Annotated in this window: 125 protein-coding genes, 3 tRNA genes and 1 riboswitch (2 of these 129 only partly in view); of the genes, 107 read left to right on the top strand and 21 right to left on the bottom strand. The window is 53.6% G+C overall.

The window, feature by feature from the left end:
• The 11 genes from spoIIGA to D7M11_RS02660 all read left to right on the top strand — a co-directional run.
• Positions 1-781, top strand: partial view of a sigma-E processing peptidase SpoIIGA gene (gene spoIIGA / locus D7M11_RS02710; RefSeq protein WP_120745590.1) — the 3' portion only. Its footprint begins 143 nt before the window's first position; only the last 781 of its 924 coding nucleotides appear in the window; its start codon lies off the left edge, out of view; it ends in the stop codon at positions 779-781.
• A 162-nt stretch (positions 782-943) separates the two neighbouring features.
• Complete coding sequence (sigE, locus tag D7M11_RS02705) at positions 944-1,666, top strand: RNA polymerase sporulation sigma factor SigE (RefSeq protein ID WP_120745589.1); 723 nt, start codon at positions 944-946, stop codon at positions 1,664-1,666.
• Positions 1,667-1,859: 193 nt separating this feature from the next.
• Positions 1,860-2,642 carry an RNA polymerase sporulation sigma factor SigG gene (gene sigG / locus D7M11_RS02700; protein ID WP_120745588.1) on the top strand — a complete coding sequence of 261 codons (783 nt, stop codon included), beginning with the start codon at positions 1,860-1,862 and terminating at the stop codon, positions 2,640-2,642.
• Between the two features lie 240 nt (positions 2,643-2,882).
• Positions 2,883-3,176 (top strand): YlmC/YmxH family sporulation protein, encoded by a 294-nt coding sequence (locus tag D7M11_RS02695; protein ID WP_120745587.1) that lies wholly within the window; start codon positions 2,883-2,885, stop codon positions 3,174-3,176.
• A gap of 97 nt (positions 3,177-3,273) precedes the next feature.
• Positions 3,274-4,122, top strand: a complete 849-nt coding sequence (gene pgeF, locus D7M11_RS02690; protein WP_120745586.1) for a peptidoglycan editing factor PgeF — start codon at positions 3,274-3,276, stop codon at positions 4,120-4,122.
• 47 nt (positions 4,123-4,169) lie between these two features.
• On the top strand, positions 4,170-4,856 hold the full coding sequence (locus D7M11_RS02685; protein WP_120745585.1) for a YggS family pyridoxal phosphate-dependent enzyme: 687 nt from the start codon (positions 4,170-4,172) through the stop codon (positions 4,854-4,856).
• Positions 4,857-4,937: 81 nt separating this feature from the next.
• Positions 4,938-5,387, top strand: a complete 450-nt coding sequence (locus D7M11_RS02680) for a cell division protein SepF (RefSeq protein WP_120745584.1) — start codon at positions 4,938-4,940, stop codon at positions 5,385-5,387.
• Between the two features lie 71 nt (positions 5,388-5,458).
• Positions 5,459-5,692 carry a YggT family protein gene (locus tag D7M11_RS02675; RefSeq protein WP_240040937.1) on the top strand — a complete coding sequence of 78 codons (234 nt, stop codon included), beginning with the start codon at positions 5,459-5,461 and terminating at the stop codon, positions 5,690-5,692.
• Positions 5,693-5,699: 7 nt separating this feature from the next.
• Complete coding sequence (locus D7M11_RS02670; protein WP_120745582.1) at positions 5,700-6,482, top strand: YlmH family RNA-binding protein; 783 nt, start codon at positions 5,700-5,702, stop codon at positions 6,480-6,482.
• An 87-nt stretch (positions 6,483-6,569) separates the two neighbouring features.
• Positions 6,570-7,046 carry a DivIVA domain-containing protein gene (locus D7M11_RS02665; RefSeq protein ID WP_120745581.1) on the top strand — a complete coding sequence of 159 codons (477 nt, stop codon included), beginning with the start codon at positions 6,570-6,572 and terminating at the stop codon, positions 7,044-7,046.
• A 231-nt stretch (positions 7,047-7,277) separates the two neighbouring features.
• Positions 7,278-7,616 carry a DUF5665 domain-containing protein gene (locus D7M11_RS02660; protein ID WP_120745580.1) on the top strand — a complete coding sequence of 113 codons (339 nt, stop codon included), beginning with the start codon at positions 7,278-7,280 and terminating at the stop codon, positions 7,614-7,616.
• Here the strand turns inward: D7M11_RS02660 and D7M11_RS02655 are convergent.
• Positions 7,613-8,362, bottom strand: coding sequence for a TraR/DksA C4-type zinc finger protein (locus D7M11_RS02655; protein ID WP_120745579.1), 750 nt, complete (start codon positions 8,360-8,362; stop codon positions 7,613-7,615). The two genes, D7M11_RS02660 and D7M11_RS02655, sit on opposite strands and share 4 nt — an antisense overlap.
• 221 nt (positions 8,363-8,583) lie before the next feature.
• Here D7M11_RS02655 and lspA point away from each other — a divergent pair, with 221 nt between their 5' ends.
• The 6 genes from lspA (at position 8,584) to D7M11_RS02625 (ending at position 13,952) form a co-directional block, all read left to right on the top strand.
• Positions 8,584-9,102 carry a signal peptidase II gene (gene lspA / locus D7M11_RS02650; RefSeq protein ID WP_120745578.1) on the top strand — a complete coding sequence of 173 codons (519 nt, stop codon included), beginning with the start codon at positions 8,584-8,586 and terminating at the stop codon, positions 9,100-9,102.
• Positions 9,080-10,090: an RluA family pseudouridine synthase gene (locus D7M11_RS02645; RefSeq protein ID WP_120745577.1), complete on the top strand. Its 1,011-nt coding sequence runs from the start codon at positions 9,080-9,082 to the stop codon at positions 10,088-10,090. Before lspA ends, D7M11_RS02645 begins: the two co-directional genes overlap by 23 nt.
• A gap of 19 nt (positions 10,091-10,109) precedes the next feature.
• A complete protein-coding gene (locus D7M11_RS02640; protein WP_120745576.1) occupies positions 10,110-11,279 on the top strand; it encodes an aminotransferase A in 1,170 nt (389 codons plus the stop codon).
• Positions 11,280-11,375: 96 nt separating this feature from the next.
• On the top strand, positions 11,376-12,149 hold the full coding sequence (locus D7M11_RS02635; RefSeq protein ID WP_158606397.1) for an SIMPL domain-containing protein: 774 nt from the start codon (positions 11,376-11,378) through the stop codon (positions 12,147-12,149).
• Positions 12,150-12,305: 156 nt separating this feature from the next.
• Positions 12,306-13,100, top strand: coding sequence for a peptidylprolyl isomerase (locus D7M11_RS02630; protein WP_420817530.1), 795 nt, complete (start codon positions 12,306-12,308; stop codon positions 13,098-13,100).
• Positions 13,101-13,208: 108 nt separating this feature from the next.
• Complete coding sequence (locus D7M11_RS02625) at positions 13,209-13,952, top strand: SDR family NAD(P)-dependent oxidoreductase (RefSeq protein ID WP_120745574.1); 744 nt, start codon at positions 13,209-13,211, stop codon at positions 13,950-13,952.
• A gap of 55 nt (positions 13,953-14,007) precedes the next feature.
• Here D7M11_RS02625 and D7M11_RS02620 read toward each other — a convergent pair whose 3' ends face one another.
• The 3 genes from D7M11_RS02620 to dapD all read right to left on the bottom strand — a co-directional run bounded on the left by D7M11_RS02620 (position 14,008) and on the right by dapD (position 16,721).
• Positions 14,008-14,775 carry a WecB/TagA/CpsF family glycosyltransferase gene (locus D7M11_RS02620; protein WP_120745573.1) on the bottom strand — a complete coding sequence of 256 codons (768 nt, stop codon included), beginning with the start codon at positions 14,773-14,775 and terminating at the stop codon, positions 14,008-14,010.
• Complete coding sequence (locus D7M11_RS02615; protein ID WP_120745572.1) at positions 14,772-15,929, bottom strand: N-acetyldiaminopimelate deacetylase; 1,158 nt, start codon at positions 15,927-15,929, stop codon at positions 14,772-14,774. Before D7M11_RS02615 ends, D7M11_RS02620 begins: the two co-directional genes overlap by 4 nt.
• Positions 15,930-16,010: 81 nt before the next feature.
• Positions 16,011-16,721, bottom strand: a complete 711-nt coding sequence (gene dapD, locus D7M11_RS02610) for a 2,3,4,5-tetrahydropyridine-2,6-dicarboxylate N-acetyltransferase (RefSeq protein ID WP_120745571.1) — start codon at positions 16,719-16,721, stop codon at positions 16,011-16,013.
• A gap of 750 nt (positions 16,722-17,471) precedes the next feature.
• On the opposite strand from dapD, the gene pyrR reads away from it, so the two are divergent.
• From pyrR to D7M11_RS02515, 19 genes are all read left to right on the top strand, one after another.
• Positions 17,472-18,014, top strand: coding sequence for a bifunctional pyr operon transcriptional regulator/uracil phosphoribosyltransferase PyrR (gene pyrR, locus D7M11_RS02605; protein ID WP_120745570.1), 543 nt, complete (start codon positions 17,472-17,474; stop codon positions 18,012-18,014).
• Positions 18,015-18,019: 5 nt separating this feature from the next.
• Entirely contained in the window at positions 18,020-18,928 is a 909-nt protein-coding gene (locus D7M11_RS02600; protein WP_120745569.1) for an aspartate carbamoyltransferase catalytic subunit, read from the top strand.
• 42 nt (positions 18,929-18,970) lie between these two features.
• Positions 18,971-20,257 carry a dihydroorotase gene (locus tag D7M11_RS02595; RefSeq protein ID WP_120745568.1) on the top strand — a complete coding sequence of 429 codons (1,287 nt, stop codon included), beginning with the start codon at positions 18,971-18,973 and terminating at the stop codon, positions 20,255-20,257.
• A gap of 96 nt (positions 20,258-20,353) precedes the next feature.
• Positions 20,354-21,517: a glutamine-hydrolyzing carbamoyl-phosphate synthase small subunit gene (gene carA, locus D7M11_RS02590; protein ID WP_120745567.1), complete on the top strand. Its 1,164-nt coding sequence runs from the start codon at positions 20,354-20,356 to the stop codon at positions 21,515-21,517.
• On the top strand, positions 21,504-24,728 hold the full coding sequence (gene carB / locus D7M11_RS02585) for a carbamoyl-phosphate synthase large subunit (protein WP_120745566.1): 3,225 nt from the start codon (positions 21,504-21,506) through the stop codon (positions 24,726-24,728). The genes carA and carB overlap by 14 nt, the downstream gene beginning before the upstream one ends.
• 91 nt (positions 24,729-24,819) lie before the next feature.
• Positions 24,820-25,551, top strand: a complete 732-nt coding sequence (pyrF, locus tag D7M11_RS02580) for an orotidine-5'-phosphate decarboxylase (protein ID WP_120745565.1) — start codon at positions 24,820-24,822, stop codon at positions 25,549-25,551.
• 14 nt (positions 25,552-25,565) lie between these two features.
• Positions 25,566-26,204, top strand: a complete 639-nt coding sequence (pyrE, locus tag D7M11_RS02575; protein ID WP_120745564.1) for an orotate phosphoribosyltransferase — start codon at positions 25,566-25,568, stop codon at positions 26,202-26,204.
• Positions 26,205-26,990: 786 nt separating this feature from the next.
• Positions 26,991-28,304, top strand: a complete 1,314-nt coding sequence (locus D7M11_RS02570; RefSeq protein ID WP_120745563.1) for an ABC transporter substrate-binding protein — start codon at positions 26,991-26,993, stop codon at positions 28,302-28,304.
• 190 nt (positions 28,305-28,494) lie between these two features.
• The gene (locus D7M11_RS02565) at positions 28,495-31,032 is read left to right on the top strand and encodes an alpha-mannosidase (protein ID WP_158606396.1); all 2,538 of its coding nucleotides are present in this window, start codon (positions 28,495-28,497) and stop codon (positions 31,030-31,032) included.
• Between the two features lie 22 nt (positions 31,033-31,054).
• A complete protein-coding gene (locus D7M11_RS02560) occupies positions 31,055-31,924 on the top strand; it encodes a sugar phosphate isomerase/epimerase family protein (RefSeq protein WP_120745561.1) in 870 nt (289 codons plus the stop codon).
• 18 nt (positions 31,925-31,942) lie between these two features.
• Positions 31,943-32,620, top strand: coding sequence for an orotidine 5'-phosphate decarboxylase / HUMPS family protein (locus D7M11_RS02555; protein WP_120745560.1), 678 nt, complete (start codon positions 31,943-31,945; stop codon positions 32,618-32,620).
• Positions 32,621-32,645: 25 nt separating this feature from the next.
• Complete coding sequence (locus tag D7M11_RS02550; RefSeq protein ID WP_120745559.1) at positions 32,646-33,689, top strand: zinc-binding dehydrogenase; 1,044 nt, start codon at positions 32,646-32,648, stop codon at positions 33,687-33,689.
• A gap of 26 nt (positions 33,690-33,715) precedes the next feature.
• Entirely contained in the window at positions 33,716-34,615 is a 900-nt protein-coding gene (locus D7M11_RS02545; protein WP_120745558.1) for a sugar phosphate isomerase/epimerase family protein, read from the top strand.
• A gap of 182 nt (positions 34,616-34,797) precedes the next feature.
• On the top strand, positions 34,798-35,820 hold the full coding sequence (locus tag D7M11_RS02540) for an ABC transporter substrate-binding protein (protein ID WP_158606395.1): 1,023 nt from the start codon (positions 34,798-34,800) through the stop codon (positions 35,818-35,820).
• 152 nt (positions 35,821-35,972) lie between these two features.
• Complete coding sequence (locus tag D7M11_RS02535; protein ID WP_158606394.1) at positions 35,973-37,601, top strand: helix-turn-helix domain-containing protein; 1,629 nt, start codon at positions 35,973-35,975, stop codon at positions 37,599-37,601.
• 109 nt (positions 37,602-37,710) lie between these two features.
• Positions 37,711-38,511, top strand: coding sequence for an arylamine N-acetyltransferase family protein (locus D7M11_RS02530; protein WP_120745555.1), 801 nt, complete (start codon positions 37,711-37,713; stop codon positions 38,509-38,511).
• Positions 38,512-38,891: 380 nt separating this feature from the next.
• On the top strand, positions 38,892-39,272 hold the full coding sequence (locus D7M11_RS02525; RefSeq protein WP_120745554.1) for a GntR family transcriptional regulator: 381 nt from the start codon (positions 38,892-38,894) through the stop codon (positions 39,270-39,272).
• A complete protein-coding gene (locus tag D7M11_RS02520) occupies positions 39,272-40,147 on the top strand; it encodes an ABC transporter ATP-binding protein (RefSeq protein ID WP_120745553.1) in 876 nt (291 codons plus the stop codon). Before D7M11_RS02525 ends, D7M11_RS02520 begins: the two co-directional genes overlap by 1 nt.
• Positions 40,128-40,781: an ABC-2 transporter permease gene (locus D7M11_RS02515; protein WP_158606393.1), complete on the top strand. Its 654-nt coding sequence runs from the start codon at positions 40,128-40,130 to the stop codon at positions 40,779-40,781. Before D7M11_RS02520 ends, D7M11_RS02515 begins: the two co-directional genes overlap by 20 nt.
• 98 nt (positions 40,782-40,879) lie before the next feature.
• On the opposite strand, the gene D7M11_RS02510 is transcribed toward D7M11_RS02515, so the two are convergent.
• Complete coding sequence (locus tag D7M11_RS02510) at positions 40,880-44,005, bottom strand: hybrid sensor histidine kinase/response regulator (protein WP_120745551.1); 3,126 nt, start codon at positions 44,003-44,005, stop codon at positions 40,880-40,882.
• Positions 44,006-44,140: 135 nt separating this feature from the next.
• On the opposite strand from D7M11_RS02510, the gene D7M11_RS02505 reads away from it, so the two are divergent.
• The 9 genes from D7M11_RS02505 to D7M11_RS02465 all read left to right on the top strand — a co-directional run bounded on the left by D7M11_RS02505 (position 44,141) and on the right by D7M11_RS02465 (position 50,550).
• A complete protein-coding gene (locus D7M11_RS02505) occupies positions 44,141-44,875 on the top strand; it encodes a WecB/TagA/CpsF family glycosyltransferase (RefSeq protein WP_120745734.1) in 735 nt (244 codons plus the stop codon).
• Between the two features lie 98 nt (positions 44,876-44,973).
• Positions 44,974-46,452: a protein adenylyltransferase SelO gene (locus tag D7M11_RS02500; RefSeq protein ID WP_120745550.1), complete on the top strand. Its 1,479-nt coding sequence runs from the start codon at positions 44,974-44,976 to the stop codon at positions 46,450-46,452.
• A gap of 114 nt (positions 46,453-46,566) precedes the next feature.
• Entirely contained in the window at positions 46,567-47,133 is a 567-nt protein-coding gene (locus tag D7M11_RS02495) for a helix-turn-helix domain-containing protein (RefSeq protein ID WP_120745549.1), read from the top strand.
• A gap of 41 nt (positions 47,134-47,174) precedes the next feature.
• Positions 47,175-47,654 (top strand): YbaK/EbsC family protein, encoded by a 480-nt coding sequence (locus D7M11_RS02490; protein WP_120745548.1) that lies wholly within the window; start codon positions 47,175-47,177, stop codon positions 47,652-47,654.
• Between the two features lie 58 nt (positions 47,655-47,712).
• A complete protein-coding gene (locus tag D7M11_RS02485; RefSeq protein ID WP_120745547.1) occupies positions 47,713-48,258 on the top strand; it encodes a GrpB family protein in 546 nt (181 codons plus the stop codon).
• A gap of 256 nt (positions 48,259-48,514) precedes the next feature.
• Complete coding sequence (locus D7M11_RS02480) at positions 48,515-48,721, top strand: hypothetical protein (protein ID WP_205127017.1); 207 nt, start codon at positions 48,515-48,517, stop codon at positions 48,719-48,721.
• Between the two features lie 175 nt (positions 48,722-48,896).
• Entirely contained in the window at positions 48,897-49,328 is a 432-nt protein-coding gene (locus D7M11_RS02475) for an NUDIX hydrolase (RefSeq protein ID WP_120745545.1), read from the top strand.
• Positions 49,329-49,341: 13 nt separating this feature from the next.
• The gene (locus D7M11_RS02470) at positions 49,342-49,761 is read left to right on the top strand and encodes a VOC family protein (protein WP_120745544.1); all 420 of its coding nucleotides are present in this window, start codon (positions 49,342-49,344) and stop codon (positions 49,759-49,761) included.
• A gap of 84 nt (positions 49,762-49,845) precedes the next feature.
• Positions 49,846-50,550, top strand: coding sequence for an HAD family hydrolase (locus D7M11_RS02465; protein WP_120745543.1), 705 nt, complete (start codon positions 49,846-49,848; stop codon positions 50,548-50,550).
• A 74-nt stretch (positions 50,551-50,624) separates the two neighbouring features.
• Here D7M11_RS02465 and D7M11_RS02460 read toward each other — a convergent pair whose 3' ends face one another.
• The 4 genes from D7M11_RS02460 to D7M11_RS02445 all read right to left on the bottom strand — a co-directional run bounded on the left by D7M11_RS02460 (position 50,625) and on the right by D7M11_RS02445 (position 56,261).
• Complete coding sequence (locus tag D7M11_RS02460) at positions 50,625-52,817, bottom strand: family 78 glycoside hydrolase catalytic domain (protein WP_120745542.1); 2,193 nt, start codon at positions 52,815-52,817, stop codon at positions 50,625-50,627.
• A 168-nt stretch (positions 52,818-52,985) separates the two neighbouring features.
• A complete protein-coding gene (locus D7M11_RS02455; RefSeq protein ID WP_120745541.1) occupies positions 52,986-54,749 on the bottom strand; it encodes a SulP family inorganic anion transporter in 1,764 nt (587 codons plus the stop codon).
• 179 nt (positions 54,750-54,928) lie between these two features.
• The gene (locus D7M11_RS02450; RefSeq protein WP_120745540.1) at positions 54,929-55,255 is read right to left on the bottom strand and encodes an ArsR/SmtB family transcription factor; all 327 of its coding nucleotides are present in this window, start codon (positions 55,253-55,255) and stop codon (positions 54,929-54,931) included.
• Between the two features lie 97 nt (positions 55,256-55,352).
• On the bottom strand, positions 55,353-56,261 hold the full coding sequence (locus D7M11_RS02445; protein ID WP_205127016.1) for an AraC family transcriptional regulator: 909 nt from the start codon (positions 56,259-56,261) through the stop codon (positions 55,353-55,355).
• A gap of 145 nt (positions 56,262-56,406) precedes the next feature.
• Here D7M11_RS02445 and D7M11_RS02440 point away from each other — a divergent pair, with 145 nt between their 5' ends.
• Both D7M11_RS02440 and D7M11_RS02435 read left to right on the top strand, forming a co-directional pair.
• The gene (locus D7M11_RS02440) at positions 56,407-58,275 is read left to right on the top strand and encodes an ADP-ribosylglycohydrolase family protein (RefSeq protein ID WP_158606392.1); all 1,869 of its coding nucleotides are present in this window, start codon (positions 56,407-56,409) and stop codon (positions 58,273-58,275) included.
• On the top strand, positions 58,272-59,102 hold the full coding sequence (locus tag D7M11_RS02435; RefSeq protein WP_120745537.1) for an amidohydrolase family protein: 831 nt from the start codon (positions 58,272-58,274) through the stop codon (positions 59,100-59,102). The genes D7M11_RS02440 and D7M11_RS02435 overlap by 4 nt, the downstream gene beginning before the upstream one ends.
• 79 nt (positions 59,103-59,181) lie before the next feature.
• Here the strand turns inward: D7M11_RS02435 and D7M11_RS36265 are convergent, their stop codons facing one another.
• Both D7M11_RS36265 and D7M11_RS02430 read right to left on the bottom strand, forming a co-directional pair.
• Positions 59,182-59,358, bottom strand: coding sequence for a hypothetical protein (locus tag D7M11_RS36265; RefSeq protein ID WP_158606391.1), 177 nt, complete (start codon positions 59,356-59,358; stop codon positions 59,182-59,184).
• A gap of 90 nt (positions 59,359-59,448) precedes the next feature.
• Entirely contained in the window at positions 59,449-60,339 is an 891-nt protein-coding gene (locus D7M11_RS02430; RefSeq protein ID WP_120745536.1) for a copper amine oxidase N-terminal domain-containing protein, read from the bottom strand.
• A gap of 244 nt (positions 60,340-60,583) precedes the next feature.
• Here D7M11_RS02430 and D7M11_RS02425 point away from each other — a divergent pair, with 244 nt between their 5' ends.
• The 17 genes from D7M11_RS02425 to D7M11_RS02345 all read left to right on the top strand — a co-directional run bounded on the left by D7M11_RS02425 (position 60,584) and on the right by D7M11_RS02345 (position 77,863).
• Positions 60,584-61,450, top strand: a complete 867-nt coding sequence (locus D7M11_RS02425) for an ABC transporter ATP-binding protein (RefSeq protein WP_240040924.1) — start codon at positions 60,584-60,586, stop codon at positions 61,448-61,450.
• Positions 61,410-62,489: an efflux RND transporter periplasmic adaptor subunit gene (locus D7M11_RS02420; protein ID WP_120745535.1), complete on the top strand. Its 1,080-nt coding sequence runs from the start codon at positions 61,410-61,412 to the stop codon at positions 62,487-62,489. Before D7M11_RS02425 ends, D7M11_RS02420 begins: the two co-directional genes overlap by 41 nt.
• Positions 62,490-62,494: 5 nt before the next feature.
• On the top strand, positions 62,495-65,428 hold the full coding sequence (locus D7M11_RS02415; RefSeq protein WP_120745534.1) for an ABC transporter permease: 2,934 nt from the start codon (positions 62,495-62,497) through the stop codon (positions 65,426-65,428).
• 3 nt (positions 65,429-65,431) lie between these two features.
• Complete coding sequence (locus D7M11_RS02410) at positions 65,432-66,316, top strand: ABC transporter ATP-binding protein (protein ID WP_120745533.1); 885 nt, start codon at positions 65,432-65,434, stop codon at positions 66,314-66,316.
• Positions 66,309-67,838, top strand: coding sequence for an ABC transporter substrate-binding protein (locus D7M11_RS02405; protein ID WP_120745532.1), 1,530 nt, complete (start codon positions 66,309-66,311; stop codon positions 67,836-67,838). Before D7M11_RS02410 ends, D7M11_RS02405 begins: the two co-directional genes overlap by 8 nt.
• A gap of 38 nt (positions 67,839-67,876) precedes the next feature.
• Entirely contained in the window at positions 67,877-68,431 is a 555-nt protein-coding gene (locus tag D7M11_RS02400) for a phosphatidylglycerophosphatase A family protein (protein ID WP_120745531.1), read from the top strand.
• Positions 68,432-68,540: 109 nt separating this feature from the next.
• Complete coding sequence (locus D7M11_RS02395; RefSeq protein ID WP_120745530.1) at positions 68,541-68,729, top strand: hypothetical protein; 189 nt, start codon at positions 68,541-68,543, stop codon at positions 68,727-68,729.
• A 104-nt stretch (positions 68,730-68,833) separates the two neighbouring features.
• Positions 68,834-68,907: transfer RNA gene (locus D7M11_RS02390), tRNA-Met, on the top strand.
• A 17-nt stretch (positions 68,908-68,924) separates the two neighbouring features.
• A tRNA-Ile gene (locus tag D7M11_RS02385) sits at positions 68,925-69,001 on the top strand.
• A gap of 279 nt (positions 69,002-69,280) precedes the next feature.
• Positions 69,281-70,348: a Gfo/Idh/MocA family protein gene (locus D7M11_RS02380; RefSeq protein WP_158606390.1), complete on the top strand. Its 1,068-nt coding sequence runs from the start codon at positions 69,281-69,283 to the stop codon at positions 70,346-70,348.
• Between the two features lie 67 nt (positions 70,349-70,415).
• On the top strand, positions 70,416-71,522 hold the full coding sequence (locus tag D7M11_RS02375; protein ID WP_120745528.1) for a Gfo/Idh/MocA family protein: 1,107 nt from the start codon (positions 70,416-70,418) through the stop codon (positions 71,520-71,522).
• 111 nt (positions 71,523-71,633) lie between these two features.
• Positions 71,634-72,437 (top strand): sugar phosphate isomerase/epimerase family protein, encoded by an 804-nt coding sequence (locus D7M11_RS02370; RefSeq protein WP_120745527.1) that lies wholly within the window; start codon positions 71,634-71,636, stop codon positions 72,435-72,437.
• A gap of 48 nt (positions 72,438-72,485) precedes the next feature.
• Entirely contained in the window at positions 72,486-73,865 is a 1,380-nt protein-coding gene (locus D7M11_RS02365) for a sulfatase family protein (RefSeq protein ID WP_120745526.1), read from the top strand.
• 26 nt (positions 73,866-73,891) lie between these two features.
• Positions 73,892-74,917: a Gfo/Idh/MocA family protein gene (locus tag D7M11_RS02360; RefSeq protein WP_120745525.1), complete on the top strand. Its 1,026-nt coding sequence runs from the start codon at positions 73,892-73,894 to the stop codon at positions 74,915-74,917.
• A gap of 1 nt (position 74,918) precedes the next feature.
• Positions 74,919-75,440, top strand: coding sequence for an adenylyl-sulfate kinase (cysC, locus tag D7M11_RS02355; RefSeq protein ID WP_240040923.1), 522 nt, complete (start codon positions 74,919-74,921; stop codon positions 75,438-75,440).
• Between the two features lie 27 nt (positions 75,441-75,467).
• On the top strand, positions 75,468-76,883 hold the full coding sequence (locus tag D7M11_RS02350) for a sulfatase family protein (RefSeq protein ID WP_120745523.1): 1,416 nt from the start codon (positions 75,468-75,470) through the stop codon (positions 76,881-76,883).
• Positions 76,884-76,894: 11 nt separating this feature from the next.
• The gene (locus D7M11_RS02345) at positions 76,895-77,863 is read left to right on the top strand and encodes an AraC family transcriptional regulator (RefSeq protein WP_120745522.1); all 969 of its coding nucleotides are present in this window, start codon (positions 76,895-76,897) and stop codon (positions 77,861-77,863) included.
• A gap of 70 nt (positions 77,864-77,933) precedes the next feature.
• Here the strand turns inward: D7M11_RS02345 and D7M11_RS02340 are convergent, their stop codons facing one another.
• Both D7M11_RS02340 and D7M11_RS02335 read right to left on the bottom strand, forming a co-directional pair.
• Positions 77,934-78,770 carry a cobalamin-binding protein gene (locus tag D7M11_RS02340; protein ID WP_120745521.1) on the bottom strand — a complete coding sequence of 279 codons (837 nt, stop codon included), beginning with the start codon at positions 78,768-78,770 and terminating at the stop codon, positions 77,934-77,936.
• A 43-nt stretch (positions 78,771-78,813) separates the two neighbouring features.
• The gene (locus D7M11_RS02335; RefSeq protein WP_120745520.1) at positions 78,814-79,803 is read right to left on the bottom strand and encodes an ABC transporter substrate-binding protein; all 990 of its coding nucleotides are present in this window, start codon (positions 79,801-79,803) and stop codon (positions 78,814-78,816) included.
• A gap of 289 nt (positions 79,804-80,092) precedes the next feature.
• Positions 80,093-80,293, bottom strand: a riboswitch (cobalamin riboswitch).
• 99 nt (positions 80,294-80,392) lie between these two features.
• Between D7M11_RS02335 and D7M11_RS02330 the strand changes: the two genes are divergently transcribed.
• From D7M11_RS02330 to D7M11_RS02265, 14 genes are all read left to right on the top strand, one after another.
• Positions 80,393-81,799 (top strand): sulfatase family protein, encoded by a 1,407-nt coding sequence (locus tag D7M11_RS02330; protein ID WP_120745519.1) that lies wholly within the window; start codon positions 80,393-80,395, stop codon positions 81,797-81,799.
• 267 nt (positions 81,800-82,066) lie between these two features.
• Positions 82,067-82,438: a GntR family transcriptional regulator gene (locus D7M11_RS02325; RefSeq protein ID WP_120745518.1), complete on the top strand. Its 372-nt coding sequence runs from the start codon at positions 82,067-82,069 to the stop codon at positions 82,436-82,438.
• Complete coding sequence (locus D7M11_RS02320) at positions 82,435-83,331, top strand: ABC transporter ATP-binding protein (RefSeq protein ID WP_120745517.1); 897 nt, start codon at positions 82,435-82,437, stop codon at positions 83,329-83,331. Before D7M11_RS02325 ends, D7M11_RS02320 begins: the two co-directional genes overlap by 4 nt.
• Positions 83,328-84,011: a hypothetical protein gene (locus D7M11_RS02315; RefSeq protein WP_120745516.1), complete on the top strand. Its 684-nt coding sequence runs from the start codon at positions 83,328-83,330 to the stop codon at positions 84,009-84,011. The genes D7M11_RS02320 and D7M11_RS02315 overlap by 4 nt, the downstream gene beginning before the upstream one ends.
• 243 nt (positions 84,012-84,254) lie before the next feature.
• Positions 84,255-84,337, top strand: a tRNA-Leu gene (locus D7M11_RS02310).
• Between the two features lie 158 nt (positions 84,338-84,495).
• Positions 84,496-84,657: a glycine zipper domain-containing protein gene (locus D7M11_RS02305; protein WP_120745515.1), complete on the top strand. Its 162-nt coding sequence runs from the start codon at positions 84,496-84,498 to the stop codon at positions 84,655-84,657.
• Between the two features lie 429 nt (positions 84,658-85,086).
• Positions 85,087-85,530, top strand: a complete 444-nt coding sequence (locus tag D7M11_RS02300; RefSeq protein ID WP_338042464.1) for a GNAT family N-acetyltransferase — start codon at positions 85,087-85,089, stop codon at positions 85,528-85,530.
• A 156-nt stretch (positions 85,531-85,686) separates the two neighbouring features.
• A complete protein-coding gene (locus tag D7M11_RS02295) occupies positions 85,687-86,229 on the top strand; it encodes a hypothetical protein (protein ID WP_193556078.1) in 543 nt (180 codons plus the stop codon).
• Positions 86,230-86,318: 89 nt separating this feature from the next.
• Complete coding sequence (locus D7M11_RS02290) at positions 86,319-86,750, top strand: N-acetyltransferase (protein ID WP_120745514.1); 432 nt, start codon at positions 86,319-86,321, stop codon at positions 86,748-86,750.
• A 100-nt stretch (positions 86,751-86,850) separates the two neighbouring features.
• Positions 86,851-87,234 (top strand): VOC family protein, encoded by a 384-nt coding sequence (locus D7M11_RS02285; RefSeq protein ID WP_120745513.1) that lies wholly within the window; start codon positions 86,851-86,853, stop codon positions 87,232-87,234.
• A 156-nt stretch (positions 87,235-87,390) separates the two neighbouring features.
• Complete coding sequence (locus D7M11_RS02280; RefSeq protein ID WP_120745512.1) at positions 87,391-87,579, top strand: YqaE/Pmp3 family membrane protein; 189 nt, start codon at positions 87,391-87,393, stop codon at positions 87,577-87,579.
• A gap of 152 nt (positions 87,580-87,731) precedes the next feature.
• Positions 87,732-88,184 (top strand): hypothetical protein, encoded by a 453-nt coding sequence (locus D7M11_RS02275; protein WP_120745511.1) that lies wholly within the window; start codon positions 87,732-87,734, stop codon positions 88,182-88,184.
• A gap of 57 nt (positions 88,185-88,241) precedes the next feature.
• The gene (locus D7M11_RS02270; RefSeq protein ID WP_120745510.1) at positions 88,242-88,811 is read left to right on the top strand and encodes an RNA polymerase sigma factor; all 570 of its coding nucleotides are present in this window, start codon (positions 88,242-88,244) and stop codon (positions 88,809-88,811) included.
• A 2-nt stretch (positions 88,812-88,813) separates the two neighbouring features.
• Positions 88,814-89,569, top strand: coding sequence for an anti-sigma factor (locus D7M11_RS02265; RefSeq protein WP_120745509.1), 756 nt, complete (start codon positions 88,814-88,816; stop codon positions 89,567-89,569).
• A gap of 78 nt (positions 89,570-89,647) precedes the next feature.
• Here the strand turns inward: D7M11_RS02265 and D7M11_RS02260 are convergent, their stop codons facing one another.
• Together D7M11_RS02260 and D7M11_RS02255 are read right to left on the bottom strand one after the other, a co-directional pair.
• Complete coding sequence (locus D7M11_RS02260; protein WP_120745508.1) at positions 89,648-90,547, bottom strand: S-layer homology domain-containing protein; 900 nt, start codon at positions 90,545-90,547, stop codon at positions 89,648-89,650.
• A gap of 211 nt (positions 90,548-90,758) precedes the next feature.
• Positions 90,759-90,944, bottom strand: coding sequence for a hypothetical protein (locus tag D7M11_RS02255; RefSeq protein ID WP_120745731.1), 186 nt, complete (start codon positions 90,942-90,944; stop codon positions 90,759-90,761).
• 147 nt (positions 90,945-91,091) lie between these two features.
• On the opposite strand from D7M11_RS02255, the gene D7M11_RS36260 reads away from it, so the two are divergent.
• A complete protein-coding gene (locus D7M11_RS36260) occupies positions 91,092-91,346 on the top strand; it encodes a YolD-like family protein (RefSeq protein WP_158606389.1) in 255 nt (84 codons plus the stop codon).
• Positions 91,347-91,424: 78 nt separating this feature from the next.
• On the top strand, positions 91,425-91,820 hold the full coding sequence (locus D7M11_RS02245; protein ID WP_120745506.1) for a hypothetical protein: 396 nt from the start codon (positions 91,425-91,427) through the stop codon (positions 91,818-91,820).
• Positions 91,821-91,883: 63 nt separating this feature from the next.
• On the opposite strand, the gene D7M11_RS02240 is transcribed toward D7M11_RS02245, so the two are convergent.
• The 4 genes from D7M11_RS02240 to D7M11_RS02225 form a co-directional block, all read right to left on the bottom strand.
• Positions 91,884-92,081, bottom strand: coding sequence for a hypothetical protein (locus D7M11_RS02240; protein ID WP_120745505.1), 198 nt, complete (start codon positions 92,079-92,081; stop codon positions 91,884-91,886).
• 16 nt (positions 92,082-92,097) lie between these two features.
• Positions 92,098-92,523 carry a hypothetical protein gene (locus D7M11_RS02235; protein WP_120745504.1) on the bottom strand — a complete coding sequence of 142 codons (426 nt, stop codon included), beginning with the start codon at positions 92,521-92,523 and terminating at the stop codon, positions 92,098-92,100.
• Positions 92,524-92,983: 460 nt separating this feature from the next.
• Positions 92,984-93,478, bottom strand: coding sequence for a DedA family protein (locus D7M11_RS02230; RefSeq protein WP_120745503.1), 495 nt, complete (start codon positions 93,476-93,478; stop codon positions 92,984-92,986).
• Positions 93,479-93,553: 75 nt separating this feature from the next.
• Positions 93,554-94,603, bottom strand: coding sequence for an AI-2E family transporter (locus D7M11_RS02225; RefSeq protein WP_120745502.1), 1,050 nt, complete (start codon positions 94,601-94,603; stop codon positions 93,554-93,556).
• A gap of 188 nt (positions 94,604-94,791) precedes the next feature.
• On the opposite strand from D7M11_RS02225, the gene D7M11_RS02220 reads away from it, so the two are divergent.
• The 7 genes from D7M11_RS02220 (at position 94,792) to D7M11_RS02190 (ending at position 100,910) form a co-directional block, all read left to right on the top strand.
• Positions 94,792-95,472, top strand: coding sequence for a response regulator transcription factor (locus D7M11_RS02220; RefSeq protein WP_120745501.1), 681 nt, complete (start codon positions 94,792-94,794; stop codon positions 95,470-95,472).
• Positions 95,469-97,238 (top strand): sensor histidine kinase, encoded by a 1,770-nt coding sequence (locus D7M11_RS02215; RefSeq protein WP_120745500.1) that lies wholly within the window; start codon positions 95,469-95,471, stop codon positions 97,236-97,238. Before D7M11_RS02220 ends, D7M11_RS02215 begins: the two co-directional genes overlap by 4 nt.
• A 526-nt stretch (positions 97,239-97,764) precedes the next feature.
• Positions 97,765-98,742 carry an ABC transporter ATP-binding protein gene (locus tag D7M11_RS02210; RefSeq protein ID WP_193556077.1) on the top strand — a complete coding sequence of 326 codons (978 nt, stop codon included), beginning with the start codon at positions 97,765-97,767 and terminating at the stop codon, positions 98,740-98,742.
• Positions 98,739-99,542 (top strand): ABC transporter permease, encoded by an 804-nt coding sequence (locus D7M11_RS02205; RefSeq protein ID WP_120745499.1) that lies wholly within the window; start codon positions 98,739-98,741, stop codon positions 99,540-99,542. Before D7M11_RS02210 ends, D7M11_RS02205 begins: the two co-directional genes overlap by 4 nt.
• 8 nt (positions 99,543-99,550) lie before the next feature.
• Positions 99,551-100,333, top strand: a complete 783-nt coding sequence (locus D7M11_RS02200; protein WP_120745498.1) for an ABC transporter permease — start codon at positions 99,551-99,553, stop codon at positions 100,331-100,333.
• Between the two features lie 115 nt (positions 100,334-100,448).
• A complete protein-coding gene (locus D7M11_RS02195; protein WP_120745497.1) occupies positions 100,449-100,664 on the top strand; it encodes a hypothetical protein in 216 nt (71 codons plus the stop codon).
• Between the two features lie 48 nt (positions 100,665-100,712).
• The gene (locus tag D7M11_RS02190) at positions 100,713-100,910 is read left to right on the top strand and encodes a DUF4177 domain-containing protein (protein ID WP_120745496.1); all 198 of its coding nucleotides are present in this window, start codon (positions 100,713-100,715) and stop codon (positions 100,908-100,910) included.
• A gap of 326 nt (positions 100,911-101,236) precedes the next feature.
• On the opposite strand, the gene D7M11_RS02185 is transcribed toward D7M11_RS02190, so the two are convergent.
• On the bottom strand, positions 101,237-102,352 hold the full coding sequence (locus D7M11_RS02185; RefSeq protein WP_120745495.1) for a site-specific integrase: 1,116 nt from the start codon (positions 102,350-102,352) through the stop codon (positions 101,237-101,239).
• Positions 102,353-102,366: 14 nt separating this feature from the next.
• Complete coding sequence (locus D7M11_RS02180; protein ID WP_275671642.1) at positions 102,367-102,978, bottom strand: LexA family protein; 612 nt, start codon at positions 102,976-102,978, stop codon at positions 102,367-102,369.
• Positions 102,979-103,164: 186 nt separating this feature from the next.
• Between D7M11_RS02180 and D7M11_RS36120 the strand changes: the two genes are divergently transcribed.
• The 20 genes from D7M11_RS36120 to D7M11_RS02085 form a co-directional block, all read left to right on the top strand.
• Entirely contained in the window at positions 103,165-103,377 is a 213-nt protein-coding gene (locus tag D7M11_RS36120; RefSeq protein ID WP_147433382.1) for an XRE family transcriptional regulator, read from the top strand.
• A 28-nt stretch (positions 103,378-103,405) separates the two neighbouring features.
• Positions 103,406-103,630 (top strand): helix-turn-helix domain-containing protein, encoded by a 225-nt coding sequence (locus D7M11_RS02175; protein WP_158606388.1) that lies wholly within the window; start codon positions 103,406-103,408, stop codon positions 103,628-103,630.
• Positions 103,631-103,670: 40 nt separating this feature from the next.
• The gene (locus D7M11_RS02170; protein ID WP_120745493.1) at positions 103,671-103,901 is read left to right on the top strand and encodes a DUF7667 family protein; all 231 of its coding nucleotides are present in this window, start codon (positions 103,671-103,673) and stop codon (positions 103,899-103,901) included.
• Positions 103,902-103,916: 15 nt separating this feature from the next.
• On the top strand, positions 103,917-104,087 hold the full coding sequence (locus D7M11_RS36255) for a hypothetical protein (protein WP_158606387.1): 171 nt from the start codon (positions 103,917-103,919) through the stop codon (positions 104,085-104,087).
• Positions 104,084-104,938: a DUF3102 domain-containing protein gene (locus D7M11_RS02165; RefSeq protein ID WP_120745492.1), complete on the top strand. Its 855-nt coding sequence runs from the start codon at positions 104,084-104,086 to the stop codon at positions 104,936-104,938. Before D7M11_RS36255 ends, D7M11_RS02165 begins: the two co-directional genes overlap by 4 nt.
• A gap of 15 nt (positions 104,939-104,953) precedes the next feature.
• Positions 104,954-105,346, top strand: a complete 393-nt coding sequence (locus D7M11_RS02160; RefSeq protein WP_158606386.1) for an ORF6C domain-containing protein — start codon at positions 104,954-104,956, stop codon at positions 105,344-105,346.
• Positions 105,339-105,596: a hypothetical protein gene (locus D7M11_RS02155; protein ID WP_147433381.1), complete on the top strand. Its 258-nt coding sequence runs from the start codon at positions 105,339-105,341 to the stop codon at positions 105,594-105,596. The genes D7M11_RS02160 and D7M11_RS02155 overlap by 8 nt, the downstream gene beginning before the upstream one ends.
• Before the next feature lie 105 nt (positions 105,597-105,701).
• On the top strand, positions 105,702-106,454 hold the full coding sequence (locus tag D7M11_RS02150; protein ID WP_120745489.1) for a host-nuclease inhibitor Gam family protein: 753 nt from the start codon (positions 105,702-105,704) through the stop codon (positions 106,452-106,454).
• A gap of 2 nt (positions 106,455-106,456) precedes the next feature.
• A complete protein-coding gene (locus D7M11_RS02145; RefSeq protein ID WP_120745488.1) occupies positions 106,457-107,263 on the top strand; it encodes an ERF family protein in 807 nt (268 codons plus the stop codon).
• Positions 107,260-107,655 carry a hypothetical protein gene (locus tag D7M11_RS02140; protein ID WP_120745487.1) on the top strand — a complete coding sequence of 132 codons (396 nt, stop codon included), beginning with the start codon at positions 107,260-107,262 and terminating at the stop codon, positions 107,653-107,655. Before D7M11_RS02145 ends, D7M11_RS02140 begins: the two co-directional genes overlap by 4 nt.
• A gap of 31 nt (positions 107,656-107,686) precedes the next feature.
• The gene (locus D7M11_RS02135; protein ID WP_120745486.1) at positions 107,687-108,610 is read left to right on the top strand and encodes a Lin1244/Lin1753 domain-containing protein; all 924 of its coding nucleotides are present in this window, start codon (positions 107,687-107,689) and stop codon (positions 108,608-108,610) included.
• On the top strand, positions 108,607-109,515 hold the full coding sequence (gene dnaI / locus D7M11_RS02130) for a primosomal protein DnaI (RefSeq protein ID WP_120745485.1): 909 nt from the start codon (positions 108,607-108,609) through the stop codon (positions 109,513-109,515). Before D7M11_RS02135 ends, dnaI begins: the two co-directional genes overlap by 4 nt.
• A gap of 201 nt (positions 109,516-109,716) precedes the next feature.
• Entirely contained in the window at positions 109,717-110,154 is a 438-nt protein-coding gene (locus D7M11_RS02125; RefSeq protein WP_120745484.1) for a hypothetical protein, read from the top strand.
• A 2-nt stretch (positions 110,155-110,156) separates the two neighbouring features.
• Positions 110,157-110,723, top strand: coding sequence for a hypothetical protein (locus D7M11_RS02120; RefSeq protein ID WP_120745483.1), 567 nt, complete (start codon positions 110,157-110,159; stop codon positions 110,721-110,723).
• Between the two features lie 120 nt (positions 110,724-110,843).
• Positions 110,844-111,617: a dUTP diphosphatase gene (locus tag D7M11_RS02115; RefSeq protein WP_240040922.1), complete on the top strand. Its 774-nt coding sequence runs from the start codon at positions 110,844-110,846 to the stop codon at positions 111,615-111,617.
• Positions 111,617-112,216, top strand: a complete 600-nt coding sequence (locus tag D7M11_RS02110) for an HNH endonuclease (protein ID WP_120745482.1) — start codon at positions 111,617-111,619, stop codon at positions 112,214-112,216. The genes D7M11_RS02115 and D7M11_RS02110 overlap by 1 nt, the downstream gene beginning before the upstream one ends.
• A gap of 34 nt (positions 112,217-112,250) precedes the next feature.
• Positions 112,251-112,760, top strand: a complete 510-nt coding sequence (locus tag D7M11_RS02105) for a DUF1281 family ferredoxin-like fold protein (protein WP_120745481.1) — start codon at positions 112,251-112,253, stop codon at positions 112,758-112,760.
• 388 nt (positions 112,761-113,148) lie between these two features.
• A complete protein-coding gene (locus D7M11_RS02100) occupies positions 113,149-113,415 on the top strand; it encodes a hypothetical protein (RefSeq protein WP_120745480.1) in 267 nt (88 codons plus the stop codon).
• Positions 113,416-113,492: 77 nt separating this feature from the next.
• Positions 113,493-113,990, top strand: a complete 498-nt coding sequence (locus tag D7M11_RS02095) for a YopX family protein (RefSeq protein ID WP_120745479.1) — start codon at positions 113,493-113,495, stop codon at positions 113,988-113,990.
• 306 nt (positions 113,991-114,296) lie between these two features.
• Positions 114,297-114,496: the 5' portion of a hypothetical protein gene (locus D7M11_RS02085; RefSeq protein WP_120745477.1), read on the top strand. Its footprint extends 85 nt past the window's final position; 200 of the gene's 285 nt are visible here — the first part of the coding sequence; it begins with the start codon at positions 114,297-114,299; its stop codon lies off the right edge, out of view.

Here is a 114,496-nt window from a genome sequence, read left to right as displayed (position 1 = left end):
TATGATGCTTTTGCCGTCTTTATCTTTTATGTTTACGTTCGCCGTGAAATGCTTATTTTCCGCTGCCATGATTGTGATCGCTTTCGGCTTTGGCGGTTTGCAGCATTTTTTGCGCAACCTGGGCACGTTTTATTTAGTCAGCTTTGCCGTCGCGGGGGGCCTGTTCGGCATTCATTATTTCATGGAATCGCCCGGCGAGGTCATGAACGGCATACTCGTGACGAGCTCGGGAGGGATCGCTCACCGAATCCAGATCGGCTTCTGGTTTGTTGTCCTAGCGTTTGCGCCGCTCCTCTGGATGTTCAAGACCGTATTTACAAGTGCGAAGCGGCGGAAAGAAATGACCCATTATTTGGCCGAGGTGCGCATCCGGATTAACGATTGCGAGACGGTGTGCACCGGTCTGATCGATACGGGGAATCAGTTGTACGACCCGCTGACGCGAACGCCGGTTATGGTTGTCGAGGCAGCGCAGTGGAGCGACGTTTTACCTGAATCGTGGATGAACCGGATTAAACGGAGCGAAGTCGATCAGCTTGTGGCGGGCATCGGGGAGGATTCATTTATCTGGCAGGACCGGCTACGACTTATTCCTTACCGGGGGGTGAACCGCGGAACGCAATTCATGCTGGCGCTTAAGCCCGACAAGGTGGTGATCGTCCGTAACGAGACGGAAATCGTAAACGAGAAGGTGTTGGTCGGTCTGGACGGCGGCAAGCTGTGTGCCGACGGGTCGTATCAGGCGATCATTCATCCGACTCTAGCCGAACTGGAAGCCTGAGCCGGGCGAATCGGGCTTGGGGGATAATCTTACGACTGCGACAAAGCCAGCTTTTCTGAGAAAAGCTCAGAGTATGCTTACGAGGCCAGCTTTTCTGCGAAAAGCTCGGTTCATGCTTAGGAAGCTAGCTTTTCTGCGAAAAGCTCTTAGGAGGGTAACGACATGCTGCTCAAATGGAAACTGTTCGCACAATTGCTCTATTACCGGCTGCTCTTCCTGCTCGGACTGAAAAGCGACGAAATCTATTATATCGGCGGGAGCGAGGCGCTGCCTCCGCCGCTCACGAGGGAAGAAGAGGAGTATTTGCTCGGCAAGCTGCCCTCGGGAGACGCGGCCATACGCGCCATGCTGATCGAGCGAAATTTGCGGCTTGTCGTATACATAGCCCGGAAGTTTGAAAATACCGGTATCAATATCGAGGATCTCGTTTCGATCGGGGCTATCGGATTGATCAAAGCGGTTAATACATTCGATCCCGAGAAGAAGATCAAGCTGGCCACCTACGCATCGCGGTGCATCGAGAACGAAATCCTGATGTATTTGCGGCGTAACAGCAAGGTTCGGACGGAGGTGTCGTTCGACGAACCGCTCAATATCGACTGGGACGGAAACGAGCTGCTGCTGTCGGACGTGCTAGGTACGGAGAACGATACGATCTACCGCAATATCGAGGAGCAGGTCGACCGCAAGCTGCTGCACAAGGCGCTCGACAAATTGACAGAGCGGGAAAGAATCATAATGGAACTCAGGTTCGGCCTGCAGGACGGGGAAGAAAAGACGCAAAAGGACGTCGCCGATATGCTCGGCATTTCCCAGTCGTACATTTCGCGTCTCGAGAAACGGATTATCAAAAGGCTGCGCAAAGAATTCAATAAAATGGTGTAGCGGGAGAGAAGCGTTGGTGCTTCTCTTTTTCGCCTCAAGGGAACTTTTATTTTGTAAATGGCACTGTTACGCAGAGTAGGCTGTAAGCGTTTACTGCCATGGTTGGCGAACGGTTGTTCCTGCCGGACTGCGCATAAAAAAAACTCCCTCGGAGATAATTAACAGTAATGTTTCTCCTTGGGAGGTATTCACGTTGACCCGAAACAAAGTCGAAATCTGTGGTGTTGATACTTCGAAACTGCCTGTTCTGTCCAACGCGGAAATGCGTGAATTGTTCGTACAGCTTCAGACGAGAAACGAACGAGCAGCAAGAGAGAAATTGGTTAACGGCAACTTGCGGCTGGTGCTGAGCGTCATCCAGCGCTTCAATAACCGGGGCGAATTTGTCGACGACTTGTTTCAGGTAGGATGCATCGGCCTCATGAAAGCTATCGACAATTTCGATTTGAGCCAAAATGTCAAATTTTCAACGTATGCGGTACCGATGATCATCGGTGAAATACGCCGTTATTTGCGCGACAACAATCCGATCCGGGTATCCCGTTCGCTGCGCGACATTGCCTATAAGGCGCTGCAAGTCCGCGACCAGCTAACGAATTCGAACTCCCGCGAGCCGACGGTATACGAAATTTCCGAGGCTCTGAACGTGCCGAAGGAAGATGTCGTGTTCGCGCTCGATGCGATTCAGGACCCGGTATCGTTATTCGAACCTATATATCACGACGGCGGAGATCCGATTTATGTAATGGATCAGATTAGCGACGAGCGCAACAAGGACATCTCGTGGATCGAAGGAATCGCGCTTCGGGAAGCCATGCGCAAGCTGAACGATCGCGAGAAAATGATTTTATCGATGCGTTTTTTCGAAGGGAAGACGCAGATGGAGGTGGCCGACGAAATCGGCATTTCGCAGGCGCAAGTGTCCCGTCTGGAAAAGTCGGCCATATCGCAAATGCAGAAACATGTAAAAACGTAAGGGCTTGTGCCGCTCCGTGTAGCGGCCGGTCCAAGCGACAAGCGCTAAAGCCGCCGCTGACTTTCATGAGTCGGGCGGCTTTTTTGGGCGTAAGCCTATATTCATTAGTCGGGAAACTCCGGTACAAGCATGAACAATTTACGGCTCGTCCCCCCGAAGTAACAGGACATTTTGCCGCTGGGCGACATATAATAAACAGAGCGAAGCGGCTCCAAATTTTGCGATTCGTGGTGATCCGCCTTGAAAATATCCGATTTTCAATCCAAAGACGTCATCAATATCGTCGATGGCAAAAGGCTGGGCCAAATCAGCGATTTGGAGCTGGATTTGCGCCAAGGCCGCATCGATGCGATTGTCGTGCCGAATCAGAGCAAGTTCTTTGGCATGTTCGGCGGTGGAGCCGACGTCGTCATCCCGTGGCGCAATATTGTGAAAATCGGTATGGACGTCGTGCTTGTAAAGCTGGACGAAGCAAAGACATACCGTGTAGAGAATGAGGGCGAGTCCGCGGTCGAGTACAAGCGAAATTATTAACGGTATGGTTACGGAAGCTGCGGCACGACGTTGCTGCGGCTTCTTACTGTCTGGCGGGGGCTATGTGGTATACTGAAGGCGAGAGGAGTGGAAGCGCATGGAGCCGTTTGAATGGTCGGGCTCGCCGGGACAGCCGGGCCGCCTGCATATAAGACGCTGGGAACGGGAGTTTCCCGGAGTCAGCGCAGGAATGACGACGCGAATCGGCGGTGTTAGCGAGGGCGATTACGATTCGCTGAATTGCGCGCTGCACATTCAGGATCGGCCCGAGTTGGTGATCGAAAACCGGAGAAGGCTTGCAGAGACGCTCGGCGTTCCGTTCGAGGCATGGACCTGTGGGGAACAGGTTCACGACCGTAAAGTAGCGGTAGTCACCGGCAACGATCGCGGAAGAGGGCGGTTTACGCGAGAAGATGCGTTTGCGGATACGGATGCGCTCGTAACGGATGAACCGGGAATATGGCTGGCTTCCTTTTATGCCGATTGTGTGCCGCTGTACTTTATCGACCCCGTTCGCCGCGCCATCGGTCTGGCACATGCCGGGTGGAAAGGCACGGTGCTGCAAATCGCACAAGCTGCGATCTCTGTGATGGGAGAAGCTTTCGGCTCGAAGCCGGAGCACATCCATACGGCCATCGGTCCCTCCATTGGTTCATGCTGCTACGAAGTGGATTATAGAGTAATTGAGCGGATTGATGCTTGCATGGACGAGCTTGGACTGGACGAAGAGGAGCGCCGGTGGGTATATACGCTGCGGGGCGACGGCAAAGCGCTGCTCGGGTTGCAAGAAATGAACAGACAAATTATGATAAAAGCAGGAATATTGCCGATGCATATCGAAATGTGTGGGATGTGCACCAGCTGTCGCACCGATCTGTTCTACTCCCACCGGAAAGAAAACGGATCAACGGGCCGTATGGCGTCCTGGATCGGGCTGGATCTGTAACCGCGCATTTGCTCGGCGAAGATAATGGAAAGGATTGTGCTAAAGTCTTGAGTATCGAACAGCGAATACGCGAGGTCGAAGCGCGAATTGCCGCGGCATGCTCGCGTTGCGGTCGAAGTCGCGAAGACGTAAACGTAATCGCCGTCACCAAATACGTATCGGTCGATACGGCCAGGGAAGCGGTGGAGTGCGGACAACGTCATGTAGGGGAAAATCGGTGGCAGGATGCCGAAGCGAAGTGGCTCTCCATTGGCTCTGCGGCCGTCTGGCATTTTATCGGCCATCTGCAAACCAATAAAGTAAAGGACATCGTCGGCAAGTTTACGTACGTCCATTCGCTGGACAGGCTGTCTCTTGCTAAGGAGCTCGACCGTCAAGCGGCAAAGAGCGGCGCGGCGATCGACTGCTTTATTCAAGTGAACGTCTCCGGCGAAGAAACGAAGTACGGACTCGCTCCCGACCAGCTTCTTCCGTTCGCGGAACAGCTTCGCGATTATCCGCATTTGCGCATAATCGGTCTCATGACGATGGCGCCGTATGAGACGGAAGCGGAAGAGACAAGACCGGTGTTCCGGGGACTGAGGGAACTCAGGGACAACCTGAATCGGACAGGCGCGCTCGGTTATGCCGTAGAGCATCTTTCGATGGGGATGTCGAACGACTTCGAGGTTGCCATCGAGGAAGGAGCCACCTGGATCCGTCTCGGAACAGTGCTTGTCGGCAAGGAAAGCTGACGATCGTGCGAATCCTGCTCATGAATAAAACTTGAATGAACGGAAAAGGTTTGAAACCGATCATGAAGGAGGAAAATCGTAATGGGAGTTATGAATCGTTTTTTGAACTTTGTCGGTCTGCAGGACGAGGAAGAAGTCGTCGAGCGCGAGACACGTCAAAGTCAGCAAATCGATGAACCGGAGGAACATGAAACCGTTCCGGCGGATGCACGTAAAACAAATAAGGGGAATATCGTCAGCATCCATTCGCAGCGGAACGTTCGAGTCGTGCTGAACGAACCGCGCTCCTATGAGGAGACGCAGGAAATTGCCGATCATCTGCGGTCGCGGCGACCCGTGGTCGTTAATCTCCAGCGCGTCCGGACGGAGCAGGCGATTCGGATCGTCGACTTTTTAAGCGGTACCGTATATGCTTTGAACGGCGGCATTACGAAGATTGGACCGAACATTTTCCTCTGCACCCCCGAATCGATTGAAATTCAGGGTGCCATTTCCGAAATGCTGCATGATCAGGACGAATATATTCGATGAGGTGAATGTTTTTGAGTAATGCTGTGATCTCTAACATTATCGGGTATATAGGCAATGTCGGCACGGTATATATGTACCTTGTCATTGCTTATGTGCTGCTGTCCTGGCTGCCCAATGCACGGGACAGCTTTATCGGTGAAATTCTCGGCAAGTTGGTCGAGCCGTATTTATCGCTATTTCGCCGATTTATTCCGCCGATCGGCGGCATGATCGACATTTCGCCGATTATTGCACTGATCGCTCTGCGCTTCGTCATTTACGGGCTGCAGACGGTTATTGCTTATGTACTGAACGCTTTCGGGTGATGCACGGATGACGTCTAATATTTACACACATTTTCATCCGGATGAGCACCGTTTTGTCGACAAAGCCGAGGAATGGATCACGCGAGCCGCCATGTTTCACACGGTGAAGCTGACCGACTTTCTTGATCCGCGGCAAGCGTTCATCGTGCAGTCGCTCGCGAATCGGGCCGAGGGCGTTCGCATCCGGTTTGACGGCGGATACGAGCAGGCCGAGCGCAGGCGCATCCTAATCGCTCCGGACTACCGGGACACGGAATCGGAGGATACGGGAATCGGCCTGCTGTCCGTCACCTCGGACGATACGCGGTTTTCCCGGCTTGATCACGGCGATTTCTTGGGCTCCTTGCTCGGAGTCGGCATCAAACGCGACAAGCTGGGCGACATCCTCGTTCACGACGATTGCTGTCACGCCATCGTGGCTAGCGAAATCATCGATTATGTCCACCTCCATCTGCGGCAGGTCCACCGCGTCAACGTGTTAACCGAGACGATCCCGCTAAGCAAGCTCCGTAGCGCCATTCCGACGCTTGAGGAGATGAACTTGACGGTCGCTTCTCTCCGGCTTGACGGCATCGTAAGCGATGTGTACCGGTTAAGCCGGTCCAAAGTACTCGATCCGATCAAATCGGGAAGGTGCAAAGTGAACTGGAAGCCGGAGGAGGATCCCTCGAAGCAGCTTCGCGAAGGCGATGTGATTTCGTTCCAGGGATTCGGGCGTTTCAAGCTTGTCGAAGTGGAGGGCGAAACGAAAAAAGGCAGAATTCGATTGAAGATTGGCAAATTCGTGTAAGTCGTTGCAGGATTTTCGTTATACCCGTCGAACCTTGTACAAGGGCTGTATAACGTAATGCTGTCAATACATACAGGAGGTGAGCCAATGCCTTTGACGCCATTGGACATACATAATAAAGAATTCAGCCGCCGTCTTCGCGGATACGACGAAGATGCCGTTAATGAATTTCTCGATCAAGTTATCAAAGATTTCGAAATGTACTTACGTGAGAACAAGGAGCTTCAAAATCAAGTGGCGGCTCTTCAGGAGCGGCTTGATCACTTTTCCACAATCGAGGAAACGCTAAGCAAGACGATTATCGTTGCCCAGGAAGCGGCGGACGAGCTTCGCAGCAATTCGAAAAAGGAAGCGCAGCTTATCATTAAAGAAGCGGAGAAAAATGCGGATCGGATCATTAACGAATCGCTCGTTAAAGCCCGCAAAATCGCACTCGAAACCGAGGAGCTCAAAAAACAGGCGACTATATACCGCACCCGCTTCCGGACTCTGATCGAAGCTCAGCTCGAACTGCTCGCCAGCGATCAATGGGATACGCTCGAAGAATCGCGAGAGGACGGGTAGTGACCTTGCGCCATGCGAGAACGACCTCTCGTCCGATTCGGACAAGAGGTTATTTTTGTTTGTACGTGATTGTTTGTCCATGACATTCTGATCTTTCGTATTGGCGATAGCGCTTCAGGTTATAACTAAAGGGATGCAAATCCGTGTTGTAAGGGTATATTTCATGGAGAGCCGAATTATTCGGGTCTCCATGAATTTATTTCCCGACCGATGTGAGGAGGTCACAGTAGGATGCCGGATCAGGACAAAAACAACCAAAACAAAAACGGAACGGATCAAACTTCGTACAATCAGTTGAACGAGCGGCTGACGAAAATCGCGGATCAGATGGAAAAAACGCAAATTGCCGATTACGTCCTGCTGCTCAACCGTCCCGCCCGACTGATCTTTATCAATCTGTACTCGGGAATCGCGCGCGGAGTCGGAATCGCTATCGGCTTTACAGTGTTTGCCGCAACGATATTATACCTTTTGCGCTTGCTCGGAGCATTGAATTTGCCGATTATCGGCGACTTTATAGCAGATATCGTGAAGATTGTACAGGTTCAGCTGGAAGGCCGGGCGTATTAAGACGATGATTCGTCTTGGTCGCCGGCCAAGTAGGAATCGGGCTCGAGCAGCGGCTCGCCTTCGCCATGCTCCATATATTCGCGGTACTGGCGGTTTCGCACGATCGACACGTGGTTGCCGAACAGATCAGTAGCGACAAAGCTTTCGTAAGGCTCGACAAAGCCGACGTTTTCGTCCGATTCGATATACATCGAATCGTAGTCGTGTACTTCCCGGCTTTCGGCCATAGCGGGGCTGTCCGAGTTGCCCCAGCTTTCGACGGTTTGCCAGGCGTCCTCGCCGTCGAACTCCGTTTCGGTTTCCCGTTCGTCGAGGCTGGAGCGGCCGAACGGCGGCTCGAGAACGAATTCCTCAACCGGTCTTCGCTGAGACAGCTCCCGGTCCGGCACGTGCTCGAAGCAGTATTCCGTTTCCGGCATCGCTTGCAGCCGTTCGATGGGAATCGGTTTCCCGCAAACGCCGCAGCGGCCGTACGTGCCTTCGTTCATGCGCTCTAGAGCATTGGAAATATCTTCGAGCCGATGCTCTTCGTGCTCGTTCAGTGCAATGTCCTTTCCGCGCTCGAACACTTCCGAGCCGAGATCGGCCGGATGATTGTCGTAAGCGGACAGCTCGCCTGTGGTGGAGCGGAGCGAATCCGCCGAGCCGAAATGATCGCTGCGCGCTAGCATCCGTTCGATGGTTTGCCGTTCGCGCTCGAGCGTGTCGCGCAAGAGGTCCAGTTGTTCGTTTGTCAGTGGGTTCATACGGCTGCAAGCTCCTTTCCGTGTCGATACGATTTCAGTATCGCTTAGGTACTTTTATCGTTAGCCAGACCGGTCCGAAATATAAGAACCAACATTTCCATGATCGCGACAGGCGAGGGCCGAGCTCCTTCGGCGGGCTGCCGCTTATATTGGACGGGCGCCCGAAGCCTGTGCTACAATGCGAGTTGTGCGAAACCATTCGTCGCTTAGGGGGATTTCGATTGATTTATTACGTTGTCGCGATTATCGTATTTATTTTGGATCAGGTCGCCAAGCGGCTTATTGTCGTTTATATGACGGAAGGCGAATCCATATCGGTCATCGGCGATTTTTTCCGGCTGACGTCTCACCGCAACCGAGGAGCCGCATTTGGCATTTTACAGGAACAGCGCTGGTTTTTTATTGTCGCTACGACTGTGATTGTGGTCGGCATTATTTGGTATCTGCAAAAGCTGCGCAAAGACAGTTCGAAGACGCTGCTTAAGACCGCTTTGAGCTTGCTGCTTGGCGGAGCTTTCGGCAATTTTATCGATCGCGCCTTGTTCGGCGAAGTTGTGGATTTCCTGCATTTCCATTTTGTGTTTTCCCTGTTCGGTTGGGATGTCGATTATAATTTTGCGATTTTCAATTTGGCCGATTCGGGGATTGTAATCGGAGTGGCGCTTATTTTCCTAGATTCGCTGCTTACTTGGCGCAAAGAAAGAAGAGGTCTCGTTCATGAGCAAGAAGAAGCTCACTAAGGAAGTAACCTATACGGAAACGATCGTACGCGATGAGGAAACAGAGGACATCTACGAAGATTCGTTCGACGCGTCCGTCACGCAGTGGCATATAGATGAATCGCAAGCGGGAGAACGTATCGATAAATATGCAGCGGAGGCGGTACAGGACGACACCGTGTCCCGTTCCCAGATCCAGCAATGGATTCGAAGCGGGGACATTACGGTGAACGGTTTGGCTGTCAAGCCTAATTACAAACTGGCGGCTGGCGATATCGTAGCGCTGACGATTCCGGAGCCGGTAGAGGTCGCAATCGCAGGGGAACCAATCCCGCTGGACATTGTGTATGAAGACAGCGATGTTATCGTCGTCAACAAGCCGCGCGGCATGGTTGTGCATCCGGCGCCGGGCCATTATTCGGGTACGCTCGTCAACGCGCTGCTGTATCACTGCAAAGATCTGTCCGGCATTAACGGGGTGCTGCGTCCCGGCATCGTCCATCGCATCGATAAAGACACGTCGGGGCTGCTCATGGCGGCCAAAAACGACAAAGCTCATCTATCGCTGGCAGCCCAGCTCAAAGCCCATACTGTAACGCGCAAATATACAGCTGTCGTACATGGCAAAGTGGAGCACGATCAGGGGACCATCGACGCTCCGATCGGCCGCGATCCGGGCGACCGCAAAAAATATATGGTTACCGACAAAAACGCCAAACATGCGGTAACGCATTTTATCGTCACGGATCGTCTGTCCGACTATACGGTTATGCAGCTTAAGCTGGAAACGGGACGTACGCATCAAATTCGCGTTCATATGAAATATATCGGCCACCCGCTTGTAGGCGATCCGGTGTACGGGCGCAGCAAAGGCAATCCGATCGAAGGCCAGGCGCTTCATGCGCAGGTGCTCGGCTTCGTTCACCCGTCGACAGGGGAAACTCTCGAATTCGAGGCGGCGATACCGGACGATATGAAGTTTTTGCTGGAAGTGCTTAAAACGCTGTAATCAAAGGGAGAGTAAGCGCGTGGAGCATCTCGTCAATTCCGAAGTAAAGCAGATTCAAATATCCGGTATCCGCAAAATGTCCAATCTGGTGGCGACTTACCCGGATGCGCTGACGCTGACGATCGGCCAGCCGGATTTTCCGACTCCAGCCCATATCGTGGAAGCGGGCAAACGAGCGCTGGACGAGAATAGAACGCTGTACACGGCAAATGCGGGACTGCCTCAGCTGCGAAAGGCGGCGGCCGACTTCGTAAGCGGCAAGTATGGCTTGTCTTACGATCCGGAGCAGGAGGTCATCGTTACGGCCGGAGCCAGTCAAGCGCTGGATATTACGCTGCGGACGATTATCGGACCCGGCTGCGAGGTGCTCATCCCCGGACCGATCTATCCGGGCTATGAGCCGATTATCCGGATGTGCGGAGGTACCTCCGTGTACGTCGATACGAGACAGTCCGGCTTTCAGATGACCGCCGAGTTAATCGCCGCCAAGCTGACGGAGCGTACGCGGGCGATCATCCTGTGCTATCCGTCCAATCCGACGGGACGAGTGATGAGCGAGAATCAGCTGACGCAAGTGGCGGAGCTGCTGCGGGGCAAGCCGGTGTTTATCATCTCCGATGAAATCTATAGCGAGCTTGTATACGACCAGCCGCATCGTTCCATTGCCGCTTTACCGGGCATGAAGGAGCAGACGATCGTCATCAACGGCTTATCGAAATCGCATTCGATGACCGGCTGGCGGATCGGATTTACATTCGCCCCGGCTTCTATCTCGAAGCATATGCTCAAGGTGCATCAGTATAACGTGACGTGCGCCAGCTCGATTAGCCAATACGCGGCCATCGAAGCGCTGACCGCCGGACGGGACGATGCGGAGCCGATGAAGCGGGAGTACAAGGCGAGAAGAGACTTCGTATACGACCGTCTTATGCGGATCGGCCTGAAGGCGGAGAAGCCGGAGAAGCCGGAGGGCGCGTTTTATTTGTTCCCGTCTATCGGGCAGTTTGGCTTAAGCTCGCAGCAGTTTGCGATGAAGCTTCTGGACGAAGAGCGGGTAGCCGTTGTGCCGGGGGATGCCTTCTCCGAATATGGCGAAGGGTATGTGCGCATCTCGTATGCTTATTCGATGGACGTGCTGAAGAAGGCTATGGATCGGCTGGAAAAGTTCGTGTCGCGGCTCGGGTCATAATTATTTTTGCAAGTATTCATTTCCCTGCAACCTTTTAGCCGGGGCTTGCGTTTCAAAGGTTGGTAAAACATTCTTTGGAAAGAAGGGGAAATGAATATGCTAAGTGTTCGAAGCAAAAAATGGTTAATTTCCGGAGTGGCGGCGATGGCTCTGACGACGGTGCTTTATGTGCAAAACGCCCCAAGCTTCAGTCCCGGAAAAGTATATGCCGCGGAGCAGTCCGTAGCCGTGCAAAATGTCATTACCGTGACGGGGCAAGGCGAAATGACGATTTCTCCGGACGTCGCTTATGTCAGCCTCGGCATTCGTACGGAGGCGGAAACGGCCAAGGATGCTCAGGCGGCCAATGCAGCGGCTTACGAGAAGCTGCGCGCTGTGTTGTTCGACAAGTACAAGCTGGCGGCCAAAGACGTACAAACATCGGGCTTCCGCGTGCAGCCGGAGTATTCGTACACCGAGCGCGATCCGAAGATCAAGGGATACAGCGCTACGCAAATGCTGCAAGTAACGTATCGCGATCTCGATAATCTCGGGACGTTCCTAGATGCGGCTTCGGCTGCGGGCGCGAATCAGATCGAAGGCGTTCGCTTCAGCACGGAAAAAGGACAGGAGTACGAGCTGCAAGTGATCCAGAAAGCGATGGATAACGCCAAGGCGAAGGCCGACGCCATCGCGAAGTATGCGGGCAAGGAAATCAAAAGTATCGTCGCGGTTAATCAAGGCGGCGGCGTAGCGGTTCCGTCGCAGTACAGCAACATCGCCTTAATGGAAGCGAAGTCGGCGGCCATGGACGCGGCGGGTTCGCCTACGAGCATCTCGACGGGCGAGCTGAAGGTGACCACGAACGTAACGGTGCAGTATCAGTTCTAGTTTTGAAAACAAACTGCTACTTAGAGTCTTCGTCCAGCGATGGACGGAGGCTTTTTCGTTTGTTTGGTCTTTTTTCCGGGGAAGGAAGGGTTTCGGACGGTCAGGAAGAATGATTTAGGGTGAAAGGCCATTTACATTCCAGAAAAGGTGGACGTGATGAAAAACAAGCTGCAAGGACTCGTAATGGGACTTATCGTCGGCGTGCTGCTGTCGTTTACGGTGGCGCAGGCGAGCGGAGGCACCCCCATTGAGGTGTATGTCAAAGATTTTATTTTCAAAATCAATGGCGTGGAGAAAAAGCCGGAGCAGGAGAGCTTTATTTACAATGGCACGACATACGTACCGATCCGCTTCGTGAGCGAGGCGCTTGGACTGCCCGTCAAATACAACGGCGACACGAGCACGATCTCGATCGGCCAAAGCTATGCAGCCGCTCCGCCGATGTCGATCGATACGAGCAAGACGTATCTGGCTAAGGTGAAGACAAAGCAAGGAAGCTTCACGATTGAGCTGTACGCTAAAGATGCTCCGAAGACGGTCAACAACTTTGTCTTTTTGGCGAAAGACCGCTACTATGACGGCGTGCCGGTGCACCGGATCTTATCCGATTTCGTAATCCAGACGGGGGACCCTACCGGAACTGGAAGAGGCGGCCCTGGATATACGTTTGCGGATGAGCTGAACAACGGCCACAAGTATGAGCTTGGCACGTTGGCGATGGCGAATGCCGGGCCGAATACGAACGGCAGCCAGTTTTTTATTTGCATCGGCGAGGAGAGCCTTCAATTGAACGAATCCCCTTTTTATACGATATTCGGTAAAGTAATCGAGGGGATGGAGATTGTGTCTCAAATTGCCGCAACGCCAGTGACAATGAGCGAGTACGGTGAAATGTCCAAACCACAGGAAGCGGTCACGATCGAAACGATTGAAATCGTCGAAAAAGAGTAAGTGGCGCTTTCGCTTCGGCTGCGGAATAAAAGAGATCCGCTATGCACATAAATAGCGAGTCTGTTGAAACGGACAAGCCTGAATCCGCAGCCGGAAAGGAAGAAGCAGATGCGATTCGAATCGAAAGTGGTCATAGTTACCGGAGGGGCCAGCGGCATCGGAGAAGCGACCGTACGGCTTTTCGCACAGGAAGGGGCCAAAGTGGTCATCGCCGATTTTTCTGACCGCGGTCAGTCGGTATCGGAGCAACTGAATGCGGACGGAAACGATACGCTATTCGTAAAAACGGACGTTACCCAGGAAGAGCAAGTAGCTCTAATGGTTAAAAAAACGGTGCAGAAGTACGGCAAACTGGACATCCTGTTTGCGAACGCGGGAATCGCAAAAGACATGCCGGCTCATGAGCTTACCGCCGAGGCATGGCAGCGGACGATCGATATTAATTTGACCGGCGTTTTTTTGTGCGACAAATACGCGATTATGCAAATGCTGGAGCAGGGGACGGGGGGAGCGATCGTAAACTGCGGGTCGATTCACAGCCATGTCGGCAAATCCGGCGTGACCGCTTATGCGTCGGCGAAAGGCGGCGTCAAGCTGATGACGCAATCGGTCGGCATCGATTACGCGAAGAAAGGCATACGGGTGAACGCGATTTGTCCCGGTTATATCGATACGCCGCTCCTTGCGGGAAGAAGCGAAGCGGTCAACGAGCATCTGATCGGACTGCATCCGATGGGGCGTCTGGGAAGACCGGAGGAGGTTGCGAAAGCCGTGCTTTTCCTCGCGAGCGACGACGCTTCGTCTATTACGGGCACGACGCTGCTCGTAGACGGCGGTTATACGGCTCAGTGATAGGACAACAAAAGAGCCCCCGGTTCACGAAAGTGAGTCGAGGGCTCTTGGTGATTTACCGTTCTTTTCTGCGCATATACGCTTTGAACGCAAATACGGGCAGGACGAGCTGGCGGCGCCAGCGAGAAGGGTTGGACAGCAGGCGGTACAACCATTCCAGATTGAGCTTGATCCAGAAGGTAGGCGCCCGCTTTACTTTGCCGCCGATAATATCGAGACTGCCGCCGACGCCCATGGCGATTTTGGCGTTTAATTTCGGTTTGTTGCGGTATATCCAGCGTTCGGCATGGGGAGCGCCCATCGCAACGATGAGGAAGTCGGGGCTCGTGCTGCGAATCTCTTCGACGATGGCAGCCTCTTCGTCCGGTTTAAAGAAGCCGTTATGCCGACCGGCGATCTTGAGGTCAGGATAACGGGCCGCAATCGTTTCGACAGCCTTGCGGTTCGTTTCCTCGTCGGTCCCGAAAAAGTAAAACGACCAACGCTCCCGGTTGCCCTGCTCGAGCAGCTTCAGGAGCATATCATACCCGGTGACCCGTCCGGATACAGGCTCGCCCTTCCATTTGGCGGCGAGCACGATGCCGATCCCGTCGATCGTAATGATCCCGGCCTCGTTCAGAATGCGCATAAGCTGCTCGTCCTTCGAGGCGGACATGACGATTTCCGGGTTCGCCGTAACGACGTGATACATGCCTCGTTCCGGGCTGTTTGCAATGCCGGTCAGATGGCGGATCGTTTCGTCAAACGTTTTTTTGGAGAAGGAAACGCCCATGATGTTGACTTTATCGGCAACGTTTCGATTGGATACAGGGTCGATCGTCATAACGCTTTCCCTCCGGCGAGCGGCTGCTCCGATTTCCAGCGAATATACCGGGTGACGGTGTCGATGGCGACCGGCATCGCCCCTTCGTCGGGCTCAAGCTTGGCATGGTGAAGCCCGTAAGGGGTATCGACGCCGAGCCAGAACATAAAGCCGGGAATGTTCTCCAGAAAATAACCGAAATCTTCGCCGGTCATCGCCTCGGTGCATTCATAAAGCTTTGCCGTCCCCGATCCGCGCAGCCAATCCATAAATTCGCTCGTTATTTCTTCGTTATTGTATACTTGCATGTAGTTCGAGCCGTAATCGATGCGGGCGGTGCATTCGAACGAAGCCTCCGTCCCTTTGACGAGCGATTCGATCCGGCTTTTCACGAGTTCCATCGTTTGTTTGGAAAGCGTGCGGATCGTGCCCTCCAGGCGAGCCTTTTCGGCGATAATGTTTTGCTTTGTGCCGCCCTCGATTTTGCCGATCGTCACGACAGCCGCATCGAGCGGATTCACATTGCGGGATACAACGGATTGAAGCTGGACGAGCAGATGAGCGGCCGCGACGACCATGTCGTTCGCCCGGTGCGGGTATGCGGCGTGACCGCCCTTGCCCGTCAGATCGATAAACAGCTCCGACGTGTTGGCGAACAGGATGCCGGGCCGGATGGCAATCGTACCAACCTCGTATTCCGGCGCTACGTGAAGGGCGACGATCTGATCGGGCATCCAGTCCGCCAGCTCCTCGCTCGCGAGGATCGGCTTGGCGCCGCCAGGGCCTTCCTCGGCCGGCTGGAAGATGACGACAAGATGGTCGTTTATCGGATTATGGACGAAATGGCTTAGAACGGCAAGCCCGATAGCCATATGCATATCGTGTCCGCAAGCGTGCATGTAGCCCGGATGTTTGGAACGGAACTCGTAAGAGGTGTCTTCCTCGATCGGCAAGCCGTCCATATCGGCGCGGTAGCCGAAGGTACGCTTCGGATCGGCGCCTTGAACTTTGACGAGGATTCCGGTACGCCAAGTCCGGATCTCGATACGGTCCTGAGGCAGCTCGGCGATGCGGTCAAGCAAATAGCGCTGTGTTTCGAATTCCTCGAAGCCCGGCTCCGGAATTTGGTGGAGCTGCCTGCGGTAGCGGACAAACGTTTCAATCCCCGTGCTCATAGGTCCTCCTCATTACTCAAGCCAGGGGACAGCCCCTGGCTTCAATAGTTCTACTACTGGAATTTAGGTTTCGGGGTTATTTTACAGCTGGCGCAGCTCTTGCATAATTTCCGTTTTCGACTTCGTTTTGGCGTCGACTTTCTTGATCTCGCGGGCTGGCGTTCCGGCGACGACGGTATACTCGGGAACGTCCTGGGTGACGACGGCGCCGGCGGCAACTACGGAACCTTTGCCGACGCGCACGCCTTCCAATATTACTGCGTTGGCTCCGACAAGCACATCGTCTTCGATGACGACCGGCTGGGCCGAAGGCGGCTCGATTACGCCGGCTACGACGGAACCTGCGCCGATGTGGCACATTTTGCCGATTTGCACGCGGCCGCCGATTACGACGTTCATGTCGATCATCGTGCCGTCGCCGATCGAAGCGCCGATGTTGATCGTCGAGTTCATCATGATGACGGCGTTATCGCCGATCGTTACTTTATCGCGGATAATGGCGCCGGGCTCGATGCGGGCATTAATGCCTTTCAGATCAAGAAGCGGAATGGCCGAATGGCGGCGGTCGTTCTCGATCTCGAAATCCTCAATCAGCGCTTTGTTGGACTCGAGCGCGGCTGCGATCGCAGGCCATTCGCCGAACAAGACGCCGCTCGATTCGGAGACGAAAGCGCGAACGTCCGCTCCGAAATTCGCTTCGTTTAGCTTTCCTTTTACATATACTTTCACGGGCGTTTTTTTCGTGCTGTTTTTGATGAAATTGATAACTTCCATTGTATTCATGTCGGACATGCGATTGAATTCTCCTTTGATCGTGGAATAACCTATATTTTTTAACGTTCAGAAAGTTCAACTTCGCTAAGGCGTTAAGTGAAGTGCGAGTTTCTGAACCAAGAAAAACTTCTGCTGGTTTTGGGGTCCCTGCAAAGTAATAACAATAGCTTTCATCGAAGAAATTCGGATGATGGGCATCCGTGTTCCTATGGAAGCTATGGTTGCGAGAGCAGCAAGCTGCTCCGACGGAATACGCCTCGTAGTTTATCTTCACTATGTGAGGTTCAGTCGCGGTCGTTCATTCTTGAATTATATCGATAGATGTTTTATTTATAGCATAAAAACAAGGGTCCAAGCAATGCCGGGCATTGCTTCCAATTCCGCCGCTCTTTTGGTAAAAATGTTCGGCTGCCGATCCTATTTTGTCGACAAACGACGAATAATCCTAGTATGGACATTGACATCGGCTGTCCGGCATGAGATAATCTTCAGGAACTGAATAGTGCCTTTAAGCTGGTCCCGTGAGGCCGGCAAGGTGTCGACAGCTAGTCGTCGCGAGATCGTGACGGACAGGCGTGCGCGGTAGTTTCTCATACGCGAATGGCGGGGTGCGCCCCGGGTTCGTGGATGTGGTTTCGTGCGCTCTAATTCCGGATCTTACTCCTTGCCAAGCGGGCAAGGAGTTTTTTTGTGTCCTGCGGCAGGAACCGGACTGAGCAGATGTTGCATCTCTTCACTTTTTGAGCTTACAGCTTGGGAGGTTGGGCCATGAACCGCGATAAACTCGTCATCATGGACGAGACGGCGATCCGCCGCGGCTTGACGCGAATCGCGCACGAGATTGTGGAAAAAAATAAAGGCATTGGCGACAGCATTATGATCGGCATCCGGACTCGCGGCATCTATTTCGCCCGCCGGATTGCGGAACGGATCAAGGATATCGAAGGCGTGCCCGTGCCGGTAGGCGAGCTGGATATCACCTCCTATCGCGACGACAGGGTGCGGGCGAACGCCGGTAGCGACGTTCAGACGCTCCGGGCGCCGGACATTCAGGACAAACGGGTTATCCTGTGCGACGATGTCTTGTATACCGGGCGTACGGTAAGGGCGGCGATGGACGCCCTGATCCACCTGGGCAGGCCGAGAATGATCCAACTCGCGGTGCTGGTCGACCGGGGACACCGCGAGCTGCCGATTCGGCCCGATTACGTAGGCAAAAACGTGCCGACCTCGAAGCTGGAGCAAATCGAAGTGAAGCTGCAAGAAGCCGATGGGTGCGACGAAGTCGTCATTACTCAGCAAAGGGGATAACGGAAATGACGAAAACGAACGTAACGTACGAAAGGCATTTGCTCGGACTGAAGCAGCTCGAGCGAGAGGAGATCGCTAGCATTCTGGACCGCGCGGCTTATTGGGAAAGCCAGACGAGCAAAGTAACGCCGAGGCTTGAAGGGAAATTTGTCGCCAACATGTTTTTCGAGAATAGCACTCGCACACGCTTCTCGTTCGAGGTGGCGGAGAAACGTCTTGGCGCGCAAGTGCTGAACTTCTCGGCGGCGGCTTCAAGCGTGGAGAAGGGCGAATCAATCTACGATACGGTGCGCACCCTGGAATCGATGGGAATCGACGCGGGCGTGATCCGGATGAAGCCGATCGGCCTTTTGGCCGAGCTGGCGGAGAAGATCAAGGTGCCGCTGATCAATGCGGGAGACGGCAATAACGAGCATCCGACTCAGGCGCTGCTCGATTTATATACGATGAAGAAGACGTTCGGGGAAATCAAAGGGTTGACCGTATCGATCATCGGCGATATTTTGCACAGCCGGGTTGCCCGCTCGAACTTGTGGGGGCTGCAAAAGCTGGGGGCGAACGTCCAGTTTTGCGCCCCGGACAATATGCAGGCTCCGGAGCTGGCGGAGCACGCGCCTTACGTAAGCGTAGAAGAGGCTTTACAAGCCGACGTTGTCATGATGCTGAGGGTGCAGCTGGAGCGGCACGACAAAGGGTTCATCCGCTCGGCCGAAGAGTACCGCGAGCACTATGGACTCACCGTGGAGCGGGCCGCCCGAATGAAGCCGCATGCAGTTATTATGCACCCGGCCCCGGTTAATCGCGGTGTCGAAATCGACGATGAGCTGGTCGAGCACGAGAAGTCCAAAATTTTCGCGCAGATGGGTAACGGCGTTCCGATCCGCATGGCTGTGATTGAGCGGGCGCTGTCCTGAGCCAGGGCTTAAAATCCAAGATAACGTTATGGAGGCGAAACGATGGGAACATGGATTATAAACGGAAATGTGCCTGAGAAGGGACAAGACCGGCTGACGGCAAAGCATCTCTATATCGAGAACGGGAAAATAGCAGCCATACGCGACGCTTCCGAAGGAGAGCCAGATACGGCCGGACACGAAACGATCGACGCGAAAGGCAAGCTGGTATCGGCGGGTTTCATCGATATGCACGTTCACCTGCGCGAGCCGGGCTTCGAATATAAGGAAACGATCGCGACGGGAACCCGGTCGGCGGCCCGCGGCGGCTATACGGTAATCGCCTGCATGCCCAACACGCGGCCGGTTATCGACAAGGTCGAAACGGTAAACTACGTGCTGGACAAGGCTGAAACCGAAGGAGTCATTCGGGTGCTGCCGTACGGATGCATCACGAAAAATCAGCTCGGCCGCGAGCTGACGGACTTCGCCGGACTGAAAGAAGCGGGCGTCGTCGGCTTCACCGATGACGGCGTAGGCGTGCAAAGCGCGCAGATGATGAAGGATGCGATGGCGCTGGCGGCATCGATGAATATGCCGGTTATCGCCCACTGCGAAGATAACACGCTCGTCGAGGGCGGAGCGGTGACGGAAGGCGAGTTTGCCCGCAAAAACGGGATGAAGGGCATTCCGAACGAATCCGAAGCGATTCACGTCGGGCGCGACATCCTGCTCGCCGAAGCGACGGGCGTGCACTACCACGTCTGCCACGTCAGCGCCGAGCAGTCGGTCCGGCTCATCCGGCACGGCAAGCAGCACGGAGTGAAGGTGACGTCGGAAGTATGCCCGCACCATCTGCTGCTGTCCGACGAGGACATTCCGGGCATGGACGCGAATTGGAAAATGAATCCGCCGCTGCGGACGCCGGCTGACGTCGAAGCGGTTATCGCCGGCCTGGAGGATGGCACGATCGATATTATCGTAACTGACCACGCGCCGCACAGCGAGGAAGAGAAGGCTCGCGGTATGCAGCTTGCGCCGTTCGGCATCGTCGGCTTCGAGACGGCGTTCCCGCTGCTCTATACGAAGTTTGTACGAACGGGACGCTGGACGCTCGAGTTTTTGCTGGAGAGAATGACGTCGAAGCCCGCTGAGCTGTTCGGACTGCCGTGGGGCGTGCTCGAAGAAGGACGCGAAGCGGATCTTACGCTGATCGATCTGGAGACGGAGAAAGCGGTCGATCCTGCCGAGTTTTTGAGCAAGGGACGCAACACGCCGTTCACGGGCTGGAAGCTGTACGGATGGCCGACGCTTACGATGGTGGCCGGCAAAACGGTATGGAGCGAATAACCTTCTTCACATAGAACCAGCGTTACGAATTTGGAAAACAAGATGAGGCAGCAGCGGTATACACTTAATTGCAGCGATTCGATTGGAGGAATAAATATGCAAGCTAGATTATTATTGGAAGACGGCACGCTGTTTATCGGCAAGGCGTTCGGCAGCGAAGGCGAATCGGCCGGCGAAGTCGTATTCAACACCGGGATGTCCGGTTATCAGGAAGTATTGTCCGACCCGTCCTACTGCGGTCAAATCGTCACGATGACATATCCGCTCATCGGCAACTACGGCATCTCCCGCGACGACTTCGAATCGATCCGCCCGTTCATTCACGGCTTTGTCGTACGCGAGCATGAGGAAGTGCCGAGCAACTGGCGCGCCGAGTATTCGATCGACAGCCTGCTGAAGGAATACGGCATCGTGGGGATCAGCGGTATCGACACCCGGATGCTGACCCGGATCATTCGCCACTACGGCGTAATGAAAGGGATCATTACGACGTCGAACCGTCCGACCGAAGAGCTGCTCGAGCAGCTTAAGGCGACTCGCCTCATTACCGACCAGGTATCCCGCGTATCGACGAAAAGCGTATACGGCTGCCCGGGGACGAAAGAACGGATCGTCCTTGTCGACTACGGAGCGAAAAGCGGCATCGTCCGCGATCTGACGAAGCGCGGCTGCGACGTAGTCGTCGTTCCGCAGGACGCGACCGCCGACCAGATTCGACGGCTCAGCCCAGACGGCATTTTGCTCTCCAACGGTCCTGGGGACCCGAAAGACGTACCGCACGCAGCGGGCATGATTGCCGAACTGCTCGGCGAAATTCCGATCTTCGGCATCTGCCTCGGTCATCAGCTGTTCGCTCTTGCCAGCGGCGCCGATACGGAAAAGCTGAAATTCGGCCATCGCGGCGGCAACCACCCGGTCAAAGACCTCATCACCGGACGCTGCTACATTACATCGCAAAACCACGGCTACACGGTGAAGGAAGAGTCCATCGCCGGAACCGACCTGATCGTCACGCATATCAACAATAACGATAAAACGATCGAAGGCTTGAAGCATAAGACTTATCCCGCTTTCTCGGTGCAATACCACCCCGAGGCGGCTCCGGGACCGTTCGATTCGAGCTATCTGTTCGACGATTTCCTGACGATGATTCACAGCTTCAAGGAACAAAACCCGCGCGCTCCAAGACAAGCCGAAATCGTGGCTGCTCGCGGCGGCGCATCCGCACCGAAAGGGGAACTCGCATATGCCAAAAAATAAAACACTCAAAAAGATTCTCGTCATTGGCTCCGGCCCGATCGTCATCGGTCAGGCCGCCGAGTTCGACTACGCCGGTACGCAAGCGTGCGAAGCTTTGAAAGAAGAAGGCATGGAAGTCGTGCTGATCAACAGCAATCCGGCCACGATCATGACCGATACGAATATGGCCGACAAAGTATATATCGAGCCGATCACGCTCGAATTCGTTTCGCAAATCATTCGTCAAGAAAGGCCCGACGGCCTGCTGCCGACGCTGGGCGGCCAAACCGGTCTGAATATGGCCGTCTCGCTCGCCAAAGCCGGCGTGCTGGAGAAAGAAAACGTCAAGCTGCTCGGTACGCAGCTGACTTCGATCGAAAAAGCGGAAGACCGCGACTTGTTCCGCGACCTGATGCGCGAGCTGGAGCAGCCGGTACCGGAGAGCGTCATCGTGACGACCGTTCCGCAAGCCGTTGACTTCGCCAACGAAATCGGCTACCCGATCATCATCCGTCCCGCTTATACGCTCGGCGGCACCGGCGGCGGCATATGTAACACCGAGGAAGAGCTGGTCGAGATCGTATCCTCGGGACTCCGTTACAGCCCGATCGGCCAATGTCTCGTCGAGCGCAGCATCGCCGGCATGAAGGAAGTCGAGTACGAAGTGATGCGCGATGCGAACGACAACTGTATCGTAGTATGTAACATGGAAAACTTCGACCCGGTTGGCGTTCATACCGGCGACAGCATCGTCGTTGCTCCAAGCCAGACGCTGTCGGACCGCGAGTACCAGATGCTCCGCTCCGCATCGCTGAAAATCATTCGCGCGCTGAACATCGAGGGCGGCTGTAACGTCCAATTCGCGCTCGATCCGCACAGCTTCCAATATTATGTCATCGAAGTAAACCCGCGCGTCAGCCGTTCGTCGGCGCTCGCGTCGAAGGCGACGGGCTATCCGATCGCGAAGATGGCCGCCAAAATCGCTATCGGTTATACGCTTGACGAACTGGTGAACCCGGTAACAGGACAAACCTATGCTTGTTTCGAGCCTACGCTCGACTACATCGTTTCGAAAATTCCGCGCTGGCCGTTCGACAAATTCACGAGCGCCAACCGCAAGCTCGGCACGCAAATGAAAGCGACCGGCGAAGTCATGGCTATCGGCCGCACGTTCGAAGAGTCGATGCACAAGGCCATCCGCTCGCTCGAGATCGGCGTTCACCGCCTGTTCCTGAAGGAAACCGACCTGCTCGACAAAGATACGCTGGAAACGCGTCTTGCCAAGCCTGACGACGAGCGGCTGTTCCTGATCGCCGAAGCGTATCGCAGAGGTTACACGCTGCAGCAAATTCAGGACTTGACCAAGATCGACTGGTGGTTCCTCGGCAAGCTGGAGGGTATGATCGAGTTCGAAGCGAAGCTTGCGGGCGAGCTGACTAGCGAACTGCTGCTCGAAGCGAAGCGCAAAGGATTCACCGACCGCGCCGTCGCCGAAATCCGTACGCTGGCAGGAGCCGGTACGTACGTACTGGAAGCCGATGTTCGCGCATTGCGTTTCGAGCATAACATCAAGCCGGTATACAAAATGGTCGATACGTGCGCAGCCGAGTTCGAAGCAACGACGCCGTACTACTACTCGACTTATGAAACCGAAGACGAAGTGCTGGAATCGAGCAAGGAGAAAGTCGTCGTTCTCGGCTCCGGCCCGATCCGGATCGGACAAGGGATCGAATTCGACTATTCGACCGTACATGCGGTATGGGCGATTCAAGCGGCCGGTTATGAAGCGGTTATTATCAACAACAACCCGGAGACGGTATCGACCGACTTCTCGACATCCGACCGTCTGTACTTCGAGCCGCTGTTCTTCGAAGACGTCATGAACGTGATCGAGCGCGAGAAGCCGATCGGCGTAATCGTCCAATTCGGCGGCCAAACGGCGATCAACCTTGCCGCTCCGCTGCATAAAGCGGGAGTCCGTATTTTGGGCAGCAGCCTGGAAAGCATCGATGCGGCCGAAGACCGCAAGAAGTTCGAGAAGCTGCTGCGCGACTTGAACATAGCCCAGCCTCCGGGCGGTACGGTCACTTCGGTCGATCAGGCGGTAGGCACGGCTTCCCAGTTCGGTTATCCGGTGCTCGTTCGTCCTTCTTACGTACTCGGCGGCCGCGCCATGGAAATCGTCTATTCCGACGCGGAGCTGCTCAGCTATATGGAATACGCGGTCAAAATCAATCCGGAGCATCCGGTTCTGATCGACCGTTACATGCTCGGTAAGGAAGTGGAAGTCGACGCAATCTGCGACAAGGAAACGGTGCTCATTCCTGGCATCATGGAGCATGTAGAACGCGCTGGGGTTCACTCCGGCGACTCGATCTCGGTGTATCCGCCGCAGACGATTTCCGAAGAGCTGAAACAAAAGATCGTAACCATTACGGTCAAAATCGCCAAGGCGCTTGAGGTTGTCGGTCTCGTCAACATCCAGTTCGTCATCTACCAGGACGAAGTGTACGTCATCGAGGTTAACCCGCGCTCGTCGCGTACCGTACCGTTCCTCAGCAAAGTGACGAACGTGCCGATGGCGAACGTCGCCACCCGCGTTATTATGGGGCAAAAGCTGGCCGATATGGGCTACGAAACGGGACTGTGGCCGGAAGACGACCATGTTTCCGTCAAGGTGCCGGTATTCTCCTTCGCCAAGCTGCGCCGCGTAGAGCCGACGCTCGGTCCGGAAATGAAATCGACCGGCGAAGTCATGGGCCGCGATACGAACTTTGCCAAGGCGCTGTACAAAGGCTTTATCGGCTCCGGGATGAAAATTCCGCCGACCGGCGCGATTATTGCGACGATTGCGGATAAGGATAAAGAAGAAGCGGTCGGCATTTTGCGCGGATTTTTCGAGCTTGGCTACAAAATCGTCGCTACGGGCGGAACCGCGGACGCGCTCGAACAAGCGGGATTGCGCGTAGAACGCGTAAACAAGCTGAGCGAAGGCTCGCCGAACATTCTCGATCTGATCCGCAACGGGGAAGCGCACTTTGTCGTCAACACGCTCACCAAAGGCAAAACGCCGGAGCGCGACGGCTTCCGCATTCGCCGCGAAGCGGTCGAAAACGGCGTCGTTTGTATGACTTCGCTCGACACGGTAAGCGCGCTGCTGCACGTGCTCAACACGATCAATTTCTCGTCGCGTGCGATGCCTGCCGTAAGCCAGGCCGCGGCTGTCAAATAAAATAGCGCCATAAGAGGGCCGGTTTCCGTACCATGCAATTTGGTTCGGGGACCGGCTGTCATATGGGCGAAGATCGGGGAGGTTTTCGGTCATGAATAGGGCGGACAGTTTGGTGGGGCGCATAATCGTCGCTCTCGATTACCCCGATGCCGGGGGAGCGCGGCAACTGCTGAAGCGTCTGGAAGGAATTCCTTGCTATATGAAGGTAGGCATGGAGCTGTTTTATGCGGCCGGGCCGCAATTCGTGCTGGAGCTAAAGGAAGCGGGCTACAACGTATTCCTCGATTTGAAAATGCACGACATACCGAACACGGTCAAAGGCGGATCGGCCAGCATTACGCACCTCGGCGTCGATATGTTTAATGTGCACGCGGCCGGCGGCCGGGCGATGATGGAGGCGGCGCGGGAAGGCGTCGAGCAGGCGCTGTCGGGACAGCCGGGAGCGAGCAAGCCGATACTGATCGGGGTTACGCAGCTGACGAGCACGAGCCAGCAAGTGCTGAACGAAGAGATCGGCATAGCGGGATCGATGGAAGAGGCGGTGCTGCGTTACGCGGAGTCGGCGAAGTCAGCCGGGCTGGACGGAGTCGTCGCATCGCCGCTGGAAGTGACGCGGATCAAAGAGCGGTGCGGAGCAACGTTTGTTACCGTTACGCCGGGCATCAGGCCGGCGGGCTCGGCTGCGGGCGACCAGTCCCGTGTTATGACGCCGCAGATGGCGTTTGCCCAGGGCACCGACTACATTGTAATCGGCCGTCCGATTACGGCTGCGGAAGACCCGCGTGAGGCGCTGGAGAACATCGTACAATCGATAACCGTTTAAGGGGGAACTTTTCGATGACACTTCGTTATTTGGACGAACAAATTGCCGAAGCCTTGCTGGATACAGGAGCAGTAAGCTTGCGACCGAAACAGCCGTTTACGTGGACGTCGGGCCTGAAGTCGCCGATCTATTGCGACAACCGGATTACGATCTCCCATCCGTCCGTCCGCGATCTGATCGCGCTTGGCTTCGCCGAGAAAATCCGCGAGGTGTATCCGGACGCGGAGGTGCTGGCCGGCATCGCGACAGGCGGTATTCCGCACGCGGCTTTCGTGGCGCAAAAGCTGAACTTGCCGATGATTTACGTACGCGACAAAGCGAAAGGCCACGGCAAGGAGAATGTAATCGAAGGTCTCGTAAAGCCGGGGCAAAAAGTAGTGATGATCGAGGATCTGATCTCCACCGGCGGCAGCTCGGTAAAGGCGGCATCGGCCGTTCGCGATTTTGGTGCAAACGTGCTCGGCGTTATCGCGATTTTCAATTATCAGTTGGAGAAGGCGGTTCGCAATTTCGCCGAGGCTGACTTTGCGTTCGATTCGCTGTCGAATTATTCGGCGCTGATCGATGTGGCGCTGAAGCTCGGTAAAATCGCCGAGGAAGACGTGGAGCTGCTCCGATCGTGGCGGACGAATCCGGACGGCTACGGCGTTTAATCTTTCGGGGTAAAAGCTTATGGTACACCGTATGCGCGGGCGACTGTGTTGTCGCTGCGATGCGGTGTTTTTTATTGTGTTGGAAGCGAACATGTTCCGGATGTCGCGAATTTGCTTCAATTAGGAGTCTTTCGGGCGCTTTAAATCAATATTAATTGGAGGTATTTGGGCGGAGCAGTCTTTTGGGACTCTTATTTTCACGGAAATCGGGATTGAAGGGTAGGATGCAGGAAATAAGAGGCTCAAAAACACTTTATTTTTCCAAATTTCCTATTTTAAGTGATAATAAGAGTCCTAAAAGACTGTTACTTGTGGAAAGTTTACGGACCGACTTGAAGTCGCGTTGTACCGCGAAAGTCTAATCCAGACAACATGACTTACAGCGGCTGGAGCCCAATATCCACCCACTCCCTCCTAACGCACTAACGTATGAGTTTGCACGTCAAGGAACGTCCGGGCGTTTTCTGCGGACGGTTTCTCTTATAACATTAGAATTTATAGGTTTTGAGCGAAGCTCAAGAATTCTGATGTTGCAAGAAAAGCTTCCGCTAAAACACGAATGCGCATCATTGAAAGGCTTCGATCAGAAGCTTTTTTTAATCATTGAAAAAATATTTAACAATAACATAAAATGGTTGAAATAAAATTACTAATAGGATATGATTGGAAATGAAATTGCTTACATTTAATTGGAGGATATTACCGTGATACATTCATTATAAAAAGGAAATATTCTCTAAACTGTATTCGCCATTCGTCAGCAGAATAAGAAGGGAGTTTCGTAGAATGAAGGGAACCAGGGTCATATCGGCAGGGCTGCTTGCCATGCTAGCGTTAAGCGCATGCGGCAAACAGGAGGCTGTGACGAATGTTGCGCCCCAATCGAAGGATGACGAATTTGCAAAGCAGAAAGTAACGCTGAAGCTGTTCTCACACAGTGCCGGGATCAATACGGAGCAGGATGTAAACGATCTCATCCTGAAGCCGATCCAGGCGAAATACCCGAACATCTCCGTCGAGCTGATTACGGGGAAAAAGCTGGAGGAGCTGCCGGCCGCCGGCGAAATTCCGGACCTGCTCTTCACAAGCAACTACTACATGATCGATCCGCTTGAGCTTGGGCTCGCCAGCGACTTGCGGGATTCGATCAAAACGTTGGGACTCGACCTGAACAAGTTCGAGCCGCAAACGGTCAAGGTCATTCAAAATTTCGGCAAAAACGGTGAAATTTACGGCGTGCCGTTTTCCATGAACTACGGCATTATGGCGTACAACAAAGACATTTTCGATAAGTTCGGCGTCGAATATCCGAAAGACAATATGACGTGGAATCAGGTGATCGAACTATCGAAGCGGGTTACCCGGCTTGATGCCGATGCCCAGTATGTCGGAATCGATCCGGGACCGGCTCTTGCCTTGTCGAGAGCGTATTCGCTTCCGCTGCTCGATGCGAAGCAAGAAAAAGCGGCGCTCACAACGGACGGGTTCCAGAAGGTGTTCCAGCAGGCGAAACAAATTTTCGATATACCGGGCATCGTCGATCCGAACAAAAAGTACTCGTACGGCGTCGGCTTTTTTCTGAAGGACAAAAAACTGGCGATGTACCCGTACTGGCTGTCCGCATTCGCAAGCTCCTTGTCGGCGGCCGATCAGCCGGGCAAGCTGTTCAATTGGGACATGGTGACGTATCCGCAGTACGACGATCGTCCCGGCATCGGACGCGAGGTCGATTTCCATCTGATGATGATCCCTTCGGCCAGCAAAAACAAAGAAGCCGCTTACCGCGTCATCGAAGTGCTGGCCAGCGAGGAAGCTCAGAAGACGATGAACAAGGGGGCGCGGATGACGGCGCTGAAGGACCCGAACTTACGCAAGCAGTTCGCCTCGGATATGAAGGTGTTCGAGGGCAAAAACCTGGACGGCATTTTCAAAGTAAATCCGGCGCCGCTTCCGCCGGCGTCGAAGTACGATGTGAAAATATACGGATTTTTGAACGACGCTTTGAAAAGCGTCATCGTCGACGGAACGGACATCAATACGGCGCTTCGCACGGCAAACGAAAAGGCGGATAAGCTGATTCAAGAAATGAACGGGAAATAAGGCAGATGGGGACACCGGAGATCGTACACACCGGTGTCTTGTTTTTTTTTTGGAAAATCCCTTTACAACTCCCCAGTAATAACTTTATGATTAAATTAATTAGTGGACATTAGGGAAAGGAGAACGCCGTCGGATTTTCTATTATCGGAATCACATGCATACTAATAGCTGCATGAGGGAGAGGAATACAATGGGAGAACGCGAAAAAACAGATACAACTTTATCACAAGCCGTACATATGATCGGCAACGCCCATCTCGATCCGGTATGGCTGTGGCGCTGGCAGGAAGGGTATGCCGAGATTAAGGCGACGTTTCGTTCGGCGCTGGACCGGATGAACGAATTTCCCGATTTCATCTTCACTTGCGCCGGGGCGGCCTACTACGAGTGGGTCGAGCAGAACGCTCCGGACATGTTTGAAGAAATACGCCGGCGGGTAAACGAGGGGAGATGGGTTATCGTCGGCGGCTGGTGGATTCAGCCGGACTGCAACCTGCCCTCGGGCGAGTCTTTCGCCCGTCATTCGCTGTACAGCCAGCGTTATTTCCGGGAGAAGTTCGGCCGGATTGCGCAGGTCGGCTACAACGTCGACTCGTTCGGTCATCACGGCATGCTTCCGCAAATTTTGAAGCTAAGCGGGATGGACGCTTACGTATTCTCGCGGCCCGGGGTACACGAGAAAACGCTTCCTGAGGGAGCCTTCTGGTGGGAGAGCGCGGACGGCAGCCGGGTAATCGCTTACCGGATTCCGATCGACTACTGCACCGGCCCCGGAGGCGAAGTGGTGGCGAAAACGAAGGCGATCGCCGAGATGGCCGCGCGGCATGGCTCGGACCAGATGTGCTTTTACGGGGTCGGCAATCACGGCGGCGGACCGACGGTTGTTAATTTGCGCGAAATTGTCTCCCTTCAGCAAAACTCGCCGGAGGCCTCCATCGTATTCAGTTCTCCCGACGCTTTCTTCCGCAAGCTGAGCGTTTCCGGCACGGCGTTCCCGGTTGTGAGAGACGATCTCCAGCACCACGCCGTCGGTTGTTACACCGCGCATTCCGAGACGAAGGCGGACAACCGGGCGGCGGAGCATCGGCTGCTGACGGCGGAGAAGTTTGCCGCTGTGGCGCATCGGCTGGTTGACTTCCCGTACGATTCCGCAAGGCTGGAGGACGCATGGCGGCGCGTCATGTTTAATCAGTTCCACGACATTATGGGAGGCTGCAGCATCAAGGAAGCGTACCGCGATTCGCGGGAGGCCTTCGGTTATGCCGGTTACATAAGCGCAGTGACGCTTAACGGCGCGCTGCAAAAGCTGTCGTGGTCGATCGATACGATGCGCGAAGGGATCGTATCCGTCACTCGCGATAAAGACCGAACGTTATGGGAGCAAAATAACCTTGGCGTTCCGTTCGTCGTTTTCAATCCGCATTCTTGGGCGGTAACGGCCCCTGTCGTGATCCCGCAGCAGATGAAAGGCGTAACGGATAACTCCGACGTGCCGGTAGCGATGCAATATGTACGCGCTTCCAGAACGAACGGCGGAGACAAGTTCGATACGCTGTTTATCGCGGAGTTACCGCCGCTGGGATACCGGGTTTACTGGATTTACCGCGAGAAGACGTTTGACGTACCGGCTCCGGTAACCCCGCCCGATCAAGCATTGAACGATCCGGACCTGACGGTTACGGCAACGGTTATGGAGAACCGGTACGTCCGTCTCGAACTCGAGAAGCATACCGGCTATATCAAGCGGCTGCTCGATAAACGGACCGGCAAAGACGTAATTAGCGGCAACGGGGCAGTGCCGGTCGTGCTGGACGAATTCGAGTACGATACATGGGCGCACCATGCAACCGCATTCCGCAGCGAGCTTGGCAAGTTTGCCGACGCGAGCATAGAGATGATCGAGACAGGGCCGCTGCGAGGGCGAATTCGCGTGACAAGCCGGTACGGCCAATCCGTGATCCGCCAGGATTTCATGCTGCACCGGGACCGGCCGGACGTGGAGGTAACCGTCAAGCTCGACTGGCGGGAGCGCCATAAGATGCTCAAGCTGTCGTTTCCCGTGCGGCTTCACAAGCCGGAAGCTACGTACGAGATCCCTTACGGTTATATCGAACGTCCGGCGAACGGCGAGGAGGAGCCCGGGCAGCAATGGCTCGATTTGTCGGGCGAAGCGGCGGACGGCAGCGGCAGATGCGGTCTTGCGCTGCTGAACGACAGCAAATACGGGTATGATGTGCTGGATAACGAGATGCGGATGAGTGTCGTTCGCGGCGCCATTTTCGCCGATCATTACGGACGCCGTGACGATTTGTGCGAATATATGGACCAAGGCATCCAGGAGTTTCACTATGCGCTGGTCCCTCATGCAGGGTCGTGGCGAGAAGCCGGTATCGTGCGCAAGGCGTATGAGCTGAACGTTAGGCCGGAGCACGTTATCGAGACGTACCACAAAGGCGAACTGCCGCAGGTGTACGAAGGCATCCGAATCGATTCGGCCGGGATCGTGGCGGTGGCGTTCAAAAAGGCGGAAGACGGCGACGGGTACATCTTGCGCTGCTGCGAAACGTCAGGAACGGACACCCGGACAACGATCGAGCTGCCGATGCTTGGCCGCAAATGGGAAGCCGGGTTCGGGAAGCTGGAAATCAAGACGTTCCGAATCCCGCTTGATCCGCTCATACAGATCGAGGAGACGGATTTACTCGAGACGGCCATGATTACCCAATAATTCGTATAGGAGCGTGGAAGGCATGGGTTGGAAAATCGGCACGCGTATACCAAGACAACTGAACGAACAGGGTCTCGAATACACGGCGAAATGGGCGGCTGGCATCGGTCTGGACGTGCTCGACGTCGGATCGCTGACGGAAGAGACGAGGCCGACATTGGAGCGCCACGGACTGCAGATCGGCTCGGTCGATGCGCAGGGCGTCCGCTATTTGCTGTGCAAGGACGACGCGAAGCGGGAAGCCGCTGTCACGTCCTTGAAGGAACAGATCGATGCCATTGCCGCGGCCGGCGCGTCCGTGATGTTTATGTGCCTCGTCCCGGACGACCGCTCGCAGCCGCGCAAGGAGACGTTTGCGATCTGGAAGGATGCCTTCCCCGAAGTCGTGCGGCGAGCCGAGGAGAAGGGCGTTTATATCGCTATCGAGGGCTGGCCGGGGCCAGGGCCGGAATTTCCGACGATCGGCTGTACGCCGGAAATGTGGCGGGTGATGTTCGAGGCCGTGCCGTCCAAGCATTTCGGGCTCAACTACGATCCTTCCCATCTCGTCTGGCTCGGCATCGATTATTTGCGCGTGCTGTCCGAATTCGGGGAACGGGTGAACCACTGCCACGGCAAAGATACGGAAATGCTGGACGAGGAACGGTACGAATCCGGCATCATTTCCCCGACGTTCGGAACGAAGTTCGGATTTTCCGGCGGCTTCTGGAGGTATACGATTCCCGGCCACGGAGCGGTAGCCTGGGAGCAGGTAGCCGCACGGCTTGACCGTCTCGGCTACACGGGAGCGATCTGCATCGAGTTGGAAGATCACCGCTTCCGGGGAACGCTGGAGAAAGAGCAAGAGGGCATCCGCAAAGGGTTCGAGCATTTGGCGGGCTATTTCAAATAGAAGAGGCGGGGAAGAACAATGGAACCGATCGTACAAATTTCGCTGGATGTGACGAATATTCAGGAGGCGCTCGATATCGCCGCGGTTGCCGTGGAGGCGGGCGTCGATTGGCTCGAGGCCGGCACGCCGCTGCTGCTCGGCGAAGGACTTCATGCCGTTGCCGCTTTGAGAAAAGCGTTCCCGGATCACCCGATCGTGGCCGATCTGAAAACGATGGACGGCGGTTATCTCGAGGCCGAGATGATGGCAAAGGCCGGCGCCACGCATGTCGTTGTCATGGGCGTCGCGCATCAGGCGACGATTCGCGCCGTTGTTAGAGCGGCGAACGATTACGGCATCTCCGTTATGGGCGACATTATGGCCGCCCCCGATCCGGTCGCCTGCGCCCGGATGCTGGAGGCGAACGGGGTCCATTACATCATCGTACATACCGGCTTCGACGAGAGAGGAGAAGACCCGGCGCGGACGCCGTTCGATCATCTGCGCGAGGTTGTGCAGGCGGTGAATATTCCGGTTCAGGCGGTCGGAGGCCTTTCCATCGAGCAGGCGGCGCAAATGCCGAAGCACGGAGCGCCGCTCGTTGTGCTCGGCGCACCGCTTGTCATCGACAAACAGGAGTTCAAACCAAGCACGAATCGCGAGGAGCTGCTCGCGATCATTCAGCGCGTTGTTACCGAAGTGAAGAAGCAGGCGTAAACGAGCGAGCGAGGTGGCGGGAGAGATGATGAAAGCTGTAGTCAACTATGCGGGCGGAGCCGGAAGCGTAGAGCTTCGCGAGGTCGAGGTGCCGGCCGTACGAGGTCCGAAGGAGATCGTCATTCAGGTTATGGCCGCAGGCGTTTGTGGCAGCGACCTGCATATGTATCACGACAGCCAGGGCTTTCCGGTCCGGCGGCCGGTTACGCTAGGCCATGAGTATTCGGGCGTCGTGGTGGAAGTAGGCAGCGAGGTCACCTTATTCCAAAAAGGGGATCGCGTCGTCAGCGAAACGCCGGCCTATATATGCGAAACATGCGTCTACTGCCGTACCGGGCAGTACAATCTTTGCCCGTCGCGCCGGGGTTACGGCGTGCTGGAGGACGGCGCGATGGCGCAATTTTTGCGCACGCGCGAGGCGATTTGCCATCGCATCCCGGACAACGTTTCCTTCGAGGCGGCGGCGATGACCGAGCCGGCCTGCGTCGCCTACAACGCGGTCGCTTTTCATTCCCATATTCGTCCGGGCGACGATGTGGTCGTATTCGGCCCCGGTCCGATCGGTCTCATGGCCGTTCAGGCGGCGAAGCTGTTTTCCCCCGGCAGACTGACCATTGTCGGAACCGCTAAAGACCGGAACCGGCTCGAAGTGGCGAAGCGGTTCGGAGCGGACCGGGCCGTAGTTGCCGACGAATGCGACGTCGTAGCGGACATTTTGAAGTATGGCGACGGCATGGGGCCCGATCTTGTGCTGGACGCGGTGGGGATCTCGGTGACGCTGCGGCAGAGCATCGAGCTCGTCCGCCCCGGCGGGCAAATTACGAAAATCGGCTGGGGCCCTGCGCCCGTCGGCTTTTCGCTGGACCCGCTTATCCAGAAGGCGGCCCGTCTGCAAGGCTCGTTCAGCCACAACTGGCCGATGTGGGAGAAGGTGCTGCTGCTTATGTCCAAAGGAGAGCTCGATCCGCTGCCAATGACGAAGCTGTATCCGATCGACGACTGGAAGAAGGCGTTCGACGAGATGGATTCGCTCGCCCACGCCAAGTCGATATTGCTGCCCCAAACCTGAGCGAGAAAGGAGCGGATCGAACCGTGATGAAACGGAACAAGGCCAAAATTGCCGTTTTTCCGAAAGGCTATATGGATCAGCTCGTAAGCGGCGAGCTCGACCTGTTCGAATGGATCGAGATGGCGGGAACGCTGCGAGCCGACGGGCTCGAGCTGTATCCGCTCTTTCTGAAGTCGACGGATAAAGCGTATTTGCGCCGGATCAAAGAGGCAGCGGCCAAGCAGCAGTTGGAGATCCCAATGATGTGCTCGTCTCCCGATTTCACCCATCCCGATCCGGCCTATCGCAGCAACGAGGTGCGCAAGCTGAAGGATATGATCGACGTGATGGCGTTTCTCGGTCCGGCCGAATTTCGCAGCTGCCGCGTGTTGTCCGGGCAGAGGCGTCCCGGCGTGGCGAAGGAGGACGGCATCCGCTGGACGGTTGAAGGCATCGGCGAGCTGCTGCCTTATGCGGAGCGGAGCAACGTCTGCCTCGTGATGGAGAACCATTACAAGGACGGATTATGGGAATATCCCGAGTTCGCTCAGGCGTCGGAGCTGTTTCTGGATATTATCCGGCAAATTTCGTCTCCGTCGTTCGGCGTCAATTACGATCCGTCCAACGCGATCGTGGCCGGAGAAGATCCGCTGAAGCTGCTCGATCAGGTGAAAAACCGCGTGTTTACGATGCACGCGAGCGACCGCTACTTGAAGGAAGGGTATACGCTGGACGATCTGAAAACCTACACGCTGAAAGGTTACTCCGAGGCGCTGGCGCACGGCGTCATCGGCAAAGGCATGAACGATTACGACCACATTTTCCGCGTGCTGCGCGAAATCCGTTTCCAAAGCTGGATCTCGGTCGAGGACGGTGTAAACGGGCTCGAGGAGATGGCGGCGTCGGTCCGCTTTTTGCGCGGAAAAATCGCCGAGTATTTGCCGTAATCGTCCAGCCGAATAAGAAAGCTGCTTCAAACGCCTGCCGGTGTAACAACCGGCAGTTTTTTTGTCTTCAGAAAAAAAAGTGCGAAAATTTCGTATAAAAAATCCATTGAATGTGCCGGATAGGGGGCTTACTATGGAATTGTGATGCAAATGAGAATCAATATCATTCGGAGGGGACATCATTGTTACGTACAAACCATTACGCCGTTTTGCTGCTCGTCCTCGTAATGCTCGCTTCGCTGCTCGTCGCTTGCGGAGCGAAAAGCGATACTACCGGAGCAGACCAGGCCGGGAGTACCTCCGCGCCGTCGTCCGATTCAACAAATACGGCCCAAAAGCCCGCCGCTTCGGAGTCGGCCACAAAACTCGTCAAGGATGCCAAGGGGCGCGAGGTGACGGTTCCGATGAAGCCGCAGCGTATAATTTCCCACTACTTTCCGGCGGAAACGTTTGCTTTGGGCGTCATGGCGATCGGAACGAACTACGCGACGGCTACGCAGATGATGACGAAGGAACAGCTGCAGGGAACGGAGGATATCGGCGGGCAAGGCGTCAATCCGAATATGGAGAAGGTGCTCGCGCTGAACCCCGACTTGATTCTTGTGCCGGACTTTCTGGACCAGAACGGCATTGACGCGCTTTCCAAAATCGCTCCTACTGTCGTAATCAGCTATACGATCGACTTGTTTACCCGGCTGCGAACGATGGGCGACATCATGGGCAAATCGAAGGAAGCGGAGGATTGGATCGCCAAGTACAACAAAAAAGCGCAAGAGAAGCGGGAACAGCTCAAAAGCTACATCAAGCCGGGCGAAACGGCGACGGCGTTCGTGCTGTTTCAGGATAAGAAGCTGTACGTGTACGGCAATCTGCGGCTCGGCTCGACGATGTACGACGCACTCGGCTTTGCCCGTCCGGAGAAGGCGGCCAAACTGTTCGAGGGCAGCAACAAAGATACGCTGTGGCAGACGATCTCGGCGGAAACGCTGCCCGATTATGCCGGAGACCGGATCTTCATCGTGGTCAACGAGGCCAATCCCGACTTGAAAAAAGTGGCCGATGAGTTTCTGGAATCGCCTGTGTGGAAAAACCTTCCTGCCGTCAAAAACGGCAAAGCTTACGTCGTAGGCAACAAATGGTCGTTCTACGACCCGATTACGCTCGACTGGCTGCTGGACGAAATGCCCAAGCTGCTTATGAAATAACCGAACGTCCGTGTAAGCAAATAGAGCTGTCGCTTTTGACAGCTTCTTTTGTTTGGCTGAGGGGCTATTTGCTGCAAATGCGTTGAATCGGGAGCCGTCATCGCCTATAATATTTCATGAGAATGGTTATCAATTGGAAGGGGGGCCCGACGATGAACCCGAGCGAAGCTGGAGCCGCAGTCGTTCTCCACAGACTGCCTTCCTTTCATTTATCCGCCGCTCTGACGGAGACGATGCCGCCTGGCGCGCAGTCCGACAAAACGATGTTAAGCGATTATTGCTGGCTCGCCGTCGTGCGGGGACAAGGAACGATTGCCATAAACAGCAAGCTTCACCCGCTATATGCCGGCGTTTGCCTGATGATGCGACCCGGATCGGTGGTCCGGACGGAGGCGGCTTCGGCCGAAGCGCTGCTGCTTTATCGGCTGCACTTTATCGTGGACGACCCGGGCGGTCGGGGCGCTAACGGGAGCGGCGCTGCGGAGGAGCTGCTGGGGTTGGGCGAAGTCCGCTTCCAGCAGCTTCACCTGCTGGCCGAGTTTATGGAAGAGCTTGCAGCAGGCGCCGCACAGACAGACCCGCTTGGAACGTTTCGCGCGAATATTCGGTTTCAGGAGCTGCTTGCCGACCTATTCGAACAAAACCGTCCCGGCGATTCCGAGCAGACCGCAATTCGAACCGTAGAGCAGACGATCGTGGTGATGCACCGGTCGTTTCGGGAGGTGCTCAGTATCGATCAGTTGGCCAGGGACGCCGGAGTCGGGCGCGCCAAATACAACTCCCTATTCAAGTCGATTACCGGCTCGACGCCGATCGACTATTTGACGCAGCTGCGGATCAACCGGGCCAAAACGCTGCTGCAGCAGCCTGGAAGCCGGCTGAAAGATGTTGCTGCGGAAGCCGGTTTTCAGGACGAATATTATTTCAGCCGCCGGTTTAAGATGACAGTCGGGATGTCGCCGAAACGGTATGCGAACCGGTACGCCCGCCAGCCGAGAATCGTATCGCTGCAATATTTAGGAGAACTGCTGTCGCTCGGCGTCAAGCCGGTCGGGACGAATGAATCGCTGCTGCACGCGTTTCCGGCGGAGGCGAAAGGGGTGGCCGGCATCGGAGAGCCGTTCGACGCGGATTTCGTATTGCGGCTGAAGCCGGACCTCATTTTGTTGCCGAGCTTTCTCCCCAAAGACTGGCACGAGACGATTGCCAAGCTGGCGCCGGTGGCGGAGATCGATTGGTTTGACGATGTATATGCAAGAATGAATAAGATCGGGGCGCTGCTGGACAGGCGCAAGGAAGCGGAAGCGTGGATCGGCCGGTACGAAGCGAAGTCAGAGCGGACCCGCGAGTTTATAGCTCCTTATGTGAGTCCCGGCGAATCGGCCACGGCGTTTATTTACGACGGCAAACATCGGAAGCTGTTCATCTACGGCCGTTACAATTTCGGCCATACGTTGTACCGGGCGCTTCGATTCGCTCCGCCAGACAAGCTGCGGAAGCTGATGGAGCGCGACAAGCGGCTGCGCTGGACGCACATCGAGCCCGAGGCGATGCAGGAATATGCCGGAGACCGGGTTTTCCTTCTCGTTACGGAAGACGATGCGGCCCAGAAGTGGGCGCGCGCCATGCTCGGGAGCACCGCGTGGACCCGCCTGCCGGCAGTACGAAACGGGAGAGCCTATGTCGTACCCTGCAAGTGGGGGCTTTACGATCCGCTTACGCTCGATCACCATCTGGATGAAATGGCGGAGCTGCTTACGAATTCGGCGGGGGGCTGGTAAGGCGTTTTTCTGCCCTGCGAAAAGCGGGAAGGATTTGGATTCATCGTCTTGCCGGGCTGCGGACGCTCCTGATATGATGAGAAGGATACGGGGAAGGAGCTTTGAAACGATGAACGATAGCCTTATCCAGATCAAACCCGAGGTGCGCGCTTATTTGGAGCGGATCGGGTATGACGGACCTCTCGACTTGAACGGCAGACTGCTTGGCGATTTGCAGGAATGCCACGTGCATACGGTGCCGTATGAAAATTTGGACATTTTACGCGGCGTTCCGATCTCGCTCGAAATCGCGGACATTTACGACAAAATCGTTGTGCGCCGCCGCGGCGGATTTTGCTTTGAGCTGAATGCGCTGTTCGGCTGGCTGCTGCGCGAACTGGGTTTTACTGTGACCGATTATTTCGCCCGTTTTTGGCGGGACGAGCCGAACCCGCCTCCGAAACGGAGACATCAGGTGCTTCGGGTCGAGGCGGACGGCCATTCGTATTTATGTGATGTCGGGGTTGGCGGCATCGTTCCGCGCAAGCCGATCCGGATGGTTGCGGAACTCGAACACGAGCAGGGAGACGAGGCGTACCGGCTGGAGCTGGACTCCTACTTCGGCTGGATGCTGTGCGAGCGAAAGCGGGGCGAATGGAGCCGCATCTATTCGTTTACGGAGGAGCCGCAGCTGCCGCAGGATTATGCGATGGCGAGCTACTGGTGCGAGCATGCGCCGGACTCGATATTCGTGCAAAATGCGATGGTGGCGATCCGTACGAAAGAAGGCCGGAATACGATTGCCGGCAAGGAGTTCCGCATTTTTACCCCCGGCGGCGTGCGGGCGTTTACGCCGCAGACGAAGCCGGAGTACGACGAAGCGCTTCGGGAGTTTTTCGGCATCGTGCTGGACGATTCCGCCCGAGCGTAGCCATATACCGCAGGTATGCAGCCGTATGGCGCCGTGCCTGCGGTTTTTTTTGCGTTTCAGAAAATTTAACTTCGCTACTTTCTGAACCAGTGGCTGGGGGAAGGGAAGCGGAAGTGAAAGTTCCGCTATGCTGGCGGGATGGTGCTGCCTGAAATAGTTTCTATTTTTTAAGCCCCAATAACTTCCGATAAAACGCGGTCGCCCTTTCTTGAAGAAAAGCTACCGCTTATGCAGGGTCATCATCGTGGAACTGGCTTCGATCAGAAGCTTTTCTTGTTCGATTAAGATTGACATCCACTCGATTGAAACGATATACTGTTCATATACGATATATACATACATAAACAGTTGAGAGCCGCTTTGCGGAAGGAGGCGAAACGATGAACCTTTCCGTCTCTCTCGCTTCGGGAGAGCCGATTTACCAGCAGATCAAAGAGCAGATCAAGCGGCAAATTTTGTCCGGCGAGCTTCGCGAGGGGGAATTGCTCCCTTCCATTCGCCATTTGGCCGCCGACCTGAATATTAGCGTCATTACGACGAAGAGAGCTTACGACGAGCTCGAGCAGGAGGGCCTCGTCGCTTCCGTTGCGGGCAAAGGGACGTTCGTGACGGAGAAGAACAAGGAGGCGATCCGGGAAGTGAAGCTGCGGCAGTTGGAGGAGCAGGTGCGGTCGCTCGCCGCGGAGAGCCGGATGCTCGGGCTGAGTAAACAGGATGTAATCGGACTGTTCGATCTTTTTTTTGGAGAGGGGCGACACTGATGCGGGCTATCGAGTTTCGGCAGTTTCAGAAGCGTAACGGAGATTTCGCGCTGCGGGATATGAACTTTCATGTAGAGGGCGGGTATATTACCGGCTTGATCGGCTCGAACGGCTCGGGCAAAACGACGCTGATCCGCTCGATCATGAATATGATCAAGCCCGACCGGGGAGAGGTGCTTGTGTTCGGGCAATCGTACCGCAGCCACGAACGCGATATTAAGCGGCGCATCGGCTTCGTATACGACGAGGATGTGTTCTACGGCCATCTGACGATTCGCGAGATGAAGCGGATTATCGCCTCCTTTTACCCGACATGGAACGAGCGGGCGTTCCAGCGTTATTTGCACGACTTCGGCTTGCCCGAGCGGAAAAAAATCCGCGACTTGTCCAAGGGCATGAAGGCGAAATTTGCGCTTGCCGCAGCACTGGCGCACGAGCCGGAGCTGCTGCTTATGGACGAGCCGACGTCCGGACTCGACACCGTATTCCGCCGGGACATCTTATCGATCCTGAGCGACTATATCCGCGACGGGAGCAAGACGGTTTTGTTCTCGACCCATCTGTGCGCCGATCTGGATCGGATAGCGGATTATATCGTGTACATCGGCGGAGGCGAGCTTCGGTTCAGCGGCACGAAGGAAGAACTGCTCGAGCGTTACTTGCTGGTAAAGGGCCCTGTCGCGCTGCTCGAGCAAAACCCGCTGCCTTACGCCGGCTTGCGGCAATCGCAGCTGGGGTTCGAGGCGCTGCTCGCCAAAGATCCGCTGCGAGCGGATGATTTCGCTTCGCCGTATGTGGTGGAGAAGCCGACGCTGGACGATATCGTCATGTTTACGCAGGAGGGAGGACATCGGTATGGTGCAGCTTCTCGTTAAAGATTTTCGCATTCAGAAACGTTTCATCATGCTCGGCTTCGTTTTCGTCGGCGTCGTTTTTTTCGTGCTTGGCGCTTTCGAGGGGATGCCGCTTTCGGTCCCGGCCGCTATTTTCAGCCATTTTTTGATCGTCGTCTCCAGCAAAATGGACGAGAGAAACAACAACGGCCGGATGCTCGTTTCGTTTCCGCTGCGCAGAACCGATATCGTCGTCTCGAAATACTGTGGAATCGTGCTTTTTATGGCACTCGCCTTCGCCCTCACCTCGCTATGGCGGCTGCTTGCCGGTCTCGTGCTGCCGACGGACGAAATGCCCTGGTTCGACAACCGTTCGGTTTCGATCACGATTGCGGTGCTGCTTGTGTTTTATTCCATCTACTTCCCGTTGTTTTTTGCTTTAGGCGCCCGGCTCGTGCAGGTGCTTGACGTGATCGTCCTGTTTACGGTAGGCGGCGCCGTTGTCCTGCTGCTGCGTATTGCCGAATGGTCGGGGATTAACGCCGGCGGCGTAATCCGCCGTGTGCTGGCTGCGGACGACGGAAATCTGTCTTTATGGGGCATCGGAGGCGGATTCTTCCTGCTGCTGCTGTCTTGTCTGCTGTCGGTGTTTCTGTATAACCGCCGCAGTGTGTAAGCACTGGCCCGGTGTTTGGGGAAACGGTGCCGCGCCGAGTCTCGCAACAACAAAAGTCCCCGACCGCTTCGGTCAGGGACTTCCCTGCGTTTTCCGTTCTATCCGTTGTCCGGTATTACGAAAGATACGGTCGTGCCTGCCCCGGGGCTGCTCGCAATAGACAAGCCCCGGCCGTACAACTGAATCAGCCGGCGGTTCGTGTTGAAGACGCCGATGCCGCCTTTCCCCGTTACAGCCTGGCTTAACAGCAAGCCGACTTCGTCCTGCCCCATCCCTTTCCCGTTATCCATAACCTCGACGCGCGTGCCGCCGTTCTCCGGAGCGATCCGGATACGCACCGTGCCGCCCTTCTTTAACGTGAGCAGTCCATGCTTCACGGCATTTTCAACTAGCGGCTGTATGGATAACGGAGGAAGTACAAGGCGAATACCCGGTTCTACCTCCCAGACGACGGTGAGTCTTTCGGGGAACCTCTCCTTCTCGATATACAAGTACGCTTTGACCAGCTCCAGCTCGTGGGATAACTCGACCCGCTCCCCCGTATTCAGGAAGTGAAAGCTGATGCGCAGGAAGGAGGCGAACGCGTCGCCGAGCTTGCGCATTTTTTCCGTGTCTATGTCGCTTAATGCCATGATCGAGTTCAGCGTGTTGAACAAAAAGTGCGGCTGGATTTGCGCTTGCAAATAAGCGGCCTCGATGCGCAAACGTTCGTTGACGGAGTGCTTGAGCATCGTCAGCGCCCGGATTCGATATTTCAGCTCCATAGCATCTACCGGCTTCGTCACATAATCGTTCGCCCCTGACGAGAAGCCGGTATAGATGTCCGCAGGCTGGCTGCGCGCCGTCAGCAGCAGAACGGGAAGCTCCGATACGGAGTAGCGTTCCCTGACTTTTTGCGTCAGCTCGTACCCGGACATATGCGGCATCATCACATCGGCGATGAGCAGATCCCACTGGCGCGTGCCCAGAAGCTCCAACGCTTCGTGTGCGGAGTGGGCGATCGTTACCCGGTACGGCTCCGCGGACAAAATGCCGGCGAGCACGTTCAGATTGACAGGGTCGTCGTCGACTGCAAGAATGTTCATCTCGGCGCCGTTCCACGATGGAGCCGCGAGATCCGAAGGTATTCGTTCGCCTGCCGCTCCCATCAAGCCGGCTTCAGGGCTCTCCGCTGCTGCGGCGTCGTTCATCGCGACCGGGGGCGCATAACTGCTGCCGCTGCTCTTCGCAGATATACTCGCTCCGGCGGCGAGCGGCAGATCGAAGCTGAAGACAGAACCTTTACCCGGTGCGGAGCGGACCGTAATTTCGCCCCCATGCAGCTCCACGAGCTGCTTGCAAATGCTCAAGCCGAGCCCGATGCCGCGTCCGTCGTTAATGCCGTACGCCCCTTGCTCATAAGGAAGAAACACTCGCGCCATCGTCGCTTCGTTCATCCCGACTCCGGTGTCGGATACGTGAATGGACGCAGCCGTCCCCCGATATTCGGCGGAAACGGCAATCGTTCCCTGTTCGGTATACTTGAGCGCATTATGAAGCAGATTGTACAAAATTTGCACGAGTCTTTTCTCGTCGGCCCAAACCGGCGGCATCGACTCCGCGATATTCATCTCCAGCCGGACCGGCTTGCCCTCGGTCATATATTTCAGCATGGCGATTACGCCGGGAACGACCGATTGCACTTGCAAAGGCTCGAGTTGAAGGGCGATACGATGCTCCTGAAGCCGGGCGACGTCGAGCAGATCGCCGAGCATATTGGACATCCGGCGGCTTAACGTGATGAGCAGCTCCATATCTTTGACGCTGTGCCCGTTCATTCTCGCTTTCTCTTTGGCAACAACGGACTCGGCGATGTTCATGATGCCGTGCAGCGGCGTTCGCAGCTCGTGCGAGGTGTTCGCCAGAAACTGGTCCTTCAGTTTGTCGGCTTTTTTCAATTGTTCGTTTAAGATGGCGTTTTCCCTGGAGTTTTGTATATATTTTTTGAACCAATATGTGGAAAAGCCGGTGATCGCTACTATAATGTCGATCGGATAATAGACGGTAGTCACATCGAGATACGACTCGAACAGGCTCCAGGTCACATTGGATAAAATGCCCGCGGCGGTCAGCAGCAGGAAAATGACGTCCTTGTCGGGCTGTTTTTTGATAGTCATTGCCCCGACGATATAAAGAAACCAGAAATATGGAATCAAATAGATCGCAAGGAACAGCTTCACATCGATGATAACGTTGACCCACGCAGTCGGAGCGGCAAGCAGAACCCCCGTGAACACGACGAGCAGGGCGGTATAGGCGCGGAACCAGGCGTTTCGGGGCGGAGCGAAGCTGAATGCCCTGTACAAAATCAGAATGAACAGGTTTTGCCACAGGAGAGCGATCAGCCTGATCTTGATCCCCCAAGTATAATTGACCGGCAGCCATAACATGAGCACGTTGTCGTGACCGATCAGCACGGCTATTCCGACCGAAAAAGTCAGCAGACCGGTGAACAACAGGCCGTGCTCCTTCGTATTGAACAAGTACATAATACCGGCGTACAAGCCGTGAAGCAGCAAAATCATAAATGTAACGAGCTGGAAGCCGATCGAATACCAGCGGACATAGTCCAGCGAAGCGGAAGAACCGAACCGAATCGATCGCAGAATCCCTCCGCTAAGGGGAGAGTCAAAGTTAGCCACGCGAATGAGCAGCTCGATCTCGGTCGAGTCTTCTAAGAAGTAAGATGTTGAATAAGAAACGTTGCTCGGCGTGTATCCGTTTGCGTTCGTTGCCAGCTTGCCGAGACCTCCGGAAGGAATTCCGTTTAACTCCACTTCCGACGCGGCCTGAAGTCCTTGAAACCAGAACGATACAGGTTGTTTCAGCGGATCGGTCAAAATTCGCAGCCGGTACGTTCCGGTGCCATAGGAGCTGCCGGCCTCTTCAGCCAGCGCGTTCCTCCAATCTCCGGGAACTTGAATCGGGCGTGCAAAGCTTTGTTCAGATTGAATTTGCCCGCTTGATTTTAATTGTTCAGGATAAAGTAACCATTCGCCGTTCAAAAAAAACGTCGGAGAACGTTCCAGATCGATTCCGCGCATGTCGAGTACGCCTTGTACGATCTTCGGAGGTTCCGCCGAATGGAACATTTCGGACCAGGCCAAGCGCAGAGCAAGCAAAACGCCGAAAATCAGGAGGATGATCGTTACATGTTTGAGGGAAAGTTTCCTTATTCGTTTCATAGGGAAGATAATTCGACATCATTTGCGCGAATCCTTTCCTGGATCGATTCGGCGGTTTGTAAAGTTTCGCTTCTTGCGGCGAGATCCGTTATGCTAGAATAAGGAAGATTTCAATTGTCGAGGGTGGATGCCGGAATGAATCAGTACGCCAAGGTGATGGGGATCCCGTTCCCGAAAATAACGCTGGACCGCACGGTCGAGCTGCTGAGTCAGGTCATTGAACAAAAACGGCCGGAGCTGTTTCATGTCATCACCGTGAACCCGGAAATCACGATGGCTTGTCAGAAGGACGAATCGCTGCGTTCCATCGTAGACGAAGCGGGGCTCATTACGGCCGACGGCATCGGTATTGTTATGGTGTCCCGAATCCGGGGAGGAGGCATACCGGAGAGAGTTACCGGCTACGATACGCTACTGCGGCTGCTCCATAACGGTAATGAAAAAGGGTGGTCGTTTTACTTCCTGGGGGCAGACGCCGCCACGAATGAGAAATGCTGCGACGTTATTTCCGTAAAATATCCGAACGTGAACATAGCGGGAAGGCATCACGGCTACTTTACACCGGACAACGAAGGCGCGATCGTCGAGGAGATTGCGGGACTGAAACCGGATGTTCTGGTCGTTGCGCTAGGCGCTCCGTATGCCGAGCGCTGGATTCACCAATACAAGGGGCGGCTGGGCGCCAAAATCGCCATTGGTGTCGGCGGCAGTCTGGATGTCATTGCCGGGAAAGTGAAGGAAACGCCGGACGTTTGGAAGAGGCTGAATATCGAATGGCTGTACCGTCTGCTTCGGCAGCCGTCCAGATGGAGAAGACAGCTCGTTTTGCCGCGTTTCGCCGTCAGGGCGCTGTTGTTCAGAGAGAAATGAAGGAACGCGGACGCCGTATTCGGACTTGAATGCGGCATGTTTGCGCATAGTAAGAGTAGTCCTTTTGGTAATAAGAGGACGATCCATAAGGAGATACGATGACGAACACGAACAAGATCGCAGGAGCAGGGTGGAACCTGGACAACAGCTATGCCCGGCTGCCGAATATGTTTTATACGAAAATGATCCCGGAGCCGGTAAGCGCGCCCCGGCTGGCCGTTCTGAATCGAGCGCTGGCTGCGTCGCTTGGACTTAACGCCGAAGCGCTTGAGGCGGCAGATGGCGTGGAGGTGCTGGCCGGCAACCGGATTCCCGAAGGGGCGGAGCCACTGGCTCAGGCTTATGCAGGGCACCAATTCGGTCATTTTGCGATGCTCGGGGACGGGCGGGCACTGCTGCTCGGCGAGCAGATCACACCGTCAGGCAAGCGAGTCGATATTCAGCTCAAGGGCTCCGGCCCGACGCCGTACTCCCGAAGAGGCGACGGACGCGCTGCGCTCGGACCGATGCTGCGGGAATATATCATTAGCGAAGCGATGCACGCGCTTGGCATTGCGACGACCCGCAGCTTGGCCGTTGTGACGACCGGAGAAGCCATCCGTCGGGAAGCCGAGCTGCCCGGAGCCGTTTTGACTCGCGTTGCTTCCAGTCATTTGCGCGTCGGCACGTTCCAGTTCGCTTCGTACCGGGGAACAACCGAGGAGCTTCGGGCATTGGCCGATTACGCCTTGCACAGACATTACCCGGATGCGCTTGCGGCGGACGGGAACCGCTACCTCGCTCTGCTTCGAGGCGTGATCGAGCGCCAGGCGTCGCTTATCGCCAAATGGCAGCTTGTCGGCTTTATCCATGGGGTCATGAACACCGACAATATGTCGATTTGCGGGGAAACGATCGATTACGGGCCTTGCGCTTTTATGGATGCCTACGATCCTGCTACGGTATTCAGCTCTATCGACCAAAACGGGCGTTATGCGTACGGCAATCAGCCGCGCATTGCCGCATGGAATCTTGCGAGATTCGCGGAAGCACTGCTGCCGCTGCTGCATGAAGACGAGGAGCAGGCGATCAAGCTGGCCGAAGCGGAAATAGCCGGATTTACGAAGCTGTATCCGCGTTATTGGCTAGCAGGTATGAGAGCCAAACTCGGCTTGTTTGGCGAGGAGCCCGAAGACGAATCGCTGATTGACAGCCTTTTGCGTATGATGCAGAGCCATCGAGCGGACTATACCAATACGTTTCGCGCTTTGACGATGGAGCAGCCGGAGCGTACGGTTCTGTTCGGCACCGAGCCGTTCACCCGGTGGCAGGAGATGAGGCAGGCGCGCCTGAATCGGCAGTCGGAGTCGAAAGCGTTGTCGCTTGAGCTGATGCGCACCAGCAATCCGGCGGTAATCCCTCGCAATCACCGGGTCGAGGAAGCGTTGGAGGCCGCGGCGGAGGAAGGGAACTACAGTCCGCTCGAGAAGCTTCTTGACGCACTCGCGAAGCCTTATGATTATTCTGTGGCTCAGGACGATTGCTATGTGCTGCCTACAAGCTCGACGAGTCCATACCGAACGTTCTGCGGGACTTGATGGGTCGCTTTAACCTATGGGTCTGCCGATTGCCGGCAGGCCTTTTTTTGTATTGTATTGAGTTATATTTGTATAGTATACTAAACGAAATGATGAGAGGGGGATGCCGTTTTCATGGACACGATACCGATCCATGTTCGCATCGGGCACAATTTGCAAAGCATTCGCAAGCAAATGGGACTTAGCTTGGACAAAGCGGCCGGCTTGACGAATGTGAGCAAGGGGACGCTGCACCAGATCGAGCGGGGCGACCTGCAGCCGACCGTGACAACCGTTTGGAAGATCGCCACCGGTCTGAACATTTCGTTCTCTTCCCTGCTTAAGGACGATGATGCGGCCGTTACGATTGCCGCCAGGAAGGACGTACCGGATGTGACCGAGGATAATGGAACGTGCCGAGTGTACGTGCTGTTTCCTTTCGATCCTCAAACGCGGATCGAGACGTTTACAATGGAAGTTGATCCGGGCGGCCGTTACACGTCATCCCCGCATCGAACGGGCGTTCGGGAATATATCGCGGTCGTTTCGGGAGTCTTTCGGATCGAAGTGAACGGAGAGGCGTATACGCTGGGAGCCATGCAAGCTATCCGTTTTGCCGGAAGTGTCCCGCACAGCTACATGAACGAATCCGATCGCCTAGCGGTTCTGCATATCACGATGCATTACGCCGACGTTTATTGAATACGTAAATCGGATCAGAGAAAGAGAGGGAGAAACCAAACATGTCAAACCCGCTGAAAGAAAGCGCTCAGCAAGTGCAGGACCGATTGAAGGAGCTAGGGTACTCTAACCGGGTTATAGAGCTGCCGGATAGCGCGCGTACGGCTCAGGAAGCGGCGGATGCGATCGGCTGCGCCGCTGCGCAAATTGCCAAATCGATTATTTTCCGGTTATCGCAATCGGACCGGCCTCTGCTCGTTGTCGCGAGCGGAGCGAATCGCGTCAATGAGAAGCACGTTTCCGCTATCGTACAAGAGAAGCTGGTCAAGGCGGATGCGGATTTCGTGCGCGAACGCACCGGCTTCGTCATCGGAGGTGTGGCGCCGGTCGGCCATCGGGACAAACTGCTGACTTTTATCGACGAAGATCTGCTCAGCTTCAAGACGTTATGGGCTGCCGCCGGTCACCCGAAGGCGGTATTCGAGCTAACGCCAGACGAACTTGTGCGGATGACCGATGGTCAGGTGATAAGTATTACTTGACCGCCTCACGATCGGATGATCATCTTCTAAATCTGCGAACTGCGGAGGAAAACAAGCGATGGAAGACGGCTGGAGATTAGTGAAACACGATCCGGAGTGGAACGGCCTTTTTCTCGAAACGGCATTGCCGCTTAGGCAGCTGCTCGGAACAGCGGCTCTTCGAATCGATCATGTAGGCTCGACTTCGATTGCCGGGCTGGATGCCAAGCCGATTATCGACATCCAGATTTCGGTGGAGCGTTTTGACGATATGGCGATCTGGGGACCCAGGCTGGAGGAAGCGGGTTTGGAATTCAGGGCGGACAATCCCGACAGGACGAAGCGGTACTTCCGCGAAAAGCCGGGAAAGCGGCGTACCCATATCCACGTCAGGCAAGCGGGCAGCTTTGCGGAGCAGATGACGCTGTTGTTCCGGGATTACTTGCGCGGGCACCCTAAGGACTGCATGGATTACGCGCTGGAAAAGCATCGGCTCATGGAGCTTTACCGCGATAATCGCGCCATGTATGTGGAAGGCAAAGGACCGATAGTCTGGGCAATTCTGCGGAAAGCCCACGAATGGTCGCAAGCAGCGGGATGGAAGCCCGGTCCGTCCGACGGCTAACTCTGGGCTTGAACGGTGTAACGACAAGCTGCAGCCTCTCCAACCGTAGGGGCTTTTTGTCGTTGGGGCGAAAATGGTGTAGAACAAATGTTCTTGTTATGATAAAATACTAATAATATTTGCGATAAATTCGAGAAAACCCGCCCCATGTCCGCATAATCCGGACAATGCAAACATACGAGATTATGGAGGGATAATCGCCGCGGATTCGTTTTTAGGCCGAAAGCCGTGTGAACGGGATTGGATCGGCGATACTATGAATCGATCGGGAGGTCGGATGAACTTGTTCGCAGTTTACTATGACGAGAAACGGCTTACGAAGCCAAGCACGGAATATGAAGCGAGGATGGACCTGCTCCGGCTTCAGCCCGTATTTCAGAATCTGAGTGTAAGGGAATGCCGCGCGAAAGCCCGCGAATGGGCATCCGCCAGCAAAATCGGCAAGAGCGGCCGTTCCCGTTAACCGGGCTGCGGTTCGGCAGATTCGCTTCCGCTGTATAAACTTGTGAGATTGAATCGATTGGGAGGCTGCAAAGGGATCGCTAACTTTGCACGCCTCCCGCTTCATTTTCCAACTATTGCAAAGGATAGTATAGTAGAATGGGGAGAACCGCACGAGAAACTGGAGGACGACCTGAATGCAGGGATATAACGTAGTAATGGTGTTCAGCCCGGATACGACCCGTTTGCTCATGTGCAAAAGGCGCAAAGATCCGTACAAAGGCTTGAGCAATCTGGTTGGCGGCAAAATCGAAAAAGACGAGCCGGGCTTGGAAGCCGCGTACCGGGAATTGCAGGAAGAAACCGGCATTTCGAAAGAAGCTATTACCTTGCTGCATGTGATGGATTTTACTTATTATTTACAAGATTGCTACGTAGAGGTTTATGCAGGCAGGCTGAAATATGAGGTTTGCGTTTCGGGAGACGAAAATGAGCTGTACTGGTCCGAACTGGATTTTAACTTTTTTGACATGTCGCTGTATGCGGGAGAAGGCAACATCGGTCATATGTTCGAGCAGGTTAAGTTAAGCCGGGCTGCGATTTTGGATCACGATCACAATAACGATTAAGGGCGGGATTAGGATGAAACCGAGAGTAACGGTTCTCACTTTGGGTGTTGACGATTTGGAAGCGGCCGTGCAATTTTATCGCGACGGGCTTGGGTTTTCGACGGAAGGCATCGTCGGTACGGAATTCGAGCATGGGGCCGTTGCTTTTTTCGATATGCAGGACGGACTCAGGCTGGCGTTATGGAAGAGGCGTGATATTGCACATGACACGAAGCTTACTGCCGCCGCACCGAGTGCGACAGAGTTCACGATCGGCCATAATGTAGGGAGCCGGGAGGAAGTGGATGCCGTCATGGAACAAGCGCGGCAAGCGGGCGCGACGATCACGGTGCCTGCGCACGTCACATTCTGGGGCGGTTATTCGGGTTACTTTCAAGATCCGGACGGGCATCTGTGGGAAGTGGTTTGGAATCCGCAATGGGAAGATGGTTAAGCACCCGCTTAGATGAAGCAAGAGGCGATTATAGCCGCAGTAATCTGCCATCTATTACAATATACTTGGAAATGAGTGCAAACGATGCAGCCTATTCACACCATTTTGTTCGATCTGGACGATACGCTGATTCATTTCGACGATTATTGGAACGACAGCTTGCTCGCTACGTTGACCCGGCATTCTTGTACGAAGGATCTGGAGCAGAAGCGGTTGTTCGATAATTTTATGGAGATGAACGGACAATTCGAAGCGCAGTACGATCGGCAGCAGATCACTTTGCGCGAGTTTCGGAATTTGCGGCTGATTCATGCGCTGGACAAGTATGACAGACCTATCGATATGGATACGGCGGACGATTTTAATACGATGCTCATGGACATAAGCCGGGAATATATGAAAGCGAGTCCTGAGCTGGTGCGGTTTCTGACGCAGTTATCCGCACGTTACACGCTTGGCATCGTTACGAACGGAACGAGAAGCTGGCAGCTCGAAAAGATCGAAGCGCTCGGGCTCCGGCCGCTTTTCGCGGATGAAGCGATTATCGTATCCGAGGATGTCGGCTGCGAGAAGCCGTCCCCGGGTATATACGCACACGTCCTGGAGCGCTTTCGGGTCAAGCCGGAGCAGGTGCTGTTCGTGGGGGACTCGTGGAAAAACGACGTGGAGGGACCGATACGCTGCGGCATGAATGCCGTTTGGCTGAACAGAAAGGGTGCAGCTGTGCCCGGGGAGCCGAAGCCGCTCGGCATCGTGAACGACTTGTTTGAATTGACGAGCTATTTGTAACGTTCCCTCCCAAACGGCACAAACCGCCGCAAGCCCAGGGGATCGGGCTGCGACGGCTCGTTTTAGCCTGTTATTTACCTTTGTACCGGGATACCGTCTGGGACGTCGAGCGTGGCCTCGCCGTTCTCATAACGGAAGCGGATGGTTCCCGCCGGAATGCGGAACGACAACTCGATGCTGTCCAGTTCTGCTGGCAGGCGAGGCTTGAACGATACGGCTGTCCATCCCGGCGCGGCAGGTTTGATTCCGGCAATTTCTTCGATGAACAGCGGAATCGGAGCGCTGGCCCAAGGATGGCACAGACTCGTATTCGGCTTTAAATCTTTGGCCCATACCTCGAAGCAGGTCGTAGCCCCTTCCTTCACCATCGTGCTCCACGAATGCAAATCCTCCGAACGGATCAGCTCGTATACCAATTCATGTTCGCCGGCGCCAGCCAGTGCTTTAAGCACGAAGTAAGCCATATAAACGCCGCAGCTTAACCGTTTCTCGCGGATAAGCCGGATGACGCCTTCCCGGTCGTCTTTCTCCGTCAGCCCGAACAGGAGCGGCAGCGCGTTGGCATGCAAGGAAGAATGCGCCGAGCCTTCGGCATCGACGAACCGTTTCCCGGATCGGTCGAGGAACGCCTGGCGGAACGATTGCTTGAAGCTTCGCAGCTCGTAGGCCGGCCTATCCCGGATGTCCAGCAGGGCACGGAGTTCGGATACCGCCAGCATCGCGCCGTAGTAAAAGGCATTAATGACGTTATGGTACCCGTCGCCGATCGGATTCGCCAGTCTAAAATCGTAGTCGTCCCGCATATTGTACGGCCAGTCCACGAGATTCGGCTTGTCCTGGATGCGGATCAGGCCATCTTCTCGGCGAAACCCAGCAAAATGGGCGACCATCCGCTCGGCTGTCGGCAGCATGTCGCGCACGAAAGCCTCGTCACCGGTATGGCGGTAATAGTCCAGCAGCTGCAGCGGATATTGCAGCGAATAGTCGGCGAACTCCTGCATAAAGTGGCCGGGGGCAACCGCCGTCAAGCCGGGACATACCCGCGGTGCGAGCAGAGCGAAATCGAGCAGCGATTTGCGGAACAGGCGCAGATCGCCGGAGACGTAGCTATGAGTGTTCGCGATGATCGTATTGTCGCCGAGATATTGGCCTTTCTCCCGGGAGGGGCAGTCGACGAACGTTTCTTGAGAGCCGTACTGCACTCCTTTTTTACAAATCGACCAAATTTGATCGAGCATCGGATCGGAGCTTGCAAATTGCAGCGCCGACTCGTCAAGCGGGTAGTGCCGGACGTCGACGGCGAAGCTGGTCTCCTGTACGCGGACACCCGGGGCCGGAAGCACCTCGACATAGCGAAATGCCTTATAGTCGTAAAATTCCAACTCGTCCGTCTCCGCGCCTGACAGCGTCCAAGTCTCTTTGTAGCTGCAATTGCAGCGCATGCCGTAGCGGACTCGGCCGTCGTCCAGCAATTCTTCTCCGCAGCGGATTTCGACCGTCTGTCCTGCTCCGCCATAAGCGCTCATCCGGAATTGACCGGTTCGCTCCTCCCCGAAATCCAGCAAATAGCCGCCGTCCTCCGTTAAAGGCGTTACTTTGACGGGTTTTACCGTGTATACGGCAAGCGGGGGAGTAGGCTGCACGAACAAACGGTGATCGTCCGCGATATGTTCGGCTGCATATCCCCATGCCGAATCGTCGTAGCCGGTTTCACGCCAGCCTGTTTTTTTGAGACGGTTATCTACATGTTCCAAAAACTGTGTGTTATAGCCGATAATGCCGCCGCTTTCGTATTCGCGGGCGCGTTCCGTCTTCCAGGTGGAGTCGGTACCGAGCGCGAACTGTCCGTCTACAGCCAGCTCCGCTATAAGACCTTGACGATATTCTGCGCTGTTGTAGGCGCGGCACACGAGCCCTTGGTAATAGACGTGAACGGCAATCGTATTCTCACCGGACTGCAAGTAGTCCGTCACGTCGTAACGATTATAGAAATAGTGATAATAATTGCCCTGCGCAGGTCCTTGACCGACGAAACGGCCGTTCACATAAACCTTATAATAGTCATCGGCGGTAATGTCCAGTATCGCTTCGCGCGGAGCGGCGTTCAAGCTGAACGACTTGCGGGTCAGCATATGGATATTTTTCAAGTCTTCCCGGTGGTGTACGGGGGGACGATCCTTCTCGAACTCCTTGTGATACAAATCGATCGGCCTTTGGCCGAGGAAGCTTTCGTCCATAATCCAGCGTGCGCGCCATATTTTATCCAAGTGAGGTTCTCTCCTTCTGCAGCGCCTGCGAATCTGCGCTTCCGTCTATACTTGCCATCCATTATAGAGGAGGCGCGGGCCGACTTCTTGGCCTATATGACAGAAAATAAAGGAGATATGCCAACGGGCCGATTCGGATAGTCCGAGCGGAAGATGATCGATGGGAGATCAGACGCCGACTCGGTACGATTCTTTCGGTTCAGCGGGATTGCTGCTAGCAGATTCCGCACCGGACAGCGCATAACATTCGCGGAAAGCGAAATGCCGGCAGCCCGCACACCGTTCCCGATTCAGCCGGGTCAGCGCATAACCGATCGCTTCGCCCGTACGCTCGAAAAAATGATCCGGCCGAATGCGCGCAGCGAGTCCCGTCTTCATCAGCACATCTTTCGGCTGCGGCTGAATGCCCGAGATGAGGACGATTCCTCCGTATTTCTCGGTCTGTTTCACCATCTCCGCCAAATTCGCTTCCCCGGTTGTGTCCATAAAAGGCACTTTGCCCATCCGCAGCAGCACGATCAGCGGCTCTTGGCTGTTCAAGGCCGATAAGGATCTCTCAAACCCGGTTGCGGCGCCGAAAAAAAGGGCCCCCTCGACGGTATAGATGGCGATTTGCGGGCAATCGTGGCTGCTGCTAACGGCGGCGGCCCGCACCTTCTCGTGCTTGTCGCTCCGGTCGGGCAGCACCTTCGATACGGTGAGTGTCTCGGCCATCCGTTTGATGAAGAAAATCGCTGCCAGCAGCAATCCGATTTCGACGGCCGTTGTCAGGTCGGTCAGGACGGTAAGCAGGAACGTTGCGGTCAGGACGATGGAGTCGGTCGATTTCGTTTTGGCGACATGAATGAACTTGCGCCGCTCGCTCATATTCCAGGCGACGACCATCAGGATCGGCGCCATGCCCGCCAGCGGAATATGGGAGGCGTAGGGAGCGAACAACAGCAGAATAAGCAGCACGACAGCACTGTGAACCATGCCGGAGAGCGGGCTGGCCGCTCCGGTCTTAATATTCGCCGCCGTCCGCGCGATCGCCCCGGTAGCCGGAATACCGCCGAAAAGCGGGGTGACGAGGTTGGCGATGCCTTGCCCGATCAGCTCGCGATTGCTGTTATGGCGCTTGCCGGTCATGCCGTCGGCGACGACGGCCGAGAGCAGCGATTCGATGCCGCCGAGCAGTGCGATGACAAAAGCGGGCGGGAGCAGCATGCGGATTTTTTCCAGTGTCAGCTCCGGCATGTGCAGGCTCGGGAGGGCGCTGGGAATTGTTCCGTAAGTCGAGCCGATCGTGGCGACCTCGCCTGCAAACAGCCAGTAGCTGATGAGACTGGACAAGGCGAGGCCGATCAGCGAACCGGGCACCTTCGGCATATATTTGGTCGCCAGGAGAATGGAGGCGAGACAGATCAAGGCCGTGGCGACGCTGTAAACGTTCACCGATCCGATATGGACGAGGATCTCTTTCATATTGGAAACAAAGTCCTCATGTTTTTGGATGCCGGTAAGGCCTAGAAAGTTCGCAATTTGTCCGGTAAAAATGATGACGGCTATACCGGCTGTAAAACCGACGGTAACCGGGTGGGGGATGAATCGGATCAGCGCCCCCAGCTTGAAGAGACCCATCAGGAGCAGCAGCACGCCCGCCATCGCTCCGGCGATCAGCAGGTTTTCGTACCCATACTGCATGACGACGGCGAATAAGACCGGAACGAACGCCCCGGTCGGCCCGCCGATCTGATACCGGGAGCCGCCGAACAGCGATATGCAAAACCCGGCGATAATCGTCGTGTAAATCCCGTACTGCGGCTTCACTCCGGACGCAATGGCAAAAGCCATTCCAAGCGGAATGGCGATAATGGCTACGATGAGTCCTGCCACAAGATCGCGTCGAAATAAGCTGGCGTTATACCCGTCCCATCTGTCCGGCAGCTTCATTGTGTACAACCTTCTTTTTCTTCATATATTTGATTATTTGAATATATGAGGAATATACTCCCGGCATTCCGTCTTGTCAATGAACAAATATAGGGGGAGAATGCTCGAAAACGGCGGTTTGCCAAGCAAAAACAAGGTAATCTTGAGCGGATTCAAGACTACCTTGTCGTTTCGGCCGTTTATTCGTTTCGGATCGTTTCCAGCAGCGAGATGGCGTCGACCAAATGGTTATCGAAAATTTGCCGCGCTACCGCAAGCAAGTCCCGGATGAGCGGGTCCCGCAGCGAATAAATGACGGAGGTGCCCTCCTTGGTGGCACTGACGACGTTTTTGTTGCGCAGCACGGCGAGCTGCTGGGATACGGCGGAGCCTTCGCTGCCCAGAATCGCTTGCAGCTCGTTCACGTTTTTCTCGCCTTCGCACAGCAGTTCGAGGATGCGAATGCGCATCGGATGCGCCAGCGCTTTGAAAAATTCCGATTTAAACTGTTGAATGTCTCGGTTCATCGATTATAAGCCCCTTAAATAGGAAAGATAGCAGGATCGTTTCGTTCATCATATCACAAACGTTGGCGCGATGGTTATGAGGGCGTAGCGGCGCGATTCATAGCCGATTGCTCTCCTCGCGCTGCCCGGCAATTTTTTCGCGGTAATGCTGAGGCGATACCCCTTCAAGCTTTTTGAAGATGCGGCTGAAATAAAACGGCTCCTGGTAGCCGATTTCGCTTGCGATCGTCTGGAGCGGCTTGTCCGAATGAAGCAGCAAATGTTTCGCCCGCTGCACGCGAAGCTGCCGGATGTAATGATGGATCGTCGTATCCGCGTATTTTTTGAACACCTGGCACAAATATTCGTATTTGCGGTCCGTCGCCTGCTCCAGCCGTTCCTTCGTCAGTTCCGCCTCATAGCCGTTGTTCAAATAATTGACGAGCTTGCGGAACGTAATATACGACGCGGGAAAGGCGGTGTCGAGATGGCTTTGCTCCAGAAAGTCGGTCGCGATCGTTTGCAGCATTTCGGCCAGCAGCAGCGTTGCCTGAAACCGGAAATAGCCTTCCGGCTGATTCATCGTCTTGACGAGCCGCTCGAACAGATCGAGCAGCCTGTACCTGCCCCTGTTCCGGTATTCGCGCGGGAGAACGAGCAGGTCCTCGTGCCGTCCTTCCACGGTTCGAAGCTCCGTTCGCTCGGCATGGACAATATTAAGATCGGCAGCGCGATTCAGGACGAATTGGTTCATGCCCGGTGAACACGAAAATTGCACCCAAAAAAAGGTGCCGCCGTTTTCGGTGCCCGGCTTCCAGCCCCCATGCTGCTCCCACGGCATCAGCAAATACGAGTCGCCCATGCCGAGCGTCAGCTGTTTGCTCCCCGCCCGCAGATGAACTTCTCCTTCCGCTACGAGGATAAGCTCATAGTACGGGTTATAGTGATCGCGGCCGAAAAACGAAGGGTTTGTCTTGGTATCGAGCAAATCCGTCCACTTGACGTCCAGAATCGATAAACGGGACATGGAATAATACATGGGCTGTTTTCCTCCGATGTTTTTTGCTGCGAAATCTTAATCCAGTTCATGGTGCGCCGGGCCGCACCTTCCTATAATCAATCGTGATGGGATTATTATAACATTCGCAGATGCGCATGTAGGAGGGTTTCGCGTGGGGATCAGCATTTTGAACGAAAACGACTATTACCGAATCGTTTATGGCGGCTGGCTGGGCAAAAATATCGGAGGCACGCTCGGCGCGCCGGTCGAAGGGCGAAAGGAGCTGCTTTCGCTGACGTTTTACCCGAAGCTGCCGGATGGGCCGCTGGAGAACGACGATCTCGACTTGCAGCTCGTCTGGCTGCACGCGCTGGAGCAGTACGGTCCGTCCTTGACGGCCCGGGAGCTTGGGCAGGAATGGACGGAACACGTCTTTTTCCCGTTCGACGAATACGGCTACGCGCTGGCTAATTTGCGCAGAGGGCTGCTTCCTCCGGTAGCGGGCTGGTTTGGCAATCCGTTTACGAACTGCATGGGCTCGCCGATCCGCTCCGAAATATGGGCGATGGCCGCACCCGGAGCTCCTGAAGTGGCTGCCCGGTATGCATATGAGGATGCGATCGTCGACCATGCCGGAGGCGAGGGCGTTTACGGGGAAATGTTTTTTGCCGCGCTTGAAAGCGCCGTGTTTATGGAGAAGGACCGGGACAGGCTGATCGAGATCGGGCTGACCTATATTCCGCAAGACTGCCGGACCGCCCTCGCCTTGCGCGATCTGATCCGCTGGCATAAGGAAGGGTACGATTGGAAGGAAGCGCGCGAGCTTGTGCTGAAGCATCACGGCCATTCCAACTTCACCGACGCTCCGCAAAATATCGCCTTCACCATTCTTGGCTGGTTGTACGGCGAAAGCTTCGAGGATGCGATTCTGAAGGCGGTCAACTGCGGCTACGACACGGACTGCACCGCCGCTACGCTTGGCGCCATTCTCGGCATGCTGCTCGGACCGGATGCGCTGCCGGAGAAATGGGTGGCGCCGGTCGGGGAGCGGGTGGTCGTCAGCCCCCCGATCAAGGGCTTCCCCGCGCCGAAAAATCTGGACGAGCTGACGAAACGGACGATTCGTATGGGCAAGCAAATATTGGCCGCCTGGGACACCGGTATCATCGTCCATCCGGACTTGCCGACTTCTTGGAATAGGGAAGACGGCGCCGCGGCGCCACCGGCCGAGCTGTGGGAGCGCGGAGTGACAGGCAACCGCTATAGGCTGCCGCAAGGAACGATAGGCTGCCCGGATGCAGAGCTGACCGTTGATTACGGACCAAGCGGTCCGGCAATCGGAGCGGGGCAAGCGACAAAAATCGCTTTCCGTTTCACGAACCGTTCGGGCGTTCCGCTGGAAGGAAGCGTCGCGCTTGTTTTGCCGGAAGGCTGGTCGGGATCGTCCGCGCAGAGCATTTCGCTGGAGCCGGGCGAATCGCTCGACTGGGAGGCGGAAATTCGCGCATCGAACGACGTGCGAAGCGTGAACCGTCTGGAGTTTGTGTGGAGCCGAAGCCACGACCATTCGCCGTGGAACGAGCAGCGGGTAGCCTTCACACTTGTGCGAGCATCGAGCTGGCATGTGTCCGGTCCGGATGGCGGGGAGGCCGTTCAGGCATTTATGCCGGGTAATCGTCTGGACTGGAGCAGCGCTGTCGGCGAAGAGAGCGACGGCGTGTATACGGCTCGTACGACCATGCGAAATCCTGCTCGGAGACAAATGCGGATCATTGCGGCCGCAAACGCCCCGGTAACGCTGCGACTAAATGGCGAAGATGTGATCGAATGCAAGGAGACGCTTGCTTTCATGCCGGCATTCCATCGTGCGCCGCGCCAGCAATGGTTCGAGTTGGAGCTTGACGCCGGCGATCATGAGATCGAGGTGGAAGCCGTCCGTGGCGGCAACCCGCTCGAGGTGTACGTGCTGCCGGTATCGACCCGTCAGACGACTTCGCCGGGAGCGTTTTATTACTATACCGACGTTTTGTGGGGCGTATGATGAGGATCGACGCCCACCAGCATTACTGGGAGCCGCAGCGGGGAGATTACGGCTGGCTGACTAAGGAGCGAGGCATTTTGTACCGGGATTATTTGCCCCGGCAGCTCGAACCGCTGCTCAAACAATATCAGTTCCGTTATTCGGTTGCCGTACAAGCGGCGCCAACGGTGGACGAAACGTTGTACCTGCTGAAGCTTAGCGAATCTCACCGCAGTATAGCGGGCGTAGTCGGCTGGCTCGACTTCGAGTCGGCTCGCTTCGAGGAGGAACTGGCGGGGCTGCGCCTGCATCCACGATTCGTCGGGTTGCGCCCGATGATTCAAGACTTGCCCGCTGACTGGCTGCTGCGGCGCGATGTTCGTACCTCGATGCGCCATCTTGAACAGGAGCGGTTTCCGATCGACCTCCAGCTTCGCCCGTTTTTGCTGGACAGCGCCATAAAGCTGATGGAGCACGTTCCGCAGCTTACCGCCGTCATCGATCATATCGCCAAGCCGGTCTACGGCGAGAAGTTCGGCGACTGGGAGTGGGCGATGGCCCGTCTGGCCGAATATCCGAATATGAGCTGCAAGCTGTCGGGCATGGTGCCCGAGCGCGCGGCCCCCTGGTCGATACTCGACTGGAAGCCGTATGTGGAAGCTGCGCTGGAGCTGTTCGGCCCGCAGCGCGTGTTATTCGGGAGCGATTGGCCCGTATGCCTGCTGTCGGCGACGTATGGGCAAGTGTACGACAGTTTAGCGGCGCTGCTGCCTTCCGGCTGGGAAGAAACGGCGGGAGACGGACTATGGGGAGCGAATGCAGCAGCCTTTTACCGGTTACCGGTTTAACAGGATGAGAACGAAATGAGTTATGTGGAACAAACGAAGCCCCTTCGCCAATATGGCGGAGGGGCTAGTGCGCTTCTAATCAGTGGCAGTCTGGCGCATCATTGTACGTGATCGTATCGCCGTTCAGGATAATAAGCGGCTGCGGCACGTACGGCTTCGCTTCCGCGATGTTCTCCCGATCCTTTTGACCGTATACGGCTACGATGACCGCCACAATGGCAAGCAAGGGGATCAAAATCCATTTTCGTTTAGCCATGATGAGTCGGTCTCCTTTCTGCTACCCGGTTCATTTACGGCTATTGTAAACTATTTCTGACCGAAATACTAGGGATTAAAATAGTTCCTTTCACCACTTGATCAAAAAGTTGCCCGAGTTCCAAAATCCTTCCTGAAACTGCAAGCCGTCGCGCAAATCGAACAAGGGGCCGTTCGATGATGCTCCGCCGTCCGGGCTTTCGGATCGAGAAGGTGTCGGCTCGTTCGAAACGTAGGCCGGCGCTGGTGGCGGCGGTGTGTTGTATGACAAATAAGTAGGTAATTCTCCGCTTGCGATGTTGATGCCGATTTGTCTCGTTTCCGCGTTGTAGCTGATCGTTTGACCGAGTGCTTCACTTACGAAGCGAAGCGGGATGAATGTCGTATCGTCAATAAGGGTTGGCGGCATGCTCAGTTCGGCTCTTTTGCCTTGGACAATGGCGATGGAATCTCCGATTCTCAGGTTGATTGTTTTGTCTCGCAGCGTAAGTGTAACTTCTTTTGTTGCGTCGTCGTAAGAAACGATCGCTTCAAGCTGTTCACTGATAAACCGAAGCGGAACCATCGTCGTATCGCCTACTAGCGTTGGCGCTGCTGGAATGTAGCCTTGCTTTTCACTGGCATAAACGTGCTTGCTGTCAAGCTGGAGTACCAGTGTCGGTTTGTCCGGCTTAGAAGATTGGACAGGATCGGCCGTGAACGGCTGAACAGAGTCTGCCTTGTACGGCTGAACGGGATCGGCCTTGTACGGCTGAACGGAATCGGCCTTGTACGGCTGAACGGAGTCGGCCTTGTACGGCTGGACAGGATCGGCCTTGTACGGCTGGACAGGATCGGCTTTGTACGGCTGAACGGAGTCAGCTGTGTACGGCTGAACGGTATCCGCGGTATATGGTTTAATATCCGCAGCGTAAGCGGCCGTACTCCAGAAGCATAATGCAATAATAGCTGTCGCTGCGCGCAAGCCTTGTTTAATCCCCATACTGTTACCTCCATAACCTCAGAACTTTTTTCTTAATTATATAGAAGCCATCTTACAGGAGTCTTACAAAAATGGCCGGTGCCGCCAAGTTATCGAAGCGGAAATGGGACTTCGTACCCAATTGTTCGTTTCAGTCGGTCAAAAATGCAAAATTATAGAAAATGGTGTAACTTTTTTTAAGCTTATGACGTCTATTCCTTTGATGAATGCTTTATGAACATCCGGATAGGAGGAGAACTAGTGAATGGGGTGGCTGAACCGTTTCGCCGTAAACAAAGATAAGGGAACGTTGCCGACCGCAGCGCCGCCCGGAGACGAGAGCGTGACGGCCCTCGAGGAGGCCGCGGAGCAAAGCGCCGCAGCAACCTCGGCAGATACCGGCGTGTATACGCCGCTGCTTGTTCCGGTGCAGGACCATCAAGAAACGAAAGCGGCGGAGCCGATCCTGACGGTGCGCGGTGTGGAGAGGTCGTTTCACGTCGGCGGCAGACAGCTTCACGTGCTTAAAGGGATCGACATGGAGCTTACGCCTAACCGGCTCGTTATGCTGAGAGGCCGTTCGGGCTCCGGCAAAACAACGCTGCTCAATATGATCGGCGGTTTGGATCAACCGGACCGTGGAGAAATATTTTTTATGGGACAGCCGTTTCATCAGTGGAACGACGATAAACGCACGGAAGTGAGGAGGAAGCGAATCGGCTTCATTTTTCAGTCGTTTGCGCTCATGCCGCTGTTATCCGCCTGGGAAAATGTCGAACTCTCGCTCCGCATGGCCGGTGTGCCGCGCTCCCAGTGGAAGCCGCGTGTGCAGCATTGCCTGGAGCTTGTCGGCCTTGGCAAACGGATGCATCACCGGCCTTTCGAGCTGTCCGGAGGCGAGCAGCAGCGGGTAGCCATCGCCAAGGCGATCGCACACCGGCCGACGATGCTGCTGGCCGACGAACCGACTGCAGAACTCGACTCGCAGATGGGCGCCCAAGTTATGTCCGTATTTAAGGATATTATTCGGACGGAGCAGGTAACGATCTGCATGACGACTCACGACCCTACGATTTTGGAGGTAGCCGACCATGTTTACCAAATGGTGGACGGAAAATTCATCCATACATAAAACGATGCTTGCGATCGCACTAACGGTCTCGCTTACGGCTGCTTCAGGCTGTTCGCTGCTCCCGAAGGAAGAAGAGGAAGAAGTGCTTCCGGCGATCGCGCCGCCGAAGCTTTCCGAGAAGCCCGTCTATGAAGTGAAAACGACGACGCTCGAAACGAAGCAGCGCGGCGCCGGCAGACTGCTGTCGACCAAGGAAGAAACGCTGTATTTTACGCAGGAAGATACGAAAAGGTTGAAGGACATTTATGTCAAAACGGGCGATGCCGTCAAGGCGGGACAGCTCATCGCCGAGCTGGACGTAACGACGCTGGAGAATGATCTGCGGCAAAAAAGGCTGCAGCAGCGCAGCGAGGAGCTGCATATGATCGAGCTGCTGCGCAAAAACGACGGCTCCAAGTCGGCGGAGGAGCTGGAACAAGCGAAAATCGCCTTCGAGCTGAAAAAGGAAGAGCTCGGCAAGCTGGAACAATCGATCGCCTCGGCGAAGCTGACGGCGCCGTTCGACGGCACGATCGTCTCGGTAGCGGTCAAGAAGGGCGACAACATCAAAGGCTACGACGATATCGCCGTTCTCGCCGATTTGAACTCGCTCACGGTCGCGGCGGAATTGTCGGCCGACGATCTGAAGAAGGTCGCTATCGGCATGGAAGTTATCGTAGACATCAACTCCGCGGGTCAGCATAAAGGGACGGTGGCGCAGCTGCCGCTTCCGAAAACGGAAAATAACGGCCAAGGCCCGATGGCCCCAGGCCAGCAGAAAGACTCGATCGACAAATATTTGCTCGTAGCGCTCAATCCGTTTCCGGAAGGGCTGAAGAGGGGAACGCCGCTCAGTGTTTCCGTCATTTCCCAGCGTAAGGAGAACGCTATCGTCATTCCGGCGGCCGCGCTCCGCTCCTACTCCGGACGCAATTACGTCCAGGTTGTAGACGAGAAAGGCGCCAAGCGTGAGGTTGACGTCGAAATCGGCCAGCAAACGTCCACCGAGGTGGAAATCGTCAAAGGCTTGCAGCCGGGGCAAAAAGTGGTGGGGAGATAACGCCTATGCCAATGCTCCGATTTTTGTACCGCAAAATGTGGAACAACCGCTGGATGACGCTCAGCACGCTGCTCGGGCTTATCGTTGCGGTTTCGTTCACGACGAGTATCCCGATGTATTCCGACGGGTCGCTTAAACGCGTCGTCGCAAAAACGCTGCTCGACAATACGGACGGCTTGCCGCCGGGATCGACGCTGATCCGCTATCAGGCGATAGGGGCGGACAAAGCGGATCTGGATGCGCTGAAAGAAGTCGACGCCTACATCAGGGACGACATACCGAAACAAATCGCTTTTCCGTTCACTACATACGTGCGAACCTACTCCATTCGCAGCTCGCAGGTGACGCCGGTCGATCCGACGAAGACGGATCCGAGCAAGCGCCGCCAGATGTCGATAGCGGCGTGGAGCAACCTGGACGATCATATCGAGATGAGCAGCGGCAATCCGTTCTCGAATCAGGTGAAGAACGGGGTCATCGAGGCGGTCGTGTTCGAGGAAGCTTTGTACAGAGGAGACTTTCGGGTCGGTGACGAATTCAATTACCCGCTAACGGGCGGACTCGGAATCGCTCCGCTCAAGGTGAAAGTCGTTGGCTCGTTCAAGCCGAAGCAGGAGAATGATCCGTATTGGTACCAAGGCTTCGAAGGGCTTCTGAGCAGTCTGATCGTCAGCGAAGAAGTATTCCAGAATGACCTGCTCACGCAGAAAAAAATTCCTCTCAACCTGGCCAATTGGTATTACGCCTTCGATTTGCGTGAAATCAAAACGAGCCAGTTGACCGATCTAACGAACAAGCTTGAACGTCTCGACATTACGCTCTACCAGAAGCTGAAGGAAACGAAGGTCGATTTTTCGTTCAAAGAGATGTTGTCCGAGTTCCGGACGCAAAGCCTGCAAATGCAGATGATGTTGTTTACGCTGGCGGCGCCGATGATCGCAATGGTGTTTTATTACATCGTTATGAATGCTCGCCAGTCGCTCGACCGACAGCGAAGCGACATTGCCGTTTTGCGCAGCCGCGGCGGCAGCACCAGGCAAATTATTTGGGTGTATTTGCTCGAAGGGCTGCTGCTCGGTGCTATTGCGCTTGTAATCGGGCCGGCGATCGGCTGGATGATGGCCAAAGGCATCGGTTCGTCGAACGGGTTCCTTGCGTTTGTCGACCGGAAGGCGGTCCCTGTCGGCGTTACGCCGGAGGCGCTGCTCTACGGCGTTGCCGCGGTCGCACTGGCGATTGTCGCCAGCGTCATTCCCGCCGTCTCGTTCGCGCGGTCGTCGATCGTAAACTACAAGCAGCAGCTTGCCCGATCGGACCGGAAGCCCGTATGGCAGCGCTGGTTTCTTGATATCGCGCTTGTCGCTTTGGCAGGTTACGGCTATTATACGTTCCAGAATTATCAGGTATTATCGGCGAAAACGGGCTTGTCGAACGACCAGCTGCAAGTGCATCCGCTGCTGTTTTTCGTGCCAGCTTTGTCCATCTTCGCGCTCGGGCTGTTTTTCCTAAGGCTGTTCCCGTGGCTGCTCAAGCTCGCAGGCTGGCTAGGCAAAACGTTTTTGCCGGTGCCGATCTACTTGACGCTGACGCAGCTGTCCAGGTCGTCCAAGGCTTATTATCCGCTTATGCTGCTGCTGATCCTTACGCTCGGACTCGGGGTGTACAATTCCTCCGCGGCGCGGACGATCGATCTGAACTCGACGGAACGCACCTTATACCAATTCGGCACGGATGTCGTGCTTCAGCCGGTTTGGGAAGCTTACTCGGAGATGACGCCGCCGTCTGACGGGCAAGGCCAAGGTAACGGAGGTCAGGGTGGCCAAGGCGGTCAAGGAGGCCAAGGAGGCCAAGGAGGCCAAGGTGGTCAGGGAGGCGGCCAAGGAGGCCAAGGCGGAGGCCAAGGGGGCCAGGGCGGAGGAGAGCAGACCAACTCCAAAATGCTCTACATGGAACCGCCGTTCGAAATGTATCGTACACTCGAGGGTGTCGAGCATGCCGCTCGAGTGCTGCAAACGAAAGGCAACGTGGTCGTATCCGGCAAATCGCTCGGCCAAGGAACGGTTATGGGCATCGAAAATATCGATTTCGCCGATGTGGCTTGGTTCCGCAATGATCTGTTCCCGGCCCACCCGAGGCAATATTTGAATTTGCTCGGCGCTTTTGACGGGCAAGGCGTTATTGTGGCGGAATCGTTCGCCAAAAAAAATCAGCTGAAGCCCGGCGATCTGATCTCGATCGCGATTCAGCAGCAAATGGTGGAGTTTGTCATTGTCGGCACGGTGCCGTATTGGCCGTCGCTGTATCCGAACCAGTCGCCGTTTTTTATCGCCAACCTGGATTACATCTTCGATCAGGCGCCGATTACGCCGTATGACGTATGGCTCAAAATGAAGCCAGGAGCAAAGCTGACGCCGATTATCGAGACGCTCCAGGCGAAAGGGATGCAGCTGGCCGATTACAAGGATGTGCGCAACGAGCTGATTACACAGAGCAAGCATCCGTCCAGAGGCGGCGTATTCGGTATTCTGAGTCTGGGCTTCCTCGTATCCGTGCTTGTTTCGCTGATCGGCTACGTGCTTTACTGGTTTTTCAATTTGTCGAGCCGGGTCGTTCAGTTCGGCGTGCTGCGGGCGATGGGGCTTTCGCGGAAGCAGCTTACCGGCATGCTTTTGCTGGAGCAGCTGTTCACTGCGGGACTGTCGATCGCGCTTGGTTTTGCGATCGGCAAGCTGACGAGCATCCTGTTCCTTCCGTTTCTGCAAACGGCGGAAAATGCGAAAACCCAGGTGCCTCCGTTCCGGGTCATTTTCGAGGCCAAAGACATGTATCAGCTGTACGGTGTCGTCGCTTTCATGATGGTAACGGGAGCGACGCTGCTGCTGCTGCATATCCGCAGGCTGAGAGTGCATCAAGCCGTCAAGCTGGGAGAGGAGCGGTAAGCGATGATCGTTTGCGAAGGACTCGTCAAAATATTCAAAACCGACGACCTCGAAGTCGTCGCGCTGCAAGGGCTTAACATTACGGTGGAAACCGGCGAAATGATGGCCATTATCGGAAACAGCGGAAGCGGCAAATCGACGATGCTGAACATCTTGGGCGGTCTCGACCGCCCGTCCGCTGGGCAAGTGCGGGTCGGCGAATGGGATTTGCTGAAAATTACCGACGACCAGCTGGTCGAATACAAGCGCAAGACGGTTGGATTCATCTGGCAGAATAATGCGCGCAACCTGCTGCCCTACTTGACCGCACTGGAGAACGTCGAGATGCCGATGATGCTGAGCGGCAAAATCGATCGCGCCTACGCGAAGCAGCTTCTGGAATGGGTTGGCCTAGGCGAGCGGCTTCACAACAAGCTGTTCCAGCTGTCGGGCGGGGAACAGCAGCGGGTCGCCATCGCCATATCGCTGGCCAACCGGCCGTCGCTGCTGCTTGCCGACGAGCCGACAGGCTCTGTCGATACGCAGACGTCGGACCTCATTATGGACATTTTCCGCAGAATGAACAAAGAATTAGGCGTTACGATCGTCATCGTAACGCACGATCTGTCGCTGGCGAGCAAGGTGGATCGGGTCGTCGCCATCCGCGACGGGATGACGAGCACCGAGTTCGTCAAGCGCAATCCGAACCTCGGCGCGGACGACGGCGAGCGGAAGAGCATCAAGGAAGGGCATGAGGAATATGTCGTGCTCGATCGGGCGGGACGGCTGCAAATTCCGAAGGAATTTTTGCAGGCGCTCGAAATTACGAACAAGGCGACGATGGAATTCGACGGGAAGACGATCACGATCAAATCGCCGAATATACTTGGGGGGAACACGGATGAATAACAACGGAAAACCGAAATGGCTTCGTACGGTAACGGGGCTGACTGCGGTAGCGGCGCTCACCGTACCGGTACTGGCCGCGTGTAATAAAGGCTCTTCGGGAGACGACAAAACGGAGCGTGTGCTTCGCATTGCGACGCAGTATTATGCGGAGGAGGACGAATATTTCCGCCAGCAGTTTACGGAAATTTTCGAGTACAACAACCCCAATATCAAGCTCGAGATCGTCTCGGCGATGAACCCGAATCAGTACCGCTACGGCGGGCGGCCGGAGGGAGAGAAGCCGGAAGATCCGTATGCGAAGATGAAGGAGCTTCTTAACAGCGACAATCCGCCGGACATTGTCATGATGAATTTCGAACAACTGCCGGACCTGATCGCCAACAACATGCTGCAGCAGCTCGATACGAACATTACGAAAGACAAATTCGATGTATCGGATATAGTGCCGGCCGTTATCGACGGCATCAAGGCTGTCGGAGACGGGAAGCTGTACGCGCTCGCGCCGACATTCTCCTCGCAGATCTTGATGTACAACAAGAAGCCGTTCGACGACGCGGGCGTTAAATACCCGACTGACGGCATGACCTGGGACGAAATGTTCGATCTGGCGCGCCGCGTCTCGAAAGGCGACGGTGACAATCGGGTTTACGGTTTTGCTTTTAACACGTACAGCTCGGGCTCCAAAGAAAATTTATTTTATGAAATGGATCCATACACCTCGTCGCTTCAACTGCGAATGTTCAACGATGCGGTGGACGGCTTGACCGTCGCCTCCCCGTCCTGGGAAAAAGTATGGACATCCATGATCCAGTTGAGCAAGGAAAAGGTGCTGCCGGAACCGATCGATTACAGCAAAATGGATGCGGTACGGCGCGCTGCGATGGATGACGGCGGCGGTTACAACCCGTTCCAGAACAACTACTTTATGAACGGCAGATTGGCGATGACGCTCGGGCAGCAATACTCGCTCAACGAAGTGATCCAAGCGAACAAAAACGCGCAGAACATCAAAGGTTATACGCCGATCGACTGGGATATTGTAACCATGCCGACGCATCCGGAGCAAAAGGGCATTGGCGGCAACGTTTATTTCAACGGCCTGATGGGTATTAACGCTAAAGCGCAAAACCCGGCCGACGCCTGGAAATTTGTCAAGTTCATCAACGGCGAGGACTGGGCCCGCTTGAAGTCGAAGAGCGTCAATATGCTCGTTTCCCGTTCGAAATATATTCAGCCGCGCGACGGTTTGCAGTATAATATTAAAGCATTCACCGCACTGAAGCCGGCGCCGGTTGAAAACGAAATGAGCAAAGTGTACCGTCAGTATCAAAATATCGGACAAATCCGTTCGATGGGGCTCCAATATTTCAAGAAGGCGATTGACGGCACCTCTACCGTCGGCGATGCGCTCAAGGAATGGCAGACGGCGGGAGATGCGGCACTCAAGCAGTTGAAGGAAAATCCGAACGCGCCGATCAATGTAATGCCGAAGGCCAGCAGCAGCATGATGATGATGCCCTGAGAACGGCGACTAATGGCGACACCGAGGAGTGAAGGCTCATGGCAAACCGTGTTCATAGCAAAGACGTAAAGGAAGCGGCCTGGAGAAAGCTGGCTGAACGCGGTGTGATGCTTGAGGATATCGCGCAGATCGTTTATAAAATGCAAGCTCCCTACAACAAGGAGCTGAAGCTGGACAAATGTATGGATAGCGTGAAGGCGGTGCTGGAAAAGCGGGAGCTGCAGCATGCGATTCTGGTCGGCGTGGAGCTCGATCAGCTGGCGGAGAAGAAGCAGCTCTCCGAACCGCTCCAGTCGATCGTGGCGTCCGACGAAGGCCTGTTTGGCTGTGATGAGACGCTGGCGCTCGGTTCCGTATTCGGATATGGCAGCATCGCCATTACGACGTTCGGCCATCTCGATAAGCACAAAACCGGCATTATCAAGCGGCTCGATACGAAAACGGGCCACGGCATCCACACGTTTCTGGACGATCTCGTAGCGAGTATCGCGGCTGCGGCTGCAAGCCGGATCGCCCACCGGATGCGTGACGAGGAAGAGCGGTTTGCGGATACGGCGGAGCAGCCTGCCGATCCGGAACAGCATGCGGGCTGACAGTCCAGAAGAAATCCCCGAAACCTTTTTTTCGGGGATTTTTTTTCTTTTTTGGGGCAATAGCGGTAAAAAAATCGGAGAGTTGGGATATGCTAATTAAAAGAACAACATGCAGGAAGGAACGATCGAGCGGATGAGATGGGTATATTGGGTCAAATTATACGAAAGCAAGTTTCAAGCCGGCTGTCTGGCCAAACGTATGGAAGAGGACTGGTGGATTTACGGCTACGAATGCCCGCAATCGGTGGAAGTGTACCGGTCCAAAAAAGGCCGTTTCGGCGTAAGATATCAGCTGTAAGAAAGCTGTTAAGCGAAAAAATACATTTTGTTGTTGACACAATGCAGCTTATTAGTGTATATTTATTTTTGTCGCTGTTTGAGTAGCTTAAAATTTTCCAACGACGCGGGGTGGAGCAGCCCGGTAGCTCGTCGGGCTCATAACCCGAAGGCCGCAGGTTCAAATCCTGCCCCCGCAATAGTGTTTTCCAGATTAGGGCCCTTAGCTCAGTTGGTTAGAGCGGTCGGCTCATAACCGATTGGTCGGGGGTTCGAGTCCCTCAGGGCCCACCATATGTTTTCTCTATTTTTTTGCCCTACTAAGTTTGATAGATAAGATACTTACATAGAGACGATCGAGAACGCCTTGTTCCGTTAGCAGCCTTTTTGGGCCGTTAGGGAGCAAGGCGTTTTCTATATGCCCGGCGCCCTGATCAATTTTCTTTTTGCAAAACCGTCCCGATCGAAAACATAATTGTCCCGATCGACCATGAACCTGGAGTGCCGGTTGAGTATGATGAAATTATCAAAACGTTTTCCATACAAACGGACCATCCGGGAAGGAGCATGGAGATGAGTGAACCGGTCCAAGTAGGCATACTCGGATTTGCTCACGGTCACGTTCATACGTATTGTACAGAATGGAACAACGGCTCATACGGCATTAAAGTTGCCGCAGGCTGGGATCACGATCCGGACAGACTGGCCAAAGCCGCGCAGATGTTCGGTTTGCAAACGTACGCTACGGCTGAGGAACTGCTTGCTAATGAGCGTATCCAGGCCGTGGTGATCGCTTCGGAAACGTCGCTTCACGCCGATCTGACGGAGCTTGCGGCCAAGGCGGGAAAAGCGGTTATTTTGCAGAAGCCGCTTGCGCTCACAATGAACGAAGCGGACCGGATCGTCAAAGCCGTTGCCGCCTCCGGCATCCGGTTTACGCTGGCCTGGCAAATGCGCGTCGATCCGCAAAACTTGCAGATGAAAGCGTGGATGGAAAGCGGCGAGCTGGGGCAAATTTTCTCGATTCGCCGCAGGCATGGACTGGCGATGGGCTTGCAGCCGGCATTTGCCGACTCCTGGCATGTGCAGCCGGAGTACAACAGAGATATTTGGGCCGACGACGCTTCGCATCCGATCGATCTGCTGCACTACTGGCTCGGCGTACCGGAGAGCGTGACGGCAGAGATCGAATCGCTGTACAATCCGCGCATTCCGATGGATAACGGCATCGCGATCTTCCGCTACCCGGGCGGTCCGATTGCCGAAGTAGGCTGCTCGTTCACCTGCCACGCCGCCGAGAACACAACGGAGATTGTGGCCGAGCGGGGAACGATCGTGCAACATTATGGCGATGCCCCAAGCTGCAACAGTCCGCGCCCCCCGGGAGCCGGACCGGGCCTGAAACGTTTCGATGCTGCCACAGGCGTTTGGACGGCAAGCGAGCACGAAAGCCCGCCGAACCACGGTCACCGTATTCGCGGCTTATCCGGCCCGCTGGCGGCGTTTATCCGCGGCGAACGGGAGCCGATTGCTACGGCCGAGGAAGGACGTATATCGCTGCAGATGGTGCTGGCCTGTCACGCCTCCTCGCGACAAGGACAAAGAGTAACGCTGGATGACCCGATGATATATGAGCTGTAAGCGCGTACATCAAGATTGTTTCTATAGATATGTCCAATAAAACAAACCGGAAGGGCGGTAACAAAAAATGGCACTTAAAATCGGTATTGTAGGGTTGAATGGAATCGGTAAAAATCATGCGGCTTGTTATCAGGAGGAGGAACTCGCGGATCTGATCGCCGTATGCGACGTCGTCAAGGAAAGAGCGGACGCGGTTGCCGAGAAATACGGGATCAAGGCGTACTACAGCCTGAAAGACATGATCGAGAACGAGCCCGATCTGCAAATCGTCGACGTGACGACCGGCGGCATCGATAACGGCAGCTGGCATTTCGAGCCCGCGATGGAAGCGATCAGCTATGGCAAACATGTGCTGGTCGAGAAGCCGATCTGCCACGACGTCAAGGAGGCGCGCGAGCTTGTCGCTTATGCCGACAAAATGAACGTGTATCTCGGCTGCAACCTGAACCACTATTTTACGAAGCCTGCGGAAAAGGCGAAGCAGTATGTGGATAACGGCGAGATCGGGGAGCTCGTGTACTGCCTCACGAAAATGGGCTTCAACGGCGGCGAGCTCAACTATGCGCTGGCCAAATCGCCTAAAATCAATGGGCATCCGTACTTCCATATGAAGGCGTTTCTGACCCACCCGTTCAGCGTTATGCGTTATTTTTGCGGAGATATTACGCATATCCAGACGTTCTCCGACCGGCCGGGCTTCCGCCGCAGCGCGGGCGACGTAATGGTCTCGATCAACAGCATTCACGTCAAGTTCGCCAATGGCGGTGTCGGCTACCTGCTTAGCCAAAGAGGCGATGCGGCTTACGGTCTCGGCGGCTGGTGGAGCGTCGAAATGGCCGGTACGAAAGGAACGTTCTGCATCGAGAACTGCGTCGAGAAGGTATCGTACTGGAAGGCGGAGAAAGGCATCCCGGCCATCAGCTCGCAGCCGACGCCGGAAGTGACCGACTACGGAACGACGGATTTTGGCCGCACCTTCAACAACCGGCTCCATGCGTTCCTCGAGGATATTTCGAACGGCGTACCGCGCGACCAACTGCGGGCGAACGGCAGAGACGCTCTGGCCGTGCTGGAATATACGTTTGCCGTCATCGAGTCCTACGAGCGCGGCGGAGAGCTTGTCCGGCCGCATCCGCTGCCGGCGCTGAAGGGCAATCCGCTGTTTATGAAGTAATCAACCCCACAAAGTGGAGCCTATGCTCTGAAGTCTATAACAATTACTTTGCGGGGAGCCCCAAAGCATAAGAATCAAGCCGCGACCCGGCTATGGAGGTTATAACACGATATGATCAAGCTAGGCGTTAACTCGGTGCTGTTCAAGCATTTCAGCTTTGCCGAAGCGGCGAAGCAAATCGCGCTGTGCGGATACGACGGTGTTGAAATCGCGGCGATCCAGGGGATGTGCGAGCATCTCGACCTGAGCAGATGGAAAGAGCAGAAAAACGAGCTGCAAAATATTGTCCGCGAAAACGGTCTCGAATTTTTGTCGACGGAGGTGGCGTCGCTCAGCGAAGAGCGGCTGTTTCCCGCCTTTGAAGCGGCTGCCGAGATCGGCATCCCGGTGATCAATGTAGGACCCGGCGGCAAGCTTGGCGTAGAGGAAGACCTGCAGGCATCGATCGAGAAGCTGGCGAGAATGTCGGAAATCGCAGGCTCCTACGGCGTAACGCTGTGCGTGAAGGCGCATGTCGGCAACGCGGTCTACAATACGCCGACGACATTGCGGGCTATGAGCGAGATCGGCTCTGCGGCGTTCGGCATCGACATGGACCCGAGCCACATTCACCGCGCCGGAGAGAACGCCGAAGAAGCACTTCCGGCCGTGCTCAGCCGGGTGAAGCATATCCATATCCGCGACTGCAAAGGCCGCGAAAAAGGTCCGGGGTCGATCGAGATGCAAGCTTGCGGACGAGGCGACATCGACTTGTTCGGGTATTGCAAGGCGATGGTGGACGGCGGCTATAACGGCCCTGTCGTACTGGAAGTCATCGGCGCGGGGGAAGCTCATTCGCTGGCCCAAGTGTCGATCGTGGCGGCCGAGTCGTACGGCTATCTGAATGCGTGCCTGAAGCAATTAAACGCCCGTTAAGATAATATCGCGCATAATTCACTCGATTATATGGAGGAGAACGGACACATGGCAGCGAAAAAACCTAATGTTATCGTATTCGGCATCGACAGCTTGCGCCGCGATCATATGAGCAGTTATGGGTATTCCCGCCTCACGACGCCGCATCTGGACAAAATCGCGGCAGAGGGCGTTTTGTTCGAGCAGCATTTCAGCCCCAGCATTCCGACGACGCCGGCTTATGCGGCGATGCTGACCGGCATGGACGTATTCGGGACGGACGTAGTTGCGCTCCGTCATCAAGGACCGCTCGGAGGCCATGTGCGCACGCTGGCGGAAGTGCTCGGCGATAGCGGCTACAATACGACCTGTATCGGGTTTACGGGCAATCCTTCGTCGCGCGGTTTCCAGAATTACTTGAATTACGAGTCGTGGCATCCGGACGAAACCGGGCGCGCGCCGAAAGCGCAAAATTTGAATAACGTGGCGATTCCCGAGCTGGAGCGCCTGGCAGGCGACGACAAGCCGTTCTTCCTGTTCCTGCGGCATATGGACCCGCACTCGCCGTATTTGCCGCCGCAGCCGTATGAGCGGACGTTCTACGGCGCGGACGAGAAAGACCCGGACAATAGCGCGATGGAGCCGGTGTACAATTTCAAGCCGTTCGCGGATTTTCTGAAATCGTGGATTCCGGAAGGCGTCACCGATCCCGAATACGTAACCGCCCAGTATGACGGCGCTGTTGCTTATATGGACGCTTGCATCCAATCGATATTCGCCAAGCTCGATGCGCTAAATCTCACCGAGGAAACGCTCATCGTCATTACAGCCGACCACGGGGAAACGCTGTACGAGCACGATTGCTACTTCGATCATCACGGCTTGTACGACTGCACGCTCGTCGTGCCGCTTATTATCAAATATCCGGGCAAAGTACCGGCAGGCAAACGGTTCAAGGGCGTGTCGCTCATTCAGGACATTATGCCGACCGTGCTCGATTTGCTCGAGATCGACTCCGGTATCGACTTCGACGGGCAAAACTTGGTGAAATGGCTGAGAGGCGAGCCGATCAACCACATTAGTGAGTTTTACATCACGGAGTGTACGTGGATGCGCAAGCATGGCTGGCGGACGCCGGAGTGGAAGCTGATCCGTGCGCTCGAGCCGGATTTCCACTTCAAGCCGGAGGTTGAGCTGTACAATCTGATTCAAGATCCCGAGGAAAACGTCAACGTAGCCGAGCAGGAGCCGGAAGTCGTCGCCCTGCTGGAGAAACGGATGCAGGATTATATCGCGAAGCGGGAAGCCGAGACGAGCCGCCCGAATCCGATCTATACGAACTTGAACTGGCACGGCAAAGGAAAAACGTTCGATTCTTCCCAGGAAGCTTATGATTCGATGTATATAGGGTCCATCGTCAGCGCCCGCAAGCTTCAGGAGAAAAAATAACGCTGACGGAAAGGAAGACTTTAGCGATGATCCGAATTGCTGTCATAGGTGTCAATAACATCGGCAAAATTCATTGCCGTGCATACCGGCAGCATCCGGACACCGAGCTCGCGGCCGTCTGCGACCTGCTCCAGGAGCGGGTGCAGGCGGCGGGAGCCGAGTTCGGCGTCCCTGCTTATACCGATATGCGGGAAATGCTCAGCAAAGAGAAGATCGATGCCGTCATTGTGGCGACGGCCGGCGTCGAGAAGGGCAGTCATCATTTTGCCCCCGTCATGGCGGCGATCGAAGCGGGCAAGGACGTCTTCGTCGAGAAGCCGATATCGAACCGGATCGACGAAGCCCGGCAAATGGTGGCGTTCGCCCGCGAGAAGGGAGTCCGCTTCGCCTGCAACCTGAACCACCGGTTTACGCCGGCGGCTTATCGCGCCAAGGATCTTGTCACGCAGGGCAAGATCGGCACGGCGCTATTTCTCAATATAAGGCTGACGATCCGCAACCCGCAGGAAGATACGCCGTGGCTCCATATGCGGGCACTTCATCCGCATTCGATCGATGTAATGCGTTATTTCGGCGGTCCGATCAAACGCGTACAGTCGTTTATGACGAAAGCCCCTGGCCGTGAATCGTGGTCGACCGTGTCGGTGAACATGCAATTCGCGAGCGGGGCGGTCGGCCATCTGACCGGCAGCTACGACATGTCCACGCGACATCCGATCGAGTTTTGCGAGGTGGCGGGCACCGAGGGCCGAATCGTCATCAATAACGTCTATGAAGAGATGACGTATTATCCGCATCAATCGAACGACTTGGTCGTATACCGCAACCCGATCTTCGGAGGTATGTTAGGGTTTGACGACACGTTCCGGCACCGGATCAACCGGTTTGTGGAACAGCTCAAGGCGGGCGACGCTCCGGAGCTTATCGATGCATCGGGCGCCGACGCGCTGGCGGCTCAGGAAGTGATCGAGGCGGCCATTGCCTCGCATCAGGCGGGCGGAGCGCCTATGGATGTCGGGGAGTCGCAGTTTACAGCAGGCGGGGGAATCTAACTTGAACAGCTATGGCAATGTGTTATGGTTTACGGGCTTGTCGGGAGCCGGCAAAACGACGACGGCGGAATATGTGCTCGCCGGACTGCGCAAACGCGGACGGCAGGTCGAGATGCTCGACGGCGACGAACTGCGCACGACGATATGCAAAGGGCTCGGTTTTTCCCGCGAGGACCGGATGGAAAACGTGAAGCGGATCGCTTACGTAGCGGGCCTACTCTCGAAGCACGGCGTTGACGTCCTCGTGTCGGCGATCACGCCTTATGCGGAGATGCGGGAACATGCTCGCAAGGTGCTTCCGCGATATGTGGAAATTTATGTGGAATGCCCGCTGGAGGAATGCGAGCGGCGCGACGTAAAAGGATTGTACGCCAAAGCACGGCGAGGAGAGCTGCAGCGCTTCACGGGGATCTCCGATCCGTACGAAATCCCGCTAAGCCCAGATATTACGATCAGCACGTTGTCCGGTTCGCTGGCGGCGAACGAAGCGGCCATTCTGGACTTTATCGGAGTGAAAGCTTGACGAGAGCCACGGAGTGGAGGAAACTGGATGAAGATCATACTTGTCTCGCTCGATACGCTTCGCGCCTCCAGACTTAGCGGCTACGGATACGGAAAGCCGACCAGTCCGCATCTGGATCGGATTGCGCGTGAAGGCGCGCTGTTCGAACGCGCTTATGCGGCGGATATTCCGACCGAAGTGGCGCATACCGGCATTTTTACCGGCAAAATCGGATTGACGACCGGAGTCGTTTCGCACGGCTCCGAGCTTGCGCATTTGACGAAATCTACCCCTTGGCTGCCTACGATGCTGCGCTCGGCCGGATTCGAGACGGCTGCGGTCGACAATTTGTATCAGCTTAAAGAGTGGTTCGCCAGAGGGTATCGCTACTATATTAACAGCGTCGGCGGCAATCGCTGGATCGACGGAAAAACGGTCAACAAGCTTGCTTTTCCGTGGCTGGAACAGCATAAGGATGAATCGTTTTTCCTCTTTTTGCATTATTGGGACGCGCACACTCCGTACTTGCCGCCGCAGGAGCTGGTTCCGCAGTTTTATGCCGCCGGCCGCGATCCGTTCGATCCCGGCAACAAAAGCATGGAGCCGGCTTACAACCATTTGGCGTATCCGTTCTTCAAGCACCACCATTACGACTTGATCGGTGAAGTGACGGATAGCGAATATTACGACGCGCTTTATGATGCGGAGATCCGTTACCTGGACGATCGGCTGAAGGAGCTGGATCAGCATCTGGAGCGGCTCGGCATCGCGGACGATACGCTGCTTGTTTTGTTCGGCGATCATGGAGAGAGCTTGACCGAGCATAACATTTATTGGGATCATTGCGGGTTGTACGAGCCGACCGTCCATGTCCCGGTTATTATGCGCTGGCCTGGCCGAATCGCGGAAGGAAGGCGGGTTCCGGGCTTCGTACAGCAGGTCGATCTGCTGCCTACGATTCTGGAAGCGATTCGCCGGGAAAGTCCGGCGGGCATTGACTTAGCGAAGCTCGGCGAACCTTCTGGCATGGACGGAATCAGCTTGTGGCGGACGATCGAAGGAAAGGCGGATCGGACGCATGACCGCGTTTATTTGAGCGAATGCGCCTGGCAAGCGGCTCGTGGCATCCGCACCGACCGGTACAAGTTTATTCGGACGTACGACTCGGGCCCGTTCATTCGTCCGGAGCGAGAACTGTACGATCTGCAGGAGGACCCGGAGGAAGCGGTTAATGTGGCCGAGTCGCAGCCTGAGGTTGCGGAGCGAATGGAGCGGGAGCTGGAGGAATGGGTCGCCCGCAAGCTGGCGGGCCGCACGGACCCGATGAAGCGGCAGATCGAAGAAGCCGGACTTCCTTTCCGGAAACGGATCGAGCAAATACTTGCTTCTGCGGGCTTGACCTGGGACGACTGGCGGCAAAATCCGCTTCGCGAGCGATTCGACCGGGCTGTAAGCAGCAAATAGGTTCGGTTTAGATGGGATACGAGGATGACCAAGACGAGCAAGAAGGCATCGGACATAAGCGGCTGGGAGTGAAGCGGATGAAAAGTTTGATCCGAAGCAGCGGATATATGAAGGATGAGTTTCCTTTCTGGATCACGCGTATTATTCAGGGAGCGATTCCCGAGCACGGACACGAGTTCGTCGAGCTCGTGTATGTCGTTCACGGCTCGGGGATTCATATTTTCGAAGGGACGGAATATGAGATCGGTGCGGGGGATGTCTACATTATTAACCCCGGCGAAACGCATGCCTATTCCGTACCGGGCGGCGAGCCGATGGAAATCGTCAACTGCCTGTTCATGCCGTCGCTCATCCCCGACGCCCTGCTGAAGGAGCTTCAGATTACGTCCTCCATGGACTATTTCTACGTTCATCCGTTCATGAAACCGGACGTCCGCTTCAACCGTCACCTGAATCTGCACGGTCAGGACGCCATGCTCGTGTTGGGGCTGCTGGACGGCATGAGGCGCGAACTTGGCAACCGGGCTCCGGGTCATACGACGATTATTCGTTTGCAGCTGATCGAGCTGCTCGTTTTGCTATCCCGGTATTACTCGCTGATGCAGCACCGCGGGACGGTCAGTTCGCCGCGCCGTCTGGAACGCGAAATTACGGCTAGACGCATATACGGCTATCTGGAACGCAACTACGACAAAAAAATTACGCTCGAGTCGTTGGCCGGGCTGTTCAACGTCGGCGTACGCCAACTGAACCGGCTCGTCCGGCAGGAGTTCGACAGGAGCGTAATCGACGTCCTGCATACGATCCGGATCGACCGGGCGAAGCGGCTGCTCATCGAGTCCGATGAAAAGGTCATCTCCGTAGCGGCGCTCGTCGGCTACGAGGACCCGTCCTTTTTCAGCAGGCTGTTTCTCAGACAAGCCGGCTGTACACCTACCCAGTATCGGCAAAGTCTCGAGCATAGGCATGCTTCGCAATGAAACGGAGCAGGCTCCTTGAAAAAGAAAGAAGGCGACCCTAATGGATCGCCTTATTCTTGTCTCTTATCGCTCAAATGCTGCGTTCCGCGCTTTCGTTAAGCCAGCGATGGGCGGCCGCCTCGTCATAAGCTGGATAAATGTCCGGGTGCAACTGATGTCCCAGCTTTTGCAAGCCCGCAATGAGCAGCGGCGACGGCCGGCAATACAGCTGCTCCTCCATGACGAGAACCCGTCCGCCGGAGACGGCGTCGAGCTTGTCCGCTCCCGGGCGTTTGGCTACCGTATCCGGCGTTGGCAGCTGCTTCTTGACGCCAACCCAGGCGAGCAGGATATAGTCGGGATTGCGGCCGAGCACGTCGTCCCAATCGGTTTTGACGCTGGCGCGTTCGTCGTTCGCGAATACGTTCTCCGCACCGGCGAGGGCGCTGATTTCCGTCAGCCAATTTCCGCCTCCCGGGGTGAAGACCGGCTTCGGCCACCATTCCCAGTAGAGTGTGGGCCGATTCGTGCATTGGCGGCTGAGCGCTTCATAACGCGCCAGCATGGCTTCGTAGCGGTCTATCGACGCCTTGGCGGCCGGAAGCGCATCGACAGCTTCTCCTATCGTTTTCATGCAGTCCGAGATGTCGCTCAGCTTTTTCGGGTTCAGCGTCACATGCGGCAAATTGCGAGCTTTCAGCGCTTCTACGTTACGCTCCATTCCGGGAACAGTGAGCGAGCCCAGGACGAGATCCGGACGAAGCGCTTCGACGGCGTCCATGTCGATATTCATATCGGACCCGAGTCTCGGCAGGTTCTGTACGGATACGGGCCAATCGGAGTAAATGTCGACCCCGACGATATGCGAGGTCAGTCCCATAAAACCAAGCAGTTCGGTGTTGCTCGGGGACAGCGATACAATTCTCATGCGTTCAGCCGCTCCTTTCGTCGGATGGATGATGCAGGTGTCGTTATTCCTTGATGAGGTCGGGATAGATGCCTTTGGCGATGCTGATCAGACCTTGCGATATACGCGGACCCGGGCGGGATAAGAGGTCCTGATCGACCGCGATCAGACGTTTGTTTTGAATCGCGTTGATCTTGTCCCAGCCGTTGCGCTGCAAAATGATCTGGTCGAGCGTTGTGCCCGCTTTATCTTTGGCGCCGGTTGTGTAGAAGATGACGTCCGGGTTGTCCTGAATAATTTTTTCTTCATTAATCTTGTTGTAGCCTTTCGTGTCGGAAGCGATGTTGATGCCGCCGGCCAGCGTAATGAGCTCGTCCATAAACTCGCCTTTGCCGACCGTCCAGCCCGGGGAAAATTCGATGTATACTTTTTTCTTTTGCTCCGGCTTCAGGCCGCTGACGGCGGTTTTCACCTTGTCCACTTCTTTTTTCATCTTGTCGGCGAGCGCAGCCGCTTCCTTCTGCCGGTCCGTCAGCTGCCCGATAATGGCGATATTGTTCAAAATATCGTCGACCGACTTCGGCTCGAATTTGTACAGCGGCAAATTCAGGGAGCGCAGCTTGGCAAGCGCGTCGTCCTTGATCGAGATGCCGGTAATGACAAGATCCGGGTTGGCCGCAAGGATCGCTTCGACGTTCGGCGCGGAAACGCCGCCCATCTTCGGCTTGCTGGTCGCTTCAGCCGGGTAGTTGTCGAAATCGGATACGCCGACGATGCGGTCCCCAAGTCCGAGCGCGAACAGAATTTCCGTCTCGGCCGTCGAGGTGGAGACGATGCGCTGCGGCGCTTTCGTGAGCTTGACTTCGGTGCCGGTCGTATCTTTCAGTGTGAGCGGATAGGCAGTAGCTTGGGCAGCACCGGCGTTTGTTTTATCGGCGGGTGCTGGTGCAGGCGATCCGTTGACGGGAGCGTTGGATGGTTCCTTGGCCCCTCCGCAAGCAGCGAGCGACAAGCTTAGTGTAAGGGCTAGCAGTAAGGCGGCAATCTTCTTCATGAGTGCGATTCTTCCCTTTCCGATTCATAGTGGAGTTAGGGCTTGAAAGGAGGAATCCCGGTACGTTCACGAGCCTACGAAAAAAGCCTCCATCCCACAAGGACGGAGGCAGCAAATCAAGGATTTTGTCAGTCCGGACCTGCTATTTCCGCGCGCTTACGCACCGAGGGCGAATGGGCATGGAACTCCCGATTCGCCGCCGGCCGTATCGTAGGAAAACAATAGGCGACCCAGTCTGTAAACCGTACAATCTCCCGATTTAGCCGATCCTTTTCCGCGAAGGATAACGTGGCTGTAGCGCATGTAGGCAGGTTTCCTGGCTCTCGGGTTTGGATGAGCGCCTCGCCTTCCCGCTTCGTTTTTCAGAAGCAGTGGCAGTAATGAGGGCTCCCCGATACACAGTGGCGGGACCGCGCCGGATTCGCACCGGCTTCCCTTTTAACCCGGTCTTCCGCAAGGAGGATCGGGCACCTACTGGCATTTACAATGGTTCCATTCGTTCAAGCTCAAATCTCTTCGGCGATTATATCACAAGAAGCCTTAAAAAGAGAAGAGCGGATCTTGATTAATAGAAAGGCGGTTCACATCCATGCGCCATAATGCGCCTAATGTGCTGCTCATAACGGCAGATCAGCTTCGTTATGATTGTATCGGCTCCAGCCGCAAATATCCCGTGTTAACTCCGAATCTGGACCGCCTTGCTGCGGAAGGCGCCGTTTTCTCGAACGCCTACACGCATTTCCCGGTGTGCGGACCGGCACGGCAATCGCTGCTTGCGGGCAGAAGGGCGGAAACGTTCGGGGCGCTGTGGAACTATGGCGGCGCTCTCCCGGTCGCTACGCTTGAGCCCGATGCGCTCGTATGGCCGCGGACGCTTGCCGAGAACGGGTATAACTCCGCCTTTTTGGGCAAATGGAGCGTGCATCCCACGTGTGACGCTACTCATTTCGGCTATCAATCCTATGTCGGAGAGAGCGAATACGGGGCTTATGTGAAAAGCAATTACCCGGACGTTTCATACACGAACGGATTTTTCGGAGAAACGAATCCGGTGCCCCTTGAGCATTCGCGGACGCACTGGCTTGCGGATCGGGCTAGCGAAGCGATCGAGCAGCTGCACGGCTCGGGCAAACCCTGGCATGTAGCGCTTCATTTTCCGGAGCCGCATCTGCCTTGCCGGCCTTCGGGCCGATTTGCGGATATGTACGATCCGGCCGCTATTCCCGAATGGGACGGATTTCGCGATACGTTCGAAGGCAAGCCATATATTCAGCGGCAGCAACTGCATAGCTGGGGCGTGGAGGATTACGAATGGAACGATTGGGCGCCGATCGTAGCCCGCTATTACGGCATCATCAGCCAAATGGACGACGCGGTCGGACGCGTTTTGCAGACGCTCGATCGGATCGGGGCGTCGAATCATACAATCGTTATTTTTACGGCCGATCATGGGGATATGTGCGGCTCACACCGGATGATGGATAAGCACTACATCATGTATGACGATGTCGTTCATGTGCCTCTTCTGCTCCGCTGGCCGGGGCAAGTGCAGGCAGGGAGCAGGTGCGACCGGTTCGTATACAACCTTCTCGACCTTCCCCCAACGCTTATGGAGTGGCTTGGGCTGCAAGCGGACGGTTCGGAGCGGTGGCATGGGCAATCCCTCGCGCCGTTACTAGCGGGAGATGCGGCCGCGTCCTCCGCATGGCGCGATGCGGTCGTGGCGTCGTACAACGGACAGCAGTTCGGGTTATACACGCAGCGGATGATCCGCACGGCCGATTGGAAATATGTATGGAATACGACGGACACCGACGAGCTGTACGATCTGAAGGCCGACCCGGCCGAGCTGAATAACCGGATTCGCGACCCTGAAGTCTCCAACCTTGTCACAGAGCTTCGGCGCCGATTATACGAGGTGCTGTTGCATGATGGCGATGCTCTCGTCCGCAACGAGTGGACGCGGCGGCAGCTTTTGCATGGAGCGAAGCTTTAGTTTCAGTTGAGCTTTTTTGCTTATGAGCGTTTTTAGACAGAGCCGGTTTCCGATGAATTTATCGCGTATCAGCTTCTGTTTTTGTATATGCGTCCTTGCCTTCTTTCTTTTCGCTTCTTTGCTGCGAAGAGATGAGGGTGGGGATGTTTTTTTTGTATGGGCGAATATTGAATTTGCAAGTCGGAAAAGGAAACCTGTTGACAATGAGGTTACATAGCTATATAGTTAGTTACATGAGTAACTAACCAATGAAGGTGAGTGAGGCCGGTGACATCATGGATCGACGACAGCCGACCGATCTTCATGCAAATCGCCGAACGCATCGAGAACGACATTATTGACGGCGGACTGCCGGAGGAAACGCAAGTTCCTTCCACGAACCAGTTTGCCTCCTTCTACCAGATCAATCCCGCTACGGCGGCGAAGGGCGTCAATTTGCTTGTCGATCAAGGCATTTTGTACAAGAAGAGAGGGATTGGAATGTTTGTGGCCAGCGGGGCGAGAGCCATTCTCGTGGAACAGCGGAAGCGGCAGTTTTTCGAGCAGTACGTCGTGGCGATGGTTCGCGAAGCGAAGAAGCTCGGTATTACAACAGATCAGCTAGCGGAGATGATACGGGAAGGAGAGCGATCGGAATGAATAAGGTCGTTGAATTTCAGCAGGTGACGAAAGCGTACGGCGACGTGACAGCCGTTAAAGATATCAGCTTCACGATGGAGCCGGGTAAAATATACGGGCTGCTCGGCCGCAACGGCGCGGGCAAAACGACAATCATGCATATGATTACTGCCCAACTGTTCGCGTCAAGCGGGGAAGTAAATGTATTCGGGGAAACCCCTTACGAAAACAACCGCGTGCTCAGCAAGCTTTGCTTCATTAAGGAAAGTCAAAAATATCCGGACAATTTCCGCGTCATCGATGTGCTCAAAGTGGCGGCCGCTCTGTATACCGACTGGGATCAGGCGTACGCCGAAACGCTCATGCGAGATTTCTCGCTTCCGCACACTCGAAGGGTGAAGAAGCTTTCCCGGGGGATGCTGTCGTCGCTGGGCATCATTGTCGGGTTGGCCAGTCGGGCTCCGCTTACGCTGTTTGACGAGCCTTACTTGGGTCTTGACGCTGTGGCGCGCGGGATATTTTATGACCGTTTGATCGAAGATTATGCCGAGCATCCGCGGACAATCATCCTATCTACCCATCTGATCGACGAAGCGAGCCGCATGCTGGAGCATGTTATCGTCATTGACCAGGGCAAGCTAATCCTGGACGAAGAGGCAGACTCGATTCGCGGCAGAGCGTTTACGGTAGTCGGGCCGAAATCTAGCGTGGAGCCTTACGCCGCGGATCGGGAAGTGATTCACCGGGAAACGTTCGGCGGATTCGTCTCGCTAACCGTGATGGGCAATCTATACGGAGACGATCGCAAGCAGGCTGAGGCGCTCGGGCTTGAGATTGCGCCGGTATCGCTCCAGCAGCTGATCGTGCATCTGACGAACGATAAGTCGGGCAGAAAGGCGGAGGTGGCACAATGAATCGGATTAAGGGCGTCATGTACATGCAGCTGCGGGATCGGACCATGCTTTATTTGCCGTGGCTGATCGTATCAATCAGTTTTCTGGTTAATCTCGTCATCGGCTATATGATGAGTGAGGAAGAGAGCTTTTATACGGGCGGGATCGGCAGCCTGTTCATTTATATGTTCGTCGTCGGCATCGTGATGTTGGCGCAAACGTTTCCGTTTGCTCTAGGGTTCAGTGTAAGAAGACGAGATTACTTCTGGGGGACGGCTGCCGCCATAGCGTCGGTCAGTGCGTTATTTGCCATCTTCCTTCTAGTGCTTGGGTATGTAGAGACGTTCACGAACCTGTGGGGTGTGGGCCTGCACTTCTTCAAGCTGCCTTACTTGAACGACGGACCGGTGCTTGTCCAGCTGTGGATCTTTTTTGCAGTCCTGCTGAACATGTTCTACCTTGGCTTCGTCATATCGAGCGTACATCGCCGTTTTGGCAAAAAAGGAACGTGGACGCTCATGATCGCGCTGTTGGTCGCTTTCACCGTCACCACTTACTTATGCACGTATAACGGATGGTGGGGCAGCATCTTCAGTTGGTTCGCCGCGCAAACCGCCTTCGAGCTGTCTCTTTGGATGTTTGTCGGAGCCGTACTGTACGCGCTCGTTTCCTACATCGTATTGCGCAGAGCGACAGCTTGAGTTGAAGATGTGCCCCGGACGTCGATCGAAAGGATCGCGTTACCGGGGCATTATTGTTAAGTTTTCATGGATTAGCTGAAAAAACATATTTGACAGGGACTAGGAACGCATGCTAATATAACTAACGCACCGGTTAACAGACAACCACGTAGATGCGGACAATCTATACGTTGTTAGTACATATCCAGTGTCGCGGGGCGGCTTGTTACATAAGAGCACACGTCCGCAATCGCATATTAGCATGCCGGGGTGGCGGAATGGCAGACGCACAGGACTTAAAATCCTGCGGGGGCGACCCCGTACCGGTTCGAGTCCGGTCCTCGGCAGTATAGGAAGATCACTGAAAGCCCTTGATGTATCAAGGGTTTTTGTTGTTTTTACGATAAATTCACATCGGCAAATTGTTTTTCTTTGGGGACGAATTGGTTATGAAACGCATCCTATTCGATTACGTAATACATGGTAATGTACAGGAGGCGATGAATTGAACGCTAGTAAAAATATGGCGACAGGTATGGGTATAGGTGTTGCTCTAGGAATTGTTTTCGGTACAATAATGAATAATGTCGCCATAGGGATAGCAATTGGGGTTGCTATGGGGGCAGCTTTTGGTGCTATATTTTCAAAAAAGAGCCCTACTAAGTAGATTTTATATAACAAATCCTGCAACATAGGGCTTCGTAGGAAGCCTTTTTTCGTCTAGTTCCGGAACTTTACCTTAGTTTTTACAAATGGTTGAACATCCTATAATTTATTCAACAAGTATGGGACCTCCTTAGCAGGGCTTGGGGTAAAACTCAGGTGAAGACGATGGAGTTTTTTTGTGTCAAAATTTCTGTTGCTAATGCCAAGGGTTGGATAATATAATCGAATTTAATTTAATTCATAAACCGGAAAATGAGATAATGGGGTCGGAACTTGAAAACGATACTCGAAAGGTCTCATCAATTGGGCTGCCATACCGATATTCGTTTCGATGTACGAGGCCATTCTTCTTTCTTGAGGCAAACGATCTAGACGAATATAACAAGCGGTTTGAATAACATAGAGTCGGTTACCATGAAGGGAGAGAGCCATGCAACTCGATACACAACGGCTATTGATCAGAGAATTTACGGTTGCAGACATACCTGACGTTCATAAGTACGCTTCGAATCTAGAAGTGACGAAGTACATGATCTGGGGACCGAATACGGAAGAAGAGACGGCGGCATTTATTACCCGTACTATCGATATGCAGAAGCAACAACCACGACTTGATTATGAATTCGGGGTTGTGTTAAAGGAAACGGGGCAACTGATCGGAGGTTGCGGGATTCATCTTTCGGAGCCGTTGCAGGGCGAAATCGGTTATTGCTACAATCCGATGTACTGGCGGTATGGTTATGCTTCAGAGGCGGCAGTGGCACTGCTTCAATTCGGATTCGTGAAGCTCGGATTGCATCGCATCTATGCGACATGCCGTCCTGAGAATGTTAGCTCGGCCAAAGTGATGGAGAAGATCGGCATGAAGTACTAAGGGCATCTGCGTGGACATATGCGGTATAAGGGGAAGTGGAATGATTCCTTCCAGTATTCCATATTGGAGGAGGAGTACGCTAAGCACGTAAATGAAGGCTTAGTTGAGCCAGAAAGGTGAAGAGACTTCCTATTTGTTTTTGGAAAAGAGGGTTAGATGGAAATGCAATTGTATCATTATTACGATGCTTCGACTGGCCCGTTTTGCAACTTGTCCGACCTGGAACAAAATGATGCGGAAATAGTTCTGAACGAGATCCGAAACGAAGGAAAAGGTTTTGCAAGTAAACGTTCGCCTGAATATCTCGCGATTCGAAAGGAATTGGAGACAACTGCAAGAACGATGTTTGAACGAAAGGGCGGGAGACCGGTCAGGCGGTATCCGCACTACATGACGTTTGGTGCATGTCCGTGGCTGTTATCTTGGTATCCGAACGGCAAAGAGCTGTGCATTCCCGCTACGGAGTTCGATCCAAGCACCATCAGTTTCACTTATGGGGATTTATTACCGACTATGCGGTACCAGGATGGAAAACCGTATCGCAAGCAGGTTTATACCATTCAAGAAATTTATGAATTGATTCGCCAGTATGGACTGCCCCAGGAGTGGAATAGGGACGGAACTCTTGGGCCTGAACGATATATTGAAGTGCAGGTATGGGATGATGTTCCGCTGCGGACCTATAAAGAACACGCGTGATGTATGTGTTGCAGTTATGTAAAGGGAAACATGGACGGGATGTCAATGAATTAGTTTACTTCTATTTGAAAGAATGGTGAAGTAGAAAGATGAATATAAGATTACATACAGAAAATGATTTAGACAGGATGATAGAAATCTGGTTGGAAGGATCAAAGTTAGCACATCATTTCATACAGGAAGATTACTGGAAATCGAATCAGACAACAATGAAAGAGACTTACCTCCCTATGTCTCGGTCGCATGTTCTTGAAGTGGATGGTACAGTAGTTGGTTTTATTTCAATGATTGATGACTACTTAGCAGCTTTTTTTGTAAGCCCTAATGAGCAAGGCAAGGGATATGGAAAGATACTCCTGGATTATGTAAAAGATCAGAAAGAAAGTATCAGTCTACAGGTTTATCAAGAAAACGAAAGCGCGATCAGATTTTATGAAAAAAATGGTTTTGTTGTTTCAAATGAATCAATTGATGAGAATACCTCTGCAAAAGAATTTGTGATGACATGGACAAAACGATAGTGAGTATAAGAAGTAATGAATGAATTAGAACATCTGAATAAAGAGGCTTATTGAGAATCATGTTTTCAAATAAAAATACTATGGATGGGGCGTGCTGAAAATGATCGAGTTTGAAAGATTACACCATATAAGTTTAGTCGTTAGGGATTTAGAACGAGCAAAAAGATTCTATTCAGATGTACTTCATTTTCAAGAGATAGAACGACCGCCATTTAAATCTAAAGGGACATGGTATGCTATTGGCGATCATCAACTTCATCTAATAGAAAATCCAAATGGTGAAACTTTACGTAAAAGTGATATTGATTCTGGTGATGGCCATTTCGCAGTCTGGGTCAAAAGTTACAAGCAAACTGTTGAATGGCTGGATCAAGCAAATGTACCCTATCAAGCGAGACCGCAAAGTGTTGCTGGATTTACTCAGATTTATATTATTGATCCGGATCATAATGTAATAGAATTTGATGCGGCATACAATTCATAGCTGAAGTTGAAGAGACAAATGACGATGCAACGTGGTATGGTTCTATAAGTAATATACTTACAAAAATGAGTATCTTTTCGATTCAAGTCGTGAAACCATCCATTACCATTTGCGTATCTTAAGGTAAATACTCATGCAGCCTGAGGAGGGTCACAAATGTACCTATTAGCGATATTGTTGCCCCCTGTAGCCGTTTTGTTTTGCGGCAAACCGGTGCAAGCTTTAATAAACTTCTTCCTGACTTTGTTTTTCTGGATACCAGGAGCGATACATGCGTGTATGGTCGTAAGCGAGCGTAAGCAAGATAAGCGAATGGAGAAAATGGCAAGGATGATGAGACATTAACCCTCCATGGATGGACAACATGGATCCTACTCACAAGTCACCTGTCGGCAGGTGACTATTTTCGTTTCCGCCGCAATTCTACTCCTGCCATTGTGCGCAACTCCGCTACCCCCTATAATAAAAACAAGAGGAAGAACATGGAGGAGAACTGATTGAAGCTGATCAAGCAGTCTACTTTGGATATCCCTCCGCAGCAGCTGTGGAGCTGTTTGAAGAGCACTCGCGCTTTCAATCGGGTGACGTCCCCTCTTATGACTTTTAGAAGCCGCGACGGACGTGAGCTGCCTCCAGAGTGGTCGGAGGGACAGGCGTACACGCTTTCGATGCGCCTGGCCGGGATCTTACCGCTAGGGCCGCATACGATTACGTTTGTTCGTATCGACGATCGCGCCCGGCAGTTGTCCACCGATGAATCCGGCTTGTTGATCAAGTCGTGGCTGCATACGATGACGATTGGCGATCTAGCCGGCGGCCGGTCCGTATTCAGGGACGAGCTGACGGTTCGGAACGGCATCTGGACTTGGCCGACCTGCGCAGGAGCTTATTTCTTTTTTGCTTATCGGCATTGGAAATTAATGCGGCTTATCCGGCAAGATAAGCTGTAAATTCATACATCTATACATCAGGCGGGTCGTCATAAGCGGCGGAGGAGTGCCGGGAACATGCATAAAGCAACCGATGGGGAACTGATGCAGTTAATACGCGGCAAAAATCGCGAAGCATTCGAGCAGTTGTACGACCGGTACGTGAAGCTCGTCTATTCGTTTGCGCTCAAGTCCGTTCAGAGCGAGCAGGCGGCGAAGGAGATCGTCCAGCTTGTTTTTACGCGCCTGTGGACGACGCAGAGCGGGTTCGATCCGGGCAAAGGGCTTTTCGTCAATTGGCTTATTACCGTCACGCGCAATATTACAATCGATTATATCCGCAAGCAGCGCAAACATGAGGGGGCTGTGGCCTTCGAACCGGATCAATGGACCAGCATTCCCGACGACAGCCGCAACACGCCGGAAGCGAAAGCGACGCGAAAATGGATGCGCGAACAGATTCGGGACGGCTACCAGCTGCTGTCCGAGAACCAAATCAAGCTCATCGAGCGGGTGTACTGGGAAGGATACACGCTCGGCGAAGTGGCGAAGATGAATAACGAACCGCTTGGAACGATCAAGAGCCGTCTGCATCAGTCGCTCAAAATATTGCGAAGGCATATGGTGAAGCAGGAGGAGGGGATTTGACTATGGAGACGAATAGCGGCACTCCTTGCGAGTATTTGCTGGATTGCCTGGTGGGCGATGCTACCGAGCAGCAGCGCAAGGCGTTTGAAAACCATTTGTCCGAATGCTCATCCTGCCACACCCAATGGAAGGAAATGAACGAGGTGTGGAGCGGCTTGCCGGATACGGTCGAGCCGGTGGAGCCGCCAGCTGAATTGAAAGAAGAAGTGATGGCGTTCGTTTTCGGCAGAAACATCCCGGAACAGACGGAGATAGTGTGCGATACACCGGCACGTCCTGCCGTCAGACCGAAAATACGGCGCTCCAAACGAAACTATTCGGTCGGAGTGGCGGTAGCCGCCGTATTCATGATCGCCTGCTTCTGGATGTATACGTCTCAAAGCGGTGATCAATCGCTGTTTACTACCGTTTCCGCTCAGCCGCTGTATGTCGAGCAAACGTATACGCTGCGTTCCTTTGACCGTTCTGCAGCGGATGCTCAGGGCACGGGCTGGATCGTTTGTCAGGGAAAGAACAAAAAGCTTGTGGTCAACGTGAGCGGTCTAGATTCTACGGCGGAAAACGAGGCATACCAGGTCTGGTTGATCCGCAACGGCCATAGGCAAAATGCAGGTACGTTCCGAGTCGATCCGAAAGGGAGCGGCGTCCTCATTTACGATCTGCCGCGCAAAAACGGCGAGTTCGATTCGATCGGCATTACGCGGGAGCCGGACAGCGAAGGAAGTGAGCCGCGGGGGCAGAAGGTGCTCGGCAACTAGATGGAAAGAGGGACTTACGGATTAGAGTCTGGTGAAGTCCCTCTTGTTTTGTGCCTCAACAGTTGCCGCGAGCCTAGGTTAGTCAGGGCTGTTCAGTACGGGCTCATAGGAGGAGGCGATGAATGTGTCGACTTTGGCTTCGGTGATGACCTGCGGATACATTTTGCCGGGGGCCGGCTCATGCATCACGTACGTGATGATGGCTTTGCCATCCTCTGTGAAGGCGATGGCGGATACCGAGATCCCATAGCCCGGGTTCGGCCGCTCGGCCCACGTAAGCGTCACTTTGTTTACTTCATCGTTAACTTTTGTAACGGACAAGGTCACGTCGGACTTGACCGGAACGGGCTTATGCTGTTTGGCGAACTGGATGGCGGCATGCAGCATGCGGGCCGCTTCGCTGCGAGTGATTTCTTGCTTGGGATAAAAGTAGCCGTCATGAAGCTCGGTCATTTTGCCGAGAAGCAGCTTTTGGATGCTGTTCATGTAATCCTTGTTGATCTGGTCTTCATCTTTAATAGCGACATACATTTCGACAAAGGCGTAATCGCCTTTCGTGCTTAAGGCGTGAAACAGCAGGTCGGCAAACTGCTCCTTGGTCATGCTTTGCGACGGATCGACGTCCTTCGGAATAGGTACACCGTTCAGATGAGCATACATAAACGAGGTGGCGTACCATGCGTCGTCTGCCACTTTCGTAAAATAGTCGCTGGCTTTGGGTTCTTTAATGAACCGCAGACGGTCTATGTTCAGATCGAACGCCTTCACGAGCATGGTAATTCCTTGCGCCATCGTCACTTTTCCTTTGGGAGCGAACATTTGTTCGTTAACCCCGCTCACAATACCGGCTTGTTGCAGAGCGTTAATATGATCTTCGTTCGGATCGCCCGACGTATCCGAAAATGCGTACGCCGATCCTGCCATCATCGCGATTGCGATCAAGATGGCTGTTACGGCCATCAGCAGCCGTTTTTTCATGTTCCCATCACCCTTTCATGCTGATATTCGGAAAGCTATCTTTCTCGTTTCTCATGTTCTCAAACGCAGCATAAAGTAAAAATGTTTCAATCGGGTTTCATTTTTTTGGGTAAAAGAAAAGGCACTCGCAATCCTTTTAACCGATAGACGGCAATAAGAAACGCCAGAACTAACGGAAATCTCCGTATTCTGGCGTTTTTTCTCTGCTTTGTTAGTCGTTTAGCCCGGCGCGGCATGCCTCCTCGCCTAGGGGATCTGCTCCGTTTGAGGGGGAATAGGCGATCAACGTCACCTTTTCGCCGGTCTCCTTATGCAGCCTCTCTTCCAGACGTACAATTTCCTGCACCAACGTAGGTTTGTTATCCAGGTCGGTAAACCGGTAATCCCGAACGGACATTGGGTATTCTCCTTTGTTTTTGCGGTATCGTTTCACCATACCATATCCCGAGACGGGGCGGATTATGCATACCGAAGCTTTGGGAAGTTGACGAAACGGTGGTCGATTTTATATAATAAGAACAAATGTTCTTGTTCGGGAGGAATAATGATGATGATACATACCGATTCGACCGATAGACGGAGCCGGCAGCATGAGGAAACGATCCGCTCGCTGGCCGTCGCGATGTTTACCGAGAAGGAAGCGATCGTTACGGTGCGCGGCGATAGCGAAGCCCAGACGATACAGGGGCGGATTACGAAGCTGGATAAGGAACGGAAACGGATTAAGATCGAGAATGCATTCGAATATTGCTGGATCGATTTTCCCGACGTGACCGGAATCGAGCTTATTCTCGACTAGCTCCGGTTGCATCCGCGGGTTCCCATCGGTTAACATATAGATCAGTTTCATAATTTGTCGTTGGAGCCGATCAAAGCCATGATAGCAACCGAAAACATTACGGGCAAATTAAAGGAAGCCGCCGAACAAGCGCGCAAATTGGTGAAGTTGCTTGAGGCGAAGCAAAATGCAGAAGGAATCAGCCATCTTTCTATACATGAGGTGTCGACAGCGCTGAAGCTTAGCCGATCGCTAGCGAAGGAAAGAATCGGCCTCCTGATCGATTTCGGCATCGTCCGAAAAAACGGCTTAAACGCCTATAAACTGATTCAGACGGATCTGGATTTATCGCCGTACGGCACTCTAAGCGAGCTGGCGAAGGTGATTACGGATATGCCGAACTCCACTTACGAAGAGCAGGCCGCAGCGTTAGGAATGACGGACAAGGAGCTCGAAGCCGCATACGGTCTGCTTATTTATTTGCTGCGCAATTGAGTGCGAAAAATGATGAAAAGCCCCGCAAGGACGGGGCTTGATGCTGCCGCTATGAGGCCTGGCTCAATATAAATCCCGAATCCGACGATTTTCCGGGGTACGCAGTTGTTTTTTGGATACGATAGCAATACCGGTTATAGCCACAACAATCAGCATACAGCTTTCGAAGAAGGAAATGTAGCCGTCATTTGCCCACATGAAAGCCAAGAACAGCAGCAGCCACATGTTTACATAGATGTATTCGTACAGCAGTCTCAGCATGTTAACCTCCTGCGCTTCATTCTCCCTCTATTTTATAAAAAAACGGTCGAAAAATGAAGGGCAAGGTAACTTTATTCTGCTGCAGAAGAGGCCGAAAAATCCGGCTCCCGGCCACCATGCCCACTGTGCGAGCCGCTTTGGCCGCCGTGCCAACCGCCTTGGCCACCATGCCAACCGCCTTGCCCACCGTGCGAGCCGCCTTGGTCACCATGCCAGCTGCCTTGGCCACCATGCCAGCCGCCTTGCCCACCGTGCCAACCGCCTTGCCCACCATGCCAGCCGCCTTGGCCGCCGTGCCAACCGCCTTGCCCACCATGCCAGCCGCCTTGGCCGCCATGCCAACCGCCTTGCCCACCATGCCAGCCGCCTTGGCCGCCGTGCCAACCGCCTTGCCCACCATGCCAGCCGCCTTGGCCGCCGTGCCAACCGTCTTGGCCACCATGCCAGCCGCCGTGCCAACCGCCTTGACCGCCGTGCCATCCACCTTGGGGATACATGTAAGCATATAAAGGGTACAGATAGGAATACGGGTTGTAAGCCATATGCATTCAGTCCTCCTTTTAGATAAGACAGCATATGTGCCACTGGGCTTGGGCGGTTCTTGGCAACTCGTTTTTGGGCTTATTCGCAGCCTTCCTCATCATTCCGGCCTTGCGCGCATATACTGCGGTAGAGGTGATAGCTGGAATGGAGCGGAACGGATCTGCCATTAGAGGTTTACTATTTGCGGTTCTGATCGTAGCCCCGGTATGGATCGTGCTGGCGTGGATATGGACTCGTTAGCAGGGCAGTCTGATCTTAAGATGAGGGCCAGGTCCTCTTATGCATAGGAGAAAGTGTCATCGAATCGGCATCCCAGGCCCGAAGGTCATTCGGGTTATTTGTTTTGCGGATGTGCCCGGTCATATAAAATCGAAATGATATCCTGCAAAGTAGCCGAGCGTTATGAAAAACAAACACCAGAAGAGCGCCCCGGCTCCGGCAAAAAGCAAATATTTGCGCTGACTCATGCCGCTCACGCCGGACAAGTAGCAGGTTAAGTGACGAATGCCCGGTATAAAATAGCCGAAGCTGATCGTCCACGGACCGTACCGGTGAAACCAGGTTTCCGCTTTTTTGAGCCGTTTCGGAGTCAGCTTGATCCATTTGCCGTATTTCCAGAGCACCGGCTTCCCCAGCTTGCGGCCGAGCCAATAACTGACGAGCATGCCGGTCATCGCCCCCAGCAGACTGACGGTAACGGCTGCCGGAAAGTTGAAAATGCCGATAGAGGTCAAGTAGCCGATAAACGTAAGCAGCAGCTCATCCGGCACGGGAATGCCGACGATTCCTAACGCAAGCAGCACATACAGCGCGATATACCCGTATTGGCCGATCATGTCCAGTACAACGTTCAATAGTTCTCACTCCGTTTGGGAAGATCTGGAGCACACCGTATCAACTATGAAGAAGGTGCAAGCAAGCTGGCCCGATTAGTTCCCGGAACGGTCGGCTGGAGCGGCGGGAGGCGGGCTCTTCGGTTTACCGATCGCTTGGACTTCCAAAATGTCCAGCAAAAAGACAAATGTCGGGATCCCGACGATCAGTCCCCATACGCCGAAAAAATGCTCCGAGAACAAAAGGACGATAAAAGTGAAAAACATCGGCAAATTCGTTTTCGACGCCATCAGCCGCGGGTTCAGCACATAAGCTTCCAAAGCGTGAATGATAGTAATGGTAATGAGCAAATAAACGATATACAGCAGTCCGCCGATACTGTAAGCGATGGCGCACAGCGGGATGAGCGATAAAAATACGCCGGCGACCGGGATGAGTCCGAGTACGAAGACGAGCAGCGACAGCACGAACAGATTCGGAAAACCCATCAATTTAAGCGCCAGCGTTGTGACGATGCAGTTGATAAGCGCGATCAGCAGCTGCGCTTCGATCACTTTGCCGAACGTATGAATAAATTTTTTGCCGAAAAACTCCACTTCGTTAAACAGCCAGCCGAGCTTGCTCGTGCGGAATTGCCGCGTGAAGCGGATGACGTTCTCTTTGCCGAGCAGCAGGAACAGGCTGAGCAGCAAGGCGAGAAACAGGTGCAGTCCCCAATTGCTTATCTTCATCACAAAGTCGAGCCCGTGTTTGACCATACCTTGAATATCGATCGTGTTCAGGAAAGAGACGAGGTAGCGGGCCAGTTCGCTGTCTTGCGGAATCGTGCCGATCCGTTTGACCAAATCGATGATTTGCCCGGTCTGGTTGATAAGTGCGGGAAACAGCTTGAAGCCGCCCAAGACGAGCAGTCCGACCAGCAGCGCGTACAGCAAGGACAGAATCAGCTTGGGGTTGACCGGAACGACCCGGCTAACTTGACGGTATACGAAGGAATGGATGCGATTCATCAGAAACGCAAACAGAAAGGTAAGCAGCATGATATTGAGCATACTGCGGAGCAGAAACAGGATCAGGCAAAACAAGGCGAGGATTCCGAAACGTCTGACGTCCTTGTGCTGGAAAAAAGCGACTATGTAGCTCATGGAAACATCCTTTCGGTGTGGGTCGGCTAAGGTTACCCCAGTATAACAGGCCGCTGTGTATTTCATGTGTTCATGATTCGTTCATTTTCGCAGAAGCCGGCGGACATACAAAAAACACATGCATCGGTTATACTGGAAGCTAAAGCGATAGATAAAGTAGAAAGCTTGCAAAACGGAGGGCTATTGCGATGCAGCGAAGCATTCTGCTTGTAGAGGATGAGAGCCGGATCCGCGAAATTGTCGCCGACTATTTCACCGACGAACAGTGGAACGTACACGAGGCGGAAAGCGGCATCGAGGCGCTGGACATGCTGGAGACGCTGAAGCCGGATCTTGTCATTCTCGATATTTTGCTGCCCGGATTGGACGGCTGGACGGTATGCAAGCGGATACGGGCGAAATCGGACATTCCGATCATTATCCTGACCGCAAGATCCGAGGACGACGACAAACTGCTCGGGTTCGAGCTCGGCGCGGACGACTACGTGACGAAGCCGTTCAGCCCCAAGCTGCTCGTGGCCCGGGCAAAAACGCTGATCAAACGCGTAGAAGGCACGGTCGGCAAAGAGGACCATCTCATCCGGTTCGGGCGGGTCATCATTCATAAAAGAGCGCATCGCGTCGAGATCGCCGGCGAAGTCATCGAGCTGTCACCAAAGGAGTACGAGCTGCTGCTTTATTTGCACAAAAATGCGGGCATCGTGCTTTCACGCGAGACGATACTCGATCAGCTGTGGGGATTCGATTACTTCGGCGATGTTCGCGTCGTTGATACGCATATCAAAAAGTTGCGCGGCAAACTCGGCGACGAAGCCCGTCATATTCGTACCGTCATCCGTGCCGGCTATAAATTCGAGGAGGACCGATGAGAAGCCGCGGCGTTGTAGTGAAGCTGTTTGCGATAACGGCTTTGCTGTTTTTGGTTTTTTATGCGATCGTGCTGCTCAGTCAGCTGCTATTTTTCGAGCAGTTTTACGAGCACCACAAGCTGACCGTTCTCGGCAAAAAGCTGAAGGCGTTCAGCCAGCATTACGACGAATGGAGGGGCGACAAAGACAGCGTTTCGCGCGAAATCGCCCAATTCATCAGCAAGAACAAGTCCCAGCTGTCGATCCTGACGCCGGAAGGCAAGGTCCTGTATGACAATCCGTTCCGAATCGTGATCAGGGAGAAGGACGGTCACCAAGTCAAAGTATCGCTGTCGACATTTGCGTCCAAAGCGCGCGACCTTCAGGCGGCGAAGCTGAAGCGGGGCGACCGGATCGAGGTGGAAGGCTTTTTCGAGGACGAGAAAGCCCGCGACTGGCTGTATCCGGTCGAGATCAAGAAGCCGGGCGTCAAGGAAATTCGCGGGCCGGACGGCATCGAAACGCCTTATCCGCGGGAGCGTATCTCCGGGGACATTACCGAATTACTGCTGCCCGGACTGAAGCAGTGGAACATGCGTCAAGGTATGCTGACACTCGCCCTTGAGGAATGGTTCCCTTTGTCGCCCGCCCATGCCGCGGTGCTGCAAAAGGGAGAAAGAGTCGAGGAGGAATGGACGGATTCGTGGAGCGGCGTGCGCAGCTTTATTGCGATTCAGCCGATCATGCGGGACGGCCGGGTATCGGAGCTAATATTTGCGTTCACGTCCTTGCAGCAAATTAGCGAAGCGTACGACGCGCTGCAGCTGTTCTACATCTATATCGGAATCGGCGGCTTTATACTGATCTTGCTGCTGTCGCTCGTGTTCTCGCGATTCATATCGAAGCCGATTGTGTCGCTCAACAAAGTGGCGCAGCGTATGGCGAAGCTGGACTTTAGCATACAATCGCCGATCCGGCGCAACGATGAGATTGGCAGTCTCTCGTACAGCTTGAACAGCTTGTCCGAGACGCTGGACACTACGCTGAAGGAGCTGCAGCTCGCGAATGAACAGCTGCGGGAGGACGTGGAGCATAAGAAGCGGATCGAGAACATGCAGAAGGAATTCGTCTCCGATGCATCCCACGAGCTGAAGACGCCGCTCAGTATCGTACGGGGCTTTGCCGAAGGATTGCGGGACGGGGTCGGAGAGAGCAAGCGCGAGCGGTATGTGGAGGTCATTCTCGACGAAACCGAGAAAATGGAGGAGCTCGTCAAAGATATGCTCGAGCTGACGAAGCTGGAGTCGAAATCGATCAAGCTGAAAAAAAGCGTGTTTTCCGTCAGCGAGCTGATGGAGGATATCGTCGACAAGCTGTCGCATCATTTGCAAGACAAAAACTTAAAAGTCGTATCCGTAGCGGCAAACGACCCGTTCGTTATGGCGGATCAGGGCAAAATCGAGCAGGTGCTGTTCAATATTATGATGAACGCGATCCGGCACGCGGTTCCGGATAGCGAAATTACGGTGCGCATTGACAATCACGGCGACATGATTACCGTCGCTATCGAGAATGAGGGGGAGCAGATTCCGGAAGACCAGCTCGATCATATATGGGAGCGGTTTTACAGAGTGGAGCGGTCCCGCAATCGCAAAACCGGAGGGACGGGGCTCGGACTCGCCATCGTCAAGCTGATTCTCGAGCTGCACGAGAGTCGGTACGGCGTGCGAAATACCGATAGCGGCGTATGTTTTTACATGGATTTGCCGAGCGGCAGCAAGCTATAGGAAAGGACGGAAAAGGCCGGAGAACCGGCCTTTTTTTCTTTAGCAAGTTTTGCAGTGTCTACATCTTACGATTAAACGTTCGCCCAAACGAAGATGAATGCGGATTTCTCTGCGGAACGATACACAGCCTACTGTAATCCGTCTCGGACTTCCGTCACATGTTACGACGACGAATTGACCGGGTCTAAGCGTAATGCGACGCGTAAAAAACGGAATTCCACACGAAAGAGCGATTGCTTGTCCGCGCCTCAGTCGGATGACGCGCGAACGTCTGAAAATGTGAGTAACCATGGTGCCTCCCTCCCTTCTCTTAGCAGTAGATGAGAGAATGGCAGATATGGTGACGACTTTTCCAATAAATGTGATCGTGTTCGGGATGACGGAAGCCTGCTTCGATCAGAAGCTTTTGTTCTAATCGATTTTTCCCTTGTTCCCGGCTGCGGCGAAAACTAAAATGATATATTGCTTCTGAAAAAAAAGGAAAGTTCCGAATCCATATGTTTAGCCGGGGAGGCGAAAGTGACAAGTGATTTCCGTATCAGACTTATCCAAAACGTTTCGGGTGGCCAAGCGCGCAAGCGGGCTCGGACAAGCGATGAAAGCGTTGTTTGTCCGGGAGTTTGCGATGGTGCAGGCGTTAAACGAGATTTCCTTCGACATCCGTCAGGGAGAAATTGTCGGTTATATCGGTCCGAACGGGGCGGGCAAATCGACCACGATCAAAATCATGAGCGGCATTCTCGTGCCTGACGATGGCAGCTGCACCATTATGGGGTACACGCCCTGGAAAGACCGTGTGTCGTATGTCAAACACATCGGCGTCGTCTTCGGACAGCGATCCCAGCTGTGGTGGGATGTGCCTGTGATCGATTCGTTCGAGCTGCTGCGCGACATTTACAAAGTGCCGCCGGGCGACTACCGGTCGAATCTTGACCTGCTTGTAGAAACGCTGGAGCTGCAAAGCCTGATCCATACGCCGGTCCGCCAGCTCAGTCTCGGACAGCGGATGCGCTGTGAAATCGCGGCATCGCTTTTGCACGGCCCCGACATTTTATTTCTCGATGAACCGACGATCGGTCTCGATGCCGTATCCAAAATCGCCGTCCGGCAGTTTATTAAAACGATCAACGAAGAGAGAGGCGTTACCGTCATCTTGACGACGCACGATATGAGCGACATTGAGGCTTTGGCGAACCGGATCATTCTCATCGGCGGCGGCAGCGTCCTTGTCGACGGCTCGCTGAGCGAGCTGCGCACCCGGTTCGGGGTGCACAAGAAAGTGATCGCGGACTACCGCGAAACCGATAGCGCGATCCGCATCCAGGGCGTGACGGTACAATCCCGTTCCGCCGGACGGGCGGTGCTGCTCGTCGACACGGAGCAGACGAAAATATCCGGCGTCATCGGCGAGCTGTCGGAGCAGGTCGAGCTGCTGGATGTATCGATCGAAGCGGAGCCGATTGAGGAAGTTATCGTGAAGCTATATAAGGAGTACCAGATATGAGAGCGTACTACTCCGTATGGAGACTCCGGATGCTGCTCGGGCTGCAATATCGGACGGCCGCCATTGCGGGCGTGCTGACGCAGTTTTTTTTCGGCTTCCTGTTCATTATGGTGTTCGAGGCTTTTTACGCTCATGCCAGCGGGGAGCCTCCGATGACGCTTACGCAATTGATCGTTTATTTGTGGCTCCAGCAATCGTTCCTCGCCTTTATTATGCTGTGGTTCCGGGATAACGAGCTGTTCGATCTGATTACGACAGGCAACATCGCGTACGAGTTGTGCCGTCCGGCCGACATCTATGGCTTCTGGTACGCGAAGCTGCTGGCGCAGCGGTTGTCGAGCGCGCTGCTGCGCTGCTTGCCGATTCTCATTATCGCGTCGCTGCTGCCGCATCCGTACCGGTTGACGCCGCCGCCGTCCCTTGCAGCTTTACTGTTGTTCCTTGCGGCACTGTTCCTCGGCCTGCTGGTGCTGGTTGCGATCTCCATGTTCATCTACATTTCGGTGTTTTACACGATGTCGCCGGTAGGCTCGCTGCTTCTGTTCGGCGTCATCGGCGAATTTTTGGCGGGCATGACGCTACCGGTTCCGCTTATGCCGGAGTGGCTGCAAGCGATCGTGGGCTGGCTGCCGTTTCATTTGACGGCCGACTTTCCGTTTCGCGTCTATTCGGGTCATATCGCCGGGGACGAAGCGCTGCGCGGCATCGGTCAGCAACTCGTCTGGCTTGCCGCGTTGCTGCTGTTCGGTAAATGGGCGCTCGGTCGGTCGCTGCGAAGAGTGGTCGTACAAGGAGGGTGAGGCGAAACATGAAACTGTATTGGAAATACGTGCTGATCCTGTTCAAGTCGCAATTGCAGTACCGCACTTCGTTCTGGCTGCTGACGATCGGGCAGTTTTTCATTCCGTTCTCGCTGCTCGCCGGCGTCTATTTCCTGTTCGAGCGGTTCGGCCAATTGAAAGGGTGGAGCTTCTACGAAGTCGCCTTAATCTTTGCGGTTATTCATATGGCGTATTCGATCAGCGAATGTTTCGCCCGCGGCTTCGATTCGTTCTCGAGCCTAGTCCGAACTGGCGATTTCGACCGTTTGCTCGTTCGTCCAAGGAGCACAGTGATCCAGGTACTCGGCTCCAAATTCGAGTTTACGCGGTTCGGCAGGCTGGTGCAAAGCATCTTCGTGCTCGTCCTCGCCATTAACGGCCTAACGATCGAATGGAGCGTGCTCAAGGCGGTTACGCTGGTGCTGATGATAACGAGCGGCGTGTTTATTTTTACGGGCATTTTTATACTGGCCGCCACGCTTTCCTTCTGGACGATTCAAGGGATGGAGGTCGCCAACATCTTTACCGACGGCGGGCGGGAGATGGCGCAGTATCCGCTGAATATTTACCACAAGTGGATTTTTCGCTTTTTTACCTTCGTCATTCCGTTTGGCTGCGTTAACTACTTTCCGCTGTTGTATGTGCTCGGGAAAACCGAAGGCAGTGGCCTGACGTATATGCTGACATCGCTGGCCGGCGTGCTGTTTCTCGTGCCTTGCCTATTCGTTTGGCGATTCGGCGTTAGACATTATCGCTCTACGGGTTCCTGACGGGGAGTGCCATGCAGCCGCGCAGGCTGAATAAAAATGGCTTGCAGGAAGGGGATTGGCTTCCATTCGCAGAATTACTCCTTATCCATCATCAAGAGGAGATGAAGCTGGAAGCATGCAACCGACCAACTCAACAGGTTCCATCGTCAAAAAAATCGGCATCGCCATTATGGTCATCGGCATTGCCGGTGCTATCACTTTGGGGCAATCCGAAGGCTGGTTAAGCACCGTAGTGTATTCGATTGTCAGCCTAGTTACGGGCTCGATCCTGATTTCGCTTGCGGAGATCATCAAGCTGCTTCAGGAAATCGCAAACAAAGGCAAAGAGTGAACCGGCAATCGCGATATTGCAATTGGATCAAAGGAAGGAACGATCGGATTGGAACAGTGGGAATACCGAACGCTCAAGTTTTTTACCAAAGGTTTTTTTAGCGGAGGAACGCTGGATATTAAGGAATTCGACAAGGAATTAAACGGCTTGGGAACGAGCGGGTGGGAGCTTGTCTCCTGCTTCGATACGAATCAGCATCAAGGCTCGTCGAAGGAAGTCATCTGTGTGTTTAAGAGAAGAAAGTAGCGGAGCAATTGATCTGTTGCGCCGAAGGGGCTTTGCCCTCTCGGCGTTTTTTGCTAGTTAGAGATGCATGAACATCGACAAAAAGGAAAAGAAGCCTTGCGGCGCAAGGCTTCTTGGTGATGATCTGTAGTGGGCTCGAACCACTGACCCCTACCCTGTCAAGTAAGGGCAATTGTTTTATTAATAGTGTACGTTAGTGTATGGTAGTCCTGAAAACCCTTATATTACGGCATTTTTGCGTAGGTGAAGTGTATGTTAATCCGTTCAAAAATCACTATGTTTTTTTGTTGCGTTGGCAAAATGTTGGCAGATGTGGGCAAAAAAAATCAGCTGAACAACAAGCGCCCAACCTTGTCTGCTGCTTCTTTTTGCATGTGTGGTAAAACGTGCGAATATATTTCGAGAGTCGTTCTCATATCTGCATGGCCAAGTCGTTCGGCGACAACTTTCGGATGAACACCTTGTGTTAGCAGTAGTGTGGCGTGAGTGTGTCTTAAGTCGTGAAACGTTATCTGCGGGACCTCAGAACGTTCTAAAAGTAGATAGTATGAGCGTGAGAGGTTGCGCGGTGTAATCGGTGTCCCTTTGCTTGTTGGGATAACTAAATCGTGGTCCGTATACATCCCTTCGCTCTTAAGACGATTCATCAAAATACGAGACTTTTGTTTACGCAGTTCTTTCACTAACTCGACATCAACGCTAATTGTCCTATTTCCTGATTTTGTTTTGGCGCCAGCACTCAATTCTTTACCATCATGGGAGAGTGTTTGAACAATTCGAATTATTCCGGCATCCAAATCAACATCTTTCCAACGCAGTCCAAGAATCTCACCTTGTCTCATGCCGGTTCCTAAGGCGAGTAAAAAAGCTATATAGTTCTGATGCTTCTTAGCAAATGCCAGGAACGTCTTCGCTTGTTCAGCATCCCACACTGATAATTCTTTTCGATTAACTTTAGGTTTTTCGACAAGTGATGCTGGGTTTTTAATAATCATTCCCCATTTTAAAGCTTGTCCTAGTGCGGCGGTCAATACTTTGTGGGTATCCCGTACAGTGCCCTCAGAAAGGTGCTTTTCACTAATCAGCATTGCATAAAGTGTGCTGATTTCAGCTGGAGTTAGTTTGGCAAGTTCAATCTTGCCAATTGCAGGAATTATGTGATGTTCAATATGATGTTTATAGATGGAAAAGGTATTTTTCTTTAGTCCTATACGTTTCGACTCTAACCAATCAATTAAATATTTTTCAAGTGATTGTTTTACTGGTTTCTTATATTCGCTATTTTCAATTTGAACGATTAATTCTGCCGCAGCTGCCTGGGCTTCTTTTTTTGTGCGAAAACCACCCTTTTCCTTTTGACGTCTTTTACCTGTTGATGGATCGGGGCCGAGATCTACGATATAGCTCCAATTATCTCCTCTTTTTCGAAAAGACCCGTTCACAGATGTTTCCCTCCTTAGAATTTGATTGTTACCATTCTGAGTTTCCCAATTATTGTTGCACCTGTAGGTGGACAAAAAATAGGCGGGTATGCAGCGTTTTCGCTTTGAAGAACTAACTGATCACCATTTCGGTAGACCCTCTTTAGGACAGCTTCGTCATTTATAAGGACGGCAGCGATTTCACCATTCTCCACTTCAGGCTGCTTGCGAATCAAAAGTAAATCCCCATCCTGAATCCGTGCGCCGATCATACTATCCCCCTTTGCTCGAAGATAAAAGTAATCCCCACCATTCAGCCATTCCTTTGGAGTCGCTTCATATCCCTCAATATTTTCATATGCGAATACACCGTCACCGCAGGAAATCTTTCCAACGATCGGAAGGAGTACCATAGAATCTGTTTCAACTAGTGGAGAATTACTTCCGTATTCGTCGTCCACAAGGTAGTCGAGGCTACAATTGAAGTAATCAGCAAGTTTCCGTAATGTAGATAACTTAACGTTATCGGTTCCTTTTTCATAGAAGTTTACGATCGTGGTATAGGGTACGCCTGATTCGCGAGCCAGCTCCATGCGACTAATTTTTTTGGTTTTCATAAGTTCATTTAATTTATCGGTTAGAAGCACTTTTCTTCCACTCCGTTTACGTTTTGTGGTAAGTATACACCTTATTTTATACCATGTAAAGCATTTTATATACCACGCACGGTAAAAATTGTGTCAGATTGTGTTGACAAATACCACGCGCGGTATTATCATTGCCTTACACCTACCACGCATGGTAGACATGCAAACAAGACTGGAGGTGATTACATGTTCAAGAATCTTCGAGCGGAAATGGCGCGAGAGGGAGTTGATGGAAAATCAATAGCTGCGGGAATCGGAATATCGAACAAAGCATTCAGTAACAAGATCCTAGGTAAAACCGAGTTCACCCGCACTGAGATGTTAAATATCCACCGGAAGTATTTCCCAAAATGCTCCATTGAATACCTGTTTAATATGTCGGATTCAAAAACTGCATAAGCTGTGCGATACGAAGGGAGGTGATTCCTTGCCCAAACAAAATGATGTCCTAAAACTTGATGAGTTGCCAGATGTCTTAACCGCACAAGAGATTGCGTGCTTTCTCCGGGTCGATGTGCGAAGGGTTTATGACAATTTAAAGCTAAAGCCGAATGCCGGTGGTATCCCTCATGTCAAGATGGGAAAACAAATGAGAATTTATAGAAGTGATTTCATTTCTTGGATGGATAAGCAACGAGGGGGAGCGGCTTGATAGAACACGTTCAACGCCTTGAAAGTGAGAGTGTTGCCAAATGAGCACCGTGGATCAGCGTCTACTCGAGATCATCGGCATCATGCTCGAAAAGCGGGAGCTTACCCCTATGGAAGCGCATGAGCTGCGCGAGTCGCATCGGTTTATCGTTGATCGGGAACGTAAGCGTGCCCGGCTGCTGAATCTGCTGTTCGCGGCACGGATTGGCAAGGATTGGATTTGGTTTGAAAAGCTGACGAATGAGTACAACGCTTTTAATAAGCTGTACTGAGAGGAGGTGAACAGGTTGAAAACGGTCAAGGATTTAATAGTTGAGCTTTTGGATCATCCGATGGATGCAGAAGTGTTTGTCGAGGTAAACGGCGACGAGGAGCACGTCATCGAAGATGTTAGTGTTTATGGGTACGGGTCGAAACGACTGCTTCTGAAAATCGAAATACCGGAGGAAGAAGGATGAACAACGTTGTCCCTTTAGCTAACGACTTGAATATCATAACGGCGGAAATTAATTCGTACAAACAAGTCGCCGGGCAGTCGTTATTCGAAATTGGTAAGCGATTGAAGCATGTTAAGGAAAATGATTTAGCGCATGGGCAATTTACTGGTTGGTTGGAGTCAGTAGAAATTTCACCAAGAACAGCTCAAGCAATGATGCAAGCTTATGAACAATTTGGAAATGCGCAGACATCTGCGGTTTTGTCGACGGGGAAAATTTTCGAAATGCTCTCACTTCCCGAGTCCATCGATCGTGCCGAATTCGTTCAGCAGGGGCATGTCATACCGTCTACTGGCGAGGTAAAGACAGTTGATGAAATGACGGTAAAAGAGATTCGGGAAGTTAAAAAGAAACTGCAAGAAGTTGAAAAGGAAGCCGAGAAAGCCCGAATTGAAGCGGCGCATTTTCAAAAGCTGTGGAACCAAGAGAAAGACAAACCACCAAAAGTTGTTCGTGAACAGGTCACTATCGAGAAGCTTCCTGAAGATTATGACATACTCCGTCGGGATGCTGCCAAACTGGGGCAATTAAACACCGAAAACATGCAGCTCACAATGGCAAATCAGCAGCTACAGCACAAACTCAACGAGAGCAAGACTGCTAAAACGTCGATTCGAAGCATTAAGGAAAACTACGCCGAACTAATCAAAACCTTATCAGCCCATCATGCGGCAGCCATGTATGAACTCGCACTTGTACAAGGGAACCTCGAAGCCATGCAAGCCGTCGATGCCTTTGCACATCAGTTTGACGAGTTGGTGCAAAAAATCTTCGCGGACATCAAACTGATGACCGAAATTCAAAAAGTTTAGGAGGAGGGGATGGAAATGTCAGAAAAACAACTTGCACCAATGGACCGTTGGGATATCATGCTCAGAACCAGCGAAAACATGATTAACAAGATTCAAGACCACGATTTACGTCTTGTTTCACTAGAAAAGCGAATGGATAAAGTTCCGGCTGATTACCGGCAAATCCAAAACATCCATAAATGCGCGGTTGAACGAGTAACCGCATTACTCGGTGGATATGGGACGCCACGTTATAAAGCGGAGTTTCGAAAAACGATAGCGCGGCTTTGGAAGGACTACAAATCATTATTCGGCATCGTCAGTTACCACGACACTCCGACCGGGTTATACGATCAGGCCATATCTTATATCCAGCACTGGAACGGTCCGATCGAAGTCGTAGGAGAGAAGGTGGAGCGCATTGGCTAACTTGGATCGCTTTAACGACAATGCGTTTCGCTTCTTCAACCAGCCGTATATGTTTGGAAAAGGATTGTCGATCGAAGTCGAAGATGATGTTGCGTATATAATGCTCCGGGTCAAACCCGATGTTCGTGACACTGTGAAATGGATCGCCGATGCATGTGATGGCGATGCCAAAGACTTAACCCGAATCATTCCGATCGGCGAAGCCATTGAAGACTATGAACTGTTCTACGGCACAAATGAAAAAAACTGACCCTGGCAGGTCAGCTTGTGATCGAAAATTAAATGTTTGTGGCGTAAATCACTCTGGCAAGTGAATTTACGCCTCCAATATAACATATCGTGCGGAGGGTTGTAAATGAATGGATTACAACAGGTAGAGCTTGATGAACTGAATGAATTTTTCCGTGATGTTTTGGGGCTGCCGGGAATAGAAAGTGCGGATGAACTGGAAAATCCCGATGTGAAAGGCCGTTTTAAAATAAATAATCTTGAGGAACTGAACTGGGTTATGCGGAAGATCAGCGCCTTCAAGGTAACGATAGCCAGCACCGAAGACCTTGCGGAACAAGAGGTCAAGCGTATTAATGACTGGAAAAAACGGCAGATCAAACCGGCCGAACAAGGGATTACCTTTTTTTCGGAGCTGGTACGAGAATGGGCCAATGGACAACGGGCCAAGAACGCCAAGTTCAAGAGCCAGTCCACGCCGTACGGCAGGGTAACCTTTCAGAAACAACAACCGGAATGGCTTTATCGCGATGAATCCCAAACAGCAGACTTTCTCCTTAGCCAGGGGTTGACGGAACTGGCTGAAGTGAACAAGGTCATTGCAAATAAAACGGAGTTCAAAAAGAAGACGGAGCTTCAAAGAAACGTGTTTGTCAAAGGCGGCGTAATCGTTGATTTCGGAGCCGAAAACGAATTAACTGGCGATATTGACGGCATGGAGTATGCAAAGCGCGGCGAATATGTCCTGTCTTTAGAAACTGGCGCGATCGTGGAGGATGTCATATTTAAGGCTACAGTCGCTGCTATTGGAAAAAAAGTCGTGCCCGGTGTCGAAGTAAATGACCGGCCTGAAGCCGTTGTCGTTAAACCGGAGGTGTAAATATGGAACATATCCCATTCGATGTACCTACAACGGATCTTCCCAAACTAATGCAACCTCCGTTTGGATATCGCCATGACCAGTGGCTTGCAGCTCGCCGGGATTTGGCGTTGAAAAAGAGCAAGGCGCGTGAAATGGTCAAACGGATCGCTAAGAATGGCACTAACGAGGAGCACGGCTACAGTTTCGTTGAGGCTGCGGACGTTTACGATCTGATGCGGCCGATACTCGCGGAATGCCAACTCGGCTTTGAGGTTGAGTTTATACAAAAGCGTGTAGAAAGAGCGATCGGTAGCTCGGCGACCATTACTGATGTTGATTTACTCATCACATATATGGATTTAGAAACCGGTTATTTTGAACAAAAGATTCTTAATGCTACAGGATTGGATCATGGTGACAAAGGCATCTACAAAGCCTATACAGGCGGCGAGAAGTACGCACTGATTATTGAATTTATGATTCCTACTGGCGGAGACGCAGAGGGTGGCAGGCCGACGAAAGCGGTAGAAGCTTCTGGAGCAGAACAAGAGCCTCCTCAAGAACCGGCCATTTCATCGGAGCAAATCGGACAAATCAAGCTCAAGGTCGAGACGCTTTGTAAAGTTCCTGGTGAACCAGTTGAACAGCGGACCAGACGTGTGAATGGTATGTATTCGAGCCTAGCAATGAAGCTGCAACTCAAGGAACTTAATGTTGCGCTTCTGTCCGGATTGAGTGAGGGTCAGGCTGAAATAGTTTTGCAGCACCTGGATGAATGGTTGGAGAACCGTAGACAGTTTGAGGAACGCAAGGGAGTAGCGAAATGAATCTCGACCATTACCTAACCGAAATCAAGCAATACAAGAAATTGGCTGATGAGCTGCCGGAAGACAATCCGGCGGCTCTCATGAAAAAGATTGAGATTTTGACCAAATGCCTTGTCCTTGTTGGTGATGTGTCAGCCGAATGTGATCGTCTCTATAAACGCATACACGTTCAAAGGGACACGGAGTATGCCCGGGTTTATATAACAGCAGAAAGGCCCAAGAAGGAGTGGGCTGAGCTTCTGACGACGGAAATACGGGAACTTGAAGCTGAATCTTATGGGCGTATGCAACAGTACCGTAATGAGTTTGAGAGTATGCAAGAAACGTTACACGCCTTGCGCCTGAAGATGCGGGTAAGCTTCGCAGATGGCTCGCTAACAGTACGTCACTAGACTATTAGTTCCGAAAGGAGGGTTGGGAGGTGTGAAGGACGCCTATTACTTCTCGCATGACAGCAATGCCCGGCATGATCCGAAAATGACGGCTATGCGAAGCGTGTACGGAGCTGCTGGATACGGATGGTTTTGGATACTGGTTGAAATGATGCGGGATTCGGCAGATTACAAGTTAGACATGCAAAGCAAATACATTTGGAATGCATATGCACAGCAAATGGGATGCACAGACGCTGCACATGCAAAGCAATTCATCATGGATTGCATCAACGAATTCGAACTTTTCACTTCGGATGACCTTACATTTTGGTCGAATTCTCTGCTCAAGCGCATGAAAAAACGGGAGGTCGTTGTAGAGCAGCGAAGGAAGGCCGCTAGGACAAGATGGGAGAAGTATGACGAAATTTCAGAACCAGAAGGCGGACCGATGCAATTGCATGACGATTCAAATGCAAATGCATCGGTAGCAGATGCAGATGCTATGCGAGATGATGCGAGTGCAATGCAAAATTATGCAAAGGAAAGGAAAGTAAAGGAAAGTAAAGTAAATGAAAATAAAGAAAAAGAGATAGATATATACGACCGGCACGAAATTGAAGAACGGATTCGAATCTTAATCAACGAATTACGAATCAAGGGAGCCGGTGTTGATGGGCTTGAAACAGCCTACTGGTATATCGGACGTGTAGAGCCTGGTGTCATTGAAAAAGCCTTAAAGAAGGCCGAAGGTACTCATATCAATTACTTCGTCAAAACAATCAACGGATGGATCGAACAGGGCAAGACGACAGTAGAGTCGATTAGCTCATTCCCGAAATCAAATGGCGACGTAACAAGCAGTTTGCCAGAATCACTACGCGATCCTCAACCAGAGGCGGCAGAGAGCCAAGACCCGGACCCTGAATTTGAAAGTCTCCTTGCTGAACTTCGGTCGACAGAGGTGAGGACATGAAGAGTGCTGCCGATGAGTTCGCGAAATGGGTAAAGCCGGACTTGTATCGAAAATTACAAGAGCAACGAGAAAGGCTAGAGCAGCATCCGGCCGTCAAGCAACTACGAACAGACTTCCCTGATTCTGAAGCCGATCATAACAGCCTGTACCAGTTGACTCGAAGCTATGACGAATGCAATCGCTGCACCGGCTTAGACGGCTGCAAAAACGCTTTAAAAGGCCACTTCCTTGTGCCGGTCAAGAATGGTGAAACGATAAGCCTCACGAACAAAGCATGTGGTCACCAATTGGCATTCGAAAAGCAGGAAGCGATCAAGCGGAACATATCAAGCCACTACATTCCAGATAATATTCTGAACACTAGGTTCGAAGATTTGGAACAGGATGCTCAACGAGCCGAGGGGATAAAAGCGGTCTTAAAATTCTGCCTCTCATTCAAGCCAGGTCAGCATAAAGGGATTTATCTCTACGGTCCTTTTGGGGTAGGGAAGAGCGCGATTATGGCAGCAGCGGCTCGGGAATTGGCAAGTCGGAACACAGATGTGCTAATGATTTACGTCCCCGACTTCCTTGGAGAAATCAAAAGTGCCATTAAAACGGGCGATGTAGAAAGCAAACTTAATGCATTGCGAGAAGTGTCGGTCCTAATCTTGGATGACATCGGCGCTGAGCCGCTAACAGCATGGACGCGTGACGAGGTGCTCGGTCCGGTCCTCCAAAGGAGGATGCAACGCCTTCCAACGCTCTACACCTCGAACCTTATGCTTGACGAATTGCGCAAACACCTCAGCCAAGCGAAGGACGAGAGGGAACCGAATCTAGTCAAAGGTGCCCGACTCATGGAACGTATTGAACCATTTGTGACAACGGTGCGAGTAGGCGGAAAAAATCGGCGCAGGGCGTGAGGAGGAGGGCAAAGACATTGTGTATCCTATGCGACGGATCGATGGTTGTTGTAACAAGTCTAGGAGGCATCAAGGGGCTGAATTTCGCTCCTTGTCCTCTATGCGCAATACCAGAGCTGCCCGAAGATCACCCGGATTATCACCCCGGCCAAAGCCTAACGATTGGGTGGCATATCCAGAAAGCAATAACGAGGTGATGAAATGTCAGACATATACATCGCTTGTGAAGATATGGAGTTTGTCTGGCGACAAACCGAAATAAATGTGTTTAAACAGCTTTGGGCGGATGGATCGAATTGTTTGGACATCGCTAAGAAGCTTGACCGTGACCCGGATGAAGTAGCGCTGCTGATAATGGATTTAGGAAGAAAAGGCTTGATCCCAAGGTGGGGGAAAAATACTGGGAACTATCCTGGTGATATTTTTAGGGAAAATAATAGCGGACGGCCTAAAAATAACGAACCAAGAAAGATTGATAGGCAGCGGTTACATGAGTTGTATACAGGATCAACTCTATCGCTTACCGGGATAGCCCGGCAATTCAAAACATCGCCAGATATGGTCAAAAAGACGATAAGAAACGAGCGACGCAAGAATCCAGCAATGTGGCCATATCGTGACGCAAAGAGGAATGGATGACTATGAGACGGTATATCGGGATCGACCCATCTACGCTGGCAGGTCTAGTAGAACTAGATCAAGACGGTAATGTAATCCAAGCATTTGAACTGCAAGCCCCGAAGGTTGAAGAAGTAGGGCTTCCAGCAGAACTTGAAAGGATTAACTGGATTGTAGAAAAGCTGGAGGAGTCCATTTTTGGCGCCGGGAATTGGGGCGATAGCATTAACATTGCAATCGAAACATTCGCATATGGGGCAAAGGGTAAGTTCGTTGCTCAAATGTACGGAATCGGTTGGATGCTCCGGGATGCTTTACCAGAGTACATTGATGTGACGCCTACTGAACTTAAAAAGTTCGCTTCTGGCAAAGGGACAATGAAAAAAGATTCACTTAGCGTCGAAATATTCAAGCGCTGGGGATTCGAGCACAAAAGCGATAACGTACGTGACGCTTATGTACTGGCCCAAATCGCTCGTGCAATGCATGAGCCGGTCAAACTGACATCATTCCAACAAGAAATCATCGACGCCCTAAAAAATCCCGGCAAACCGAAATTGAGGAAGGGCAAAAAGGAGCGAGTTGGGTGAAGTGGAAAGAAGCAACTCGTAGTCAACTTCTCGAAATTGCCAATCACGATCAAGAATGCGGATGGCAGTACAAGATCGATGCGACATGCGAACTCATGCGTCGTGCAGGAGGTGCAAGCCTTGAAGAAAACAAAAGGAATGCTAGACCAGATGGAGCGCCGGAATGATTCGAACAAATGGCATTTAGTCATGTCCAAACGAGAAGCGCTTATAAAAATAGGTAAATCCATAGGTGTAAAATGGCCGAAGAGTCCCCGCACCATGAAAATAGCTGATATAGAAAAACTGATACGAGCTGCGAATAAAACTGAGGGAGAGAAACCAAGAATGAGCGAAGTATATACACTTAAGCAACTGTATGAAATGCAGAAAGAGCTTGATGTACGGATCATCAAAGAAAAGGGGCTCGAAGGTGTCGACCTGCTGCCAAATACAGTTCTCGCGCTTCAGGTGGAGGTTGGAGAGCTTGCGAACGAATGGCGCGGCTTTAAGCATTGGAGCAATGACCAGTCACCTCGTACGAAGAAAATCCATTCCGACAGGGATGCATATTTGGAAACGAATCCACTGCTTGAAGAATATGTCGATTGCCTGCACTTCAATCTTTCGCTGTACCGGCAACTGAATCTTAACATCTCCAACTACTTGCATGAGGACTTGAGCGGCGATCTTACAGGGCTGACGGAGGCATTCATTCATGCGTTCGATTGGGCTTCGAAAATCTATTGGGCGACAACGACGAAACGACCAAGTATGGCAGAAAAATCGCTATATCGCCTCACCGATGTACTTCTCACTATTGCTAAATTGCTCGGCTTTACAAGGGACCAGATCGCAGAGGCTTATATCGCCAAGAACAAAACCAATCACGATAGGCAGACAAACGGCTATTAATGGCTTTCGCGAAGAAACGAAAGAAAGAAGTAGCACCCTGGCGGCAGGGAATACTCGACCATCATCAGGACCGGCCATCCAGCGCCGACCGTGGAGAGTTCCCACGCAAGGTAATCACTGAACTGATCGAGGAAGCAAAGGGGCAATGCCAAAGCTGCCGATCGGCGCAGGATACAACAACGCACCATGTATGGCCGCGCGGCAGAAAGGGAAGAGGCGTCAAACAAAACGGATTGCGGCTCTGCTGGCCCTGTCACGATCGGATACAAACGAGCCCGGAAGAGCTGCAACACTGGATAGACATATACCGTCAGCGCTACGGAGAGCGCTTCTGGTACGACGAACAAGATTGGGAAGAGTACAATCGCAAGCAGGCTGCTGAGCAGGCCGAGGAGGAAGTAAAACGGCAGCAGAGCGAACGAGTGGAGCCGGTTGTGTCGCTGCTCACAGCGGCCGCAGGCAGGCGGTTGAAGAAGAAGGAGTTACAATACATCGTCAGTATAAATGAGCGTGATTTAGCCACGCTTGCTGGCCTCTTGCGCGATTGTATGGGAACGCATGTTCTTGATGATAAGGGATATGGCTGGTTTAAAGACTAATTGCAAAATCAAACACAAAGGGAGAAGTGACGAAATGCCAAACCACATAACGAATATCATCACTATTCAAGCATCAGAAGGACGGACGGCTCAAGAGGTAATTGATTTTGTTAAAAGTGATGAAAGGGAATTTGATTTCAACAAGCTCATACCTATGCCGCAAGAAATCATCGCATCGTTCGATACACCAGGAATCAGTCCCCCATGGTACAACTGGAGCCTCGAACACTGGGGAACGAAATGGAATGCCTACGAAATTTCGGTTAATGAAAATGTGATTCGTTTCGATACGGCTTGGTCAGCGCCATTCCCTATTTTTGAATCATTACATGAAAAATTCAGTGACTTCACCTTCGACATTAAGTATGCAGATGAAGATATGGGATATAATTTCGGTCATTTCGAATACATGCCTGGGAAAACGACTTCGTATAGCCTCCCTCTAGAAGGTACGCCTGAAGCAAGGGTATGGGTATGCAGCAATGTTAGCGGTTATTTCCCTGAATACATCGACGAGAATGGCAACTACATCGAAGAGGATTGAGGTGATCTAGCTGAACGGACAGCAGATGGAACTTTTCGGGTCTGGTGATGTGCAAACATTCAAGCCGATCCCGAATCCTATGATAACCGTATACGGTGAAGGTCCCGAAGGGGCAAAGTGCCGGACTTGCGCTCACTTCGGCTGCAAGCAGTACGCCAATCGCTATTACAAATGCGGGCTGCGAGGAACAACGGGGAAAAGCACCGATCACAACTATTACTGGCCTGCATGTGGAAAATACGAACTCGGGATATAGAGGGGATAGGGGAATATAGGATTCCCCTTCTTAATCCCCTGATACCCTCTGATACGGCTACCGGCTGCGCCTAAGTATTTCGGTCGGGCCGATGGCGCTACGCGCAAAATCAAATTCAAAGGAGCAATTCATATGAAAATAGGCGATGTAGTTACCTGGAAATCTCAAGCTGCAGGAGTTTGGAAAGAGAAAACAGGAGAGATTGTTGGATTCATCAAACCAGAAGAGGATGCACGCAACATTTTGCAAAAGTTTGACGTGAAATATCCTTCCAACCGTGTGAAATTCCAATCACTTAGCGAACTGGATCGAGTGCTAGTCGAAGTGCCACGTGGGGGGAGAAGTAATATTTCGGACTATTACGCCCCTCGGAAATCACAGGTAATAGTAGTGAATTAGGCCGGAGGCCTCCGTATCGACCGAAATACCTAGCGCATCGGGGGCCGAATCAGGGATAGGGAAGGAGTAAAAGGAGCATGAGGGATATTCGATTCCGAGCATGGGATACAGAAACAAAAGAAATGAGTTACGACTTTTTAGATAAGAATTGGTTAAAGGTTTGCATTGAATCACCATACGTTGAACTGATGCAATATACCGGCCTAAGGGATCGGAATGGCAAGGAAATATTCGAAGGCGACATAGTGAAATATATGTCACGTGAACAAACAGGCACGAAGGTTAGATACAATCGTCGCGGATATGACACCTTTGCAGAATACAGCGAAATCGAAATAGTTGGGCACATTCGGCAAGGTGTGTTTGACTCATCACTGAATGGGAAACTCATGACATATATCGTCGATACGGAACAGGTGACGAGATACGACAGTTACTTTTGGGGAGATGGAAAACGGACTGATCGCCAAAAGGTTGTGACGAATTCGCTGGTGAAAGCCCTAAATGCAAACAAAGAGTACGAAGTCATCGGCAATATCCACGAACATCCTGATCTATTAGGAGGTAGAACATGAGGATAGACGATATGAAGCCGGGACCGGAATTGGATCGGATTTGCGGCGAAGTAGTTTTCAATAAATCAGGACTCGAACTGTCGCGAGAGTTTCTACCGGCATACTCCACGTCGTGGGAAGGAATGCGTCTCGTAGTAGAGGAGATGCAACGACGGGGATGGGACTATCGGATCGAGTCTTACAGAGGAGATGTATCGTTTGCATTTTTGCAACGAGAGCATGAAGGATACTCGGAAGAGGTCGGCACAGAGCTACCATATATCGCTACGTTGGCAGCTATTAAGGCTCTACAAGGGAGTGAATACGATGGGACAGATTAGAGAGGAAATGCCAGAAATCTGCAAAGACTGCCCAGAAAAGCGATGGTGTAGCCTCGATCCTGAAATGTGGCAGTGTGAAATAGAACCAGTGGAGGCTCTGCAAGGTGAAGTGGAAATCGCATGTTATGACTGTGAGAAAGGATTTACTGTTTCATACGAGCGTACAGGATTGCCAGAACAAGAAGT

This window comes from Paenibacillus ginsengarvi (assembly GCF_003626695.1).
Taxonomy (GTDB): Bacteria; Bacillota; Bacilli; order Paenibacillales; family NBRC-103111; genus Paenibacillus_AB; species Paenibacillus_AB ginsengarvi.
Note: the sequence above shows the minus strand (reverse complement) of the source record. Positions and strands in the feature narration are given on the sequence as shown.

Coding starts and splice junctions, on each gene's coding strand:
- D7M11_RS02140 (WP_120745487.1), top strand. CDS start 107,260: ATGAATCTCGACCATTACCTAACCGAAATCAAGCAATACAAGAAATTG.
- pyrE (WP_120745564.1), top strand. CDS start 25,566: ATGACACTTCGTTATTTGGACGAACAAATTGCCGAAGCCTTGCTGGAT.
- D7M11_RS02550 (WP_120745559.1), top strand. CDS start 32,646: ATGATGAAAGCTGTAGTCAACTATGCGGGCGGAGCCGGAAGCGTAGAG.
- D7M11_RS02255 (WP_120745731.1), bottom strand. CDS start 90,944: ATGTCCGTTCGGGATTACCGGTTTACCGACCTGGATAACAAACCTACG.
- D7M11_RS02445 (WP_205127016.1), bottom strand. CDS start 56,261: ATGTCCCGTTTATCGATTCTGGACGTCAAGTGGACGGATTTGCTCGAT.
- D7M11_RS02265 (WP_120745509.1), top strand. CDS start 88,814: ATGGAGACGAATAGCGGCACTCCTTGCGAGTATTTGCTGGATTGCCTG.
- D7M11_RS02365 (WP_120745526.1), top strand. CDS start 72,486: ATGGCAGCGAAAAAACCTAATGTTATCGTATTCGGCATCGACAGCTTG.
- D7M11_RS02530 (WP_120745555.1), top strand. CDS start 37,711: ATGAACGATAGCCTTATCCAGATCAAACCCGAGGTGCGCGCTTATTTG.
- D7M11_RS02125 (WP_120745484.1), top strand. CDS start 109,717: ATGTCAGACATATACATCGCTTGTGAAGATATGGAGTTTGTCTGGCGA.
- D7M11_RS02555 (WP_120745560.1), top strand. CDS start 31,943: ATGGAACCGATCGTACAAATTTCGCTGGATGTGACGAATATTCAGGAG.
- D7M11_RS02335 (WP_120745520.1), bottom strand. CDS start 79,803: ATGAAGAAGATTGCCGCCTTACTGCTAGCCCTTACACTAAGCTTGTCG.
- D7M11_RS02330 (WP_120745519.1), top strand. CDS start 80,393: ATGCGCCATAATGCGCCTAATGTGCTGCTCATAACGGCAGATCAGCTT.
- D7M11_RS02200 (WP_120745498.1), top strand. CDS start 99,551: ATGAAACTGTATTGGAAATACGTGCTGATCCTGTTCAAGTCGCAATTG.
- D7M11_RS02490 (WP_120745548.1), top strand. CDS start 47,175: ATGTCAAACCCGCTGAAAGAAAGCGCTCAGCAAGTGCAGGACCGATTG.
- D7M11_RS02370 (WP_120745527.1), top strand. CDS start 71,634: ATGATCAAGCTAGGCGTTAACTCGGTGCTGTTCAAGCATTTCAGCTTT.
- D7M11_RS02565 (WP_158606396.1), top strand. CDS start 28,495: ATGGGAGAACGCGAAAAAACAGATACAACTTTATCACAAGCCGTACAT.
- D7M11_RS02315 (WP_120745516.1), top strand. CDS start 83,328: ATGAATCGGATTAAGGGCGTCATGTACATGCAGCTGCGGGATCGGACC.
- D7M11_RS02260 (WP_120745508.1), bottom strand. CDS start 90,547: ATGAAAAAACGGCTGCTGATGGCCGTAACAGCCATCTTGATCGCAATC.
- D7M11_RS02220 (WP_120745501.1), top strand. CDS start 94,792: ATGCAGCGAAGCATTCTGCTTGTAGAGGATGAGAGCCGGATCCGCGAA.
- D7M11_RS02095 (WP_120745479.1), top strand. CDS start 113,493: ATGAGGGATATTCGATTCCGAGCATGGGATACAGAAACAAAAGAAATG.
- D7M11_RS02405 (WP_120745532.1), top strand. CDS start 66,309: ATGAATAACAACGGAAAACCGAAATGGCTTCGTACGGTAACGGGGCTG.
- D7M11_RS02375 (WP_120745528.1), top strand. CDS start 70,416: ATGGCACTTAAAATCGGTATTGTAGGGTTGAATGGAATCGGTAAAAAT.
- D7M11_RS02675 (WP_240040937.1), top strand. CDS start 5,459: ATGTACCTTGTCATTGCTTATGTGCTGCTGTCCTGGCTGCCCAATGCA.
- D7M11_RS02485 (WP_120745547.1), top strand. CDS start 47,713: ATGGAAGACGGCTGGAGATTAGTGAAACACGATCCGGAGTGGAACGGC.
- D7M11_RS02120 (WP_120745483.1), top strand. CDS start 110,157: ATGAGACGGTATATCGGGATCGACCCATCTACGCTGGCAGGTCTAGTA.
- D7M11_RS02420 (WP_120745535.1), top strand. CDS start 61,410: ATGTTTACCAAATGGTGGACGGAAAATTCATCCATACATAAAACGATG.
- D7M11_RS02360 (WP_120745525.1), top strand. CDS start 73,892: ATGATCCGAATTGCTGTCATAGGTGTCAATAACATCGGCAAAATTCAT.
- D7M11_RS02635 (WP_158606397.1), top strand. CDS start 11,376: ATGCTAAGTGTTCGAAGCAAAAAATGGTTAATTTCCGGAGTGGCGGCG.
- D7M11_RS02245 (WP_120745506.1), top strand. CDS start 91,425: ATGATAGCAACCGAAAACATTACGGGCAAATTAAAGGAAGCCGCCGAA.
- D7M11_RS02470 (WP_120745544.1), top strand. CDS start 49,342: ATGAAACCGAGAGTAACGGTTCTCACTTTGGGTGTTGACGATTTGGAA.
- D7M11_RS02595 (WP_120745568.1), top strand. CDS start 18,971: ATGGGAACATGGATTATAAACGGAAATGTGCCTGAGAAGGGACAAGAC.
- D7M11_RS02170 (WP_120745493.1), top strand. CDS start 103,671: ATGAGCACCGTGGATCAGCGTCTACTCGAGATCATCGGCATCATGCTC.
- D7M11_RS02290 (WP_120745514.1), top strand. CDS start 86,319: ATGAATATAAGATTACATACAGAAAATGATTTAGACAGGATGATAGAA.
- D7M11_RS02145 (WP_120745488.1), top strand. CDS start 106,457: ATGGAACATATCCCATTCGATGTACCTACAACGGATCTTCCCAAACTA.
- D7M11_RS02435 (WP_120745537.1), top strand. CDS start 58,272: ATGATGAGGATCGACGCCCACCAGCATTACTGGGAGCCGCAGCGGGGA.
- D7M11_RS02240 (WP_120745505.1), bottom strand. CDS start 92,081: ATGCTGAGACTGCTGTACGAATACATCTATGTAAACATGTGGCTGCTG.
- pyrF (WP_120745565.1), top strand. CDS start 24,820: ATGAATAGGGCGGACAGTTTGGTGGGGCGCATAATCGTCGCTCTCGAT.
- D7M11_RS36120 (WP_147433382.1), top strand. CDS start 103,165: ATGTTCAAGAATCTTCGAGCGGAAATGGCGCGAGAGGGAGTTGATGGA.
- D7M11_RS02395 (WP_120745530.1), top strand. CDS start 68,541: ATGCAGGAAGGAACGATCGAGCGGATGAGATGGGTATATTGGGTCAAA.
- D7M11_RS02430 (WP_120745536.1), bottom strand. CDS start 60,339: ATGGGGATTAAACAAGGCTTGCGCGCAGCGACAGCTATTATTGCATTA.
- D7M11_RS02280 (WP_120745512.1), top strand. CDS start 87,391: ATGTACCTATTAGCGATATTGTTGCCCCCTGTAGCCGTTTTGTTTTGC.
- D7M11_RS02600 (WP_120745569.1), top strand. CDS start 18,020: ATGACGAAAACGAACGTAACGTACGAAAGGCATTTGCTCGGACTGAAG.
- D7M11_RS02345 (WP_120745522.1), top strand. CDS start 76,895: ATGGGATACGAGGATGACCAAGACGAGCAAGAAGGCATCGGACATAAG.
- D7M11_RS02465 (WP_120745543.1), top strand. CDS start 49,846: ATGCAGCCTATTCACACCATTTTGTTCGATCTGGACGATACGCTGATT.
- D7M11_RS02615 (WP_120745572.1), bottom strand. CDS start 15,929: ATGAGCACGGGGATTGAAACGTTTGTCCGCTACCGCAGGCAGCTCCAC.
- D7M11_RS02320 (WP_120745517.1), top strand. CDS start 82,435: ATGAATAAGGTCGTTGAATTTCAGCAGGTGACGAAAGCGTACGGCGAC.
- D7M11_RS02450 (WP_120745540.1), bottom strand. CDS start 55,255: ATGAACCGAGACATTCAACAGTTTAAATCGGAATTTTTCAAAGCGCTG.
- D7M11_RS02350 (WP_120745523.1), top strand. CDS start 75,468: ATGAAGATCATACTTGTCTCGCTCGATACGCTTCGCGCCTCCAGACTT.
- pgeF (WP_120745586.1), top strand. CDS start 3,274: ATGGAGCCGTTTGAATGGTCGGGCTCGCCGGGACAGCCGGGCCGCCTG.
- D7M11_RS02665 (WP_120745581.1), top strand. CDS start 6,570: ATGCCTTTGACGCCATTGGACATACATAATAAAGAATTCAGCCGCCGT.
- D7M11_RS02625 (WP_120745574.1), top strand. CDS start 13,209: ATGCGATTCGAATCGAAAGTGGTCATAGTTACCGGAGGGGCCAGCGGC.
- D7M11_RS02620 (WP_120745573.1), bottom strand. CDS start 14,775: ATGACGATCGACCCTGTATCCAATCGAAACGTTGCCGATAAAGTCAAC.
- D7M11_RS02495 (WP_120745549.1), top strand. CDS start 46,567: ATGGACACGATACCGATCCATGTTCGCATCGGGCACAATTTGCAAAGC.
- D7M11_RS02570 (WP_120745563.1), top strand. CDS start 26,991: ATGAAGGGAACCAGGGTCATATCGGCAGGGCTGCTTGCCATGCTAGCG.
- D7M11_RS02165 (WP_120745492.1), top strand. CDS start 104,084: ATGAACAACGTTGTCCCTTTAGCTAACGACTTGAATATCATAACGGCG.
- D7M11_RS02400 (WP_120745531.1), top strand. CDS start 67,877: ATGGCAAACCGTGTTCATAGCAAAGACGTAAAGGAAGCGGCCTGGAGA.
- D7M11_RS02285 (WP_120745513.1), top strand. CDS start 86,851: ATGATCGAGTTTGAAAGATTACACCATATAAGTTTAGTCGTTAGGGAT.
- D7M11_RS02270 (WP_120745510.1), top strand. CDS start 88,242: ATGCATAAAGCAACCGATGGGGAACTGATGCAGTTAATACGCGGCAAA.
- D7M11_RS02110 (WP_120745482.1), top strand. CDS start 111,617: ATGGCTTTCGCGAAGAAACGAAAGAAAGAAGTAGCACCCTGGCGGCAG.
- D7M11_RS02545 (WP_120745558.1), top strand. CDS start 33,716: ATGAAACGGAACAAGGCCAAAATTGCCGTTTTTCCGAAAGGCTATATG.
- D7M11_RS02475 (WP_120745545.1), top strand. CDS start 48,897: ATGCAGGGATATAACGTAGTAATGGTGTTCAGCCCGGATACGACCCGT.
- D7M11_RS02160 (WP_158606386.1), top strand. CDS start 104,954: ATGTCAGAAAAACAACTTGCACCAATGGACCGTTGGGATATCATGCTC.
- D7M11_RS02645 (WP_120745577.1), top strand. CDS start 9,080: ATGAGCAAGAAGAAGCTCACTAAGGAAGTAACCTATACGGAAACGATC.
- D7M11_RS02500 (WP_120745550.1), top strand. CDS start 44,974: ATGACGAACACGAACAAGATCGCAGGAGCAGGGTGGAACCTGGACAAC.
- D7M11_RS02670 (WP_120745582.1), top strand. CDS start 5,700: ATGACGTCTAATATTTACACACATTTTCATCCGGATGAGCACCGTTTT.
- D7M11_RS02340 (WP_120745521.1), bottom strand. CDS start 78,770: ATGAGAATTGTATCGCTGTCCCCGAGCAACACCGAACTGCTTGGTTTT.
- D7M11_RS02215 (WP_120745500.1), top strand. CDS start 95,469: ATGAGAAGCCGCGGCGTTGTAGTGAAGCTGTTTGCGATAACGGCTTTG.
- D7M11_RS02205 (WP_120745499.1), top strand. CDS start 98,739: ATGAGAGCGTACTACTCCGTATGGAGACTCCGGATGCTGCTCGGGCTG.
- D7M11_RS02660 (WP_120745580.1), top strand. CDS start 7,278: ATGCCGGATCAGGACAAAAACAACCAAAACAAAAACGGAACGGATCAA.
- D7M11_RS02235 (WP_120745504.1), bottom strand. CDS start 92,523: ATGGTGGCCAAGACGGTTGGCACGGCGGCCAAGGCGGCTGGCATGGTG.
- carB (WP_120745566.1), top strand. CDS start 21,504: ATGCCAAAAAATAAAACACTCAAAAAGATTCTCGTCATTGGCTCCGGC.
- D7M11_RS02195 (WP_120745497.1), top strand. CDS start 100,449: ATGCAACCGACCAACTCAACAGGTTCCATCGTCAAAAAAATCGGCATC.
- D7M11_RS02410 (WP_120745533.1), top strand. CDS start 65,432: ATGATCGTTTGCGAAGGACTCGTCAAAATATTCAAAACCGACGACCTC.
- D7M11_RS02295 (WP_193556078.1), top strand. CDS start 85,687: ATGGAAATGCAATTGTATCATTATTACGATGCTTCGACTGGCCCGTTT.
- D7M11_RS02100 (WP_120745480.1), top strand. CDS start 113,149: ATGAAAATAGGCGATGTAGTTACCTGGAAATCTCAAGCTGCAGGAGTT.
- D7M11_RS02425 (WP_240040924.1), top strand. CDS start 60,584: ATGGGGTGGCTGAACCGTTTCGCCGTAAACAAAGATAAGGGAACGTTG.
- D7M11_RS02525 (WP_120745554.1), top strand. CDS start 38,892: ATGAACCTTTCCGTCTCTCTCGCTTCGGGAGAGCCGATTTACCAGCAG.
- D7M11_RS02225 (WP_120745502.1), bottom strand. CDS start 94,603: ATGAGCTACATAGTCGCTTTTTTCCAGCACAAGGACGTCAGACGTTTC.
- D7M11_RS02560 (WP_120745561.1), top strand. CDS start 31,055: ATGGGTTGGAAAATCGGCACGCGTATACCAAGACAACTGAACGAACAG.
- D7M11_RS02520 (WP_120745553.1), top strand. CDS start 39,272: ATGCGGGCTATCGAGTTTCGGCAGTTTCAGAAGCGTAACGGAGATTTC.
- D7M11_RS02655 (WP_120745579.1), bottom strand. CDS start 8,362: ATGAACCCACTGACAAACGAACAACTGGACCTCTTGCGCGACACGCTC.
- D7M11_RS36260 (WP_158606389.1), top strand. CDS start 91,092: ATGATGATGATACATACCGATTCGACCGATAGACGGAGCCGGCAGCAT.
- D7M11_RS02510 (WP_120745551.1), bottom strand. CDS start 44,005: ATGAAACGAATAAGGAAACTTTCCCTCAAACATGTAACGATCATCCTC.
- sigE (WP_120745589.1), top strand. CDS start 944: ATGCTGCTCAAATGGAAACTGTTCGCACAATTGCTCTATTACCGGCTG.
- D7M11_RS02300 (WP_338042464.1), top strand. CDS start 85,087: ATGCAACTCGATACACAACGGCTATTGATCAGAGAATTTACGGTTGCA.
- D7M11_RS36265 (WP_158606391.1), bottom strand. CDS start 59,358: ATGGCTAAACGAAAATGGATTTTGATCCCCTTGCTTGCCATTGTGGCG.
- carA (WP_120745567.1), top strand. CDS start 20,354: ATGCAAGCTAGATTATTATTGGAAGACGGCACGCTGTTTATCGGCAAG.
- D7M11_RS02630 (WP_420817530.1), top strand. CDS start 12,306: ATGAAAAACAAGCTGCAAGGACTCGTAATGGGACTTATCGTCGGCGTG.
- D7M11_RS02455 (WP_120745541.1), bottom strand. CDS start 54,749: ATGAAGCTGCCGGACAGATGGGACGGGTATAACGCCAGCTTATTTCGA.
- D7M11_RS02150 (WP_120745489.1), top strand. CDS start 105,702: ATGAATGGATTACAACAGGTAGAGCTTGATGAACTGAATGAATTTTTC.
- D7M11_RS02515 (WP_158606393.1), top strand. CDS start 40,128: ATGGTGCAGCTTCTCGTTAAAGATTTTCGCATTCAGAAACGTTTCATC.
- dnaI (WP_120745485.1), top strand. CDS start 108,607: ATGAAGAGTGCTGCCGATGAGTTCGCGAAATGGGTAAAGCCGGACTTG.
- D7M11_RS02535 (WP_158606394.1), top strand. CDS start 35,973: ATGAACCCGAGCGAAGCTGGAGCCGCAGTCGTTCTCCACAGACTGCCT.
- pyrR (WP_120745570.1), top strand. CDS start 17,472: ATGAACCGCGATAAACTCGTCATCATGGACGAGACGGCGATCCGCCGC.
- D7M11_RS02480 (WP_205127017.1), top strand. CDS start 48,515: ATGAATCGATCGGGAGGTCGGATGAACTTGTTCGCAGTTTACTATGAC.
- D7M11_RS02680 (WP_120745584.1), top strand. CDS start 4,938: ATGGGAGTTATGAATCGTTTTTTGAACTTTGTCGGTCTGCAGGACGAG.
- D7M11_RS02105 (WP_120745481.1), top strand. CDS start 112,251: ATGCCAAACCACATAACGAATATCATCACTATTCAAGCATCAGAAGGA.
- D7M11_RS02415 (WP_120745534.1), top strand. CDS start 62,495: ATGCCAATGCTCCGATTTTTGTACCGCAAAATGTGGAACAACCGCTGG.
- D7M11_RS02505 (WP_120745734.1), top strand. CDS start 44,141: ATGAATCAGTACGCCAAGGTGATGGGGATCCCGTTCCCGAAAATAACG.
- dapD (WP_120745571.1), bottom strand. CDS start 16,721: ATGTCCGACATGAATACAATGGAAGTTATCAATTTCATCAAAAACAGC.
- D7M11_RS02380 (WP_158606390.1), top strand. CDS start 69,281: ATGAGTGAACCGGTCCAAGTAGGCATACTCGGATTTGCTCACGGTCAC.